Annotated in this window: 96 protein-coding genes and 1 pseudogene (1 of these 97 cut by a window edge); 56 read left to right on the top strand and 41 right to left on the bottom strand. The window is 59.7% G+C overall.

All coding sequences use genetic code 11. The features are described from left to right. Positions 1–2,672, top strand: the 3' portion of a protein-coding gene (locus AC3WK5_RS05940; RefSeq protein ID WP_103316932.1) for an ATP-binding protein. 94 nt of this gene lie to the left of the window's left edge; only the last 2,672 of its 2,766 coding nucleotides appear in the window; its start codon lies off the left edge, out of view; it ends in the stop codon at positions 2,670–2,672. Here AC3WK5_RS05940 and AC3WK5_RS05935 read toward each other — a convergent pair. The 5 genes from AC3WK5_RS05935 to AC3WK5_RS05915 all read right to left on the bottom strand — a co-directional run bounded on the left by AC3WK5_RS05935 (position 2,657) and on the right by AC3WK5_RS05915 (position 6,968). Continuing rightward, positions 2,657–4,585, bottom strand: a complete 1,929-nt coding sequence (locus AC3WK5_RS05935; RefSeq protein WP_103316935.1) for a pilus assembly protein TadG-related protein — start codon at positions 4,583–4,585, stop codon at positions 2,657–2,659. The two genes, AC3WK5_RS05940 and AC3WK5_RS05935, sit on opposite strands and share 16 nt — an antisense overlap. A gap of 112 nt (positions 4,586–4,697) precedes the next feature. After that, positions 4,698–5,255 carry a DUF4136 domain-containing protein gene (locus tag AC3WK5_RS05930; RefSeq protein ID WP_054595455.1) on the bottom strand — a complete coding sequence of 186 codons (558 nt, stop codon included), beginning with the start codon at positions 5,253–5,255 and terminating at the stop codon, positions 4,698–4,700. A gap of 28 nt (positions 5,256–5,283) precedes the next feature. Continuing rightward, complete coding sequence (locus tag AC3WK5_RS05925; RefSeq protein WP_103316937.1) at positions 5,284–5,892, bottom strand: DUF4136 domain-containing protein; 609 nt, start codon at positions 5,890–5,892, stop codon at positions 5,284–5,286. A 24-nt stretch (positions 5,893–5,916) separates the two neighbouring features. Next, on the bottom strand, positions 5,917–6,666 hold the full coding sequence (locus AC3WK5_RS05920; RefSeq protein WP_103316940.1) for a methyltransferase domain-containing protein: 750 nt from the start codon (positions 6,664–6,666) through the stop codon (positions 5,917–5,919). Beyond that, complete coding sequence (locus AC3WK5_RS05915) at positions 6,666–6,968, bottom strand: MazG-like family protein (RefSeq protein WP_054595452.1); 303 nt, start codon at positions 6,966–6,968, stop codon at positions 6,666–6,668. Before AC3WK5_RS05915 ends, AC3WK5_RS05920 begins: the two co-directional genes overlap by 1 nt. Positions 6,969–7,280: 312 nt before the next feature. Between AC3WK5_RS05915 and AC3WK5_RS05910 the strand changes: the two genes are divergently transcribed. Both AC3WK5_RS05910 and AC3WK5_RS05905 read left to right on the top strand, forming a co-directional pair. Then, positions 7,281–7,574: a hypothetical protein gene (locus AC3WK5_RS05910; RefSeq protein WP_054595451.1), complete on the top strand. Its 294-nt coding sequence runs from the start codon at positions 7,281–7,283 to the stop codon at positions 7,572–7,574. Between the two features lie 293 nt (positions 7,575–7,867). Then, on the top strand, positions 7,868–9,208 hold the full coding sequence (locus AC3WK5_RS05905) for an MATE family efflux transporter (protein WP_103316942.1): 1,341 nt from the start codon (positions 7,868–7,870) through the stop codon (positions 9,206–9,208). A 226-nt stretch (positions 9,209–9,434) separates the two neighbouring features. Here AC3WK5_RS05905 and AC3WK5_RS05900 read toward each other — a convergent pair whose 3' ends face one another. The 6 genes from AC3WK5_RS05900 to AC3WK5_RS05875 all read right to left on the bottom strand — a co-directional run bounded on the left by AC3WK5_RS05900 (position 9,435) and on the right by AC3WK5_RS05875 (position 16,239). After that, positions 9,435–10,220: a DUF4123 domain-containing protein gene (locus AC3WK5_RS05900; protein WP_103316944.1), complete on the bottom strand. Its 786-nt coding sequence runs from the start codon at positions 10,218–10,220 to the stop codon at positions 9,435–9,437. Further along, positions 10,217–11,599 carry a contractile injection system protein, VgrG/Pvc8 family gene (locus AC3WK5_RS05895; RefSeq protein WP_103316946.1) on the bottom strand — a complete coding sequence of 461 codons (1,383 nt, stop codon included), beginning with the start codon at positions 11,597–11,599 and terminating at the stop codon, positions 10,217–10,219. Before AC3WK5_RS05895 ends, AC3WK5_RS05900 begins: the two co-directional genes overlap by 4 nt. 233 nt (positions 11,600–11,832) lie before the next feature. After that, positions 11,833–13,746 carry an arginine decarboxylase gene (speA, locus tag AC3WK5_RS05890; RefSeq protein WP_054595447.1) on the bottom strand — a complete coding sequence of 638 codons (1,914 nt, stop codon included), beginning with the start codon at positions 13,744–13,746 and terminating at the stop codon, positions 11,833–11,835. Positions 13,747–13,964: 218 nt separating this feature from the next. After that, the gene (locus tag AC3WK5_RS05885) at positions 13,965–14,336 is read right to left on the bottom strand and encodes a translation initiation factor Sui1 (RefSeq protein ID WP_054595446.1); all 372 of its coding nucleotides are present in this window, start codon (positions 14,334–14,336) and stop codon (positions 13,965–13,967) included. 262 nt (positions 14,337–14,598) lie between these two features. After that, positions 14,599–15,168, bottom strand: a complete 570-nt coding sequence (locus AC3WK5_RS05880; protein WP_103316948.1) for an NUDIX hydrolase — start codon at positions 15,166–15,168, stop codon at positions 14,599–14,601. A 3-nt stretch (positions 15,169–15,171) separates the two neighbouring features. After that, complete coding sequence (locus tag AC3WK5_RS05875; protein WP_103316950.1) at positions 15,172–16,239, bottom strand: DUF2333 family protein; 1,068 nt, start codon at positions 16,237–16,239, stop codon at positions 15,172–15,174. 291 nt (positions 16,240–16,530) lie between these two features. On the opposite strand from AC3WK5_RS05875, the gene gcbA reads away from it, so the two are divergent. The 14 genes from gcbA (at position 16,531) to AC3WK5_RS05805 (ending at position 35,388) form a co-directional block, all read left to right on the top strand. Continuing rightward, the gene (gene gcbA, locus AC3WK5_RS05870; protein ID WP_103316952.1) at positions 16,531–18,201 is read left to right on the top strand and encodes a diguanylate cyclase GcbA; all 1,671 of its coding nucleotides are present in this window, start codon (positions 16,531–16,533) and stop codon (positions 18,199–18,201) included. A gap of 52 nt (positions 18,202–18,253) precedes the next feature. After that, positions 18,254–20,215, top strand: a complete 1,962-nt coding sequence (locus tag AC3WK5_RS05865) for a methyl-accepting chemotaxis protein (RefSeq protein ID WP_103316953.1) — start codon at positions 18,254–18,256, stop codon at positions 20,213–20,215. 251 nt (positions 20,216–20,466) lie between these two features. After that, the gene (locus tag AC3WK5_RS05860) at positions 20,467–22,230 is read left to right on the top strand and encodes a protein-disulfide reductase DsbD (protein WP_103316955.1); all 1,764 of its coding nucleotides are present in this window, start codon (positions 20,467–20,469) and stop codon (positions 22,228–22,230) included. Positions 22,231–22,361: 131 nt separating this feature from the next. Continuing rightward, the gene (gene aroQ / locus AC3WK5_RS05855; protein ID WP_019693755.1) at positions 22,362–22,814 is read left to right on the top strand and encodes a type II 3-dehydroquinate dehydratase; all 453 of its coding nucleotides are present in this window, start codon (positions 22,362–22,364) and stop codon (positions 22,812–22,814) included. 48 nt (positions 22,815–22,862) lie between these two features. Next, positions 22,863–23,327, top strand: a complete 465-nt coding sequence (gene accB, locus AC3WK5_RS05850) for an acetyl-CoA carboxylase biotin carboxyl carrier protein (RefSeq protein ID WP_103316957.1) — start codon at positions 22,863–22,865, stop codon at positions 23,325–23,327. A gap of 17 nt (positions 23,328–23,344) precedes the next feature. Continuing rightward, complete coding sequence (accC, locus tag AC3WK5_RS05845; protein ID WP_019693757.1) at positions 23,345–24,706, top strand: acetyl-CoA carboxylase biotin carboxylase subunit; 1,362 nt, start codon at positions 23,345–23,347, stop codon at positions 24,704–24,706. A 311-nt stretch (positions 24,707–25,017) separates the two neighbouring features. Continuing rightward, a complete protein-coding gene (prmA, locus tag AC3WK5_RS05840) occupies positions 25,018–25,896 on the top strand; it encodes a 50S ribosomal protein L11 methyltransferase (protein WP_103316959.1) in 879 nt (292 codons plus the stop codon). A 30-nt stretch (positions 25,897–25,926) separates the two neighbouring features. Further along, positions 25,927–27,189: a DUF3426 domain-containing protein gene (locus tag AC3WK5_RS05835; RefSeq protein ID WP_103316962.1), complete on the top strand. Its 1,263-nt coding sequence runs from the start codon at positions 25,927–25,929 to the stop codon at positions 27,187–27,189. 197 nt (positions 27,190–27,386) lie between these two features. Next, positions 27,387–28,397, top strand: coding sequence for a tRNA dihydrouridine synthase DusB (gene dusB / locus AC3WK5_RS05830; RefSeq protein ID WP_103316965.1), 1,011 nt, complete (start codon positions 27,387–27,389; stop codon positions 28,395–28,397). Continuing rightward, on the top strand, positions 28,394–28,714 hold the full coding sequence (gene fis, locus AC3WK5_RS05825; RefSeq protein WP_007921650.1) for a DNA-binding transcriptional regulator Fis: 321 nt from the start codon (positions 28,394–28,396) through the stop codon (positions 28,712–28,714). The genes dusB and fis overlap by 4 nt, the downstream gene beginning before the upstream one ends. Before the next feature lie 82 nt (positions 28,715–28,796). Then, positions 28,797–30,404: a bifunctional phosphoribosylaminoimidazolecarboxamide formyltransferase/IMP cyclohydrolase gene (gene purH, locus AC3WK5_RS05820; RefSeq protein WP_103316967.1), complete on the top strand. Its 1,608-nt coding sequence runs from the start codon at positions 28,797–28,799 to the stop codon at positions 30,402–30,404. A 150-nt stretch (positions 30,405–30,554) separates the two neighbouring features. Then, positions 30,555–31,850, top strand: coding sequence for a phosphoribosylamine--glycine ligase (purD, locus tag AC3WK5_RS05815; RefSeq protein WP_054595435.1), 1,296 nt, complete (start codon positions 30,555–30,557; stop codon positions 31,848–31,850). A gap of 99 nt (positions 31,851–31,949) precedes the next feature. Further along, the gene (locus AC3WK5_RS05810) at positions 31,950–34,727 is read left to right on the top strand and encodes a hybrid sensor histidine kinase/response regulator (RefSeq protein WP_103316969.1); all 2,778 of its coding nucleotides are present in this window, start codon (positions 31,950–31,952) and stop codon (positions 34,725–34,727) included. A gap of 64 nt (positions 34,728–34,791) precedes the next feature. Continuing rightward, positions 34,792–35,388: a MarC family protein gene (locus AC3WK5_RS05805; protein ID WP_054595433.1), complete on the top strand. Its 597-nt coding sequence runs from the start codon at positions 34,792–34,794 to the stop codon at positions 35,386–35,388. 89 nt (positions 35,389–35,477) lie between these two features. On the opposite strand, the gene AC3WK5_RS05800 is transcribed toward AC3WK5_RS05805, so the two are convergent. From AC3WK5_RS05800 to cobG, 6 genes are all read right to left on the bottom strand, one after another. Then, a complete protein-coding gene (locus tag AC3WK5_RS05800) occupies positions 35,478–36,128 on the bottom strand; it encodes a hypothetical protein (RefSeq protein WP_103317031.1) in 651 nt (216 codons plus the stop codon). A 64-nt stretch (positions 36,129–36,192) separates the two neighbouring features. After that, a complete protein-coding gene (locus AC3WK5_RS05795; protein WP_103316971.1) occupies positions 36,193–36,999 on the bottom strand; it encodes a hypothetical protein in 807 nt (268 codons plus the stop codon). Positions 37,000–37,234: 235 nt separating this feature from the next. Beyond that, positions 37,235–38,938 (bottom strand): precorrin-3B C(17)-methyltransferase, encoded by a 1,704-nt coding sequence (gene cobJ, locus AC3WK5_RS05790; RefSeq protein WP_103316973.1) that lies wholly within the window; start codon positions 38,936–38,938, stop codon positions 37,235–37,237. Next, positions 38,938–39,669 carry a precorrin-2 C(20)-methyltransferase gene (locus AC3WK5_RS05785; RefSeq protein ID WP_103317033.1) on the bottom strand — a complete coding sequence of 244 codons (732 nt, stop codon included), beginning with the start codon at positions 39,667–39,669 and terminating at the stop codon, positions 38,938–38,940. Before AC3WK5_RS05785 ends, cobJ begins: the two co-directional genes overlap by 1 nt. After that, complete coding sequence (locus tag AC3WK5_RS05780) at positions 39,669–40,295, bottom strand: precorrin-8X methylmutase (RefSeq protein ID WP_054595430.1); 627 nt, start codon at positions 40,293–40,295, stop codon at positions 39,669–39,671. Before AC3WK5_RS05780 ends, AC3WK5_RS05785 begins: the two co-directional genes overlap by 1 nt. Beyond that, positions 40,288–41,610 carry a precorrin-3B synthase gene (cobG, locus tag AC3WK5_RS05775; protein ID WP_256585210.1) on the bottom strand — a complete coding sequence of 441 codons (1,323 nt, stop codon included), beginning with the start codon at positions 41,608–41,610 and terminating at the stop codon, positions 40,288–40,290. The genes AC3WK5_RS05780 and cobG overlap by 8 nt, the downstream gene beginning before the upstream one ends. Before the next feature lie 116 nt (positions 41,611–41,726). On the opposite strand from cobG, the gene cbiE reads away from it, so the two are divergent. The 24 genes and pseudogenes from cbiE to ureC all read left to right on the top strand — a co-directional run bounded on the left by cbiE (position 41,727) and on the right by ureC (position 64,533). Then, on the top strand, positions 41,727–42,938 hold the full coding sequence (gene cbiE / locus AC3WK5_RS05770) for a precorrin-6y C5,15-methyltransferase (decarboxylating) subunit CbiE (RefSeq protein WP_103316975.1): 1,212 nt from the start codon (positions 41,727–41,729) through the stop codon (positions 42,936–42,938). Further along, complete coding sequence (locus tag AC3WK5_RS05765; RefSeq protein WP_103316977.1) at positions 42,931–44,028, top strand: cobalt-precorrin-5B (C(1))-methyltransferase; 1,098 nt, start codon at positions 42,931–42,933, stop codon at positions 44,026–44,028. Before cbiE ends, AC3WK5_RS05765 begins: the two co-directional genes overlap by 8 nt. Next, the gene (locus AC3WK5_RS05760) at positions 44,025–44,753 is read left to right on the top strand and encodes a cobalt-precorrin-6A reductase (RefSeq protein WP_103316979.1); all 729 of its coding nucleotides are present in this window, start codon (positions 44,025–44,027) and stop codon (positions 44,751–44,753) included. The genes AC3WK5_RS05765 and AC3WK5_RS05760 overlap by 4 nt, the downstream gene beginning before the upstream one ends. Before the next feature lie 203 nt (positions 44,754–44,956). After that, entirely contained in the window at positions 44,957–45,259 is a 303-nt protein-coding gene (locus AC3WK5_RS05755) for a type II toxin-antitoxin system RelE/ParE family toxin (protein ID WP_103316981.1), read from the top strand. A 3-nt stretch (positions 45,260–45,262) separates the two neighbouring features. Further along, positions 45,263–45,553, top strand: coding sequence for an addiction module antidote protein (locus tag AC3WK5_RS05750; protein WP_103316984.1), 291 nt, complete (start codon positions 45,263–45,265; stop codon positions 45,551–45,553). 98 nt (positions 45,554–45,651) lie between these two features. Next, on the top strand, positions 45,652–46,053 hold the full coding sequence (locus AC3WK5_RS05745; RefSeq protein WP_103316987.1) for a DUF2946 domain-containing protein: 402 nt from the start codon (positions 45,652–45,654) through the stop codon (positions 46,051–46,053). Between the two features lie 47 nt (positions 46,054–46,100). Then, the gene (locus AC3WK5_RS05740) at positions 46,101–46,580 is read left to right on the top strand and encodes a copper chaperone PCu(A)C (protein ID WP_103316989.1); all 480 of its coding nucleotides are present in this window, start codon (positions 46,101–46,103) and stop codon (positions 46,578–46,580) included. A 54-nt stretch (positions 46,581–46,634) separates the two neighbouring features. Then, complete coding sequence (locus AC3WK5_RS05735; RefSeq protein WP_103316991.1) at positions 46,635–47,054, top strand: DUF2946 domain-containing protein; 420 nt, start codon at positions 46,635–46,637, stop codon at positions 47,052–47,054. Positions 47,055–47,143: 89 nt separating this feature from the next. Beyond that, entirely contained in the window at positions 47,144–49,273 is a 2,130-nt protein-coding gene (locus tag AC3WK5_RS05730) for a TonB-dependent copper receptor (protein ID WP_103316993.1), read from the top strand. A gap of 149 nt (positions 49,274–49,422) precedes the next feature. After that, entirely contained in the window at positions 49,423–50,805 is a 1,383-nt protein-coding gene (locus AC3WK5_RS05725) for a PepSY-associated TM helix domain-containing protein (protein WP_103316995.1), read from the top strand. Positions 50,806–51,094: 289 nt separating this feature from the next. Further along, positions 51,095–51,877, top strand: a pseudogene (locus tag AC3WK5_RS05720) (ABC transporter ATP-binding protein); the annotation flags it as partial. A 1-nt stretch (position 51,878) separates the two neighbouring features. Next, on the top strand, positions 51,879–52,838 hold the full coding sequence (locus AC3WK5_RS05715) for an ABC transporter substrate-binding protein (protein ID WP_103316998.1): 960 nt from the start codon (positions 51,879–51,881) through the stop codon (positions 52,836–52,838). Continuing rightward, the gene (locus AC3WK5_RS05710) at positions 52,835–53,845 is read left to right on the top strand and encodes a FecCD family ABC transporter permease (protein ID WP_103317001.1); all 1,011 of its coding nucleotides are present in this window, start codon (positions 52,835–52,837) and stop codon (positions 53,843–53,845) included. Before AC3WK5_RS05715 ends, AC3WK5_RS05710 begins: the two co-directional genes overlap by 4 nt. A gap of 364 nt (positions 53,846–54,209) precedes the next feature. Further along, positions 54,210–55,475: an urea ABC transporter substrate-binding protein gene (gene urtA, locus AC3WK5_RS05705; RefSeq protein WP_103317003.1), complete on the top strand. Its 1,266-nt coding sequence runs from the start codon at positions 54,210–54,212 to the stop codon at positions 55,473–55,475. 156 nt (positions 55,476–55,631) lie between these two features. Continuing rightward, positions 55,632–57,134, top strand: a complete 1,503-nt coding sequence (gene urtB, locus AC3WK5_RS05700; protein WP_103317005.1) for an urea ABC transporter permease subunit UrtB — start codon at positions 55,632–55,634, stop codon at positions 57,132–57,134. Further along, complete coding sequence (gene urtC, locus AC3WK5_RS05695) at positions 57,134–58,213, top strand: urea ABC transporter permease subunit UrtC (protein ID WP_103317007.1); 1,080 nt, start codon at positions 57,134–57,136, stop codon at positions 58,211–58,213. The genes urtB and urtC overlap by 1 nt, the downstream gene beginning before the upstream one ends. Further along, positions 58,210–59,079 carry an urea ABC transporter ATP-binding protein UrtD gene (gene urtD / locus AC3WK5_RS05690; RefSeq protein WP_054595416.1) on the top strand — a complete coding sequence of 290 codons (870 nt, stop codon included), beginning with the start codon at positions 58,210–58,212 and terminating at the stop codon, positions 59,077–59,079. The genes urtC and urtD overlap by 4 nt, the downstream gene beginning before the upstream one ends. A gap of 143 nt (positions 59,080–59,222) precedes the next feature. After that, positions 59,223–59,921 (top strand): urea ABC transporter ATP-binding subunit UrtE, encoded by a 699-nt coding sequence (gene urtE, locus AC3WK5_RS05685; protein WP_103317009.1) that lies wholly within the window; start codon positions 59,223–59,225, stop codon positions 59,919–59,921. A 31-nt stretch (positions 59,922–59,952) separates the two neighbouring features. Continuing rightward, entirely contained in the window at positions 59,953–60,792 is an 840-nt protein-coding gene (locus AC3WK5_RS05680; protein ID WP_103317010.1) for an urease accessory protein UreD, read from the top strand. Positions 60,793–60,934: 142 nt separating this feature from the next. Continuing rightward, positions 60,935–61,237: an urease subunit gamma gene (gene ureA, locus AC3WK5_RS05675; RefSeq protein WP_019693787.1), complete on the top strand. Its 303-nt coding sequence runs from the start codon at positions 60,935–60,937 to the stop codon at positions 61,235–61,237. 9 nt (positions 61,238–61,246) lie between these two features. Beyond that, positions 61,247–61,780, top strand: coding sequence for a GNAT family N-acetyltransferase (locus AC3WK5_RS05670; protein ID WP_103317012.1), 534 nt, complete (start codon positions 61,247–61,249; stop codon positions 61,778–61,780). A gap of 6 nt (positions 61,781–61,786) precedes the next feature. Next, positions 61,787–62,320 carry a GNAT family N-acetyltransferase gene (locus AC3WK5_RS05665; RefSeq protein WP_054595412.1) on the top strand — a complete coding sequence of 178 codons (534 nt, stop codon included), beginning with the start codon at positions 61,787–61,789 and terminating at the stop codon, positions 62,318–62,320. Beyond that, on the top strand, positions 62,317–62,625 hold the full coding sequence (locus AC3WK5_RS05660) for an urease subunit beta (RefSeq protein WP_019693790.1): 309 nt from the start codon (positions 62,317–62,319) through the stop codon (positions 62,623–62,625). Before AC3WK5_RS05665 ends, AC3WK5_RS05660 begins: the two co-directional genes overlap by 4 nt. 207 nt (positions 62,626–62,832) lie before the next feature. Continuing rightward, positions 62,833–64,533: an urease subunit alpha gene (gene ureC, locus AC3WK5_RS05655; RefSeq protein WP_103317037.1), complete on the top strand. Its 1,701-nt coding sequence runs from the start codon at positions 62,833–62,835 to the stop codon at positions 64,531–64,533. 75 nt (positions 64,534–64,608) lie between these two features. Here the strand turns inward: ureC and AC3WK5_RS05650 are convergent, their stop codons facing one another. Continuing rightward, entirely contained in the window at positions 64,609–69,519 is a 4,911-nt protein-coding gene (locus tag AC3WK5_RS05650) for an NEL-type E3 ubiquitin ligase domain-containing protein (RefSeq protein ID WP_256585214.1), read from the bottom strand. Between the two features lie 251 nt (positions 69,520–69,770). On the opposite strand from AC3WK5_RS05650, the gene AC3WK5_RS05645 reads away from it, so the two are divergent. Continuing rightward, positions 69,771–70,910, top strand: coding sequence for a sensor histidine kinase (locus AC3WK5_RS05645; protein WP_103317014.1), 1,140 nt, complete (start codon positions 69,771–69,773; stop codon positions 70,908–70,910). A 229-nt stretch (positions 70,911–71,139) separates the two neighbouring features. On the opposite strand, the gene AC3WK5_RS05640 is transcribed toward AC3WK5_RS05645, so the two are convergent. Next, a complete protein-coding gene (locus AC3WK5_RS05640) occupies positions 71,140–71,445 on the bottom strand; it encodes a chaperone modulator CbpM (protein WP_103317015.1) in 306 nt (101 codons plus the stop codon). 23 nt (positions 71,446–71,468) lie between these two features. Beyond that, on the bottom strand, positions 71,469–72,419 hold the full coding sequence (locus tag AC3WK5_RS05635) for a DnaJ C-terminal domain-containing protein (RefSeq protein ID WP_054598224.1): 951 nt from the start codon (positions 72,417–72,419) through the stop codon (positions 71,469–71,471). 296 nt (positions 72,420–72,715) lie between these two features. Between AC3WK5_RS05635 and AC3WK5_RS05630 the strand changes: the two genes are divergently transcribed. Next, positions 72,716–73,990 (top strand): Hsp70 family protein, encoded by a 1,275-nt coding sequence (locus AC3WK5_RS05630; RefSeq protein ID WP_054595407.1) that lies wholly within the window; start codon positions 72,716–72,718, stop codon positions 73,988–73,990. A 171-nt stretch (positions 73,991–74,161) separates the two neighbouring features. Here the strand turns inward: AC3WK5_RS05630 and AC3WK5_RS05625 are convergent, their stop codons facing one another. The 4 genes from AC3WK5_RS05625 to AC3WK5_RS05610 form a co-directional block, all read right to left on the bottom strand. Then, positions 74,162–75,175 (bottom strand): AI-2E family transporter, encoded by a 1,014-nt coding sequence (locus AC3WK5_RS05625; RefSeq protein WP_054595406.1) that lies wholly within the window; start codon positions 75,173–75,175, stop codon positions 74,162–74,164. Between the two features lie 191 nt (positions 75,176–75,366). Beyond that, positions 75,367–75,672, bottom strand: a complete 306-nt coding sequence (locus tag AC3WK5_RS05620) for a PsiF family protein (protein ID WP_103317017.1) — start codon at positions 75,670–75,672, stop codon at positions 75,367–75,369. A gap of 161 nt (positions 75,673–75,833) precedes the next feature. Further along, positions 75,834–80,228: a dermonecrotic toxin domain-containing protein gene (locus AC3WK5_RS05615; RefSeq protein WP_256585216.1), complete on the bottom strand. Its 4,395-nt coding sequence runs from the start codon at positions 80,226–80,228 to the stop codon at positions 75,834–75,836. Between the two features lie 189 nt (positions 80,229–80,417). Beyond that, the gene (locus AC3WK5_RS05610; RefSeq protein ID WP_177474839.1) at positions 80,418–81,200 is read right to left on the bottom strand and encodes an AraC family transcriptional regulator; all 783 of its coding nucleotides are present in this window, start codon (positions 81,198–81,200) and stop codon (positions 80,418–80,420) included. Between the two features lie 96 nt (positions 81,201–81,296). On the opposite strand from AC3WK5_RS05610, the gene AC3WK5_RS05605 reads away from it, so the two are divergent. Further along, positions 81,297–82,172, top strand: coding sequence for a DMT family transporter (locus AC3WK5_RS05605; protein ID WP_103317019.1), 876 nt, complete (start codon positions 81,297–81,299; stop codon positions 82,170–82,172). A gap of 105 nt (positions 82,173–82,277) precedes the next feature. Here the strand turns inward: AC3WK5_RS05605 and AC3WK5_RS05600 are convergent, their stop codons facing one another. After that, a complete protein-coding gene (locus AC3WK5_RS05600; protein WP_103317021.1) occupies positions 82,278–83,168 on the bottom strand; it encodes an esterase/lipase family protein in 891 nt (296 codons plus the stop codon). Positions 83,169–83,562: 394 nt separating this feature from the next. Between AC3WK5_RS05600 and AC3WK5_RS05595 the strand changes: the two genes are divergently transcribed. Next, positions 83,563–84,318 carry a hypothetical protein gene (locus AC3WK5_RS05595; protein WP_054595402.1) on the top strand — a complete coding sequence of 252 codons (756 nt, stop codon included), beginning with the start codon at positions 83,563–83,565 and terminating at the stop codon, positions 84,316–84,318. Positions 84,319–84,365: 47 nt separating this feature from the next. After that, complete coding sequence (locus AC3WK5_RS05590; protein WP_103317023.1) at positions 84,366–85,115, top strand: hypothetical protein; 750 nt, start codon at positions 84,366–84,368, stop codon at positions 85,113–85,115. Positions 85,116–85,201: 86 nt separating this feature from the next. On the opposite strand, the gene AC3WK5_RS05585 is transcribed toward AC3WK5_RS05590, so the two are convergent. Next, the gene (locus tag AC3WK5_RS05585) at positions 85,202–87,271 is read right to left on the bottom strand and encodes an AsmA family protein (RefSeq protein WP_103317025.1); all 2,070 of its coding nucleotides are present in this window, start codon (positions 87,269–87,271) and stop codon (positions 85,202–85,204) included. 388 nt (positions 87,272–87,659) lie between these two features. Here AC3WK5_RS05585 and AC3WK5_RS05580 point away from each other — a divergent pair, with 388 nt between their 5' ends. The 7 genes from AC3WK5_RS05580 (at position 87,660) to AC3WK5_RS05550 (ending at position 92,906) form a co-directional block, all read left to right on the top strand. After that, positions 87,660–88,094, top strand: a complete 435-nt coding sequence (locus AC3WK5_RS05580; RefSeq protein ID WP_103317027.1) for a hypothetical protein — start codon at positions 87,660–87,662, stop codon at positions 88,092–88,094. A gap of 157 nt (positions 88,095–88,251) precedes the next feature. After that, complete coding sequence (locus AC3WK5_RS05575) at positions 88,252–88,884, top strand: TetR family transcriptional regulator (protein ID WP_054595398.1); 633 nt, start codon at positions 88,252–88,254, stop codon at positions 88,882–88,884. A gap of 274 nt (positions 88,885–89,158) precedes the next feature. Continuing rightward, positions 89,159–89,659, top strand: a complete 501-nt coding sequence (ureE, locus tag AC3WK5_RS05570) for an urease accessory protein UreE (protein WP_103316274.1) — start codon at positions 89,159–89,161, stop codon at positions 89,657–89,659. After that, positions 89,656–90,330: an urease accessory protein UreF gene (locus AC3WK5_RS05565; protein WP_103316275.1), complete on the top strand. Its 675-nt coding sequence runs from the start codon at positions 89,656–89,658 to the stop codon at positions 90,328–90,330. The genes ureE and AC3WK5_RS05565 overlap by 4 nt, the downstream gene beginning before the upstream one ends. Before the next feature lie 23 nt (positions 90,331–90,353). Further along, positions 90,354–90,968, top strand: coding sequence for an urease accessory protein UreG (ureG, locus tag AC3WK5_RS05560; protein WP_054595395.1), 615 nt, complete (start codon positions 90,354–90,356; stop codon positions 90,966–90,968). A 38-nt stretch (positions 90,969–91,006) separates the two neighbouring features. Next, positions 91,007–91,579 carry a HupE/UreJ family protein gene (locus AC3WK5_RS05555; protein ID WP_103316276.1) on the top strand — a complete coding sequence of 191 codons (573 nt, stop codon included), beginning with the start codon at positions 91,007–91,009 and terminating at the stop codon, positions 91,577–91,579. A 193-nt stretch (positions 91,580–91,772) separates the two neighbouring features. Next, on the top strand, positions 91,773–92,906 hold the full coding sequence (locus AC3WK5_RS05550; protein WP_103316277.1) for an AGE family epimerase/isomerase: 1,134 nt from the start codon (positions 91,773–91,775) through the stop codon (positions 92,904–92,906). 166 nt (positions 92,907–93,072) lie between these two features. On the opposite strand, the gene AC3WK5_RS05545 is transcribed toward AC3WK5_RS05550, so the two are convergent. The 12 genes from AC3WK5_RS05545 to amaB all read right to left on the bottom strand — a co-directional run bounded on the left by AC3WK5_RS05545 (position 93,073) and on the right by amaB (position 107,649). Beyond that, on the bottom strand, positions 93,073–93,978 hold the full coding sequence (locus tag AC3WK5_RS05545; protein WP_103316278.1) for a cation diffusion facilitator family transporter: 906 nt from the start codon (positions 93,976–93,978) through the stop codon (positions 93,073–93,075). 243 nt (positions 93,979–94,221) lie between these two features. Next, positions 94,222–94,989: an SDR family oxidoreductase gene (locus AC3WK5_RS05540; RefSeq protein ID WP_103316355.1), complete on the bottom strand. Its 768-nt coding sequence runs from the start codon at positions 94,987–94,989 to the stop codon at positions 94,222–94,224. 104 nt (positions 94,990–95,093) lie between these two features. Continuing rightward, a complete protein-coding gene (locus tag AC3WK5_RS05535) occupies positions 95,094–96,317 on the bottom strand; it encodes a YjbE family putative metal transport protein (protein ID WP_103316279.1) in 1,224 nt (407 codons plus the stop codon). A 95-nt stretch (positions 96,318–96,412) separates the two neighbouring features. Beyond that, positions 96,413–97,294 (bottom strand): protease modulator HflC, encoded by an 882-nt coding sequence (hflC, locus tag AC3WK5_RS05530; protein WP_103316280.1) that lies wholly within the window; start codon positions 97,292–97,294, stop codon positions 96,413–96,415. Continuing rightward, complete coding sequence (hflK, locus tag AC3WK5_RS05525) at positions 97,291–98,325, bottom strand: FtsH protease activity modulator HflK (RefSeq protein WP_103316281.1); 1,035 nt, start codon at positions 98,323–98,325, stop codon at positions 97,291–97,293. The genes hflC and hflK overlap by 4 nt, the downstream gene beginning before the upstream one ends. A gap of 939 nt (positions 98,326–99,264) precedes the next feature. Then, positions 99,265–99,981, bottom strand: a complete 717-nt coding sequence (locus AC3WK5_RS05520) for an ABC transporter ATP-binding protein (protein WP_054595387.1) — start codon at positions 99,979–99,981, stop codon at positions 99,265–99,267. After that, positions 99,978–100,853 (bottom strand): ABC transporter ATP-binding protein, encoded by an 876-nt coding sequence (locus AC3WK5_RS05515; protein WP_054595386.1) that lies wholly within the window; start codon positions 100,851–100,853, stop codon positions 99,978–99,980. The genes AC3WK5_RS05520 and AC3WK5_RS05515 overlap by 4 nt, the downstream gene beginning before the upstream one ends. Further along, a complete protein-coding gene (gene livM, locus AC3WK5_RS05510) occupies positions 100,850–102,148 on the bottom strand; it encodes a high-affinity branched-chain amino acid ABC transporter permease LivM (RefSeq protein ID WP_103316282.1) in 1,299 nt (432 codons plus the stop codon). The genes AC3WK5_RS05515 and livM overlap by 4 nt, the downstream gene beginning before the upstream one ends. Before the next feature lie 2 nt (positions 102,149–102,150). After that, positions 102,151–103,065 carry an ABC transporter permease subunit gene (locus AC3WK5_RS05505; protein WP_054598222.1) on the bottom strand — a complete coding sequence of 305 codons (915 nt, stop codon included), beginning with the start codon at positions 103,063–103,065 and terminating at the stop codon, positions 102,151–102,153. Between the two features lie 185 nt (positions 103,066–103,250). After that, on the bottom strand, positions 103,251–104,384 hold the full coding sequence (locus AC3WK5_RS05500) for a branched-chain amino acid ABC transporter substrate-binding protein (protein WP_103316283.1): 1,134 nt from the start codon (positions 104,382–104,384) through the stop codon (positions 103,251–103,253). Between the two features lie 364 nt (positions 104,385–104,748). Next, complete coding sequence (gene amaA, locus AC3WK5_RS05495; RefSeq protein WP_103316284.1) at positions 104,749–106,032, bottom strand: L-pipecolate oxidase; 1,284 nt, start codon at positions 106,030–106,032, stop codon at positions 104,749–104,751. Between the two features lie 126 nt (positions 106,033–106,158). After that, complete coding sequence (amaB, locus tag AC3WK5_RS05490; RefSeq protein ID WP_103316285.1) at positions 106,159–107,649, bottom strand: L-piperidine-6-carboxylate dehydrogenase; 1,491 nt, start codon at positions 107,647–107,649, stop codon at positions 106,159–106,161. 164 nt (positions 107,650–107,813) lie between these two features. Here amaB and AC3WK5_RS05485 point away from each other — a divergent pair, with 164 nt between their 5' ends. From AC3WK5_RS05485 to nadE, 3 genes are all read left to right on the top strand, one after another. Next, on the top strand, positions 107,814–108,719 hold the full coding sequence (locus tag AC3WK5_RS05485) for a LysR family transcriptional regulator (RefSeq protein WP_103316286.1): 906 nt from the start codon (positions 107,814–107,816) through the stop codon (positions 108,717–108,719). A 293-nt stretch (positions 108,720–109,012) separates the two neighbouring features. Further along, positions 109,013–110,239, top strand: a complete 1,227-nt coding sequence (pncB, locus tag AC3WK5_RS05480) for a nicotinate phosphoribosyltransferase (protein ID WP_054595380.1) — start codon at positions 109,013–109,015, stop codon at positions 110,237–110,239. A gap of 4 nt (positions 110,240–110,243) precedes the next feature. Continuing rightward, positions 110,244–111,071 (top strand): NAD(+) synthase, encoded by an 828-nt coding sequence (gene nadE, locus AC3WK5_RS05475; protein WP_103316287.1) that lies wholly within the window; start codon positions 110,244–110,246, stop codon positions 111,069–111,071. Positions 111,072–111,201: 130 nt separating this feature from the next. On the opposite strand, the gene AC3WK5_RS05470 is transcribed toward nadE, so the two are convergent. The 3 genes from AC3WK5_RS05470 to AC3WK5_RS05460 all read right to left on the bottom strand — a co-directional run. After that, the gene (locus tag AC3WK5_RS05470) at positions 111,202–112,524 is read right to left on the bottom strand and encodes a hypothetical protein (protein WP_146039812.1); all 1,323 of its coding nucleotides are present in this window, start codon (positions 112,522–112,524) and stop codon (positions 111,202–111,204) included. Positions 112,525–112,577: 53 nt separating this feature from the next. After that, the gene (locus AC3WK5_RS05465) at positions 112,578–114,263 is read right to left on the bottom strand and encodes a hypothetical protein (RefSeq protein ID WP_146039813.1); all 1,686 of its coding nucleotides are present in this window, start codon (positions 114,261–114,263) and stop codon (positions 112,578–112,580) included. A 114-nt stretch (positions 114,264–114,377) separates the two neighbouring features. Beyond that, positions 114,378–115,343: hypothetical protein (locus AC3WK5_RS05460; protein ID WP_492574142.1), on the bottom strand; the 966-nt coding region annotated here is incomplete at its 5' end.

The raw sequence follows: 115,343 nt of genomic DNA, 5'->3' as shown, positions 1-115,343 counted from the left end.
GATTACACCTGCTGCTGACCCCTCAGGGCCGGGTGCTGAAAATGAGTGGCCCCTTGCGTCATGCATTGACGCAGCGTCCTCACGCCGACCAACCCCCACACCTGATCGATTACCTGCTGCCCCACAGCCATTTGGTCGTCGAAGGCACACCCGCCGAATGGCAAGGCCAAAACCTGGACCTGGATTTCGCCGGCCTCGGTGGCCAAACCCTGCACCTGCGCGGCTGGGTTCAGCCGACGCCTGACAGCTGGCTGCTGCAGTTGCTCGACATCGGTGATTTGCTGCACGAACGCCAACAGGCCCACAGCCGCGAGGAATGTCAGTCGTTCGCCGGACACATGAGCGAACAGCTTCGCCTGTGCAGCCTGATGCGCCTGCCCGAGGTGCTGACCGAGCAACTTCAAGGCCTGGCCCAGCGCTGGCACATTCCCTGTGTGGCCATCGCGCTGCTCGACGATCAGGAACAAGGCTGGCTGATCCACAGCCAGTACAACGCCCACGATGCGCCGCAGCTGTGGCAAACCGGCCAACCGCTGGGCACCAGTCTGGACAGTTTGAGCGGTAAAACGCCGTTGCGCTTGAGCGTCGCGCATGGTTTCAGCGAGCACCCGCGGTTGCAGGGGACCTTCGGTAATACCGACGGATTTCTGGTGCCTTATCGGGACGATCACGGTGTCGCCGCCTGGTTGCTCTGTGGTTTTTACCCGGTGCAGCAACGTGCGCCGCAGCTCAGCGAGCGTGACTGGTCGCTGCTGGCCGCAGCGCTGGCCGGACCACTGCTGGGGCGTTTACGCGAGCAGCATCAACATCATCAACTGGAGCGACTCGAAGCCCTGCAAGGTTTGCTGGGCACCGGTTGGTGGGAGCTGTTCGGCAACATTGACGAGGTTCAACTGGCACCGCAACTGGCGTTCACCCTGCACCTGGAGAGTGCCCGTTTACCGCTGGACCAGTGGCTGACGCTGATCCATCCGGCCGACCGCCAAGAGCTGGCCAGCCGCGTGCAGGACCTGCAACAACACGGCAAGACCTTGCTGCTGTGCGTGCGTCTGCACCGCGCTGACGACGCCCAGACGCCGATCTGGTATCGCCTGCAAGGCCAGGCGCTAGGCGTAGGTGAACAGCGTCGGCTGGTGGGGTTCATGCTCGACATCAGTGACATCAAGAATCAACAGCAACAGGCCGCCGCTGCCCATGCCCGCCTGGACAACCTGATCGCCAGTTCGCCGGCGGTGATCTATGTGCAACGCTATGTCGAAGGCGCGCTGCAACCGAGCTTTTTCAGTGCCAGCCTGCTGCCGTTGCTCGGTTGGAACCTGAATGATTTAGCCGGCAACGCGCTGGTAGAGCGGGTTCACCCCGAAGACCGTGACCTGTATTTCGAGCGCACCCGCCAACTGCTGCGCGAAGGATCGGTACGCGCGCGTTACCGTCTGCGTGACCAGCGTGGCGACTATCACTGGCTGCTCGATGAGGCCCGGCTGCTGCGCGATGACCTCGGGCTACCCGTGGAGGCAGTCGGTTTGTGGCTGGACGTCAGCGAAGCGACCCAGGCCGCCGAACAGGTCAAACAGAGCGAGGAGCGCTACCGGATGCTGGTGGAAGATTCGCCAGCGATGATCTGCCGCTACCGTCCTGACTTGACGCTGACATTCGGCAATCGGCCCTTGGCGACGTACCTGGAATGCACACCCGAACAATTGCCCGGTGTCGATCTGGCCAGTTGGCTGTCGGCCGAACAGCGCCAGGCCTTTGTGCTGCGCCTGCGCCAATTGACGCCGGAGTTCCCGGTGAGCACCGCGGAAATCAGCCTGCAACTCCCCGGGCGCGAACATGCCTGGTGGGTCTGGTCGGATCGCGGGGTGTTCGACGAGCGGGGTCGCCTGATCGAAATTCAGGCCGTGGGCCGCGACAACACCGAAGTCCGCCGTTCGCAACAACAGCTCACGCAAAGCGCAAAAATGGCCACCCTGGGAGAAATGGCCACCGGGCTGGCGCATGAAATCAACCAGCCACTGAACGTGATGCGCATGGCCATCGTCAACGTGCTCAAGCGCTTGAGCAACGGCGATGTACAGATCGACTACCTGCAAGACAAACTCAAGCGTATCGACGCCCAGGTCCAGCGCGCGGCGCGGGTGGTCGATCACATGCGGGTGTTCGGCCGGCGCTCGGAAATCGAGCAACAGTTGTTCAACCCGGCGCAAGCGGTGGAAGGCACGCTGTCGTTGCTGGCCGAAGGCATGCGCGGCAAAGGCGTCGACTTGCGGATCAGCGAGTTCGGCTTCGAAGCCAATGTACGTGGCCATGTCGATCAGCTGGAGCAAGTGTTGATCAACCTGATGGTCAACGCTCGCGACGCACTGCTGAGCAAGCGCGAAAGCGACCCGGCGTTCAAGCCGTGGATTTCACTGTATGCCGAACGTGACCACAGCTCGCTGCGGCTGTGGGTCGAAGACAACGCTGGCGGTATTGATCCGCGTTTGCTGGAGCGAATCTTCGAACCGTTCTTCACCACCAAACCGGTCGGTGTGGGCACCGGTCTGGGGTTGTCGGTGAGCTACGGCATCGTCGAGAACATGGGCGGACAGTTGAGTGTGCGCAACTCGACCGAGGGCGCGCGGTTCTGTATCGAGCTGCCGATTGCGCTGGGTGATCAGATTACCAGGTAGGCTTTGCCTTTTTGGCCGCAGGTGAGGTTGAACCCCACATCGACTTTGTTGACGTCGATCCCCAGATTGAGCAGCAGGCTGTTCACCAGCGGATCGACCAAGGGCGCCAGCAGACCATCGATTGCGTTGACCAGCAGCGTTGTTACGTCAGCCAGCAGCGATGACAGCGTGCTGAGCAGCAATGCCGTCAGACCGTTAATCGTCGGCGTGTGCTGAATGAGCGTAATGCCTCCCAAGGTCCCGCTCAAACTGCCGACGACACCCGATACCGAAACGGTGTGGGTCGGCAGTGGCGGGACATTGATTTCCTTGGGGTTGTTGTAGGTGTAGTTAGGGTCACTGGCCCCGGCGATCGGGCTGTCGATCATGATTTCACTGCCACCGCCGGTAAACGGTGTGCGCGGACCGCAGGTGAAGGTCAGTCCCTGGCAGGTCCTGCTGCCGATATCGACCAGGGTTAACGGTGTAAGCGCTGACAACGGCGAGGAGGAGAACCAGATTGCAGGGTTGATCTGGCCGACTTTGACTTTGAGCGTGGAAATGTCCGTGGTCGCAGTAAGACTTTTGCTGTTCGGATTGACGCATGAGTAATCGGTGACATAACTGCTCCCGACTCCCGCTTCAATCCCTACATCAAGGTTGAGGCCTTCAGGCGCTATTTGCAGGTCCGTTTGTGTGCAGGTTGCCAACAGGCACCCGGGTGCCAGCAGCGTGTTGATAGAAACGACAATTGCGCTCAACAGCGTATTCACCAACTGCAACACCGCATTGATCAGAGAAAGGTCGACCGTTGTGAGCAGTCTTACCTGCGCCGTCTTCACATAGATCCGGTTCACGCCCAACGGGTCAGCCTTGGCCAGTTCCGGATCTCCCACGGCAGAAAACTGCGGCGGCTCAATCACTTTTACACGGGTTGTGACGCCCAGCAGCCCCAGTACGCTCACCGGCAGAACGGCGGTCACCGCACTGTTTTTATTCGCCAACTGCACAAAGCCCTGAACCAGCTGAAACAGCTGCACCGTGGCATCCAGGCCGGCCGTCGAGGTGCCCGTCTGAAGTTGCAGCACATCGCCAAGTTTGATCGGTGGTGCATTGCTGGCCCCCACCTGCAGACTGGTCAGCGCCGTCATCACATCGGCAGTGGCACCGTTCAGACCTGCAACCGTTGCAGCGGCGTGTATGAATTGGGTGACCGTTCCTTGCGTGCTGAGCAATGCCGTGTAATCACCTGCAGTAACTCCGAGATCGATAGCTAACTGATCCATGAACTTCAGCAGGTTGATATCGGTGTGGACCAAGCCGTCCCAGCCCACGGCTGTCAGGTTCACGCTGCCACCCAGAAGGCTCGAAAACAGCGGATTCAAGAGATTCGACCTGGCGGTATCGACGCTGGCGACCGAACTGCGAATGCTTAGCTGTGCCAGCGTCGGTTGCGGCGCCGCGGCCACCGCCTTGGCGGTCAGCGTGGTATTGGCACTGAGCGAAGCCCCACTGAACAATGCCTGAATACCCGCCGCGGCACTGGTCGATACCATGTTGGTGGCAACCACCTGAATAGCCATCGATTGCGCGGCATTGGGGACGAAAGTGCGCAGGTTGGTCGGCGCCGTCGCCAGCGAACCGCAGGTGGTGGTCAAGGTGCTGGTGGGGCTGACGATGAACGCATTACGAACCGCGCTTTGCCCGGCATAACTGGCCGCCGTCAGGCCCGGCAGGCAGGTACCGCCGCGGCTGACCGCTTCCAGTGCGGCGTTGTCCACGACCCGTTGCAACTTGCGTTGCTCCACATAGAGCCGGCCACTGTCGACCACCAACAGCGCAATCAAAAGCGCCAGTCCGAAGGTCATTGCCGCGAGCAAACCAATAGCGCCACGTTGCCCGGCGGGGCCGCGAAACTGCAAACGGGGAGACATCGAGCACTCCTTTGCCGGCGCACTGCCGAGCGCTACCTCCGGTGGTGCAGGCAGTGTAGTCAAGGCTCGAGCACGGCGCTGGCAACTTGCCAGCGCCGATGATTCAAGTGCTTTATTTCGGTGGGTAATTGCTCAATATCCGCCCTACCGTCGCGCGAATCGCGGCGCTGCGGTCGGCGGGCTGCGGCGATCTGCTGAGCAGTTGTTCATCACTGCCACGCCAGACCAGCTTGCCATCCTTGCCATCGAGCAGGTCGATCTGAAGTGTGGCGACCTTGTAAGAGACGTTGCGGGTTTCGTTGTACATCGGTGCGCCCCAGTAGCCGTTCCAGGGGCCACCCCAACCACCGCCATAGTTAGTGGTGATTTGCTGCTGGCGATCCTCGACGATCAGGTAGGTCCGCACATTGACGTCAGCCTTGGCACCGGTAGCGGCCGGGCGCAGACCACGCTGGTCGAGTTGATCGGCAACCGCCTGGCGAATGCGTTGTTCGGTGAGGTCGCTCTTGATCCGCGGATCGTCGGGACGGTATTGCACGGCAGGCTCTTTCCAGGCCCAACTGCGATAGGCGGCGAAATCGCGGCTGGCATCAAAATCGTGATTGACCTGGGTCGTTTGGCAGGCGCTGAGCAACACAGCGCAAGCCAGTAATGAGAGACGGCGGGACATGATTTTTCTCCGGGTCCAGGCAGGGAACCTAACTAGGAGGATACGCCGCTACCGCCTTTTCCACAGCTGTTCGTAACGCATCGCCACGCTCTATTTCGTTGCCCTGAAGGCCCGCTTCAGCGCTGGCACTCCAGACCGGTTGCCCGGTGCTGGCGTCGAACAAATCCACCCGGATCACCAGCACTTGCACCTGATAGGTACGAACGATCGGCACCGTGTTGTACATCCCGTAGCCATTGCCATAACGGTTATAACCGCCGTAGCCGCCATAACCGTAATCCTCCTGGACCTGCTTCAGGCGGGTTTCCTGATGCAGGTCGGCGCTGACCCACAAGTCCGCCGGACGATTGTCGTGCAGCGGACGCAAACCCCGTTGATCCAGCGCATTGCTCACCGCTTCGGCAATCTGCGCCGAGTCGGCCAAGGCCGAACCGTTGGGCAACCGGCCGTTGAGCCAGGCCCAGCTTTGGTAACGGCTGTAATCACGCGGCGCCGCTGGATAGGCGCTGCGATCAAAGGTGTTGGCAGCGTGCGGCGGGGCCGGCGGCAGCGGGTTGGAGCTGGCGATATACGGATTGCTGCCCTGACAGGCACCGAGCCCCAGACACAACATGATCAATCCCAAACGGCGTTTCATGATGCTCTCCACAGAAACCACGGTTCAGACCGGGCGACAGATCCAGTGCAGGTAACGCCCCAGCCCCGCAAAACTCGGGTGCCGACGGTGGGCCAGCTCCATTTCCAGCAAGTCGATCAGTTCGGCACGGGCCTGAAACTCTACCGGCATGTAGTCATGAAAAACCCGCACTCCGCTCTGGGTTTCGACCTGCCACAAACCTTCCAGTTGCGTCGCCAGCTCTCGCGGATCCAGAGGCATCTGCGGGGTCAGGCTCTGCTTCTCGCCGGCCATGTCGTTCTTGCGCATCTTGCGGAAATGGCCCTTGAGCAAGTTGCGGTAAATCAGCGCATCGCGGTTATAGAACGCCAGCGACAGCCAGCCGTCTTTGGTCGTCAGTTGATGCAGCACCGGCAGAATCGCGTGAGGTTCGGCCAACCACTCCAGCACCGCATGGCACAGCACCAGATCGTAAGGCTCGGTGAGTTGACCGAGCAGCTCTTGCCACGGAGCCTGGATAAACGTCGCCGCTTGCCCGGCCTCGGCGAAGCGCTGGCGGGCGCCTTCGAGCATCGGTTCGGCAGGCTCGGCCAGGGTCACCTGGTGCCCGCGCTGGGCCAGCCATAACGACATGTGTCCAAGGCCGGCGCCGATATCCAGCACCCGCAACGGGCGATCCGGCAGGGTTTCAGCCAGGTCGGCCTGCAGCACCGCCAGACGGATTGCGCCTTTGGCACCGCCGTAGATTTTTTCGGCGAAACGGGTCGCCAACTGATCGAAATGACGGTCGCTCATCAGCTGAACCGCCGTTCGCTGTCAGCCAGCTTGCTGCGTACTACCTGTTCCATGTCCAACCCCAGCTCGCTGCACAGCAGCAGTAGATAAAGCACGATATCGCCGACTTCCTGACCGGCATGCGCCAGTTTGTCCGCTGGCAACTGGCGCGACTGGTCTTCGCTCAACCATTGGAAAATTTCCACCAGCTCGGCCATTTCGACACTGGCGGCCATGGCCAGGTTCTTCGGGCTGTGAAATTGCCGCCAGTCGTTGCGGTCACGGATGCAGTGCAGGCGTTCGGTCAGTTCAACAAGGTTCATCGGGCTCTCCTGAAGGCGTATAGCTTCGGGCGGATGGCGGATGAAGGCAAGCACCGAACACTGCTGTCGTTTCGTGACAGTTCGCGAGCAAACCCGCCTGTGTGTTTAGACTTGAAGAGGTGGGTGGGACTAAAAGTCCCGATTCTGACTCTACCCAGTACAGAACGCAGAAGCTTGCCCAGTGGGTGCAGACGTTCAGTTACTATTCGCCAATTCAAACCACCAAACCTCTATGCTTCAAGGGCGCTCGCCAGCCCTGACAATGGCCAAAGCGCTCAGCGCCGGCACCCACTCTTTCATCAGGACGTACACATGCAGGTAGATAGCTTTTTCGAATGGCTTGGCCAGGCGCTGGGTTCGGTCATCCGGTTCATCGTCGATACGCTCAGTGGGTTGTTCAGTGCCTTGACTCACGCCAGCGGCAATTTTGTCGACGGGCTGTCACGAGCACTGGGCATGGAGCCCTCGATCATCAGCATTCTCGTGCTGATCATCGGCTTGATGCTGCTGTACTCGGCGGTCCGCGCGTTCATGCGTGCGTCGATCATCGCAGGGATTATCTGGCTGGTGCTGGGGTTGTGGGTGTTGAGCTGGGTGGTTCACTGAACAACACCTCGCTCACACACGCACAACCTGTAGCAGCTGCCGAAGGCTGCGTTCGAGGGCGAAGCACTCGCCAAGCTGACGACGCGGTCATCCAGAGGGACCTTGGTATGCCATTCACGACGGCTTCGCCGCCGAACGCAGCCTTCGGCAGCTGCTACAGGTGAGGTGCCGAGCCCGAAATCCCTTGACTTACCGGCATCTGAGCAAGCTCCCTCCTCACAAAAAGCCCGCTTTCACAAGACCACTGACGCTTGGATCTGCCGCTACAATGCCCGCTCTCGAAAGGAGCCTGAATGTCTACGTTGATCACCGATTGGCGCGATCGTGCGACCCATCGCCGCGTCTGGGCGCTTGCCGCGCCGATGATTCTTTCGAACATTTCCGTGCCACTGGTGGCGCTGGTCGACAGCACGGTGGTCGGCCACCTGCCCCACGCACATCAGCTCGGCGCGGTCGCGGTGGGCGCCAGCCTGTACACCTTTCTGGCCTGGGCCATGGGGTTTCTGCGCATGGGCTCGACCGGGTTTGCAGCGCAGGCAGCCGGGCGCGGTGATGGCGCGGCATTGCGGCAGATCCTGCTGCAAGGCTTGCTATTGGCGATGGGGCTGGCGCTGCTGCTCGGGATGCTGGGTGTACCGCTCAGTGGCGTGGCGTTGCACTTCATGCAGCCCTCTGCCGAGCTCGATCAACTGACCCGCGAGTTCTTCCACACCCGGTTGTTTGGCTTACCGGCAGCGCTGGCCAGTTATGCGCTGGTCGGCTGGTTCCTCGGCACCCAGAACGCCCGCGCACCGCTGGCGATTCTGCTGACCACCAACCTGGTGAACATCGCGCTGAACCTGTGGTTCGTCCTGGGTCTGCAATGGGGCGTTGTCGGGGCGGCCCGTGCTTCAGTGATCGCCGAATGGACCGGCGCCCTGCTCGGCCTGGCCATGACCCGTAACGCCCTGCGCGCCTACCCCGGGCATATCGCCTGGGCGGCACTGGCGCTGTGGCAGAGCTGGCGGCCGCTGCTGGCGGTCAACCGGGACATTTTCATTCGCAGTCTGGCGCTGCAATCGGTGTTCTTCATGGTGACCGTGCAAGGCGCACGGCTCGGCGATGCGACGGTGGCGGCCAATGCATTATTGCTCAATGGCTTGCTGTTGACCGCCCATGCCCTGGACGGCCTGGCCCACGCGGTGGAGGCTCTGTGCGGCCATGCCATCGGTGCCCATGACCGTCAGGCTTTGCGTCGGTCCCTGGTGGTTGCCTGCGGCTGGTCATTGATTGCCAGTCTGGGTTTTGCGCTGCTGTTCTTCTGCGCCGGGCATTTGTTCATAGAGATGCAGACCAACATCCAGAGCGTGCGCGACACTGCGTTCGTCTACTTGCCGTACCTCGCCGCACTGCCACTGATCGCCGTCTGGAGCTACTTGCTCGACGGCCTGTTCATCGGCGCCACCCGTGCCAGGGAAATGCGCAACGGCATGCTGCTGACGGTGCTGCTATTGCTGCCATTTGCCTGGGCACTGCAAGGGTTCGGCAACCATGGCCTGTGGCTGACCTTCCTGCTGTTCATGGTGCTGCGCAGCCTGATGCTTGGGGCATTCGCCTGGAACCTGCGCAAAAATGATGGCTGGTTCACCGTATGAACATCGTGCTGCTCCAACTCGTGTAGCAGCTGCCGAGCCCGCGAGGCTGCGTTCGACTGCGAAGCAGTCGTTGAATCAGGCAGCGTGTTCTTTCAGGCAAACCGCGTACTCAGGATTTACGAGGACTTCGTCCGAACGCGGCCCGCCTCGAACGCTGCCTCGCGGGCTCGACAGCTGCTACGAGTGCAGTTCTTCATCGTGATTTGGCCTGCAGGACGCGGTGAGTTCAGGGCCGATAGCTTTGCCAGCGGTTGCGCAAGCTGTCGAGCCGCTCTTGCTGAGTGCGCCCCGGCAGGTGTGCTTCGGGTGTGGCTGACGGGTATTGCAAACGTAATCGCAGCCAGCCATCGAGCACAGTTTGCTCGCTGAAGCCGTGTTCGAGTCCTTCCTGCACAAAAGACCAGATCGCGCCAAAGTCGTGGCCCGTCGAGCGACTCCAGTACCACGCATGGCGCTCCAGCAGGCAGGTTTGCAACTTGTTCTGCTGGCGAAGGCTGAGGCTGTCTTCGATGGCGAGTTCACTGACGGCCAATCGCGGATTGACCAAATGCAACCAACCCAGACTGCCGATCGCCCGGTCCTCCCAGGTTCCACCGTGCCAGTACAGTTTATCGATCGGCCCCAGCCAGCGGCTCAACTCGCGGGCATCACTGGCATCAAAAAAGTAACTGGCGATAAAGGGGTTGTAGTAGCTGAGCAAGCCTTTGTAATGAAGCCCGAACGTGACCGTGAGCATACGTCGAAGGTGCCCGAGCAATTGCTCCGGGGATGCAGAGCTGACCAGCAGCAACCCCGGCCAGTCCGCCGGCTCGTCGTGGCAACATTGCATCAGCGGCGATTGCGCCGACAGTTCGATCAACTGCGGCCCCTGGTCGCGCAATGCATGCAGGTCGGTGTTCTCGAACAACGCATAACACGGTACGTCGGCAAACCGTTGCTGCAGGCTCCACCCTGCCTGCGGCGAACCTGGTACATCCAGCAAAAGCCATTGAGCCGACTGGGCAGCGATCATGCCGCACCACTTTGGCCAAGCCCTGCCACTGTGCGGCAGGTGCAGATCGCTTGCCGGCAATGCATGAAACTCCCCCCGCCGGGTATCAAACACAGCAACACCAAGGGCTGACTGCCCTGAACCAATGCCAACAAGTCATGGCGATCATCGGGCGACAATTCCTCCCGTGCCGGGAGCGCCTCCCCGGCCATTGAAGGCAGGGAGGTTTCGACAGGCAACACGCCGTCGACATTCAACGGCGCCCCCTGAAATATGCCGGTGATCAACGGCTGGTCCGGGTCGCCCTCGATAAAGCTCACACAGACCTCAACCCCCGCCGTCAAACCGGCAACCGACTCTGTAGACAACTGGGGCGAGACCGGCAGCCAACAATGGCTGGGCCGTGCACCCTCGCCCTGATAAAGCCAATCGAACTGCACGGCGATGCGTTGGGCCGCGTCGCTGCGAGGTTCGTCGACATTGACCACCCAGCCACGTTGCAGGCTGTTCATCCGAGGCTTCTCGCTTGGACGAAACGCTACGAACGGCGCCTCCCAGGGAATCGCATCAATGCGGTTGCGGTAGTACGGCAACTGCGCCTGACTGCCCGAATGCTCGACCCGGGTCAGCAACCACAGGTGATTCCAGTCAGCAAACGGATGGCCCGACAACGCCATCAGCATGCCGCTACGCAGGTTCGGCAGGTCCGTTTCGCCTGCTGCGACAGGTTTCGGCAATCCATCGTGACGTGCCCCATCGGCATGAGCATGAACCGTGAAACGCCTGACAGCGGGTACCGTGCCTTGGCTATCAAAGGGTGTGCCGGCACCTGGAGACGAACTGCGCCGAGTGTCGGCAAAGATCAGGCAATGACCGTGCTTGCGGTGCTGAAAATGGTAGTGAATCCGCTCTTGCTCACACAGGCGCTGAAGAAACGCCAAGTCCGACTCACGGTACTGGGTGCAAAATTCCCGCACGGGGTAGTCATTCCGGAGTTCGAATCGACAGTTTTTTTCGTCTATACCGTGTTCTTTCAGTACCTGCACCAGAATCTGCGGGACTGACAGGCCGCTGAAAATTCGCTGGCTGCAGCGTTGCGCCAGGCAGGCCAGCTTCGGCCCAAGGCACAGACGCCAGAGCGCCGGCACCGCGTCGTCATGAAGCGGGGCAAGGTCATGAATCTGTCCGTGGATACCGGTGCCCGCACCTCCAAACCCCAGGTACGCCGAGCGAAACATCAGGCTCGCGATATCCAGTCGCAGCTCATCGAACTGCAGATCCAGCTGAAAGACAAAGGGCTGGCTGATGGACTCGCAACCGGTAAAGGCGACAACGACAAAGGGTTGGGGCTGACCCGCTATCTCCAGACGAAATGACGGCTCGTTGACGGGATCGAACATCGGCGTTTCTCTACAGGAGGGACGGCCGGGGATTCTCGCTGAGAGACATGGCCGAGTAGAGTGCCGAAGTACAACTTAGGAAATGGCCTACGCGAAATGAAGACCACACAGCGTTGAAAGTGCGTGGGCACGGCAAATCGCTACAAAAATAAAGAAATGCCGTACCAGGTCCTCGGAAAACGCCGCACTACGCGGAGTATTTTCCGACAACCTGGTCACAGCGGTTCGCTACCTCAAGAAGACAGGTAAGACGAACGAGTCAGACCCAGGCGCAAGGCATCGAGGTACTGGGTGCGCTCGGTGGCACTGATTCGAGCGCTGGCCACTTTGTCGCGGTAGTGCGTCATCAGCTCTTCCGGCGACAAGTGCACGTAACGCAGCATGTCTTCGATGGTGTCATGGGTTTCGATACCGGCGTGGTAAACGCTGCCGTCGGCATTCTGGTAGATGTTTACCGAGTCGGTGTCACCGAACAGGTTGTGCATGTCACCGAGAATTTCCTGGTAAGCGCCCACCAGGAAAATCCCCAGCAGGTAGTCTTCGCCATCATTGAGACCGTGTACCGGCAGGCTGGTTTCGATGCTCTGCTCGTCGACGTATTGCTTGATCTTGCCGTCGGAGTCACAGGTCAGGTCTTGCAGCACGGCACGGCGCATCGGCTCTTCATCAAGACGGTGCAGCGGCAGGATCGGCAGGACCTGGCCGATCGCCCAGGTGTCCGGCAGGCTCTGGAATACCGAGAAGTTGCAGATGTATTTGTCGGCCAGCTTGTCGTTGAGTTCGTCGAGCACCTGACGGTGCGAGCGCTGACGGGCTTTCAACGAGTTGTGCAGGCGACGGCAGACAGCGAAGTAGCATTGCTCGGCCAGGGCTTTTTCGGCCAGGGTCAGCTTGCCATCGGCGTACTGGGTGGCCACGTCGCTCATGTAGTGAGTCGCGCGCCAGTAGGTCTCGGTGACCATCTCGATATCGGTCGGGCCGAGCAGGTCGACCAGCCATTGCACGGTTTCCGGCAGCTCTTCCTTGTTCTCGATCATCGGCACGTCGTCGTTGTGTTTCTCGACGTCGGTGACCTGTACCACCAGCATGGCGTGGTGAGCGGTCAGCGAACGACCACTCTCGGAGAAGATGTTCGGATGCGGCAGGCTCTGCGCGTCGCAGAATTCCTTGAGCATGCCGACCACGACACCGGCGTAATCGTCCATGTCGTAGTTGATCGAGCTGGCGTTGCGCGAGTGGGTACCGTCGTAGTCGACGCCCAGGCCACCACCCACGTCGATGTGATCCACCGGCAGGCCAAGGTTGCGCAGTTCGCCGTAGTAACGGATCGCTTCCTTGAAGCCGTGCTGGTAGTCCGCCAGGTTGGCGATCTGCGAGCCCATGTGGAAGTGCAGCAAACGAATGCCCTGATCCAGACCGGCCGCACGGAAGCGCTCGACTACCGACAGCAACTGGGCAGCAGACAGCCCGAACTTGGATTTTTCGCCGCCAGTATCAGCCCATTTGCTCGATGCCAGGGACGACAGGCGAACCCGCAGGCCGACTTGGGGCTTGACCTTCAGCGAGGCGGCCTCTTCGATCACCAGGCCGACTTCGGATTCTTTCTCGATCACGATGAACACGTTGTGACCCAGCTTCTGGCCCATCAGTGCCAGGCGGATGAACTCACGGTCCTTGTAACCGTTGCAGACGATGGTGCCGCCCTTTGGCGCCAGGGCCAGCACGGCCAGCAGTTCCGGCTTGGAACCGGCTTCCAGGCCAATGGAGACGTTCTGGGTGGCGATGATGTTCTCGATCACCGCTTCCTGCTGGTTAACCTTGATCGGGTACAGCGCGGTGTACTTGCTCTGGTATTCCAGACGCTCGATATTCGCGTCGAAGGCGCCGGTCAGCTGACGGACACGGTCCTGCAGGATGTCCGGGAAGCGCACCAGCAGTGGCAAGGACAGGCCGCTTTTGCGCAGCTGTGCGACTTGTTCGAACAGATCGATAGGTGCGCTGCTCGGGCCGTTCGGACGAACTTCTACGCGACCGGCGTCACTGATCGCGAAATACCCGGCCCCCCAATGGCGAATCCCGTAAACACTGCGGCTGTCCGCAACTGTCCATTGGCTGCCATCGTCTTTGCGTGTGCGTCGTACGGACATCGAAGTCCCCTATAAAGAAGTCAAAGAGCGCCACCCGGGTTGAGGGCTGGCGCAGTCTAAAGTGAAAAAATGACGATTAGCCTGCAAGCGGGATAGACCACACTTGCAGCGCTGAGTTTAGAAACCGGTCAGAACAGGCTCTGTGAAAACCATGGAGACGACGTTCAACCTGAATCGATCAGGACTGCATCAAGTCGGGGTGGTTTTCACAGAGGCTGCTAGCCGCCGGATTTCTTCGCTTTGAAACCGTGTTTGATCAGCTCGGCCAAGAGTAGCTCGACATGATCACCCTGGATCTCGATGATCCCGTCCTTCAACGCACCACCGGTGCCGCAACGTTTCTTCAACGTCGTGGCAAGCTCCTTGAGCGCGTCTTCAGCCAGCGGCACGCCGCTGATCGTGGTCACCGTCTTGCCGCCCCGGCCCTTGCTTTCGCGGCGCACGCGCGCGATGCCGTCGCCGGCCGGGATAACGGTTTGTTTGCAGATGCAGGCTGCCACCGGCTGGCTACAGTCCGGGCAATGTCGACCTGCGTCGGTGGAAAATACCAGGCCACCAAGGGCGGCGAAGGATGCGGCTTTTTTGGCCACCGGCAATCCTCTTGGGAGGACAAAGACTGGTCGCAGCAACTTTGGCAAGTGCTATCGACCGCGAAGCCCCACTCAGGCAGGGGCAGCGCTATGGGCTAATTAGCCCTGGGGCAAAGCTTGATCGCGAAGGATGTCAACGATAACGCGTGCCGTCAGACAGTACGCGGTGCCATTACGTTCTTCGCGAGCAAGCTCTGCTCCTACAAAGGTCGCGCAGTGTAACGGCAAAAAGCGCACTTGCTAAGAGCCAATCGGCGCCATTTTATAGATCTTTTGCGACGCCCTTCAGAGCGTCACCCCCGCGTGCGCGCAGATAGCGCTTCAACGCCGCCAGAGAGTCCGGGCAGTAAGGCTTCTGCGTGATTTCCAGCATCACCTGTTCGATGGGAATAAAGCGGGCCTGAAGCACTTCTTCCGGCTGCAGGATCAATGGTCCGTCCCAGACTGCCGAAAACGCCGAACACCACAAGCGGTTGCCGGTGTCCTCAAAAAAAAAATGATCATGGGCGGTCAGCTCGACCCCGCTGACGCCCAACTCTTCTTCCAGTTCACGGGCCGCCGATTCGGCGTAGGTTTCGGTCGCCAATACCATGCCGCCCGCCGCCACATCCCAGAATCCCGGATAGATGGCTTTGCTGAACGTGCGCTGATGCACGCACAGTTCACCGGCCGAGTTGAACAGCATGATGTAAGTGCCGCGCCCGATCAGCCCGCGCTCGCGCAAGTCCGAGCGCACCAGCGAACCGAGCAGGTTGTCCTGCTCGTCGACCCAGGCGATCTGTTCGGCGTCCGAGGCCGCGCGGTGCGCAGCCTCATTCAGGTTATCGGCCATGACTCAGCCCTGATTGAGCAATTGACGCAAATCGATAACTGCCGCGTTGGCCCGCGAGATGTAGTTGGCCATGACCAGCGAGTGGTTGGCCAAAATCCCGAAACCGCTGCCGTTGAGGATCATCGGGCTCCAGACTGTTTCCTGGGAGGCCTCCAGCTCACGAATGATCTGGCGCACGCTGACCGTGGCGTTCTTCTTCGCCAACACATCGGCGAAATCGACTTCAATGGCGCGCAGCAAATGCGACAGTGCCCAGGCCTGACCACGCGCTTCATAGAATACGTCGTCGATCTGCAGCCAAGGGGTTTCCACCCGCTCTTCATCCACCTGCGGCACCTGACCCGGCGCCAGGGTTTCGGTTTTCAGCGCGGTGTTCAGCTTGACCCGGCCAACACTGGCCGACAGCCGTTGCGACAGCGAACCCAAACGGGTCGCGACATCACCCAGCCAGTTGTTCAGGTTGTCGGCACGCGCATAGAACTGCGCGTTTTTTTGCGTTGGATCGGACAGGCGAGCCTGGTAGCGGCTCAGGGAGTTGATGCCTTCCTGGTACTCCGACTCGCTGGACGGCAGCATCCAGCTCTTGTTATCGAAGTTGAAACGCGGCTCGGCCTTGGCCAGATCGGCGTCTTCAGCCGATTGCGATTGCGAACGGGCAAAATCTTTACGCAAGGCGCGAGTCAGATCGCGTACCTGCACCAGTACCCCGTATTCCCAGTTCGGCATGTCGTCCAGCCACACGCCTGGTGGAAAACGGTCGTTGGAAATATAGCCACCCGGCTTGTGCAGCAAGGTACCGGCGACGGTCTTGAGGGTTTCGACCGTGGTGTAGCCGATGACCATCTGCTTGCCTTCCTTCTCGGCGGCCAGTTGTGCGTTCTGCTGAACCGGGAACAGCGCAGGTTCATGGCTCCAGTACCAGCCCACGGCGAGGACCACCAGCAAATACAGGCCGATCAAGGTGGCCAATGCGCGGCTGAACAGCAGGCCACCTAAATAGCTGCGGGTTGCCGACTTGGGTTCGGCGGCACGTTCAGGCGCGCTGCCTGTGCGGTTCTTCCAGTCCAGCATGGCGATATCCTTTCAATCACTTGAGTTCGTCGGTTCGACCACAACCCTACTCCATCGTGCTTTGTCGCGAGCAGATTAAATCTGCCCGGCAGACCGTGGATCGCACAGTGGCCGCGAATCGAGCAGCCACTATAAATGAAGCACAGCGTTGATCCTATGCGACCAGTCGGTCAGGAACTGAATAACGTCGCTTTACAGTTTATTGATGTACGACACTCATGGCATCGGAAAGAGGTGCTAGCATAGAGCCACCAGTCGACCTCAGCATGCACCCTAACTAGTAGTCAGGATATGACCGAGCCAGAAGACCCCAGCCGTGAGCGCCTCAAGCACCACTTTGCCCAGCGGGTAATTCATCAAGCACGTCAGATTCTTGAGATATGGCAGCGCCTGCAACGCTGCGAATGGTCAGGCGCCGACCTCGCAGAGCTGAGTGAAGCGAACCTGCGGCTGCTGCGTTTCGCCGAACGTTTCGAACAACCCGAGCACACCCACCTGGCGCACAGCATCAGCCAGTCGCTTGCAGCCGTCGACGCCAATCGCGGACGCCTGAGCAGCGGGCTGATCACCGACCTCAATCGTCTGATGCAGCGCCTGTCGCGCACTGGCCTGCGGCATGGCGACCAGCTCGAACAAACCTTTTTACCGCCACTGCGCAAGCCGATCTACGTGATGCTGCAAGATCACGACCGCGCCGAGCGACTGGCCAAGCAACTCGAATTTTTCGGTCTCAGCGCGCAATCGCTGGACAGCGTGGCGGCGTTTCGCTCCTCGATGGTCGAGCGGTTGCCGGCAGCGATTGTCATGGACGTCGACTTCAGCGGCCCCGGCATGGGCCTGCAATTGGCAGCCGAAGCCCAGGAAGGCCTGGAGCAGAAACTGCCGCTGCTGTTTTTCAGCCTGCTGGAAACCGACACCCCGACCCGCCTCGCGGCCGTACGTGCCGGCGGCCAGGAGTTTCTGACCGGCACCCTCGAAGCGTCGAGCCTGCTGGAAAAGATCGAAGTGCTGACCTGCGTCGCCCAGTACGAACCTTATAAAGTACTGATCATCGACGACTCCCGTGCCCAGGCCCTGCACACCGAGCGCCTGCTCAACAGCGCCGGGATCGTCACCCGGACCTTGATCGAGCCGATTCAGGCGATGGCCGAACTGGCGGATTTCCAGCCGGACCTGATCATCCTCGACATGTACATGCCGGCCTGCACCGGCACCGAGCTGGCCAAGGTGATCCGGCACAATGACCGCTATGTCAGCGTGCCGATCATCTACTTGTCGGCCGAAGACGACCTGGACAAGCAGCTCGACGCCATGAGCGAAGGTGGCGACGACTTCCTGACCAAGCCGATCAAGCCGCGGCACCTGATCACCACCGTACGCAACCGTGCGGCCCGGGCGCGCAACCTCAAGGCGCGGATGGTCCGTGACAGCCTGACCGGCCTCTATAACCACACCCATATTCTGCAATTACTCGAAGACTGCAGCTTCCGCGCCCGCCGCGAGAACAAGCCATTGAGTTTTGCGATGCTCGACATTGACCATTTCAAGCGGGTCAACGACAGCCACGGCCACCCCATGGGCGACCGGGTGATCAAGAGCCTGGCACTGTTTCTCAAGCAACGCCTGCGCAAGACCGACTTCATCGGCCGGTATGGCGGTGAAGAGTTCGCCATCGTGATGCCGGACACCGATATCGAATCGGCTTATAAAGTGCTCGATGAAATCCGCCAGCGCTTTGCCGAGATCCACTACCCGGCCCAGCCGCAAGACCTCTGGTGCACCTTCAGTGCCGGCGTGGTGGACCTGCATGAAGAGTGCGACAGCCTGATGATGGCCAGCCAGGCAGACGAGGCGCTGTACCGGGCCAAGCACGCCGGACGTAATCGCGTTCAAGCGGCGCGGTCGTCGAATCAAAGTGCCACTTTTTCACCTGAATCCACTGATTCGGTCATAACTCTGTAACACAAACGCAATAACTTCAGGCACTTACCATTCTGTCGTTGGTAGAACCGCGATGCGCCTGAAGTTGCTGACCAATCTCAATACCCTGCTTCTAGTCGCGGTGTGCCTCGCACTCGGCGCCACACTCTGGTGGTCGCAAAAAGCCCTGGAGCGTCCTTATCTGTTGATGGAGCGCTACCTGGGCCTGTCGCAGCACTTTCAAAATCAAGTGGCGCGTAACGTCGAAGATTACCTGGCCAGCGGCGATGCCCTGCGCCTGAGCAGCGCCAGCCAGGCCATCGAAACCCTGCAAAAAGAACTCGACGAACTGCCGTCCGAGCTGGCTGACAGCGTGCGGCCGAGCCTTGCCAGCCTCGATGACTTCAGCAAGACCGACCTGTTGGCCGCCGGCAAACTGGCGGGTGATCCGCAAGCCTTGCTGCTCCAGGCCGAGCGCGAACTGGGCGCCAGCCTGGAGCAACTCAGCCAATACGCCACCAGCGCCAATACGCCTGCCGCTGCCGCCTATCTTCCGCCCTTGCTCGTAGCCTCGCAGCACGTCGGTAAACTCTCGCTGGCCCGGGACAAACTGGTCAGCAGTGGCCGCAGCGAACTGGCGGCCGATGTCGAGCGCGAGGTCAGTAGCATCCGCACTCAGGCCGAGCTGATCGAAGCGCTGCCGCTGCTTGGCGTGACCGCCAGTAAAGAATCGAACACCGACGATTTCTCGGCGATGATGGGCCTGGAAAACACTGAAAAAACCGTCGCCGAAGATGCCGGCACCGGTTTCAAACGCGAACTCGCCAGCCTGCTAAGCCGCTACCCCGCCGAACTCGGTCGGACCCGCGAACAGATTCAGAAACGCGCCGACCTCAGCGCCGCCACCCACCTGAAAATCGCCGCCGTACAGCAGGCCATCGCCGGGCTGGAACCGACCGTGCGCGCGCAGCATGGGCAAATCCAGGGTGAAGTGCGGCTCATGCAGGGCGTAATGATCGGCCTGATCCTGCTGATCGCGCTGCTGATCGACACCTTGCAGCGTCGCCTCGCCCGCGTGCTGACCAATTTGGCGCCAGCGCTGTCGACCTGGGCCGAAGGCGACTTCAGTCGGGACATCCAGCTCGGCGCAACCAACCGTGAACTGCACGATATTCAAGAATCGCTGAATCGCCTGCGCGCTTATCTGGTGGATCTGGTCGGGACAATCCGGCTGAACGCCGAACAGGTTGCCGGCAGCAGCCGGGTATTGGCCGAACTGAGCAGCGACTTGCACAGTGGCGCCGAACATCAGGCCGGCGACACCGCGCTGATCCGCGACTCGCTTGGTGAGCTGGAAGCGACCATTCAGCAAGTCGCCGGCGATGCCAGCCAGGCTGCCGACGCCAGCCGTCACGCCGGTCTTGCGGTCGAGCACGGGCAAAAAGTCATTGGCTTGAGCCTGACCGGATTGCACGCGCTGGTCGGCGAAGTCCAGGGCAACGCACAAATGATCGAGCATCTGGCCGAAGAGTCGGCCACCATCGGCGGCGTACTGACAGTGATTCGCTCGATTGCCGATCAGACCAACCTCCTCGCCCTGAACGCGGCAATTGAAGCCGCCCGCGCCGGGGAAATGGGCCGCGGTTTTGCGGTGGTTGCCGAGGAGGTTCGTTCACTGGCGCAACGCACTGCCGGCGCTACCGCAGAAATCCAGACCTTGATTGCCGGCTTGCAACAGGCTGCGCGGCAATCGGTAGAAGGCATGCGCGCCCAGGTCGAACACGCGGAAGCCACCGCCAACCAGGCACAAGCCGCTGACGGCGCACTGGATAAAATCGTCGGAGCCATCCAGACCATTGCCGACACTGCCGTGCGCATCGCCGATGTCACGGCGCAGCAAAGTGGCGCTGTCAGTGAGATCCGCGATCACAGTGAGCGGATTCACCAGTTGGGTGGGGATAACCTGGTGCGTATCGGTGAAGGCCGCAGTCAGGGCGAGAACCTGCTGGTGCTGGGTGGGCAATTGCACACCGCCGTTCAGGCCTTCCGCGTCTGACACCAACTCTGAGCGACGCTGATCTCTGTGGCGAGGGAGCTTGCTCCCGCTGGGTTGCGCAGCAACCCTGAAACCTGCCACTCGGTTGTTTCAGGCATACCTTGCTCTATGGCTTTGCGACTGCTGCGCCCGAGCGCGGACCGGCCGGCGGGAGCAAGCTCCCTCGCCACAATGAATCATCGAAACCCCTGACTCGGCAGTCATCGGCTCCGTCCGCTATCATGCGCTCACTTTCGATACGCGAGATTGTCATGCGCCGTCTGCTCTGCCTGATGCTGTTAGTGCTGGTCCTGCCGGTGAATGCCGCCGGCCTCTTGGACAGTCGCCCCAGTTCGACCCTGGGCTCGATCAATAACAGCGCCGACTTCCTGCCCGTGCGCGAAGCCTTTCAACTGAGCCTGGTGGAAAGCACACCGCAATCGATCAAGCTGCGCTTCGTCGCTACCGAGGGTTACTACCTCTACCGGCATCGCTTCCAGTTTCACAGCGAGCCCGCCGACATTGGCCTGGGCGCTGCGCAACTGCCTTCAGGCGAAAAAAAGCACGACGAATACTTCGGCGATGTCGAGGTCTACCACGGCATTCTCGACGTCGACCTGCCACGCAGCAGCGCCGATCAGCGGGCTTTCACGTTGGCCGTCACCTACCAGGGCTGCGCCGATAAAGGCCTGTGTTATCCACCGGAAACCGAACGCCTGAAAATCGACGGTGCAGCCATTACCCCTCCAGCCAGTGCCGCAGGCTGGAGCTGGCGCGAACTGGCGCTGTTCTTCCTTGCGGGCCTTGGGCTGACGTTTACCCCATGCGTGCTGCCGATGCTGCCGATCCTCTCCGGCGTGGTGTTGCGCGGTCAGGTCGGCGGACTGCGCGGCTTCAATCTGTCGCTGGCCTACGTCTTGCCGATGGCCGCCTGTTTCGCCGTGCTCGGCGCGTTGATGGGGCTGTTCGGTGCCCAGCTCAACCTTCAGGCACGCCTGCAATCGGCGTGGGTGTTGGCGCCGTTTGCCTTGTTCTTCGCGGTGTTTGCCTTAGCGATGTTCGGGGTGTTCGAACTGAAATTGCCCCACGTGATCAGCAGCCGCCTGGACCGCATTGCCGGCCGCACCGAAGGGGGTTCGCTGTGGGGCGCGGCCGTGCTCGGCGTGGTGTCAAGCCTGTTGGTCTCGCCGTGTGTGTCCGCGCCTTTGGCCGGTGCGTTGCTGTATATCAGCGCCAGCGGCGATGCGTTGGGCGGTGCGCTGAAGCTGTTCGTTCTGGGCCTGGGGATGGGCGCGCCATTGTTGCTGGTCGCCACTGGCGGCGCGGCCTGGCTGCCGAAAAGCGGCCCATGGCTGATCTACGTGAAAAATGCGATTGGCGTGTTGTTGCTGGGGTTGGCAATCGGTTTGCTGAGCCGGGTATTGCCGGGGCCCATCACCTTGCTGCTGATCGGTCTGCTGGCGGTCGGGGTCGGCTTGTTTCTCGGGGCGCTGGAGCTTGGCTATAAACCGCCGCGAAAACGCCTTGGTCAATTGCTCGGGATGCTTCTGGTGTTTTACGGGTTGGCGTGTTGGTACGGCGCCTTCAGCGGCCAGGCCGATCCGCTCAATCCGATCAGCCAGCCAAAAGTCATCAATGCTCCTGGCGGTGCTCAAGCGCAAAACCCGAGTGAATGGCAAACCATCAGCACCCCGGCGGAACTCGATCGCGTGCTCACTGAAGCAAAATCCGCCAACACCCCGCTGCTGCTCGACTGGTACGCCGACTGGTGCATCAGCTGCAAAGTCATCGAGCACGAGGTGCTTAACGACAGCAACGTCGTTGAACGCCTTAAAGGTTATCGACTGGTTCGCTTCGACATCACCGCCAGCAACGCTGAACAACGCGCCCTGCTCGACCGTTACAAGCTGTTCGGACCACCGGCGCTGATGTTTTTCGGCAAGGATGGCAAGGAACGTGGCGATGTGCGGGTGATTGGCGAGATCAACGCCAGGGACTTCGCCGAACGTGTCGCTAAAGCGAATGACCAGATTTAATCAGTTGGTCACATAAATCGCGCAATCATCGGTCATTGTGCTGCCTATTGCAGAGAACTGGACAGTCACAAACGCTTTGCGGCATAGTCGCCGGGTTCTGATAACTGCACACGGATAACAAGGAACAGCCGATGGCGACCCTACTGGTTTTGCACGGACCCAACCTGAACCTGCTCGGCACCCGCGAACCGGGCGTCTACGGGGCTGTGACCCTGGCCGAGATCAATCAGGACCTGGAACAACGCGCGCGCAATGCCGGCCACCATTTGCTCTACCTGCAAAGCAACGCCGAGTATGAATTGATCGACCGCATTCACGCCGCTCGCGGCGAGGGTGTGGATTTCATTTTGATCAATCCAGCAGCTTTTACGCATACAAGTGTCGCATTACGTGACGCGCTGCTGGCGGTGAGCATCCCATTCATCGAAGTGCATTTGTCTAACGTGCACAAACGCGAACCTTTCCGCCATCACTCTTACTTCTCCGACGTTGCGGTGGGAGTGATCTGCGGCCTTGGCGCCAGCGGTTATCGACTGGCCCTGGAGGCCGCACTAGAACAGCTTGAAAGACAGGCAACGGCTTGAACAACAAGCGTTAAACGCCCCTGACCGACCCTTGGGAGTTGATGATTCATGGATATCCGTAAAGTTAAGAAACTGATCGAACTGCTGGAAGAGTCCGGCATCGACGAGCTCGAGATCAAGGAAGGCGAAGAGTCCGTACGTATCAGCCGCCACAGCAAAACCCCGGCTCAGCAGTACTACGCTCCTGCGCCAATGCACGCTCCGGCTCCGGCACCTGTCGCTGCTGCCGCGCCTGCTGCTGCCGCTGCACCTGCTGCTCCCGCTGCGCCAGCGCTGAACGGCAACGTTGCCCGTTCGCCAATGGTGGGCACGTTCTATCGCAAATCTTCGCCGTCCTCGCCGTCCTTCGTTGAAGTTGGCCAGAGCGTGAAGAAAGGCGACACCCTGTGCATCGTCGAAGCCATGAAGATGATGAACCACATCGAAGCTGAAAGCAGCGGTGTGATCGAATCCATCCTCGTCGAAGACGGCCAGCCGGTTGAGTACGACCAACCGCTGTTCACCATCGTTTGAACCGCGGAGAGCCAACGATGTTGAAACCTGCGAAGTTGGAAAAAGTTCTGATCGCCAACCGCGGTGAAATCGCCCTGCGGATCCTGCGTGCCTGCAAAGAGATGGGCATCAAGACCGTCGCCGTTTACTCCAAGGCCGACAAGGAGCTGATGCACCTGGGCCTGGCAGACGAATCGGTTTGCATCGGTCCGGCATCGGCCGCGCACTCTTACCTGCACATTCCAGCGATCATCGCCGCTGCCGAAGTGACCGGCGCCACCGCCATTCACCCAGGCTACGGTTTCCTCGCGGAAAACGCCGACTTTGCCGAACAGGTAGAAAACTCCGGCTTCGCCTTCATCGGCCCGAAAGCTGAAACCATCCGCCTGATGGGCGACAAGGTTTCGGCCAAGCACGCCATGATCGCTGCCGGCGTACCAACCGTTCCAGGTTCCGACGGCCCGCTGCCGGAAGACGAAGAAACCGCTCTGCGCATTGGTCGCGAAGTCGGTTACCCGGTGATCATCAAAGCCGCTGGCGGCGGTGGTGGTCGCGGCATGCGCGTTGTGCACAAAGAAGAAGACCTGATCTCCTCGGCAAAACTGACCCGCTCCGAAGCTGGCGCGGCGTTCGGCAACCCGATGGTCTATCTGGAAAAATTCCTGACCAACCCACGTCACGTGGAAGTTCAGGTACTTTCCGATGGCCAGGGCCACGCTATCCATCTGGGTGACCGCGATTGCTCGCTGCAACGTCGCCACCAGAAGGTTCTCGAAGAAGCACCGGCACCGGGCATCGACGAGAAGGCTCGCCAGGAAGTCTTCGCTCGCTGCGTCAAGGCGTGCATCGACATCGGTTACCGTGGCGCCGGGACTTTCGAGTTCCTGTACGAGAACGGCAGCTTCTACTTCATCGAGATGAACACTCGTGTCCAGGTAGAGCACCCGGTTTCGGAAATGGTCACCGGCATCGACATCGTCAAGGAGATGCTCAGCATCGCCGCCGGCAACCCGCTGTCGTTCACCCAGGATGACGTGGTCATCCGCGGTCACGCGCTGGAATGCCGGATCAACGCCGAAGACCCGAAAACCTTCATGCCAAGCCCAGGCACGGTCAAGCATTTCCATGCCCCGGGCGGCAACGGTGTGCGGGTTGATTCGCACCTGTACAGCGGCTACGCCGTTCCGCCGAACTACGATTCGTTGATCGGCAAACTGATCACTTACGGGGCAACCCGTGAAGAAGCCATGGCGCGCATGCGCAATGCGCTGGACGAAATCGTGGTCGACGGGATCAAGACCAACATCCCGCTGCACCGCGACCTGACCCGCGATGAAGGCTTCTGCAAAGGTGGAGTCAACATCCACTACCTGGAACACAAGCTGGCAGCACAACACTAAAGCTTGATCCAGACCAACAAAGCCGCTTTCGAGCGGCTTTGTTGTTTCCGGGATTACTGAATGCAGAACCCTTGTGGCGAGGGAGCTTGCTCCCGCTCGGTTGCGAAGCAGCCGCAAACCATCCAACAGCTGTGCCCCAGGTAAAACCGAGGTGCCCATTTTTGGACCGCTTCGCGCTCCAGCGGGAGCAAGCTCCCTCGCCACAGGTATATCCCTGGCAAGCCGGTCGTCTTCTGCGCCGCTCTCGCGTAAACTTACGCGCTTCTCGCAGCCCGCCAGGCTGCACATTACATTTTTCAAAGGTGCCCGCCATGCCTTGGCTGCAAGTCCGTCTCGCCATCAGCCCAGAACAAGCCGAAACCTACGAAGACGCCTTCCTTGAAGTCGGCGCCGTCTCGGTGACCTTCATGGACGCCGAAGATCAGCCGATCTTCGAGCCGGAACTGAACACCACCCCACTGTGGTCGCACACCCATCTGCTGGCCCTGTTCGAAGGTGGCACCGAAGCCGCCAGCGTGCTGGCACACCTTGAGCTGCTGACCGGCAGCCCGCTACCCGAGCATCACAGCGAAGTCATTGAAGACCAGGACTGGGAACGCAGCTGGATGGACAACTTCCAGCCAATGCGCTTCGGTCAGCGCCTGTGGATCGTCCCGAGCTGGCACGCTGCGCCCGAGCCTGATGCGGTCAATCTGCTGCTCGATCCGGGCCTGGCGTTCGGCACCGGCACCCACCCGACCACCGCCTTGTGCCTGGAATGGCTCGACGGCCAGGACCTGAAGGACTGCCACGTACTGGACTTCGGCTGCGGCTCGGGGATCCTCGCGATCGCTGCACTGCTGCTGGGCGCCAAGGAAGCGGTCGGCACCGACATCGACGTGCAGGCACTGGAAGCCTCCCGCGACAACGCCGGGCGCAACAACATCGACCCAGCGCTGTTCCCGCTGTATCTGCCTCAAGATTTGCCGCAAGTGCAGGCCGAGGTACTGGTCGCCAACATTCTCGCCGGACCACTGGTTTCCCTGGCCCCGCAACTTTCCAGCCTGGTCAAGCCCGGCGGTCGCCTGGCATTGTCGGGCATCCTCGCCGAGCAAGGCGCGGAAGTCGCAGAGGCTTATGCCAAGGACTTTGAGCTGGACCCGATTGCCAATCGCGATGGCTGGGTGCGCATCACCGGCCGTCGGCGCTAAAATGAGCGCCTGCATACTCCGGATAGCCGCATGACCGATAGCTTCGTCACCCAGTGCCCGCATTGCCAGACCAGTTTCCGCGTCAGCCACGCCCAATTGAGCGTCGCCCGCGGAGTGGTTCGCTGCGGCTCTTGCCTGCAAGTGTTCAATGCTGCACGGCAGTTGCTCGAGCAACGCATGGGCAAGGAAGCTATCGCCCTCACGACCCCGCCACCGGTTGAGCCGCCCACGCAACGGGCCATCAGCCAGAAGCAGTGGACAGCCGCCGAACTGGATCTGGACAGCCTCGACCTCGACGAAGAACTCGCCAAGCTTGAACAACGGGAAATCCAGCCGACCAAAGAGTTCGGCCATCATGAGCGCAAGCACAAGGAAGACTCGCTGAGCGCCCGTCGGGATACGCCCGAAGGTGAAGAGCCTTGGTCCGACAGCCTGTTCAGCGATTCAGCCGCTGAACGCGCGCTGGCCAGCGAAAACACGCACGCACCGGCCGAGAACCATCGATCGGCAGACATCGCCGACGAGCCGGAAAAAACCTCGCGCACCGAACCCTCGCTGTCGCTCGAGCTGGTCGATCTGGACGATGAGCCCGAGGCACCGCAACTGCGCCTCGACCAACCCTTCGAAACGCCGGAGCCTGCAGCGAAACACGAACGCCTGTCCGCGACCGATGACGATATCGACGACGAAACCCCTGACGCCGAGCCCGTACGCAAGAAGCGCACGCGCAACGAACCAGCCATGCATGACGAGGTGCTGCAGGACCTGATCGACGACCCGCTGCAACTCGACTGGCAAAAACGCCGCTCCCCCTGGGGTCGCCGATTCTTTTGGAGCCTGATGGTCCTGCTGGGCGCAGCAGCCCTTGCCGGCCAGTACATTGCCTATCACTTCGACGAACTGGCCCGCCAGGATCAATACCGCCCCTGGTTCCAGCAACTGTGCCCGCAGATTGGCTGCAGCGTGCCGTCCAAGGTCGATATCGCGAAAATCAAAAGCAGCAATCTGGTGGTGCGTAGCCACCCGGACTTCAACGGCGCGCTGGTAGTTGACGCGATCATCTACAACCGCGCGTCGTTCTCGCAGCCGTTCCCATTGCTGGAACTGCGCTTTGCCGACCTCAATGGCCATCTGATCGCCAGCCGCCGCTTCAAACCAGGCGAGTACCTCAATGGCGACCTCGCGGACCTCGCAGAAATGCCACCGCAAACACCGATCCATATTGCCCTGGACATCCTCGATCCCGGCCCAAAAGCCGTGAACTACAGCCTGAGCTTCCACTCGCCCGAGTGAATCGCTTCACTCGGCGCCGAGCCTCGCGCCGTTGACGGCAATTTTCCGACTCCCGGCGCCTCGAACCAAACTGATGGCAATAACAGAATAACTGTTCAGATTTTATCCAATTCAGCCTTTATCCAGTCATCGAGAGCGGGTATCATGCCAACCCTTTTTCGAACTCTCATGATCCGACCCCACAACAGGGAAGTCCTATGTCGGCGGTACGCATCGGCCCATATACACTGCACAACGGCTTGATTCTCGCCCCGATGGCGGGGGTCACCGACCAGCCCTTTCGTCAGCTGTGCAAACGACTGGGCGCAGGGCTTGTAGTCTCGGAAATGGTCACCAGCGACATGAGTTTGTGGAACACCCGCAAATCGCGTCTGCGCATGGTCCACGAAGGCGATCCCGAGCCACGCTCGGTACAGATCGCCGGTGGCGATGCACAGATGCTGGCGGAGGCAGCACGCGCCAACGTCGAGTTGGGCGCCCAGATTATTGACATCAACATGGGATGTCCGGCCAAGAAGGTCTGCAACAAGGCCGCCGGCTCCGCGTTACTGAAAGATGAAGAATTGGTGACCGAGATCCTGCACGCCGTCGTGGCGGCGGTTGATGTGCCGGTCACGCTGAAGATCCGCACGGGCTGGGACCGGGCGAACAAGAATGGCCTGACGGTGGCGAAGATCGCCGAACAGGCAGGCATTACGGCGCTGGCGGTGCATGGCCGGACCCGTGCCGATCTGTATACCGGTGAAGCCGAGTACGACACCATTGCTGCGATCAAGCAGGCGGTGTCGATTCCGGTCTTCGCCAATGGCGATATCGACTCGCCCGAGAAGGCCCGGCACGTGCTTGACGCGACCGGTGCCGATGGCCTGCTGATAGGCCGGGCTGCCCAGGGGCGGCCATGGATTTTTCGTGAGATCGAGCATTTTCTGCGTACCGGCGAAAAACTCCCGGCACCGGAATTGATCGAGGTGGAACGTATTCTGCTTGAGCATCTGGCCGCGCTCCATGCTTTCTATGGAGATGTCATGGGCGTACGCATCGCCCGCAAGCATGTCGGCTGGTATCTCGCAACCCTGCCGGGCGCCAGGGAGTTTCGCGCCCACTTCAATCGTTTGGATGGTACGGAAACACAATGCGCCAACGTTCGGGAGTTCTTCGCCGAGCGCTACAAGAGCCTGACAGGGGACGGAGAAGGGGTGGCCGCATGACGATGATGACCGAGACTTTAGTGAGTGGAACAGCACCCGTGAGCGACAACGTAAATTTGAAACAGCACCTCAATACACCGAGCGAAGAAGGCCAGACCCTTCGCGGGAGTGTCGAGAAGGCGCTGCACAATTATTTCGCCCACCTTGAAGGCGCTGCCGTCACGGATGTGTACAACCTGGTGCTCTCCGAAGTCGAGGCTCCCCTGCTCGAAAGCGTGATGAACTACGTCAAGGGCAATCAGACCAAGGCCAGTGAGCTGCTGGGACTGAACCGCGGCACCTTGCGCAAGAAACTCAAGCAGTACGATTTGCTGTAAGCATTCAATCAAACCAGAAAGGCGCCCGCGTAAAACCGGTCGCCTTTTTTGCTGACTTCCTTTGCTTTTGATGGAAATTGAGATGACCGACCAGACCACCCGCCTGCCGATCCGCCGCGCCTTGATCAGCGTTTCCGACAAGACCGGGATCCTCGAATTCGCCAAGGAACTCGAAGCCCTCGGCGTCGAGATCCTCTCCACCGGCGGGACGTTCAAGCTGCTGCAGGACAATGGCGTAGCCGCTGTGGAAGTCGCGGATTACACCGGTTTCGCAGAAATGATGGACGGTCGGGTGAAAACCCTGCACCCGAAAATCCACGGCGGGATCCTCGGTCGTCGCGGTATCGACGATGCGATCATGAACGAACACGGCATCAAGCCGATCGATCTGGTCGCCGTTAACCTCTACCCGTTCGAAGCCACCATCAACAAGCCAGGTTGCGACCTGCCGACCGCCATCGAGAACATCGATATCGGCGGCCCGACCATGGTGCGCTCCGCTGCCAAGAACCACAAAGACGTGGCCATCGTGGTGAACGCCAGCGATTACGCCAGCGTGCTGGAAAGCCTCAAGGCCGGTGGCCTGACCTACGCTCAGCGTTTCGACCTGATGCTCAAGGCCTTCGAACACACCGCGGCCTATGACGGCATGATCGCCAACTACATGGGCACCGTGAACCAGGCTGCTGAAACCCTCACCACCGAAGGTCGCAGCGAGTTCCCGCGCACCTTCAACAGCCAGTTCATCAAGGCTCAGGAAATGCGCTATGGCGAGAACCCGCACCAGAGCGCGGCGTTCTACGTTGAAGCCAAGCCCGCCGAAGTCGGCATCGCTACCGCGACCCAACTGCAAGGCAAAGAACTGTCGTACAACAACGTGGCCGACACCGACGCTGCGCTGGAATGCGTGAAGAGCTTCGTCAAACCGGCCTGCGTGATCGTCAAGCACGCCAACCCGTGCGGCGTTGCCGTGAGCCCGGACGCTGAAGGCGGTATCCGCCAGGCGTACGAACTGGCTTACGCCACCGACACCGAATCGGCTTTCGGCGGCATCATCGCGTTCAACCGCGAACTGGACGCTGAAACTGCCAAGGCCATCGTCGAGCGTCAGTTCGTCGAAGTGATCATCGCCCCGTCGGTCAGCGAAGAAGCTCGCGCCATCGTTGCCGCCAAGGCCAACGTTCGCTTGCTGGCGTGCGGCCAATGGTCGGCTGATCGTGCCCCGGCCTGGGACTACAAGCGCGTCAATGGCGGTTTGCTGGTACAGAGCCGCGACATCGGCATGATCGGCAGCGAAGACCTGAAGGTTGTGACCAAGCGCGCACCGACCGAGCAAGAGATCAACGACCTGATCTTCGCCTGGAAAGTCGCCAAGTATGTCAAATCCAATGCCATCGTCTACGCCAAGAACCGTCAGACCATCGGTGTCGGCGCTGGCCAGATGAGCCGCGTGAACTCTGCGCGCATCGCCGCCATCAAAGCTGAACATGCTGGCCTGCAAGTGCAGGGCGCGGTCATGGCCTCGGACGCGTTCTTCCCGTTCCGCGACGGCATCGACAACGCCGCCAAGGTTGGCATCACCGCCGTGATTCAACCAGGCGGCTCGATGCGTGACAACGAAGTGATTGCTGCCGCAGACGAGGCCGGCATCGCCATGGTATTCACCGGCATGCGCCACTTCCGTCACTGATTCAACTCGATCGAAATGTGGGAGCGGGCTTGCTCGCGAATGCAAGCTGTCAGTAACGACGATGCTGGCTGACACACCGCTTTCGCGAGCAAGCCCGCTCCCACATTTAAAAGCGCTCCAGCGGCGCCTACAGAATTTGAGGTTTTTGAAATGAATGTTTTGATCATTGGCAGCGGTGGCCGTGAACACGCCCTGGCCTGGAAAGTCGCTCAGGATCCGCGCGTACAGAAAGTCTTCGTTGCCCCGGGCAACGCCGGCACTGCCATTGAAGCCAAGTGCGAGAACGTCGCTATCGACGTGCTGGCCCTTGAGCAGTTGGCCGACTTCGCCGAGAAAAACGTCTCCCTGACCATCGTCGGTCCGGAAGTCCCGCTGGTCGCAGGCGTAGTCGATCTGTTCCGCAAACGCGGCCTGGACTGCTTCGGCCCAACCGCTGGCGCCGCCCAGCTGGAAGGTTCCAAGGCATTCACCAAGGACTTCCTGGCTCGCCACAAGATCCCGACGGCCGACTACCAGAATTTCACCGAGATCGAGCCTGCCTTGGCTTATCTGCGTGAAAAAGGTGCGCCGATCGTGATCAAGGCCGACGGCCTGGCAGCCGGTAAAGGCGTGATCGTCGCCATGACCCTGAGCGAAGCCGAAGACGCCGTACGCGACATGCTCGCCGGCAACGCTTTTGGCGACGCCGGTTCGCGCGTGGTCATCGAAGAGTTCCTCGATGGCGAAGAAGCCAGCTTCATCGTCATGGTCGACGGCAAGAACGTGCTGCCGATGGCCACCAGCCAGGACCACAAACGCGTTGGCGACGCCGACACCGGCCCGAACACGGGCGGCATGGGTGCCTACTCCCCTGCCCCGGTGGTCACCAGCGAAGTTCACCAGCGCGTCATGGACCTGGTGATCTGGCCAACCGTGCGTGGCATGGCCGAAGAAGGCAACGTCTACACCGGCTTCCTCTATGCTGGTCTGATGATCGACAAAGCCGGCAACCCGAAAGTCATCGAGTTCAACTGCCGTTTCGGCGACCCCGAGACCCAACCGGTAATGCTGCGCCTGCAGTCGAGCCTGGTATTGCTGGTCGAAGCGGCGCTGGCACAGGCACTGGACAAGGTCGAAGCTCAGTGGGATCCACGTCCAAGCGTCGGTATCGTACTGGCTGCTGGCGGCTACCCGGGCGATTACGCCAAGGGCGCAGTGATCGAAGGCCTGGATGCCGCCGCTGCACTGGAAGGTAAAGTCTTCCACGCCGGTACCGCACTCAAGGACGGCAAGGTTGTGACGGCCGGTGGTCGGGTACTTTGCGCCACCGCCATGGGCGCAAGCGTCGATGCCGCCCAGCAGCAGGCCTACAAGCTGGCCGCCAAAATCAACTGGGAAGGCTGTTTCTACCGCAAGGACATTGGCTACCGCGCCATTGCCCGTGAGCGTGGCGAAAATCAGGAATAAGCTATCCATTCGGCTAGGCAGGGGCCTATGGCCCTTGCCGTACTATTCCGGCGCCGCGCATAGTTATAATCTGGAATCAACCTACGAAGGGATTTCGCCGTGCGCTGGCTCAGGATTGCCATAGGCTTCACCGTCACTCTGCTGACCCTGCTCTGCATGCTCCCGGCCCAGGCCGCGCAAGGCAGTGGCTGGGCGGTATTGCTCGACGAACAGGCAGACCTGCAACTGAGCGATATCCGCTCGGCTCGCTACACCAACCAATTCAGCCCGATTGAACTCGACCAGATCACCGCCGCCGAACCCAGTGGCGCGTTGTGGCTGCGTTTCAAGCTCAGTCCCGGTAAACACGAACAACTGCTGCGCATCTTCGCCCCCGATTTGTCGCACCTGAACCTCTACGTTCTGGATGGCGACACATTGGTCGAGCAATTGACCAGCGGCAACGAGCAACCGCAGAGCGAGCGACCACTCCCCAGCAGCGACTTCATGTTGCCGCTTCCACAAAGCGACAAACCCCTCGACGTCTATCTGCGACTGGTTTCCGAACACGAGTTGCGCCCCTATATCACCCTGCAATCAGCAGTGATGGTGGCGGCGAACCAGAACCAGACGCTGATCTATGGCCTGTTTTTTGGCTGCATCGCGATGCTGATCCTGTACAACCTCACGCGCTACGGCTATAGCCGCTCGCGCAGCAGCGTCTGGCTGGCAGCGTGCGAGGGACTGTTACTGCTCAGCCTGGTGCTGTTGTTGAACCTGGCTGGACCATGGCTTCCCGACTGGCATGCCGTGCAAACACCCGGCGCCTACCTGGCGCTACTGCTGACAGCCCCTTGCGGCCTGATGTTCGCCTACCGCTTCTTTGCCCCGCTGGGCCCGCATCCTCTAAACAAATTGCTGCTGGGGGACATCCTGTTCATTGTCCTGTGCAGCCTGCTGTTGCTGTTCGTCGACACCCTGCCGCTGAACATCATCACCTATGCGCTGGTGGCCCTGGCGGGCCTGAGCATGCTCTTTGTCAGCGCCTATCACTGGCAAAAGGGTTATCGGCCGGCACGCCTGTTCGTGGCTGCGATGGTGGTGTTCAACGTCGGCACGCTGATCATCCTGCCGGCGCTGCTGGGGCTGACCCTGGTTGCACCGCAAGGCCTGATCATGACCTTGATGGCCTTCATCTGCATCTGCGGCGTGCTGATGAGCATCGCCTTGAGCGAACGCCAGCGCAGCATCACCGAAGACCGCTTCAGCGTCAGCCGTGACCTGGCAGCAAGTAATGCCGAGATCAATGCCAAAGCCGAATTCCTGGCAAAGATCAGCCACGAAATCCGCACCCCGATGAATGGCGTGCTGGGCATGACCGAACTTCTGTTGGGCACCCCGCTGTCGGTCAAACAACGCGACTACGTACAAACCATCCATAGCGCCGGCAATGAACTGCTGACGTTGATCAACGAAATCCTCGACATCTCCAAGCTCGAGTCCGGACAAATCGAACTCGACGATGTGCAGTTCGACCTCAACGCACTGATCGAAGACTGCCTGAGCATCTTCCGCGCCAAGGCCGAACAACAGAACGTCGAGCTGATCAGCTTCATCCAGCCACAGGTCCCTCGCGTGATCAGCGGCGACCCGACGCGTCTGCGCCAGACACTGCTGAGCCTGCTGGAAAACGCCCTGAAGAAAACCGACGAAGGCGAAATCCTGATCGTCGTGGCCCTTGACGAACGCAGCCACAAACCGCGCCTGCGCATTGCCGTGCAAGACAGCGGGCACCCCATGGATGCCGAAGAACGAGAAGCCCTTCTGCATGCCGAACTGCACAGCAAGAACTTCCTTTCCGCCACCCGCCTGGGCGGTAACCTGGGGCTGGTAATCGCCCGCCAATTGATTCTGCTGATGCACGGCGAATTCGGCATCAAGAGCGGCAGCAATCAGGGCAGCACACTGTGGCTGACCTTGCCGCTGGACCCCGAGCGCCTCGAACACCCGACCTCCGATCTCGATGGCCCGCTACAAGGCGCACGGGTGCTGGTGGTGGACGACAATGACACCTGCCGCAAAGTCCTGGTGCAGCAATGCAGCGCCTGGGGGCTGAACGTCAGCGCCGTACCTTCCGGCAAGGAAGCCCTCGCCCTGCTGCGCACCAAGGCGCACCTGCGTGACTACTTCGACGTGGTCCTGCTCGACCAGAACATGCCCGGCATGACCGGCATGCAACTGGCGGCGAAGATCAAGGAAGACCCGAGCCTGAATCACGACATTCTGCTGATCATGCTCACCGGCATCAGCAACGCGCCGAGCAAGGTCATCGCACGCAATGCCGGGATCAAACGCATCCTCGCCAAGCCCGTGGCCGGCTACACCCTCAAGACCACGCTGGCGGACGAACTGAGCCAACGCAGCAAAGGCCTGGCGGTCTCGCAGCAACTGCCGAGCGGCGCGCCTGCGGCGGTCAAGGTGCCGAGCGATTTCCGCATTCTGGTGGCCGAAGACAACAGCATTTCAACCAAAGTGATTCGCGGCATGCTCGGCAAGCTCAACCTTCAGCCGGACACCGCCTGCAATGGCGAAGAAGCGTTGAAAGCGATGAAGGCCCAGCGCTACGACCTGGTGTTGATGGACTGCGAAATGCCAATCCTCGATGGCTTCTCCGCCACCCAGCAATTGCGTGCCTGGGAGGTCGGCAACCAGCGAACTCGCACACCGGTAGTAGCACTTACCGCACACATCCTGGCCGAACACAAAGAACGCGCACGCCAGGCCGGCATGGATGGCCATATGGCCAAGCCCGTCGAGCTTTCACAACTGCGCGAACTGATCGAGCATTGGGTCGCGCAGCGCGATCAGCAGAATCAGGCAACGGCTCAAACGTCCTGAGCCGACAGACCCCGCAGCGCCTGATAGACTCCTCCTCGACTTCCCTCGCCAGTGAGCTTGCCCCATGCTCCACGTGTTGTTCAGTGTTTACCTGAAGATGCTGGTGCTCTACAGCCCCTTCTTCGTGTTGTCCTGCTTCATCAGCCTGACCCGCGGTTACTCGCGCAAGGAACAACGTCGACTGGCCTGGAATGTCGCCCTCGCGACCCTGGTTTCCAGCGTGCTGTTGTATTTGTTCGGGCGGGTGATTTTCAGCGTGTTCGGCATCACCGTAGACGCCTTCCGCATTGGCGCCGGCAGTGTGCTGTTCATTTCGGCACTGGGCATGGCTCAGGGCAAGTCAGCGGTCCAGACCGACAACGTGCAGCAAGACGTGACCATCGTCCCGCTGACCATTCCGCTCACTGTCGGCCCCGGCACCATCGGGGCCTTGCTGGTGATGGGCGTCAGCCAGCCGCACTGGGACGACAAACTCACCGCCATCCTCAGCATCGCCATGGCCAGCCTGACCGTCGGCGTGGTGCTGTACCTGTCCAACCGTATCGAACGGATTCTCGGTGACCAGGGTTTGCAGATTGTCAGCCGGTTGATGGGGTTATTTGTGTGTGCACTGGCAGCGCAGATTATCTTTACCGGGGTGAAGGGGTATTTGGTGCCTTAGTTCGTCGTTCATCACGAGATTGCCCATCGAAAAACAAGGCCTTGTTGTTAAAGCACAAGGCCTTGCCAATGTTGATCAAACCAAACGACTCAGAGCTTCAGTTTCCTCACCAGGATCTTGTCTGAGTAAGCGTCGATTTTCTCGTGAACCCGTCCACGGTAGTTTTCAAACACCTCCCGATTGAAAGCAAAAACGCCGCCATCCGGGATGATGACCACTTCTTTGCCGAACTCACTCCAGAAAAAGAAGTCATCCTCAATCACGTTGGTGCTATAGCGCAATCCGTACAGGCAGACGACCACGTCGCCGGAATCAAGACGTTCGCAAGGTGCACATTTGAGAATACCCGACCCACTGTTCGCGACGTTGCCGCGAAAGAAGTTCCAGGCAAACTCGTCCAGCCTCAACGCCGCGTAAGTTTCCTCAACAAGCTGACCTAAACGTTCCACCCCCAAGCGGCCGATGATGGCATGGCTGACGCTCAGCAGTTGATTGACATTCGACACCCTCAACGGCTCAGAGGGGACGATAGTTTTGAGTGTGAAGCCAGCCTTCAACAACCGCCCCTGGTAATAATCGAACCAGACTTTTTTTGATACTTGCCCTGGGTATTTATCAGTCGCTGCCAGTTCCGCATACAGCAAACAGTCCTGTATATCCTGTTGGTCCTGCGGGCAAACTTCGGACGCAAAGGATAACACGCAGCTACCCACCACTACAGCATCAGCAAGCACTGACATATTGAACACCCCGTTCATCCACGCTAAATAAACTACCCCCTATTGAAAGCCTCTTTCGGCTTTACTAGCCTGCAATCTTTTTAAACAGATCATCACCGAACTGGTTAATGTAGTTATGAACCTGCTGACGCTTTCGATCAAACGCACGCTTATTAAACTTTCTAATGCCTGCCGCTTGAAAAAGGTGAACCCCCTCTGTCTTGAAAGTAAAAAACAGAAATTCGCCATCGTAGTCTTTACTGAACACATCCAGGCCGCCCATGACCATTGCCATACCACCACCTGGGGCAACAATACAAGGAACTGCTTTGAAGCTGACAACCGAACTTTCCTTGCTTCCGGCGTCCACGATTTTCAGCGCTGCCTTATCGCCCTTGAGCTTGTCAAAGCCCGACGCTACCAGGCTCAATACATTTCCAGAGCCCGCACTGATGACAGTCTCAAGCACTTGCAGCAATGCTTCGTTCATGCTCAGCGTCAGCTTTTTGGAGTCATACTTCTTATACGTGTAGCTTTCTGTGACCCAGCCAATCGCCGACAAGGCCTCGTTATAAGCCATGTATCGCTGTTCTTGCGAGGTTTCGACAGGCAGTTTTCTGACGACGGCTTCGGCAAAAGCCTGGCTATCCAGTGCATCCTGCTTATCATCTTCGCTAAGCCGTTCCTCAAATACCACAAGGGATGGACCGACGACCGACGCATCAATTCCCGGCGCGGCACCATTCAGCGAAACACTGCCGCTCTTGGCAAACATCCTGAGTCGGGGACGCGCGAAAACTTCAGTTAACTGAGCGTCGATTCGCTCAAAGTATTTATCCTGCACGGCCTCAGAGAAAGGGACATCCGCAACATTAATTATTTCGTTTCCCATATAAACATCCTTAGTAAATACTCGCCGCTCCATGCGACAGAAACAAAACTAAGGTACTCGACTTCAATCGTCAAACGCATTCACAGAAGCAACTTATTCCAATAGTTACCAACCTCCATGCAGCTCCAACAGCAAGCCATAGTCAGAGCACATAAAAGTGCGCTACTTATTAGCGGTGTTAGTTGTGAAAACCACTGTGAAAACGCAAGCGACCTCGGCGTGAGGTCGCCGTTATTCAGGAGACCGGCTTGGTTGAATACCAGCGTGGCGTATAAACCCACTCACCACCTTCAGCGCGCGGGAACACGCAGGTGGTGGATGAACCAATCAGCACCATGGTCCGCATATCAACCTGATCAGGGGTCAACTGCCCGAGGGTCGTGACCCGCAGCGTCTGGCCCGGACGACCGATATCCCGCCCCAGCACCACCGGCGTTTCCGGCGTGCGATGCCGGGCGACGATTTCCAGCGCACGGCCCAATTGCCACGGACGCGAACGCGAGATCGGGTTGTAGAAGGCCAGGGCCAGGTCAGCCTCTGCCGCCAGGTCCAGACGCTTCTCGATGATCGCCCAGGGTTTCAGGTTGTCCGATAAAGACATCACGCAGAAGTCGTGGCCCAAGGGTGCACCCGCTTGAGCGGCGGTCGCCAATGAAGCGGAGACACCCGGCAGGATTTCCAGATCGACGCTGTGCCAGCTCGTATCGGTAGATTCGTGCAGCGCTTCGAGCACCGCCGCTGCCATGGCAAATACGCCTGGGTCACCGGATGAGACGACCACCACTGAACGGCCTTGGGCGGCCAGTTCGAATGCGTGGCGCGCGCGCTGCATCTCCTCGCGGTTGTCGGTGCAGTGCAACACTTGATCGGCACGGAACGGCCCGGCCATGCGCACGTAGGTTTCATAACCGAGCACGTCGTTGGCACGAGTCAGTTCCGCCTTGACCGCCGGCACCATCAGTTCGGCAGCGCCAGGCCCAAGACCGATGACCGCCAAACGGCCACGAGCACGACCGATCTGCAACGGGTCAAGCGGTTGCTCAGCCATCGCGATGGTGATTCCGTTAACCTCACAGACGCTGACCGGCTCTGCGAGCGCATTGTGCACCAGTTCACCGAGACTCCCGGCAGCCACCGCAAAACGCAGCGGCACACCCAATTCCAGCGCCGCTTCGCGCAACGCCGGGCTCGCCATCTGCTGATCGCTGGCCAACACGCAGGCGACCGATTGCACAGCAATTTTCGCCTGATGCAAGGCATCGCGTATCGCGTTCGGCAGATCTGCGACGTCGGCGCTCACCGCGACCAGAACGTTTTGCGGGTAAATCCGTAATTCATTGGCCGCAGGTGCGCGTTCGGCGCTACCAATATGAATCGCCAGATGCGCTTGCGGATCCTGCGGCAACTGCGCTTGATCCAGCCACGGGGCAGCGCCTTCGATACGTACGCTCTCACCGGCCAGCAGATCCGAAACGAAGCGCTTGCCCAGTTCCAGATCGCCCAACGCATAGCCACTTGGCGGATTGAGCAGGCAAGTGCCGAAGCGCAACTCACCGCTGGTGGTGATCGCCGCAGCCACGCCCAAACCGTCAGCTATCTCGCGGGCCAGCACGTTCACCCCGCCCAGACCGCCCAACAGCGGCACGACCGCGCTGCCATCCTCGGCGACAGCCAGCACCGGCGGCTCAGCGCCTTTTTCCAGGAGCAATGGCGCCAGCGTGCGAATGACGATACCGGCGGCACACAAAGCAATGATTGGCGTGTCCTGTTGATAGAGCTGGCGCAGCGTCGCACCGAACTCGTGGTAAACGCGGTCCGCGCCGTCGACCCGTTCGGCCAGGCCGTGGATCAAGGCGCCGGGGTATAGCTGTTGGATCTTGCGTGCGGTCGCGAGGCTGCCATTGCCAAGAATGACAATCGCCGGAACTGAACGAGTCATCAGCCTTGCCACCTTTCGCCGGGAACGATGATCAACGAAAAATACGGCGAGGACATCGGCTCGACCTGATCCAGCGGCACGATCTTCTGATTGGCCATGGTGGCGCGCTCAACGTACAACGCACGCTCTGCCAGACCGAGTTCTTCCAGCACCTGACGCACCTTCGGAAAGTTGCGCCCCAGCTTCATCACCACCGCGGCGTCGGCGTCGGCCAAACGACGCTTGAGTTCTTCGTGCGGTAGCACCCCGGACAACACCGACAGGCTTTGATTGCGATACACCAGCGGCGCGCCCAGCACCGAAGCACCGCCAAGCATCGAGCAGACGCCCGGCACCACTTCAGCCTCGTAACGTTCGGCCAGACGATCATGCAAATACATATAGGAGCCGTAGAAGAACGGATCGCCTTCGCAAATCACCGCCACGTCACGCCCGGCATCCAGATGCGCGGCGAGCTGTTCGCCGGCCGCATCGTAGAAGTCGCTGATCACTTGCTCGTAGGACAGCGGCGGCGCCAAGGTCTCGGTGGTCACCGGGTAAACCAGCGGCAGCAGCGTCTGCGCGCCCTGCAAATGCGCTTCGATGATGCCGAACGCATTGCCTTTTTTACCCTTGGCGACGAAGTACGCCACCACCGGCGACTCGCGCAACAGGCGCAAGGCCTTGACCGTAATCAGTTCCGGATCACCAGGCCCCACGCCAAGGCCGATCAAACGTCCAGGTTGCTGCATCATTCAATCTCCGTGGCGAGGGCATTGACCGCTGCGGCGGCCATGGCGCTGCCGCCCAACCGACCTTGCATGATCACAAACGGCACGCCACGGCTGTCAGCCGCAAGCATTGCCTTGGACTCGGCGGCACCGACGAAGCCCACCGGGAAGCCGAGAATCAACGCCGGTTTTGGCGCGCCGGCATCGAGCATTTCCAGCAAGTAGAACAACGCGGTCGGGGCGTTGCCAATTACCACCACGCTGCCTTCCAGATGCGGACGCCACAGCTCCAGAGCCGCTGCCGAACGGGTGTTGCCGAGTTCGCGGGCCAGCTCCGGAACGCTCTCGTCACGCAGGGTGCAAATCACCGGATTGTTCGCCGGCAACCGCGCCCGGGTCACGCCTTCGGAGACCATCCGCGCATCACACAGAATCGCTGCACCGGCGGCCAGCGCATCGCGCCCGGCCTTGCCCGCGCCTTCGGAGAATTGCAGACCGTCGATCGCATCGACCATGCCGCAGGCGTGAATCACCCGCACCGCGAGTTTTTCCAGATCGGCCGGAATCCGGGCGAGGTTGGCCTCGGCGCGAATGATCGCGAAGGAGTTGCGATAGATCTCCTGACCGTCGCGGATGTAATCAAGCATCAAGTGGGCTCCGTGGGCGGGCATCAAGCGCTGCGCCGGCCGCTTCAATAGTGAGGTTGCGTACTTGCAGGGCGCCGAAACCCGGCTGCCCTGCATCGCGAAAATAGAGGTCGTAATGACCGGGGCTGACTGCCAGCAAGGTGACCGGCGCGATGTGCGCGGAGGCACAGGAGCGCGGGCAGCCGGACAGGTGAACGTGAACTCGGTCGCCACGACTTTGCAGCTGTGTGGACAATTGCAGGGCATCACCCTTTGTATCTGCCAGACCTTTGCCGCACCCGGCCGATCCAGTGCAGGCCACCAGATGGGCCAAAGCTTGATCGGCACTCACCAGAAAACCCAGGGCCTGCATTCCCTCAGTGAGCGCTGGAGCATCCTGCTGGCGAAGGTTCGGCAGCAGCAGGCTTTGCCAAGGGGTCAACCGCAGGCTGCCATCCCCGAACGCCTCGGCCAGAGCCGCCGCGCCTTTGAGCATCGAAGCATCCAGCCGCCCCAGAGGTGGGACCGCGCCGACATAGACCAAGTCTTCCTGACGCTGTGGATAAGTACCGATGTGCAACCCTGGGCGCGACTCGGGACGTTGCCAGTCACTGATCGGGATCAGCGGCACACGCTCGGCCAAGGTTTGCACTACCGATGCCAGCGAACGCTCGGCCAGCACCTGCCGCATGCGGGTCTGATCCGGCCGCGCCAGATCGAGAAACAGCTCCAGCACCGCCACCACCAAGGTGTGACCGTCATTGCGCAATACCGCCCCTGCCGGTGTATCCGTGGGACAACCCGCCAGGCCAAACGCCAGCCATTGCTCGCCATTGCGTTCAACCGCGCTCAACCAGAGGTCATGCGGATGTTCGAGCATCGCCAGCGCCTCGCCGCCATCCAGTTGCACGGCAAACTTGGCCGACAGCTGATGGAAACGCTCATGGCTTTGCAAGGTGGCGAGGATCTGCTCGGCCAGCGGACGAGTATCGAACAGCATGTACCGATCGATGCCGGCACCGGGACTGAGCATCAGGTTGCGTACATCATCGCCAGCCGCCGTCTTTGGGCCCAATCCGGCGGCCAGCAGGCTGTCGATCAAGGGCCGGTGCTCACTACCGATTCCGCGAATTTGCAGATTGGCGCGGTTGGTCGCCTCAATCACTCCACCGGCATAACGCTCGGCGGCCTCGGCCACAGCCATAGCCTGGGCAGCGCTGATCGACCCGCCATTCAACTTGATCCGGCAAATGCCGCCGTCCGATGCCTGGACGATACGCAGCAACCCCGGACAGGCCGAGGGGCGTAAGGCGGTGTGCAGCTGACGTTCGTTCAAGGGGGCGACCGGCTAAGAGGTAGAAGCACTTCGCGAGCGAAGGCGCGGTATTATGCCTGCTTTGTCTGACGGCATGAAAAGCCTGCCCGTCGGAACACCCGGTTTGAGGAATATAAATGGCCCCTTGGCTGACGGTAGTGGGAATCGGTGAAGACGGCTTCAACGGCCTGGGCAAGAACGCTCGGCGCGCGCTGCTGGATGCTTCGCGGATTTTCGGCGGCCAACGGCAACTGGATCTGCTGCCCGTGTGCATTCGTGGCGAACGACAGCTCTGGCCAAGTCCGTTTTCCCTTGAGCCGGTACTGGCGCAACGCGGTGAGCCGGTCTGTGTGCTGGCCAGCGGTGATCCAATGCTGTTCGGCGTGGGCGCCAGCCTGGCACGGCAAGTTCCGAACGATGAGATGCTGATCCTGCCCGCGCCATCCTCCTGCGCTCTCGCTACGGCCCGGATGGGCTGGCCGTTGCAAGAAGTCGTCGTGCTGTCGGTGGTTGCCCGGCCAATCGCAGCGCTGAACGCTCAACTGTTCAGCGGCGTTCGTTTACTGGTGTTGAGCAACGACCGGCACAGCCCCGCCGCGATTGCCGCGCTGCTGCGTGAACGCGGTTTCGGGCCGAGCCGGATGACCGTCCTGGAACACCTGGGCGGCGAGAGCGAACGACGTGTCGACGGCATCGCCAGCGACTGGACCGACCCGGCGATCGCTGACTTGAACCTGATTGCCATCGAGTGCCTCGCCGCCCCTGATGCGCCGCGTTTGTCGCGCCTGGCCGGTTTGCCGGATGCAGCCTTCGAGCACGACGGCCAGCTGACCAAACGCGATGTCCGCGCCATCACCCTCGCCCGTCTCGCGCCGGTGCCCGGTGAACTGTTGTGGGACGTCGGCGCCGGCAGCGGCTCGATCGGCATCGAGTGGATGCGTGCACACCCGAGTTGCCGCACGCTGGCCATCGAGGCCGATGCTGGCCGCCAGCAACTGATCGAACACAACCGCGATGCCCTCGGCGTGCCCGGCCTGCAATTGATTCGTGGCAGCGCGCCGCAGGCGTTGGCCGGTCTTGAGCGACCCGACGCTATCTTCATCGGTGGCGGCGTCACCCGTGACGGTGTGCTCGACACCTGTTGGGCGCAGCTCAAACCCGGTGGTCGGCTGGTCGCCAACGCGGTCACCCTGCAAAGCGAAATGACCTTGATGGCCTGGCGCGAACAACACGGTGGTGAGCTGACGCGGATTCATATCGCTCAGGCGCAGCCGCTGGGAGAGTTCGACACCTGGCGCCAGGCGTTGCCGATCACCTTGCTGGACGTGGTTAAACCCTTCGATGCGTGACGAAACCGCCGAACAACCCGCGCCCCTGCGCAGTGGCCTGACCACTGGCAGCTGCGCCACCGCCACCAGCCTCGCCGCCGCGCGCCTGTTGCTCGGCGCGGTGACCAGCGATGCTGTGGAGATTGTGCTGCCCAAAGGCAAACAGGTGCAGATGCGCCTGGAGTTTTGCCGGCCGACTGCCGACGGCGCCGAAGCCGGAACCATCAAGGACGCCGGCGACGACCCGGACGTAACCCACGGTGCGTTGCTCTACAGCCAGGTGCGTTTGATCAGCGAACCCGGTATTCGTTTCTGCGCCGGCAAAGGCGTCGGCACTGTCACTCGCCCGGGGCTGGTACTGAGTGTCGGCGAACCTGCGATCAATCCGGTGCCACGCAAGATGATCTCCGACCATCTGCTACTGCTCGCGCAAGAATTCAGCTACGGCGGCGGTTTTGAGGTGACGGTCAACGTCGAGAACGGCGAGGCCCTGGCGCTGAAAACCATGAACCCGCGATTGGGTATTCTTGGCGGGTTGTCGATCCTCGGCACCAGCGGCATCGTTCGACCGTTTTCCTGCGCGGCGTACATCGCCTCGATCCACCAGGGCATCGATGTCGCCAAAACCAACGGTTACCTGCACATCGCCGCCTGCACCGGCAACGCCAGCGAAGACACCATGCGCCGGGTCTACGACCTGCCGGAAATCGCCCTGATAGAAATGGGCGATTTCGTCGGTGCAGTGCTCAAACATCTGCGCAAAGTGCCTGTGGATAAACTGAGCATTTGCGGCGGCTTCGGCAAGATCAGCAAACTCGCCGCCGGGCATATGGATTTGCACAGTCGCCACTCCAGCATCGACCTGCCGCAACTGGCCGAATGGGCCGCGAACGTTGGCGCTGACGCTGCATTGCAGCAAGGCATCCGCGAGGCCAACACCAGCCAACAAGCGCTGGCGATGGCCAGCGCCGCCGGTATCGCCCTTGGCGATGCGGTGTGCCAGCACGCGCTGGATTTCGCCCGCAGCGTAGTGCCCAGGCAGGTTCAGGTCGAAGTGTTTGCCATCGATCGCCAGGGTGGCATCGTCGGTCATGCCGGAGCTTTTCAATGAAACGTCTGTTGTTGCTCGGCGGCGTCACTGAAGCCCTGGCGATTGCCCGAACCCTCGGCCCGCAACATATCTACAGCCTGGCGGGCGTGGGTCGGGTGCCGACCGACCTGAACTGCCAGGTACGAGTCGGCGGCTATGGCGGCGCTGAAGGCCTGACGCAATTCATCAAGGATCAAGGCATCGATCTGTTGCTCGACGCCACCCATCCCTACGCCGCGCAAATCAGCCGGAACGCCGCCACCGCGGCACAACAAAGCGGCATCCCGTGCTGGGCGCTACGCCGTCCGGCGTGGCAAGCGCAGACCGGGGATGACTGGCGCGAAGTCAACGACTGGGCCGAACTGATCAAAGCGTTGAAACTGTTCAAGCGCCCATTGTTTACCTTGGGCCGCGAGCCGCTGCAGCACCTGGATGAAATCCCGCCCGAGCAGTTCTGGACCTTGCGCGCGCTGGAGGTTTATCCCGGCAACGAGCGCTGCGAAGTGATCGGTGCACGCGGACCGTTTTTCATCGAAGACGAACGCGCGCTGTTCGAACGCCGGCAAATCGATGTGCTGATCAGCAAAAACAGCGGCAGCAGCGCCACCGAACCCAAACTTGAAGTGGCCCGCGAACGCGGGGTGCCGGTGTTGATCCTCAAGCGGCCAGAGTTGCCGAGGGTTGAGCGGGAGTTTGGGAGTGTGGCTGCCGTATTAAATGCACTGTCACTGTCAGACCATTCCTGACACCTCACCATAAGAGCGAATCGACAGGCAACATTCTCCGAAAGAGCCATCTGGCCAGGCTTAACGGCTCTGCTCTACATTTCCTGAGTTCTCTCAGAGCCCTCACTTCCCCCAAAAACGCGAACCTGCCCTCACAGGCTGACGACGGTCGCCCCGAGGAAAGTGCTGCTTGCCAACCTGTATCCCAAGGAATACGATCCAGCATGATCGACTTCGAACAGTCTCGACCATTTGCCGATTGGCTTCACTCACTCAGGGACACCATCGGCAAGGCTCGCCTTGTCGCCAGGCTTCGAGCTGCCGAGCATGGGAACTTCGGTGATTGTGAAGCAGTTGGTGAGGCTGTTTATGAAATGCGCGTGCATTACGGCCCCGGCTACAGGATGTACTTCACTCGTAAAGGTGAGGTGGTTTATCTGCTGTTGGCAGGAGGCGATAAGTCGACTCAAAAACGAGACATCAAACGCGCTCAACAGATGGCGCAAAACATCGGTAATGAGGAGTAAATCATGGCCGAACAATTCACCCGTTTCGACGCCGCCGACTTTCTCAAAACCCCTGAGGAAATGGCCGCTTACCTGGATGCCTGCTTTGAAGAAGATGCAGGTGACGGCGCGTTGATACGTGCCGCGCTCAACGACATCGCTCGGGCACAAGGTATGACGCAGGTTGCCCGTGATGCAGGTTTAGGTCGTGAAAGTTTGTACAAGGCACTGGGTAGCACGGGTAATCCGGAATTCACGACTATCATGAAGGTGATGAAGGCCTTGGGTCTCAAGCTCCACGCGACAGCCGCCTAAAATGCGCTGCGACACCACACCGCACGGCGGCTTTTTACTTATCGCCCCCGATCAGGCTAAATACCCGGCTTGATCACCCACCCAACCGGATATGACCCATGTCCCGACAACGGCTAGCATTTGCCTGGATCGCCTGCTTCGCAGTGCTGTTCAATATGCTCGCCATGCCGATGTCCGGCGCGATGGCGCAAGGTGCCAGTCAGTCGCCGGCCGAGCAGTTGTTGTGGGGCAGTTTCTGCTCGTCCAGCGGGACGAAAATGGTGGCGATTTCTCTGGGCAAACTTGAACAAAAAGCCCCTTCAAACGACGATCATTCAAATATGCAGCATTGCTGGTGCTGCTCTGGCTCGGCGCCTTTAGTGGCGTTGCCGGGCCATGTTCCACAGCTGTATTTCGCGCGTTTCGAGGCCAATCGAAGCCGACCGGCGCCGACCCTCGACATCCCCACGCCACGCCAGCAATGGCCAAGCCTCAATCCTCGAGCCTCTCCTCTGGTCTGATTACCCTCGCAATTGATCTGCGTGTCTAATCGTTCTGGAGAACTGCCATGTTGAAGAAACTCATCGTTCTGGCCGCCTTGTTGCTGCCTGCGTGCTTTGCCAATGCCCATGAATACAAAGCCGGCGAACTGGAAATCGCCCACCCTTGGTCGCAAGAGCTACCGCCCAACGCGCCAACGGTTGCTGCCTATTTCGTGATTCACAACAACGGCAAAACCGTCGACCGCCTGCTCAGCGTTGCTTCGCCGATCGCAGGCATTGCCGAGCTGCACGAGCACGTGATGCAAGGTGATTTGATGAAAATGCAGCAAGTGCCGAGCGTCGAGATTCCGGCTGGCGATGACATCACGTTCGCACCGATGGCTTATCACGTGATGCTGCTGGAGCTCAAAGACCGCAGCCTGCTCCGCGACGGCAAACGCTTCCCGCTGACCCTGCATTTCGAAAAGTCCGGCGATGTGACCGTCGAGGTCGCCGTACAGAAACAACCGCCCGCCGGCACCGAAGCGCACATGCACGCCCAGTAATCACTGCCTGAAAAACCTGTGAACGCACGGCGCTCGCTCAGCGTCAGGCGGTCAGTGCCGCGCCGCACCTCGTTGAAGGTTGCGCGCGGTAGCTGGATCAGCCTGTTCGCCATGTTGATGATCTTTATCGGCCCACTGATTTCTCAGTCGATGCCGATGGATCAACGCATGCCGATGCCTATGAACATGTCGATGGACATGAGCATGGACATGTCGGCGAACGCCCACGCCGAGCAAAACGCGCAAGCGGCTGCCGAACACTGCGCACCAAAACCCGATCACCATGCGCTCTGGGAAAAGTGCGGCTATTGCAGCCTGCTCTTCAACTGCCCCGCGCTGCCCGGCAGCCTGTCGTTCGCTGCCTTCGACACACCTTCCGCACACAGCTTCATCAGCCCCTCCCCCCGCCTGGGCCATGCCCGGCAAACCGTTTTCCCCGGTGCCCGCACCCGCGCCCCGCCCATCGTCGCGTAAACACCCACCACTACTCATACGGCCAACTGTAGAGAACGACAGCCGCAGGCTGCTGGCCGTGTTGTTGACGACTGATTGATGGAACCTTTATGTCCAGGTTTTCTGCTGACACACGCTTGAGCGCTGCTCAGGCATTTTTCGCCCTGAACGCGTCACGCGCCCGTTTCAAACAGGCCACTGCCATTCTGTGCGGCGCCCTGCTTTCCCCGTTGGCCAACGCGGCCGAGCAATCGGTTGACCACAGCCAGCACACTGAAGAGCTGAGCCCAACGGTCATTACCGCGATCGCCCCAAGTTCGCCGCTGACCATCGTCACCAACCCCAAGGACCCGCGCCAACCAGTGCCGGCCAGCGATGGCGGCGATTACCTGAAGACCATTCCCGGCTTCGCGCTGGTTCGCAATGGCGGCACCAACGGCGATCCGGTGCTGCGCGGCATGTTCGGCTCAAGGCTGAACATTCTCACCAACGGCGGCATGATCCTCGGTGCCTGCCCTGGCAGGATGGACGCCCCGACCTCCTACATTTCGCCGGAAACCTACGACAAGCTGACCGTGATCAAAGGCCCGCAAACCGTACTTTGGGGACCTGGCGCCTCTGCCGGCACCATCCTGTTCGACCGCGAGCCGGAAAGCTTCGGTGAGCTGGGCACGAGGGTTAACGCCAGCCTGCTGGCCGGCTCCAACGGGCGTTTCGACAAGCTCGTCGACGCCGCTGCCGGTGGCCCACAGGGTTACATCCGGGTGATCGGCAACACTGCGCACGCCGACGATTACCGTGATGGCAACAACGACACCGTGCCGTCGCGCTACGACAAATGGAACGGCGATGTCGCCCTGGGCTGGACGCCGGATGCCGACACGCTGCTGGAGTTGACCGCCGGCAAGGGCGACGGCGAGGCACGTTCGGCCGGCCGTGGTATGGACGGTTCGCAGTTCAAGCGCGAAAGCCTGGGCCTGCGTTTCGAGAAGTCGAACCTCGGCGAAGTACTGGATAAAGTCGAAGCGCAGGTCTACTACAACTACGCCGACCATGTGATGGACAACTACACCCTGCGCACGCCGTCTGGCACCGGGATGATGGCCGGCCCGATGGCCTCCAACGTCGACCGCCGCACCCTCGGTGCACGGATCAAGGCCACCTGGCGCTGGGCCGATGTGCAGTTGATCAGCGGCATCGATGCGCAAACCAACGAACACCGTCAGCGCGCCGCCATGGGCATCGACACCTATAAGGACGTGCCACGCAACAAGGATGCGGACTTCCATAACTACGGCGTTTTCAGTGAGCTGACCTGGTACGCCGCCGACCGTGATCGCCTGATCAGCGGGGCACGACTGGACCGTGCCTCAGCCAAGGATTTTCGCCAGACCATCGGTTCCGGGATGATGAGCCGACCCAACCCGACCGCCGACAAGTCCCGCGCCGATACCTTGCCGAGCGGCTTCGCGCGCTATGAACATGACCTGGCGGACAGCCCGACCACGCTCTACGCCGGTCTCGGCCACGCTGAACGTTTCCCGGACTACTGGGAGCTGTTCTCACCGAAATCCGGCCCTGCCGGTTCGCTCAACGCCTTCGACTCGATCAAGCCCGAGAAAACTACCCAGCTCGACTTCGGCCTGCAATACAAAACCCAGGACCTCGAAGCCTGGGCCTCGGGTTACGTCGGTGAAGTACACGACTACATCCTGTTCGATTACACCCCCGGCATGATGGGCACGACCTCTCGGGCCGAAAACATCAACGCGCGCATCATGGGCGGTGAACTCGGCGCAGCCTACAACCTCACCTCCCATTGGAAAGCCGATGCGACCCTGGCCTACGCCTGGGGCAAAGACACCACCCACGACACAGCACTGCCGCAAATGCCGCCGCTGGATGCACGTTTCGGCCTGACCTACAGCGAAGACAACTGGAGCGCCGGCGCCTTGTGGCGAGTGGTCGCGGCGCAGAACCGCATCGAGCAGAACAAGGGCAACGTGGTCGGCAAAGACTTCGACAAGAGCCCGGGTTTCGGCGTGTTCTCGCTCAACGGCGCCTACCGGATCGACAAGCACTGGAAGGTCAGTACCGGCGTCGACAACCTGTTTGGCAAGGCTTACGCCGAGCACTTGAACCTGGCCGGCAACGCCGGGTTCGGCTACCCGGCCAATAACCCGCAAGCGATCAACGAACCAGGGCGCACGTTCTGGACCAAGGTCGATATGAGCTTCTAAAGGCATCGCGGGCAAGCCTTGCTCCTACAGATTTGTGTCGTTCATAACATTCGTGATCGACATATCCCCGTAGGAGCAAGGCTCGCCCGCGATCGGTTGCGCAGCGACCGCAAACAAACAACAAAGATCCACGCCAAGCGGAGCACCTGATGAACCAACCCAAACCGAATTTCTACAACCTGGCCTGGCGCTGGCATTTTTATGCCGGGCTGTTCGTTGCGCCGTTCATGGTGATGCTGGCCTTGACCGGCATCATTTACCTGTTCAAACCGCAACTCGACCCACTGATGTATGGCAGCCTGCTCAATGTGCCGGACGGCCATCACACCGTCAGTGCCGACGAGTTGCTGCGCCGTGTCAAAGAGGCTTATCCACAAGGCCAGATCAAGCAGTACCTGCCGCCGCTCAATGCCGAGCACAGTGCGCAGTTTGTCGTTAAAAATGCCGGCGGCGAGCTCAACGTCTTCATCGATCCGTATCACGCCGATATCCTCGGCGAGCAGGACGCGAAGAAAAACCTGCAAGCCATCGCCCGGGCGATTCACGGCGAGTTGATGATCGGCACCGTCGGTGATCGGCTGGTTGAACTCGCGGCTGGCTGGGGCGTGGTGCTGGTGGTTTCCGGGGTGTTTCTGTGGTGGCCACGCGGGCGAACCGGTGCGGGGATCGTGTGGCCGCGATTCAGCAGTCGCGGACGTGTGCTCTGGCGTGACCTGCACGCCGTGACCGGGTTCTGGGGCGCGGCGTTTCTGCTGGTGATGCTGCTCAGCGGCATGACCTGGACCGGTTTCTGGGGCAAGCAATACGCTGAAGTCTGGAACCGCTTCCCGGCGGCCATGTGGAATAACGTACCGAAATCCGACCAAGAGGCTCGCAGCCTCAACACGGCCACCCGCCAGACCGTGCCCTGGGCGATGGAAAACACGCCGATGCCGATGTCCGGTGACCACGCCGAACACATGGCGCACAACGGCGACAGCAGCGCCCCGGCGGCGCCGACCATCAGCCTGCAAGACGTGCAGGACATCGCCGTTCAACGCCAGGTCGAACCGGGTTACAGCATCACCTTTCCAACCACCGCCAGCGGCGTGTTTACCATCGCCGTATTCGCCGACGACCCGCGCAACGACGCCACCCTGCATGTCGACCAGTACAGCGGTGAAGTCCTTGCCGATGTGCGCTGGCAGCATTACGGCAACGTCGCCCGCGCCACGGAAATGGGCGTGATGCTGCACGAAGGCAAGTTGTTCGGGCCGTTCAACCAGATCGTCGTGTTGCTGATCTGCCTGATGATCCTGCTCAGCGCCGTCAGCGGTGTAGTGATCTGGTGGAAGCGCCGCCCACAAGGCAAGCTCGGTGTTCCACCGTTGCGTCATGACCTGCCGACCTGGAAAACCGGGGTGGTGATCATCCTCGCATTGGCGGTGATATTCCCGTTGGTGGGCGCTTCGCTGATCGTGGTGTGGCTGCTCGACCGCGTGCTCTTGTCGCGCTTGAACCGCCAGCCTGAATCGGCCTCATCTTCATCCTGAATACAGCGAGATACATGAAGAGGCGCTGAAGACTCTACAATGCCGGCCCACGTCGGATCGTCAGTGAGCGGACACCTGTGGCGAGGGGGCTTGTCGGAACGCCGCACCGCCCCGTTCGGCTGCGGAGCAGTCGTAAAACCAACGCTAGGGGTCTGCCTGACATAACCGGGTTGTTGATTTCAGGGCCGCTTCGCAGCCCAACGGGGCGGTGCGGCGTTCCGACAAGCCCCCTCGCCACAAAAGCCTCTTAGCCACAAGGCAACACAAGCTGACCATCGAAAGGAATGGCATGACCTCGCTGAACCTCACCCATCTCGCCTGGACACCGCTGGGCCATGGCCACTGTCATCACCAGTTCCAGCTGCGTGAGGCCAGCCTGCACGTGGCGGCCGGTGAGTTCGTCGGCTTGATCGGACCCAACGGCAGCGGCAAGACCAGCCTGTTGCGCTGCGCCTACCGCTTCAGCAAACCGGAGTCCGGCGAGGTGTATCTGGCCCATCACAATGTCTGGAAGCAGTCGTCGCGCTGGTGCGCGCAACGCATCGCCGTGGTGTTGCAGGAGTTTCCCGATGCCTTCGGCCTGACCGTCGAGGAAGTGGTCGCCATGGGCCGCACTCCGCACAAAGGCCTGTTCGATGGCGATACGCTGGAAGATCGCCGAATCGCCGAACAGGCACTGGAATCGGTGGGCCTCAAAGGCTTCGAAGATCACGCCTTCGCCACGCTGTCGGGCGGCGAAAAACAACGCGTCATTCTCGCCCGCGCCCTGGCTCAGCAACCGCAATTGCTGATTCTCGACGAACCGACCAACCACCTCGACCCACGCTATCAGCTCGAATTGCTGCAACTGGTCAAGCGCTTGCAGATCGGCACCCTGGCGAGCATCCACGATCTCAACCTGGCCGCGGCGTTCTGCGATCGGCTGTACGTGATCGACCACGGACGCATCGTCGCCAGCGGCACGCCAACAGAAGTGCTGACCACCACGTTGCTGCGTGAGGTGTTCGGCGTCGAAGCGCTGATCGATGAACACCCGCTGTCCGGCTACCCCCGAATTACCTGGATAACCCAACATGACCTTGCGCACCCTGCTCCGCTCCAGCCTGTCCATCGCCCTGCTGCTGGGCAGCGCCCAGGCATTCGCCGAAGCGAGCCGCTACCCGTTGACGATACAGAGCTGCAACCGTGAAGTGACGTTCAAGGAGGCGCCGAAACACGCCCTCAGTCACGACATCAACATGACCCAGATGATGCTCGCCCTCGGCCTCAAGCCGCGGATGGTCGGCTACAGCGGCATCAGTGGCTGGAAAGCCGTGACACCCGAGATGCAGAACATTCTCGACGGCCTGCCGGAACTCGCCGCCAAGTACCCATCGGTGGAAACCCTGCTCAACGCCAACGTCGATTTCTTCTTCGCCGGCTGGGATTACGGCATGCGCATTGGCGGCGACCTGACCCCGCAAACCCTCGGGCCGCTGGGGATCAACGTCTATGAACTGAGCGAGTCGTGCGCCTTCGTAATGAAGCGCCCAGCGGCCAGCCTCGATGACACCTACAACGACCTGCGCAACCTCGGCAAGATCTTCGACGTACAGGATCGCGCCAACCGCTTGATCAGCGACATGCAGGCGCAAGTGGCGGAGGTTCGCAAAAACCTGCCGAGTGAAAAACCGCGGGTGTTCCTTTACGACAGCGGCGAAGACCGGGCCATGACCTCGGGCCGCCTGGGGATGCCGCAAGCGCTGATCGACGCCGCCGGCGGGCGCAATATTCTCGACGATGTCGACGCGAGCTGGACCCGGGTCAACTGGGAAAACGTGGTTAAGCGCAACCCGCAGGTGATCGTGATCGTCGACTACGGCGAAGTCAGCGCCGAGCAAAAGGAACAATTCCTGCTGAACAACAAGGCCCTGCAATCGGTGGATGCGATCAAGAACCAGCGCTTCATCGTCATTCCTTACGTGCAAGCCACACCGGGGATCGACAACGTGCTGGCGGTTGAAACCCTGGCCAAGGGTTTCCACGGCGAATGATCAATCGTCGTTATGCCTTGTTGCTGGTTGCCCTCGGCGCGCTGTTGCTGGTGTCTTGTGTGGTGTCGCTGGGCTTTGGCTCGGCACGAGTGCCGGTGGACGTGGTCTGGCGGATTCTGCTGCATCACGCATTCGGGATTGGCGAGGTGAACTGGAGCGCCGGGCAAGAGCACATCGTCTGGCTGATTCGCGTACCGCGCATGTTGCTCGGCGCGTTGGTGGGCGCCGGGCTGGCGCTGATCGGCGCGGTGCTGCAAGCCGTCACGCGCAATCCGTTGGCCGACCCGCATTTGCTCGGCGTGACCTCCGGCGCGACCCTTGGCGCGGTAATCGTGGTGCTGCATGTGGGCGAGATCGTCGGCCTGCTGACCTTGCCGATCGCCGCGTTTATCGGTGCATTGCTGAGCATGCTGGTCGTGCTGATAATCGCCAACCGCAACGGTCGGCTGGACAGCGATCGGCTGCTGCTGTGCGGGGTGGCGGTGTCATTCGTGATGATGGCAGTCGCCAACCTGCTGCTGTTCCTTGGCGATCACCGCGCGAGTTCTGCGGTGATGTTCTGGATGCTTGGCGGCCTCGGGCTGGCGCGCTGGGAGTTGCTGGCAGTGCCGGCGGCCAGCGTGCTGCTCGGGCTGGTTTTGCTGCTGGGCATGGCCCGGCCGCTGAATGCCTTGATGGCTGGCGAGCAAACCGCTGTCACACTCGGTCTGAATGCTCGCACCGTGCGTTTACGGGTGTTTGTGATTGCGTCGCTGATGACCGGGGTGCTGGTCTCGATCAGCGGCTCCATTGGTTTTGTCGGGCTGATGGTGCCGCACATTGCCCGGCGTCTGGTCGGGGCGGAACACCGCAGATTGCTGCCGGTATGCGTGTTGCTCGGCAGTGTTTTCCTCGTTTGGGTCGACGTAGCAGCACGAACCATGATTGCACCGGAAGATCTGCCAATCGGCGTCGCCACCGCAGCCATCGGTGGCCTGTTCTTCATCGGCCTGATGCGCCGCCGCTGATCCCGCACTGGCACGATCAATTGTGGCGAGGGAGCTTGCTCCCGCTGGGCTGCGAAGCGGCCCTGAAACCTGCGACTGCGCTCCATCTGATACAACGCATGCGCCGGGCTTGCGACTGCTTCGCAGCCGAGCGGGAGCAAGCTCCCTCGCCACAGGGTCGGCGCTCGGCTCTTGCTCCAAGGTGGCGCATCACAACGCACCAGCGCGCCAGACGCGTCCCTTCATGGTGCACCGCTTACCGGCGCAACCGCTCTAACACGACATTTCCTTGCCTTTCTCCGACCGGGCACAGCCCTTGCTAAAGACCCTTCAGTAGTCCGCATCTGCCAACCAAGAAAACTCATAAGTTCATGGAGATCGCACAATGAAGCGTCGCAGTTTGATCAAGGCTTTCACACTCTCGGCAAGCATTGCCGCGATGGGCATGACCTGGACTGTCCAGGCCGCCGAGACCATCAAGGTCGGGATTCTGCATTCGTTGTCCGGAACCATGGCGATCTCCGAAACCTCGCTCAAAGACATGGCGCTGATGACCATCGACGAAATCAATGCCAAGGGCGGGGTCAACGGCAAGATGCTCGAACCGGTGGTGGTCGATCCCGCCTCGAACTGGCCGTTGTTCGCGGAAAAGGGTCGGCAATTGCTGACCCAGGACAAGGTCGCGGTGGTGTTCGGCTGCTGGACCTCGGTGTCGCGTAAATCGGTATTGCCAGTGTTCGAAGAACTCAACGGCCTGTTGTTCTACCCGGTGCAGTACGAAGGCGAAGAGATGTCGCCGAACGTCTTCTACACCGGTGCCGCGCCGAACCAGCAGGCGATCCCGGCAGTGGAATACCTGATGAGCGAAGAAGGCGGCAGCGCCAAGCGCTACTTCCTGCTCGGCACCGACTACGTCTACCCGCGCACCACCAACAAGATCCTGCGCTCGTTCCTGCACTCCAAAGGCGTGGCTGACAAAGACATCGAAGAGGTCTACACGCCATTCGGCCACAGCGACTATCAAACCATCGTCGCCAACATCAAAAAATTCTCGGCGGGCGGCAAAACCGCGGTCATCTCCACGGTCAACGGCGACTCCAACGTGCCGTTCTATAAGGAACTGGCCAACCAGGGCCTGAAAGCCACCGACGTTCCGGTCGTGGCCTTCTCGGTGGGCGAAGAAGAACTGCGCGGCATCGACACCAAACCGCTGGTAGGCAACCTCGCGGCGTGGAACTACTTCGAATCGGTGGAAAACCCGGTGAACCAGAAATTCGTCGCCGACTGGAAAGCCTATGCCAAGAAACACAACCTGCCGGGCGCCGACAAAGCGGTGACCAACGACCCGATGGAAGCCACCTACGTCGGCATCCACATCTGGGCGCAGGCCGCCGAAAAAGCCAAGTCCACCGATGTCGACAAGGTCCGTGAAGCGTTGGCCGGCCAGACCTTCGCCGCGCCGTCGGGCTACACCCTGACCATGGACAAGACCAACCACCACCTGCACAAGCCGGTGATGATCGGCGAGATCCAGGCCGACGGTCAGTTCAACGTGGTCTGGCAGACCGAGGGGCCGATCCGCGCCCAGCCGTGGAGCCCGTTCATACCGGGCAACGACAAGAAGCCGGAGTATGCGGTGAAGAGCAACTAAGCCATTGGGCCCCGAGCATGGAGCTCGGGACCGACACAACTCCTGTGGGAGCGGGCTTGCTCGCGAAAGCGGTCTGTCAGCCAACGTTGATGTTGAATGTGCTGGCCTCTTCGCGAGCAAGCCCGCTCCCACACTAGTCCGCGCAAGGCCAATGACATGCCCACTGCCCTTTACCGCTTCATCCTCGCCATCGCACTGCTGTTGCCGATGGTCGCCTATGCCGGGGACGCCGAAGACTTTGTTGCGGCCAATCCGGTGCAGCAAGCCAAGCTGTTGGAAACCTGGGCCGCGCAACCCGACCCGGCCCGCATCGAACTGATCAACGCCCTGCAACAAGGACAACTGAGCGTCGACGGCGAAGTCAGGATCCTGCGCCTGAACAATCGTCTGCGGGGCTTGATCGACACCGCGCTGGCCAGCCACCAACTGCTCGCCGCTGACACCAAAGTGCGTTTGAGCGCCGCACAACAACTGCAAAAAAGCGCCAAACCAGCGCAACTGAAATTCCTCGACCAGCAACTGGCTGGCGAAAAAGACCCGAGCGTTCACGCCGCCCTGAGCCTGGCGTTGGCCAACCTGCAACTGGTAGACGCCGACCCGGTCGTGCGCCTCGCCGCAGTGCGCCTTCTGGGTGAAACCGGCGACCCGCTGGCCCGTACCCGTCTCGAAGGTTTGCTCCAACCCGGCGTCGAAGCCGACACTACGGTGCACACAGCTGCCGAAACCAGCCTGGCGCAAGTCAAACGCAAACTGCTGATCGGTGAGCTCCTCGGCCAGGCCTTCAGTGGCATGTCGCTGGGCTCGATTCTGCTGCTGGCGGCCCTCGGCCTGGCGATCACCTTCGGCCTGCTCGGGGTGATCAACATGGCCCACGGCGAGATGCTGATGCTCGGGGCTTACTCCACTTACGTGGTGCAGTTGCTGTTCCAGCGCTTCGCCCCGCAAGCAATCGAGTTCTATCCGCTGATCGCTTTGCCGGTGGCATTTTTTGTCACCGCCGGCATCGGTATGGCGTTGGAGCGCACGGTGATTCGCCACCTTTACGGCCGACCGCTGGAAACCCTGCTCGCCACCTGGGGCATCAGTCTGATGCTGATACAACTGGTGCGTTTGTTGTTCGGTGCGCAGAACGTCGAAGTGGCGAACCCGGCCTGGCTCTCGGGCGGGATTCAGGTACTGCCTAATCTGGTGCTGCCATACAACCGCATCGTGATCATCGCGTTCGCGCTGTTTGTGGTGGTGCTGACGTGGCTGCTGCTGAACAAGACCCGCCTCGGTCTGAACGTGCGCGCAGTCACCCAGAACCGCAACATGGCCGCCTGCTGCGGCGTACCCACCGGGCGTGTCGACATGCTCGCCTTCGGCCTCGGTTCGGGCATCGCCGGGCTTGGCGGCGTGGCCCTGAGTCAGGTCGGCAACGTCGGCCCGGACCTCGGCCAGAGCTACATCATCGACTCGTTCCTGGTGGTGGTGCTCGGCGGCGTTGGTCAGTTGGCCGGCAGTGTGCTCGCTGCGTTCGGCCTGGGGATTGCCAACAAGATTCTTGAACCACAAATCGGCGCCGTACTCGGCAAGATCCTGATCCTCGCGCTGATCATTCTGTTCATTCAGAAACGCCCGCAAGGACTCTTCGCACTCAAAGGACGGGTAATCGACTGATGAACCAGCCCCTGATGCTCACGGCCACGCAAAAGGCCGGCCCCAAAGTCACGATCGCAGTGGGCGCGGTGATTCTCGCGCTGTTGCTGGCGCTGCCACTGCTGTCATTGCTGCCTGCCGACAGTGCGTTTCACGTCTCGGCCTACACACTGACGCTGGCGGGCAAAATCCTGTGCTACGCCATCGTTGCGCTGGCGCTGGATCTGGTCTGGGGATACGCCGGTTTGCTGTCCCTGGGTCATGGCCTGTTCTTCGCCCTCGGCGGCTATGCCATGGGCATGTACCTGATGCGCCAGGCATCGGGCGATGGCCTGCCGGCATTCATGACCTTCCTCTCGTGGACCGAACTGCCGTGGTACTGGACCGGTACCAGCAGCTTTATCTGGGCCATGTGCCTGGTGGTGCTGGCGCCGGGTTTGCTGGCGCTGGTGTTCGGCTTCTTCGCCTTCCGTTCGCGGATCAAGGGCGTGTACTTCTCGATCATGACCCAGGCCCTGACCTTCGCCGGGATGCTGCTGTTTTTTCGCAACGAGACCGGGTTTGGCGGCAATAACGGCTTCACCAATTTCCGCACGATCCTCGGCTTCGGCATCACTGAGCCGGGCACGCGCGCGGTGTTGTTCGTCGCCACCGTGCTGCTGTTGGTGGCCAGTCTGTTCATCGGCTGGCGCCTGGCACAAAGCAAGTTCGGCCGGGTACTGACCGCCCTGCGTGATGCAGAAAACCGCCTGATGTTCTGCGGCTACGACCCTCGCGGTTTCAAGCTGTTTGTCTGGGTCTTGAGCGCTGTGTTGTGCGGTCTGGCCGGTGCGCTGTACGTGCCGCAAGTCGGAATAATCAACCCCAGTGAAATGTCGCCGACCAACTCCATCGAAGCCGCCGTGTGGGTCGCACTCGGCGGGCGCGGCACGCTGATCGGGCCGCTGCTCGGCGCGGGTGTAGTCAATGGCATGAAGAGCTGGTTCACCGTGGCCTTTCCCGAATATTGGCTGTTTTTCCTCGGCGCGCTGTTCATCGTCGTGACCTTGTACCTGCCCAAAGGCGTGATCGGTTTGCTGAAAAAAAGAGGTGACCAATGAGAATCACTGCGACAGCAGAATTCATGCTTGAACCGGTCTTTTTTCCACCGGAGCCCAACAAGGACGCCGGCAGCAGCCGCGACGCCATCGGTCTGGGGCAACGTGTCGAAAAAGGCCTGAACACCCTCCACGGCACCATCCTCACCCTTGAGGACATCAGCGTCAGCTTCGATGGTTTCAAGGCACTCAACGCCTTGAACCTGTACATCGGTGTCGGCGAACTGCGCTGCATCATCGGCCCCAACGGCGCCGGCAAAACCACGCTGATGGACGTGATCACCGGCAAGACCCGGCCCAGTCACGGCAACGCCTGGTTTGGTGAAACCCTGGACCTGACACGGATGAGCGAAGTGCAGATCGCCCAGGCCGGGATCGGCCGCAAGTTCCAGAAGCCGACGGTGTTCGAAGCCTTGAGCGTGTTTGAAAACCTTGAGCTGGCGCAGAAAACCGACAAGTCAGTGTGGGCCAGCCTGCGGGCTCGCCTGAGCGGCGAACAAAAAGATCGTATCTGCGAGGTGCTGGAGACCATTCGCCTGACCACCTCGGTCAATCGCCCGGCCGGCCTGCTGTCGCACGGGCAGAAGCAGTTTCTCGAAATCGGCATGTTGCTGATGCAAGACCCGCAACTGTTGCTGCTCGATGAACCGGTGGCGGGCATGACCGACGCCGAAACCGAATTCACCGCCGAGCTGTTCAAAAGCCTGGCCGGCAAGCATTCGCTGATGGTGGTGGAGCACGACATGGGCTTCGTCGGCTCGATTGCCGACCACGTCACGGTGCTGCACCAGGGCAGCGTGCTGGCCGAAGGGTCGCTTGCACAGGTGCAGGACAACGAGCGGGTGATCGAGGTGTATCTCGGTAGGTAATTTGTCCTTGTCGGAGCAAGGCTTGCCCGCGATAAGGTCCGCAGGACCTTCAATACGATCTGAGATTCTACGACTGCTTCGCAGCCGATCGCGGGCAAGCCTTGCTCCTACAGGGGACGGTGTGAACCACAAGGAATTTGAACATGTTGCACGTCGACAAGCTGCACCAGTACTACGGCGGTAGCCACATCCTGCGGGGCCTGAGCTTTGAGGTGAAAGTCGGTGAAGTCACCTGCCTGCTCGGACGCAACGGTGTCGGCAAGACGACCCTGCTCAAATGCCTGATGGGTCTGTTGCCAGCCAAGGAAGGCGCGGTGAATTGGGAAGATAAACCGATCACCTCGTTCAAGCCGCATCAACGGGTTCATGCCGGCATCGCTTACGTGCCGCAAGGCCGGGAGATTTTCGGGCGGCTGACCGTGGAAGAAAACCTGCTGATGGGCCTGTCGCGCTTCCCGGGCTCCGAGGCCAGGGAAGTCCCGGCCTTCATCTATGAGCTGTTCCCGGTCTTGCTGCAAATGAAGCAACGCCGCGGTGGCGACTTGTCGGGCGGCCAGCAACAACAATTGGCCATCGGTCGCGCACTGGCCAGTCGGCCACGCTTGCTGATCCTCGACGAACCTACCGAAGGCATTCAACCGTCGGTGATCAAGGAGATTGGCGCGGTGATCAAAAAGCTCGCCGCACGAGGTGACATGGCGATCCTGCTGGTCGAGCAGTTCTACGACTTCGCCGCCGAGCTGGCCGATCAGTACCTGGTGATGTCCCGGGGCGAGATCGTCCAGCAAGGCCGCGGAGAAAATATGGAAGCCGAGGGTGTGCGCGGACTGGTTACGATCTAGTCTGTAGCGTCCTGACGATAATTAAAAATATATGACTGCTCTTGCGCAAAACGCACTGTTCACGCCCAGTTGGCACGCCGAGCTGGAGCTCGGCTACGCCCGCTTCGGCGACAGCACGCGCCCGGTCCTGCGTCGCCACAAAGGCCCGCTGCGGGTGCAAAAACACCTGTACGCCGAAGGCCCCGAAGTGTGCCAGCACATCATCGTCCACCCGCCCGGCGGTATTGCCGGTGGTGATCGGCTGGACATCACGGCCTGCGTCGCTGCCGACGCCTGGGCGCAGTTGACCAGCCCCGGTGCCGCCAAGTGGTATCGCGCCGCCGGGCCAGCCTATCAACGGCTCGACTTGAACGTCGCCGCCGGTGCCACGCTGGAGTGGCTGCCGCAGGAAACCATCGTGTTCAGCGCCGCCCAGGCTGAGCTCAGCACTTCGATTGAACTGCAAGGTGACGCCCGGCTGTTCTATTGGGACGTGGTGGCGCTGGGTCGCCCCGCCAGCGGCGAACGTTTCGAGCGCGGGCACTTTCAGTCACAGCTGGAAATCCGCCGCGACGGCCAGTTGCTCTGGCACGAACGCCAGCGCATTGTCGGGAATGACGGCTTGCTTGATTCGCCGATAGGGCTGGATGGCCAGCCGGTGTTTGCGACGTTGCTGGTGACGGGTGAAATCGATAGCGATTTACTGGAGACCTGTCGCTCGCTGCCCAATGACGTGCGCGGGGATCTGACGCAACTGCCGGGGCTGTTAGTCGCCCGTTGCCTGGCCAGTGAAGCGTTGCTGGCGCGAGGCTGGCTGATTGATTTGTGGAAGTTGCTGCGCCCGGCCCTGCTCGGCCGTAAGGCTGTGCCGCCAAGAATATGGAGCACCTGAACACACATACTTGTAGGAGCAAGGCTTGCCCGCGATGGGGGCCGCGCGGTTCGACTGGAAGACCGCGTAATCGTTCATCGCGGGCAAGCCTTGCTCCTACAGATCGAGTGAATTTTTAACTGCCCAATACGGATTTTTAACGATGGACCTGACCCCACGCGAAAAAGACAAGCTGTTGATCTTCACCGCCGGCCTGGTCGCCGAGCGGCGTTTGGCCCGTGGCGTGAAACTCAATTACCCGGAAGCGATGGCCTACATCTCCGCGGCGCTGCTCGAAGGCGCGCGTGACGGCCAGACGGTCGCCGAACTGATGCACTACGGCACCACCCTGCTGAACCGCGAACAAGTGATGGAAGGCATCCCGGAAATGATCCCGGAGATCCAGGTCGAGGCGACCTTTCCCGACGGCACCAAACTGGTCACCGTCCACCAACCCATCGTCTGAGGCTGCGCCATGACTTATCACATTCGTGATGCCGTATACGCCGACCTGCCGGCGATCCGCGACATCTACAACGACGCTGTCCTCAATACGACCGCGATCTGGAACGAACAGGCCGTCGACCTCGCTAACCGCCAGGCCTGGTTCAGCGCCCGGCAATCCCAGGGCTACCCTGTTCTGGTGATTGTCGACGCCGACAACAGCGTGCTCGGTTATGCCTCATTCGGCGACTGGCGGCCGTTCGACGGTTTCCGCCATACCGTCGAACATTCGGTGTACGTGCGCAGCGATCAGCGCGGCAATGGCCTCGGTCCACAGCTGATGGACGTGCTGATCGAACGCGCCAGGGATTGCAATAAACACGTGATGGTCGCCGCCATCGAAAGCGCTAACGCCGCCTCGATTCGCCTGCACGAACGGGTCGGTTTCATCACCACCGGGCACATGCCGCAAGTCGGTACCAAGTTCGGCCGTTGGCTCGACCTGACCTTCATGCAGCTGATCCTCAATCCGGGCGCGGAGCCGCCCGTCGCCAACAAGGAGTGATATGTCATGAACACTGCCCAACTGCGACGCGTGAACACCGAAAGCTTTGCGCACTACCGTCAGGGCTTGATCGATTTGCTGTTTGACGCCGTGCAGCACGGCGCCTCGATCGGCTTCATGGCCGACCTTGATGATGCCCAGGCCCGCGCCTACATCAACAGTGTCCAGGCCGGGCTCGAGGACGGCAGTCTGTTGCTGTGGGTAGTGGTTCACGATGAAAAGGTCCTGGCCAGCGTGCAACTGGCCCTGTGCCAGAAAGCCAACGGCCGCAATCGCGCCGAAGTGCAAAAGCTGCAGGTGCGCCATGACACGCGGCGACGCGGCCTGGCGCAACAACTGATGAATGCTGTGGAGCTTGCTGCGCGCCAGCACAAACGTGGCCTGCTGTACCTCGACACCGAAGCCGGCTCTGCGGCCGAAGCGTTCTATCAATCCCTGGGCTACACCCGTGTCGGTGAGTTGCCAAACTACTGCCAAAGCCCGGACGGTCGCTACACCCCGACCGCCATCTACTACAAGACTCTGGGACAACCCGAATGATTCCTGGCGAATATCAGATCAAGCAAGGCGACATCGAGCTCAACGCCGGCCGTCGCACCCTGAGCCTGACCGTGGCCAACAGCGGCGACCGACCGATTCAGGTCGGTTCGCACTATCACTTTTTCGAGACCAACGACGCCCTGACGTTCGACCGTGCCGCCAGCCGTGGCATGCGCCTGAACATCCCGGCCGGCACCGCCGTGCGCTTCGAGCCGGGGCAGAGCCGCGAGGTCGAGCTGGTGGACCTGGCCGGGCATCGCCGGGTGTTCGGGTTCGCCGGCAGGATCATGGGCGACCTCGACTAACATCTGCGGAGCGCCCAAAAGATCGCAGCCTCGCGTTGCTCGACAGCTCCTACAGGGGCCGAGAGCAGCCAGAAAGTTGCGTGAACACCTGGGCCGAGAGCAGCCGGAAATTTGTGTGAACACCCGTAGGAGCTGTCGAGCAGCGCGAGGCTGCGATAGCGAGCTACGCGAGCGGTCCCAAACCCAATTGAATCCCAAGGCATGCGCATGAAGATTTCAAGACAAGCCTACGCCGACATGTTCGGCCCCACCGTCGGTGACAAGGTCCGCCTGGCCGATACCGAGCTGTGGATCGAAGTCGAAAAAGACTTCACCACCTACGGTGAAGAAGTGAAATTCGGCGGCGGCAAAGTGATCCGCGATGGCCAGGGCCAGAGCCAGTTACTGGCGGCGGAAGTGGTCGACACGCTGATCACCAACGCGCTGATCATCGACCATTGGGGCATCGTCAAAGCCGATGTCGGCCTCAAGGATGGGCGTATTGCGGCCATCGGCAAGGCCGGTAACCCGGACGTCCAGCCGAATGTAACCATCGCGGTCGGCGCCAGCACCGAAGTGATCGCCGGCGAGGGGATGATCCTCACGGCGGGCGGTGTCGACACGCACATTCACTTCATCTGCCCGCAGCAGATCGAAGAAGCGCTGATGAGCGGCGTCACCACCATGATCGGCGGCGGCACGGGCCCGGCGACAGGCACCAACGCCACCACCTGCACCTCCGGCCCTTGGCACCTGGCGCGGATGCTACAAGCGGCGGATGCGTTCCCGATGAACATCGGCCTCACTGGCAAGGGCAACGCCAGCCTGCCGGAGCCGCTGATCGAACAGGTCAAGGCCGGGGCTATCGGCCTCAAGCTGCACGAAGATTGGGGCACCACGCCAGCGAGTATCGACAACTGCCTGAACGTCGCCGACCAGTTCGACGTACAGGTAGCGATCCATACCGACACCCTGAACGAGTCGGGTTTCGTCGAAACCACCCTCGCCGCGTTCAAGGGTCGGACCATCCACACCTACCACACCGAAGGGGCCGGTGGCGGCCACGCGCCGGACATCATCAAGGCCTGCGGTTTCGCCAATGTGCTGCCGAGTTCAACCAATCCGACCCGGCCATTCACCCGCAACACCATCGACGAACACCTCGACATGCTGATGGTCTGCCACCACCTGGACCCGAGCATCGCCGAAGACGTGGCCTTCGCCGAAAGCCGCATCCGCCGCGAGACGATTGCGGCCGAAGACATCCTTCACGACCTCGGCGCGTTCTCGATGATCAGCTCCGACAGCCAGGCCATGGGCCGCGTCGGTGAAGTCATCACCCGCACCTGGCAAACCGCCGACAAGATGAAAAAGCAGCGCGGCGCACTGGCAGGTGATGGCGAGGGCAACGACAACTTCCGCGTCAAACGCTACATCGCCAAGTACACCATCAACCCGGCCATCACTCACGGCATCAGCCATGAAGTGGGCTCGATCGAAGTCGGTAAATGGGCCGACCTGGTGCTCTGGCGCCCGGCATTTTTCGGCGTAAAACCGACGCTGATCCTCAAGGGCGGCGCCATTGCGGCGAGCCTCATGGGCGATGCCAACGCCTCGATCCCGACGCCGCAACCGGTCCACTACCGCCCGATGTTCGCCAGTTACGGTGGTTCGCTGCACGCCACCAGCCTGACGTTCATAAGTCAGGCGGCGCAGGACGCGGGCCTTCCCGAAGCACTGGGGCTGAAAAAGAAAATCGCCGTGGTCAAAGGTTGCCGCGAGGTGCAGAAAACCGACCTGATCCACAACGACTACCTACCCAACATCGATGTCGATCCACAGACTTATCAGGTCAGGGCCGACGGCGTGCTGCTGTGGTGTGAACCCGCGGATGTATTGCCTATGGCCCAGCGGTATTTTCTGTTTTGATTTCCAGTCAGGCATAAAAAACCCGGCACGAAGGGCGTCAATCTTCGTGCCGGGATGGCTGTATTGTCAGGTCAATCAGTTGCTCGGTTCAACCGTAAAGGGTATCTCCACCCTTTGCAGCTTCGCCCGATCCATCGCCTGTTGGGTCAGGGTCTTCAGCAGCGTTTTCATCTCGGTGTCGATCAAGTTCAACTCGGCAGCATAGGCCTCATTGCTCATGACTTGCCCCGGGCCAATCGCGCTGTCCGGTTTGCCCAGCTCTGCGGCGAGCACCCTCAGTTCCTCTTTCAGGCCGGCCTTTGCCTCAAGCGAAAGATCCTGTTCGGTCGCGCGCTTATCAAGCGCCATGAAAAACTCCGTCGTTGCATCGATTCGACGCCTGAACACCTTGAACGCGCGACGATTCGAGCCCTGGACGTAAGACGCCCAAAATGGCTGTTCAACGATGGAATCACGCAGCAAATCGCCGGCCTCCAGATCCAGTACCCGCCGATAGGCATCTTCGATCATCTCAGACGTGACGCCCGTGTGCGTGCGGAACTGCAGATCACGGGATTGCCAGGGCAGATCAAGTCGCTCGGCCAGGTCCGTCATGTAGCCCAAATGTACCTGGACCTCATCGATGGTCCCCACAACATCGCCATTGGCATCGTTCACCATGAACCGTTCACCGTTCGCCAGTCGTTTGGCGACCACTTGGTGGGCAATCCTGCTCAACTCATCCAGACGGGATTTGCCTCTGGCAAGCTGCACCAGTTCAGCCTCCACCAGGCTTGGACTCCCCAGCGCATAGGCTTCGTGGATCAGCACCTCCACACCCATTGAATTGAACAACTGGGCCCCGGCATCCACACAGTTGGTAGCCTCGTCCCTGCCCATGACAAATAGGTTGCGCCGCAACTCACTGTCCTTGGACATCGCTTCCAGCATTCGCCAGACCTTGCTCGTCATGTCCACTCTGAATGCGTTGTCGTTCTGGAAATGGCTGGACTCAGTGAGCTTCCTGATCTTATTGAAAAAACGCTCCGAACCGAATTCGTCCTCGACACTGTTCCATATCGCCTGTTTGGCGACCCAATCTCGTCGCGTCAGGCCTTCCTCCCAATCAAGGCTGTCGCGCACACCACGAGGCGGATACGGACGATCGGGGTCCAGGCCGACGGACCTGATGTAGTTTCTGAGCGTGTTCAGAGTATCGGCCGACATCCACTGCCGTTCCCGGCTCACTACCGTCCGAGCCAACATCTCCGCCCCGACAGAGCCAGGCGTAGCCCGAGGGATGACCGTCAGTTCATTGCGTTGCAGATTCAAGTAAAAATGCCGGAATCGGGGTTGAGAAAACAATCCGTCCGGCCAGGTATTTATACCGGTCTCACCCAGCATCACCGTATGCAGCAGGCACATGCCGCCGATATCCGGCACTCGCCCTAACGGATTTCCCTGCAAATCGAGATATTGAAGTCGGGTAAGCCATCTCAAGTACGTAGCCCCCTGCAGATCCAGCACAATCCGGTTATTGCCGAGGAACAACTCCGTCAGCCCTACCATGTGTCCCACCGAAGGAGGAAATTGCGTGAGCCGGTTGCGGGTGAGATTCAGCGAACGCAGGCCCGGAAAATGATCAAGAAAGGTGACGTGTGCGTCGGTCATCTCCGTGCCCAGCAAGTTCAGGCTGGTCACGTGCTGAAAATCGGCTTCCAGAGGGGGCATGGTTCCCAAGTGTCGCCCCATGGGCATATTCGCGAGGTCAAGCACTGTCCCCTGCAGAGTCTCGAAAGAGTCCACATGCCTGGGCCCGGTTTGCTGCCAGCACTGACGAATGGCCTTGTACAACTTGTTTCTGGAATGCCATTCGGCAACGCCGGCAGGGCTGAACCTGTACGCTTCGGTCGGCGAATTCAGCCAGCGCTGGAAGTTGGTATTGAGGCGGTTGAATTCCGCTTCCAGCGCACTGGCCCGCAGCTCCGGGTCAGCCTCGTCGCCGGCACCGTCCAGATAAGCCTGGGCTTGCTCCTCCGTCCAGCCCGGCCGCACGCTCCTGACGCGTTCCTGCAACGTCAGGCGTCCGGTGAGCCGTCGAATGCCTTGAGGAAGAGGCATTCCACCGAGCAGCTTCATCGTCTCGGGATCATAGGCAGGCTTGCGCAGTGGGCTGTCCGCCAGCATCGGGCGCAGTTGGTCACGCGCCAATGGTGCATTTTGAACGGTGTGCTTGAGTGTCGCGCCTTGATTGATTTCAAAACCCAGTGCTTTGCGTTCAGCGTCAGGCAGGGCATGCAATACCGAAGAAAACAGGTCATCCGCGCCGTGCAGATGGTTGTCCTCGGCATCCCGCACTTCATAACCGTTCTCCGTGCTGACCAGGACTTTGCGCAGATCCGCTTCTTCTGGGCCAATGCTGTCGCGCAGACGGCCAGTGAAAGAATGCTCGCGAATTTCGATGCGCACCTCCTGCGGCCAGTTCGGCAAGCTTTCCAGGCTATGCAGTGCCAGTTTTTCCGTATCCGGCGCCTGCAGTGAATCAAGGAACAGCCCTTCATAGGCACGCGCCAGACGCACCTCCAGCGAGGCGGCGCGCGCCTCTTGCCTGAGGTGCAAGCCAATACGCTTTTGCTCGGCCAGCACTCGCAAGTCAGCCGGATCAGCGGCGCTCAGCAGCTCCTCTGCCATGTTGGCAGGCAATTGCGCAAAGGTGTCCTGAAGCGTCCTGGCGTCGGCAATGTTTGACTGGGCGTTCTCAGGCAGTTTCCCCGTTTCCGCCCACACCTTGAACCGGTTGAGGGTGTCGACCAGCAACGCGGGCGGCGCTTCGTTTTCGACATGCAGCCGACGCAACACATCTTCTTCGATACCACTGGCGATACGGATGCGTTCGAGCATTGCATCATCGAACGCTTCTGACTTCGCCCCCAGCCCACGCATGAGCTCGGCCGAGGTCCACTCGACAGGGCGGTCGAGTTCGGTGTGCCAGGTACCGGCGCCATCGTGGTCAAGCTTTGGCTGGTAAGCTGCGGGCCGGTCCGGATGCTGCATCCTTGGCTCGCCGGTCAGTGGATCGTCCTGCACCGCGAAGTATTTGCCGTCGCGCGGCAGCAACTCCTTATCGCCGTGCGCGTGAAGGCCTCGCCCGTTGGGCGTCGAGTCGGAACTCAAACTGACTTGATGCTCATACGGGCTCAAGTCCGGGTTCCAGAGGCGGGTCTTGCCGTCAGCGAGTACGACCGGCTTCAACTGGTCGACAAATGCCGAAGGCTTGATCGCGGTCGCTGCGCCCGTCGGCAACACATGCCCTGCTCCCATGATTGCCAGCTGGGCCGCATTGATCAGGACGCCGGTCAACAATGCCGCCGCTTCGTCCTTGTCGCCCTTGCTCCAGTCTTCGATGCCCTCCATGGTTTCAAGCAGCATTTGCCCGATCATGACGCCCAGCATGGCCTCCCCCAGGCCCGGCACCAGCATCGCGCCGAAGTTGAATACGTTCCAGCCGATGCTCACGTAGCTGCTCAATCGCGCCCAACGGGCGTTGGCATCTTCATCGCCTGTGGGAACGGCAATGTGCCGCGAATCCGCGATGGCCTTATCGCACCGCCATCGGCCGAGCGCCGGCCAGAGCAAACCGTCAATCAGGTTGGTGACCGGCTCGGCATCGGGGTTCTCCACCGCAGTCTCTCGCCACCACGGCCCCATGCTCAACGGTTCGCGCTGTTGCCAGGTGAAGGTGCTAAAGCGCTCTTTGACACGAGTGAAAAACTGTCCTTTGTCTTTTTGCGGTACGAAGCGGCTGAAAAATTGTTGGTAGTCCGAGGAGCGCAACTGGCTCGTCAGCTCCTTCATGAAATCGGTGAAGGATTTATATTCCTTGAGAGGATGCTCAGGATCGTCGGGCACATAAGCGATCAAGGCACCGTCGAGCCGACTTTGATTATCGATATCTTCGCGGCGCAGCATCTCATCGACGGCACCGCTGGGACCGTTGGCAAAAAAGGCTTTGAGAAACTTGAACTGGTCAAATTCCTGCCCGGGCAAAATGAGCAGTTTGCGTGCCCAATCCATCATTATTCGTTGATGTGTCGGCTCCAGGGCGTCGTAAATCTTTTTGATTTTCGTTGGATCTGCCACGGCACTGAACAACACGATACCCGACAGTTTCACGCCCATCAGGGACAGTCGATGAGACTGTAACGGGCGCTTGCCCATCGTGATGTTTGTCTGGTTGTCCCGCAGTTGCTGCAACTTGCCGTACGCATAAGAAGTGATATCGCCCTTCAAATATGCAATCAGCGCCGACTCATTGAACGCAGCTTTTTCGGTCCCGATGAAGTGTTGCTCAAGTGAGGCCTTTGCACCTGCCGCCGCAGGGGCCAGCAACCCTGTGATGTGCCGCTGATACTGCGCACCGAGATCCAGCTCCCGACAAAGGCTCGCAAAACTTTCGATGGTCAACGAATGACGTTGCAGCTCACCTTCGGCATCGGTGGTGAAAATTCCCGAGCCATCGCGAAAGGCGCCGGCACGGGTTTCAGCGTCCTCAAAGTTATGCAGCGCAGCCTCCAGCAACGTTGACTCCCTGAGCCGGCTGGCATTGTTGTCGATGCCAAACCCCAGCAGGGCTGGCACGTAAAGCCGAACCGTCGTGGCCCGCACATCCAGTTCCAGGCTCAGCTTTTCTTGCAGGGCCTGAATGAGCAAGGGCTCTGCGAACTCGTTGATGTCCTTTTTCAGATCACCCAGCGTGTCATCCAGATCGCCTTGCAATCGCCAGCGCTCGTTGCCGAGTTCCTTGAGGTATTGACGGTCAATGGCACTTGCCTTGACGTACCACACAGGGAAGTCGACTGCCTGGGTTGCCGTCGCTACACGTTTAGACAGAGTAGGGCTTTTTATAAGCGCTGGAACGTTGGTTGCCAGGTAACTCAAATACCGATTGTCGCCTGCCGGATTATTGGCAGAAATATCCGACACAGATCCTTCTGATGATTCATTCATTTTCGCAACTGTCCCTGTGCGTTCATAAGAACGACCAGCTTATTCAATACCTCAAATAACAAAAGATTAAATAACTGCTGTAAAACCAGCATAAACGCCCAATAACATTAAACTTCAGAACCTGAAAAACAATTAAATACCACCCCGACAACCACCGTGGCTGATCCTGCTCGTCAACGGTAGTTTTGACCCGGTCTTAAAGGCGCTAAAATGCGAGACCGTCAAGCGCTTACTGCGTGGAGCCTTCGACCATGCGTTTATCCGAATTCATCGTGACTCACGTCGAGCGTATCGTCGACGAATGGGAGCTGTTCGCCCGAACCATCGCCCCCGACCCTGATTCCATGGACCGGACGCTCCTGCGCGACCACGCCACATTGATCCTGCTGGCCGCTTCCCGCGACATGAAGACCGCCCAGACCGGCCTCGAACAAGCGGCCAAGGCCAGGGGCGAAGGCCCGGAAAAAACACCCAGCCTGGACAAGGCCGCGGCCAGCCATGGCGAGCTTCGGCATAACGTGGGGTTTGATCTGGTGCAGATGACCTCTGAGTTCCGGCATTTGCGGGCCAGCGTGATTCGCCTGTGGGTCAACAGCCTGGAGTCGCCGGACGTGGTGTACATGCAGGACATGATCCGTTTCAACGAAGCCATCGACGAAGCCCTGGCCGAGTCCACCGCAGCGTACGCCGAGCAGGTCAATCGTTCACGGGACATCTTCCTGGCCATTCTGGGCCATGATCTGCGCACCCCCTTGCAGGCTGTGAACATGTCCACCGAGATGCTGCTACGCAAGGCCAAACTGGACACCGACGCCCAGACCTATGTGACAAGCATCAAGAGCAGTGCCCGGCACATGGCGGCGATGGTCAGCGACTTGCTGGAGCTGGTACGTAGCCGGCTGGGCAGCAGCCTGCCGATCGAACCGGCACCGATGGACCTGGCCGCCGCCGCAAAAGCTGCGCTGGACGAAGCCGGCGCCGGGCAGCCGGACTGCAACTCACAACTGATCGTCGAAGGCGACACCCATGGTATCTGGGACCGCACGCGCCTCAGCCAACTGCTGCAAAACCTTGTCGGTAATGCCTTGCAGCACGGGGCCAATCGACACCCAGTGACGCTGAGAATCATTGGAGAAAAAGATCAGGTGACGCTGACCATGCACAACCATGGCGAGCCGATTCCCGCCGAGGCACTGCCGACGATATTCGACCCACTGGTGCGCAGCGCCAGCGAAGAACTCACCGGCCCCTCCACCAGCCTTGGGTTGGGCTTGTTCATCGTCAAACAAGTGGTGGATGCGCATCAGGGCACGATCGAAGTCAGTTCCAGCGAGGCCGAGGGCACGACCTTCAGCGTGGTGTTGCCGAGGGTGTCGCGGGTGGTTTTGTAGTGGTGGACGTGAGTGAAGACCACGACTGTGGCGAGGGAGCTTGCTCCCGCTCGGCCGCGAAGCGGTCGTAATCCAGCAATCGCTTTCCATCTGAATACTCGCGGCGGCCGATATTAGGGTCGCTACGCCCGAACGCGGACCGACCCGCGGGAGCAAGCTCCCTCGCCACAGAAGCCCCCTCGCCACAGGTTCGGGGCTGCCCCCTGACCAAGGCTGCTACGAGATGGGGCTATTCGACCAGCAACCGCCCCAACCGCTGCCTGAGCATGCGATTCTCGGCGCGTAGTTGCTGCACTTCTTCAAGCAGGTCGAGCGCCAGGGCGACGCCTTCCCATTCCAGATCCAGGTCACGCCGTAACTTGGCGGCACGCTTGGCGACCGCCAGTTCATAGTCGTTGAAACGCCAATCCTTGGGCTGCGCGCCCTGAGGTTCGAGGATGCCGTGTTCGACGATTTCGATCACGTAGACGTCCGGTAAATCGGTCGCCTCACAGAATTCTGCCATGTCCAGTTGAACGATCAGGGGGTTGCTCATGATTGGCTACTCCTTCTCTTGACTCAAAAATGCTCCCGCGGATTGAAAGCGGCTTTCTTCGCCAGCTCCTGCCACAACGCTTTGACGTCATCGTCGATATGTTTGGGCATTACCGCCTTGAGCTGCACGAACAGGTAACCGCGCTGCCCGGCCTTGTTCAGCAGGCCGTGGCCTTTGGCGCGCATGCGCTGGCCGTTCTGGCTGCCGGCTGGAACTTTCAGGTTGATCTTGCCGGTCAGGGTCGGCACCGCGACCTCTGCACCCAGCGCCAGCTCCCACGGGGCCAGCGGCAAGGTGATGATCAGGTTTTCACCTTCAACGTCGTATTTCGGGTGCGGCGCAAAACGAATGGTCAGGTACAGGTCGCCATTGGCGCCGCCACCGACACCCGGTGCGCCCTGGCCCTTGAGTCGAATGCGCTCACCATCGGTGACACCCGCCGGAATCTTCACGTTCAGGCTTTTGCTGGTATTGCTGACGTGCTGGCCGGCCGCGTTGTACTGAGGCACCTGGAAGCTGACCTTCTTCGATTCGGTCGACAGGGTTTCTTCCAGAAAAACCGGTAATTCCATTTCCACGTCTTGCCCTCGACGACCGGCACTGCGACCAGACTGTCCACCCCCGAAACCCGGGCCACGGTTACCAAAAATCGAACTGAAGAAGTCCGAAAAATCGCCACTGTCCTGACCGCCGCCAAAACCACCCGCACCACCACGCCCCTGCCAACCCGGCGGGCCCTGGAACGGTTGTCCGTGCTGGCCGTATTTGCGCAAGTCGTCGTATTCGGCGCGCTTGTCGGCGCTTTTCAGCGCTTCATAGGCTTCCGAGACATCCTTGAACTTGGCCTCGGCGTCCTTTTCCTTGCTGACGTCAGGGTGGTATTTGCGCGCCAGCTTGCGATAGGCGGCCTTGATCGCCTTATCGTCAGCAGTCGGCTCCACACCGAGAATCTTGTAATAGTCTTTGAAGTCCATCGAGGGAATCACCATCCGTTATCGATATCGCGCAGCCAGGCACAGCATGCACTGATTGGCTGCCGCAGGCTTGACCGATCTCAAGAATCTGATCGGGCAGCACATCTGAAGTTTATCGGCAGCCGGGGCGGATCACTTGATCACAGGGTGGCTGCCACGCCATGTCCGTATGTTTGGGGAACAAGGATAGTCTTTCAAGTGAGCGATGACCTTGAATTTAGCGGATAGTCGGCCTTCGATTCTGCGCCGCTCTGACATACACTGCGCGGCCGTTTTTTAACCGGAACCTGAAAGACATGAAAAACGCATCTCCAGCCCGTGCCTGCGGTATCGACTTTGGCACGTCCAACTCCACTGTCGGCTGGCTGCGCCCTGGCATGGAAACGCTGATCGCGCTGGAGGACGACAAAATCACCCTGCCGTCGGTGGTCTTCTTCAACATGGAAGAACGCCGCCCGGTGTACGGCCGGCTGGCGCTGCACGAGTATCTGGAAGGCTACGAAGGCCGCTTGATGCGCTCGCTCAAAAGCCTGCTGGGCTCCAAGCTGATCAAGCACGACACCAGCGTCCTGGGCACGGCAATGCCGTTCAAGGACCTGCTCGGGCTGTTCATCGGCCAGCTGAAGAAGCGTGCCGAGACCGCCGCCGGTCGAGAATTCGAAGAAGTGGTGCTGGGGCGTCCGGTATTTTTCGTCGATGACGATGAAATGGCCGACCAGGAAGCCGAAAACACCCTGGTGGACGTAGCCCGCGCCATCGGTTTCAAGGACGTCTCGTTCCAGTACGAACCGATTGCCGCAGCGTTCGACTATGAGTCGACCATCGAAAAGGAAGAGCTGGTGCTGATCGTCGACATCGGCGGGGGTACGTCGGACTTCTCCCTGGTGCGCCTGTCCCCCGAACGACGCGGCCACGACAACCGTCACGACGACATCCTCGCCACCGGCGGCGTGCACATCGGCGGGACCGATTTCGACAAGCAACTGAGCCTCCAGGGCCTGATGCCGTTGTTCGGCTACGGCAGCCGGATGAAAAGTGGCGCCTACATGCCCACCAGCCACCACATGAACCTGGCGACCTGGCACACCATCAACTCGGTGTACTCGCAAAAATCGACCCTGGCGTTGGGCAGCATGCGCTACGACATCGAAGACACCAGCGGTATCGATCGCCTGTTCAAGCTGATCGACCAGCGCGCCGGGCACTGGCTGGCCATGGAAGTGGAAGAAACCAAGATCCAGCTGACCCATGCCGACAGTCGCCACGTGCCGCTGGACCGGATCGAACCGGGTTTGAGTGTCGAATTGAGCCGGGCGCTATTCGAATCGGCCATCGATAACCTGCTGGAACGGGTGCGCAACAGCGTGACCCAATTGCTCAACGATGCCAATGTGCGCGTCGACCAGGTAGATACGGTGTTCTTTACCGGTGGTTCGAGCGGGATTCCGGCGCTGCGTAACAGCGTGTCGGCGATGCTGCCGAACGCGCAGCATGTTGAAGGGAACATCTTCGGCAGCATCGGCAGCGGCCTGGCGATCGAGGCGATGAAGCGTTACGGCACCCTGGCCTGACGCAACCCCTGTGGCGAGGGGGCTTGCCCCCGTTCGGTTGCGCAGCAACCGCATAACCGGTTATCGCGGTGTGTCTGACAACATACGGTTGTTGGTTTCTGGGCTGCTTCGCAGCCCAACGGGGGCGCGCCCCCTCGCCACAATGGAATCGGCGCCGCACCGACTACAGCGTCAAACCATCCCGATCAGCTTCAACTCGCTCTTCAGGTACGCGTAATAAATCGGCCCTGCCACCACCCCCGGCAGGCCGAACGCGGCTTCGAACACCAGCATTGCCAGCAGCAACTCCCAGGACTTGGCACTGATCTGCCCACCGACGATCCGCGCGTTGAGGAAGTATTCCAGCTTGTGGATAAAGATCAGGTAGCCCAGCGCCGCCACCGCAACCCAGATCGACAACGACAAGCCGACGATGGTGATCAGCGTGTTGGACATCAGGTTGCCGATCACCGGCAGCAAGCCCAGCAGGAAGGTCAGCACGATCAGGGTTTTGGTCAACGGCAGCTTGATCCCGAACAGCGGCAGGATCACTGCCAGGAAGATCCCGGTAAAAAAAGTGTTGAGCAGGGAAATCTTGATCTGCGCAAAGACGATATTGCGAAACGCTTGAACCAGCAGGTGCAAACGGTCGAACAGTGCTGCCGCCAGGGGTTTGCGTTGGGTCAGGTCAGGGATGCGCTGCAAGGCGATGATCGCCCCCAGCACCATGCCGATCAGCAACGTGACGAACATGTGCGCGGCGTCTTTGCCGACCAGTTGCAGGTCGCTCAGGTGTTTGCTCAGCCACTCGCCGATGGCCACGCGAAATTCAGCGGCGCTGGCGGGCAGGTAAGCGTCGATGAATGGCGGTAACTGGCCACGCGCCTTGTCGACCACCAGCATGAATTTGTCCAGGGAAGCCCCGGGGTTTTCCGCTTCATGCAGCAGAAAACTGATAGCACCGGCAAAAATCAGCGCCAGTACGCTGACCACCAGCGTGCCAAGCAAGGCCACGGCCAGCCAGCGTGCACGCCGTCCTTCGATCAGTCGTTGCAACTGCGGGGTGAGCATGTTGACCAGTTCGAACACCAGTAACCCGGCCAGCAGACTGGGCAACAGTCGCAGCGGTATCACCAGCAGTAGCCCACCAAAAATGATCACCCAACTGACCAACAGCAACACGTGACGCTGAGAAAACGTTGGCATACAGCCTCAAAACAAACGGCGTTAAAGGATTGGCAGTCTGCCAGCCTTCGGGCATTGAAGCGAGCGGATGACTTCACCACCGTAGGAGCAAGGCTTGCCCGCGATGAACGATGACGCGGTCTGTCAGTTCCACCGCGGTGCCCCTATCGCGGGCAAGCCTTGCTCCTACAGAGGGGCACGGGGAGCGCAGCTTATTTTTTCTTCAGGCAATCGCTCATGAAGGTTTTGCGCGCATCACCTTTAAGCGCCTTCGCGGTAGCGGTGGCGTTGCAGGTTTTCATCTTCTCTTGCTGAGGGGTCATGGGTTTGGCCGCCTCTGCTGCCGGCGCGGCTTTCAGGCAGGTACTCATAAAGGCTTTGCGCTCATCACCCTTGAGGGCTTTCGCGGTGGCGTCGGCATTGCAGGTGGCCATTTTGTTCTGTTGTGCCGTGGCGGCAAAGCCTTGGGAACAGAGCAGCAGACCGATCATCAACAAAGGGATACGCAGCATCTTCATGGAGTTTTCTCCTTGTTACCGCACCGATGGGCGCGGCCTCGAACGGAGTGTAGACAAATGCCGTTACACCTTCACCTTTCAACTATGACGACCTGCAAAAAAGCCGAGAGCGAGTTATCAGTAACTCGCTCCCGGCTCGAACAACGCGTCAAGAATGGCCGTTAACGGGACGAGATCGCTTTGTAGTAGCCCCCAAACGTCTCGAGGCGATTCTCGATAACCGAAGCACTGTGTCGCTCGAAAGAAACCGCTCGCCCATCAGGCGATAGATAGGTAGCGCCTAGCTCTTTCAATGAAGTCCATTGGGCATAACCGCCTTTCTGATGCAGCTTGGCAATTTTTATCGCCCTGAGCGTGGAATCATCCGAGCCTCGAGACGGAATAACGGCAGTGCCAGCAGGTGCATCGTCGATAAACGCATACTCGGCGACGGCAGGGCCAGGCTTCAGGCTCAGCACCGGCTTCGGATCAAACGTGAAGTAGCCCTCGCGGGTCAGATGGGCACAGGGAAACTCTGGCCAGGAATCGGCAGCGACCAATTGCTCCGGGTACCTCAAGTCACCAATGACAACATACTGATGGTCAAAGTTGGTGGCTTTGACAATGTGTATTTCAGATGTCCGGGGCTGGTTCGCGAGGATCGAGAACGTCACTTTCGAATTCTCCGAACAGTTCCCGCCCTTGATGTTGATAGCGGCCTGTGCAGCTTCGGCAGTGGTGAGCTCGGCCGTAGGCAAACCGGTAGCCAAGTCGATTTTTCGGAGATTTTTCAGTGCAGCGATAGCCGATCCGCCCTTTTCCCAGATGCTCGGTAGTTGGTTGCCGGACAAAGGGAGAAGCTCCTTGGCGCGGGTGATCGCACGCTGCGCCATGTTCAAATCGGCCATGGTCTGCGACGAGACCTCAATGACCTTCTCGGTTACGGTCATATGCTCACCCAGCATATCCACGTAGCGATGCAAATCAGCCAGCGTGCCCGACGGGGCGTTGCCTGCTTTCGCTGCGAGGGCCAGCGATTCATATTGATCCGTACGTTCTGTTCTCTTCAGGTAACGAGCAGTCATTCCCAGCTCCCGCTGCGAATCCGACAAGGGCGTTGGCTCACCGTCCATGAACATGTTGTTCAGTAGTTCGGTGAATTGCTCAGGGGGCAGCAATTTTTTCAGCTCGGGCAACAGTTCGACGCTTTGCCTTATCACTGCTCTGGTCATGGGGGCATTGGCTTGAATGGCCTCGGCAAATGCCGGGTAAAGGGAGTTCAGATGCGATTCGGACAACTCATCGCAAATTAACTGCAGGCCATCCAAATAGTCGCTTTCTACAGACGGCAGGGGGTCGGAGGGATATCCCCAATCGACAAGGTTGTTAAAAACCGCCTGGAGCCTCTTCGTCTCAGGCTCCACAGCCCCCCCATTGGATGCACCTCCACGCAGACGAAGCAAAGCGGGATTAAAAGCCGGTGGTATCGGGACCGGGAACTGCGCAAGTATCGTGGACAACCTGTCAGGCCTTACTGCGTGGTCACGTACGGCCTGCTTCAGTGTCTGAACGTCACTCCTGCGAATATTCAAACCGGTCAGTTCGGCATCCGGGAGTGCCTGCAAGATCGAGGAGTAGAGGTCAGTCTCTGCGTGCAAGGCATGACCTTGATCATCGTAAGCCTGAAAGCTGCCATCTGTTCGCGAGACTATCGTGCGTTTAAGCGTGGCGCGCTCTGTACCGATACTGTCCAGCACCCCGCCTTCGTACTCGAACAGCCTGACTTGAATGGACACATCCGAGGGCCAGCCCGGCAGGTTCTCAAGCGAATGCAGCACCAGCGTTTCGGTATCGAAGCTTTCGACCGACGCCAGGTAAAGCCCCTCATAAGCACGAGCAACCCTCACTTCCTCACGCGCATAGAGCGCCAACCCCTTGAGTCGCGATGGCAAGCGCCCTTGGGCGACCAGTTGCAGTTCCTCGGGTGTGGCGACCGCCAGCAATTCTTGCGCAACAGCGCCAGGCAGACCCGGCATTTCGGACTGAACCGCTTGTACCCGAGCACTCCAGCGCAACTCGTGCTCTTTGTAACGAGCATTGAACATGAAGTTTCGCCTGGCGCTGGCACGCCGTGCGATTTCCGCCCGGAGGATTTTTGCATGAGCCCCGGTAGTCGTGACCGACGCGCCGAAAACGTCTTCCATCAGTGTTTTTGTTTCACCTTCATCAAGGTGCGAAAGCAAGGTTGTAATCAGGTCGCCATCGTTCAAGCGGTCCTCATTTATCCGCACAGGAACAGAATCGTTGGAGCCTGTCTGCCAAGTGACGCTTCCATCGCGCGCGACAAGTTGCAGCGGCCTTTCTCCGGGCCACACGCCATCCAGCAGTTGCAACTGTGTGCGTACATCGGCCTTCAGGTAGTGCTGTGGTTGTTCACTGCTGATCTGATCGATGAACGTCTGAATATCCCGATCAATCCTGAATCGCGTAACGGTATCGCTCAATAAGGGCAATGGAGGCTCATTGTCGATGTACATCCGGCGCATCGCGTCGACATGGGTGCGGCTGACCGTGCGGATGTCGTCGAACGAATCGGTCAAACCGTCAAGCGGCTGCCCCATCCGCATCATCAGCGTTTGCTCATCCCACGACTGAGGCTGCTCGCCTTCGATCACGAATGCCCCCGCCCCGTTACTCTCGACCACAGGTTGATAGGCATCTGGCCGGGTTGGATGCTGCACCCGGTGCTTGCCGGTTTGCGGGTCGTTTTTGAGTTCGAAGTGAGACGTATCGAGGCGCAGGATCGGCTTGCCGTCGTGCTGATGCAGCCACAATTCGTCGGGCTTTGAATCGGCAGCCAGAACCAGTGCCTTTTGCTGGTAGGGCTCAAGATTCTGCCCCCACAGACGTTGTTTGCCAGTGGCCAGGGTGACCGGTTTTGCCCCTTCGATAAATGGTGACAGCCTGGAGAACGCCAGGTCGCCAATCTTGATGCCGCCAGCAAACGCTGCCAGTTGAACCACGCTTTCGGTGAAGCCGATCAGCTGTTCAGCGGCCTCCAGATACAATCCTTCAGACAGATCGAGTACACCTTCAACCACTTCACTGACCAACTGATAAGCCGTATAGGCCAGCATCAATTCACCCAGAAAAGGCACGAAGGGGGTCACCACCAATAACGCGACATTGAAGATGTCCGAGAGCATTTTTTGCAGATTTTCAACCCACGCCCAACGCTCCGTACGATCGGCATCGGCAGTGGAAATGACTAACGCCCGGGCATCGTTGAGAATTTTGTTTTGCTGCTGCTGATAGAGATAAACCCACAGGTCACCATTGAAGCGGGTCTCGGTGTCGTTCTCGAACCGCATGACGCCATAGCGCAGGCGTGGGTTTTCTTCAGGCGTTTCTCGCCATACGGGCAGGTCCACTCCCCATTCTTTATCGTGCTGGGTAACCCGCACCAGTTGAGCATTGAGCGCGGCAAAAAAATGCCCACGCTGCTGATGGTCGACAAAGCGACTAAAGAACTGCTGATAACTGAGCCAGGACGAGGGCTGTGCAGGGGGCGACGCCTGGCCGGTATCACGTAACTGGCGAGTCAGCTCGCGGCTGAATTCGACGAGCGACGGGTACTCTTTCAACGGATGCTCGGGATCGTGCGGCACATAGGCAATGATTCGCCTGTTTGCACCATAAGGCGCATCGAGATCAGCGGCGATGAGCACAATGCCTTTCAGGAGCGTGTCGAGCATCGTCAGGTGATAGTAACGAACGGGAATACCGTCCAGGGTCAGGCCTTTAAGTCCCTTGATCATGCCCTGCACAACGAGATACGCCTGCGCCCCGATGTCTTTTCTCAAGAGCGCCATTTGCAGGGCGATTTTCAGCGCGGCTTGCTGGCTTTTTATGACTCTGTGCTGCAACACCCCGCGGGCCAGACCATCGGTGGGGCGCAAGTAACTTTCCAAATAGTGTTTGTACCTGGCGCCAATATCCAACTCGCGACACAGCGCCGTGAATTGCTCAATGGACATAGTGCTTCGAATTTTCTTTATATCAAAGTGTCCCTGCGCATCGGGTCGGGAGATAAACTCCGACCCCGACAAAAACACCTCGGCACTTGAAAAGTTCTGCAGCGCCGCATCCAGCAAGGAAACTGTACGACTGCTCGCACCGCCATCAAAGTTATGGCCCCACGGAGACAACTTTACCTCGGAGTACAACTTCAGAAACGTTTCCCTGACGTCATCTTCAACCCCGTATTTTTCCTTTAACGCCTGACGCAGCACTGGCTCGGCAAATGAACGGACGTCTTGCAAATCCATCAGCATTTTGTCGACATCATTCTGCGACGACCAGCTTGCCTCCAGGGCGTTGAGCATGCTCAGGTGTTCGGCTTGGGAAGCGTTCCTGATCCACCTGGGAATACCTGCACCGCCCACTTTTAACGTCCGAAGCCTTTGCGGTGTCGCCAGGGTCAGCCAGGCAGGAAGCGCACGCTCTATAAATTCGTGGTGAATACTTGCCTGAGCAACTTTGGCAGGCGACGTACTGTTTGTTGACGACGAAACCATCTGACACTACCTGAATTAATTATTTGAATGAACAGCCCCTTAATAAATAGTGGCGCCGCATCGCTAAAAGCGTACAACGCTCGGCGGCCCATTAATGGAGTGCAAGTCTGATTAGACCGTAAGATATTTCTTGCTGAAGTTTCATGAATCGATATAACCAACAGCCGATTCAACGTGTCATCAAACCGTTCAAAAAACCTTGTATCGACGGTAGTGCTCGGGTGTACAACCGGCCTGGCGCTGAAACATCGCGATAAACGCCGACGACGTGCTGTAGCCCATATCGAAGGCGATCTCCTGAATGCTGCGCTGGCTGTCCAGTGCTTCGATCGAAGCGAGGAAACGCAGGCGTTGGCGCCACTCACCGAAGCTCATGCCCAGTTCCCGAACAAACTGCCGGGCCAGGGTTCGTTCGCTGACGTGGATCTGCTCGGCCCACTGCGCCAGTGGCCGATTGTCGCCCGGTGATGCCTGCAAGGTTTCGAGCACACTGAGCAATCCGGCGCTGCTGGCGTAAGGCAAATAACAGTTATGCACCGGCGCTTGTTGAAGCTGATCGACCAACACCTCGGCCAGGCGCTTGTCTGCCGGGCGCTCGGGGATCTTGACGTCGCGGGCTGCGAAGTCCTTGAGGATTGCCTTGAGAATGTCACTGATCGCCAGCGTGCAGGCCTGTTGCGGCAGATCGCGACACAGTGGCGGCGCGAGGCAAACCGCGCGGTAATTGATCGGCTGGTTGCTATAGAAACTGTGCTCGGTCTGCGGCGGCACCCACACCGCGTATTGCGGCGGCGACATGAAGCGGCTGCCGCCGATTTCCATGTGCAATACGCCGTGGGCCGAATACTCCAGCGTGCCCCACGGATGACGATGAGCCGAGGCAAAGCGGTGAGCATCAAAGTCGGCATAGCGGAAGTACACGGGGGCCGGCAGTTCGCTGAAATCCAGTAGATCGATGTGTTTACTGTTCATGCTGTCTGTCATCAGGGGCAGGTTGTCTGGATTGAAGTATAGGCGCGCATCCAGACAGGCGATAATCACCCCGTCATCAACGTTCTGGTTTTTCCCATGCAATATGCTTATCCCCTGCTGGCCATTTTCATCTGGGCCGGCAACACCGTGATCAACAAACTGGCGGTCGGCGCGATCTTCCCCGCCGAGATCGGTTTCTATCGCTGGTTGCTCGCCGGAGTGCTGTTCACGCCATTCATGCTCAAACCGGTGATACGTCATTGGACGGTCATTCGCCCGAACCTAGGCAAGGTCTTCGTCCTCGGCGTGCTTGGCATGGCGGTCTATCAAAGCCTGGCCTACTTCGCCGCAACGCTGACCTCGGCCACCAACATGGGCATCATTCTGTCGCTGATGCCGTTGATGTCGCTGGCCATGGCGATTATCAGCCTCGGCCAACGGCTGACCGCCGGCGCGCTGGCCGGTGCGGTGCTGTCGTTTGCCGGCGTGCTGGTGGTGGTTTCGTCCGGCAGCCTGGGTGCGCTACTGGAACACGGGGTCAACCTGGGCGATGCGATGATGCTGATCGCGACCCTGGCCTATGCGGTCTACAGCACCTTGCTGAAAAAATGGCAGCTGCGTTTGCCGCCGCTGGTGCTGCTGTATTTGCAGGTGCTGGTGGCGGTGGTGGTGCTGTTTCCGCTGTTCCTGGCCTCGCCAAAAGTTGGCATGACCTTGCAGAACATTCCACTGGTGCTTTATGCCTGCCTGCTGGCCTCGATGCTCGCGCCACTGGCGTGGATGCAAGCGGTGGTGCGTCTGGGGCCAAGCCGAACCACGCTGTTCTTCAACCTGCTGCCACTGATTACCGCATTGATTGCGGCGGTGGTGCTGCATGAGCAACTGGCGCTGTATCACCTGGTGGGTGGAGTGCTGACGTTGGGCGGAGTGATTCTTTCGGAGCGTTGGACCACGGTGTTAGGCCGCACCTGATCCCCTGTGGCGAGGGAGCTTGCTCCCGTTGGGCTGCGCAGCAGCCCCAAAACAGGAGACCGCTTCGCGGTCGAGCGGGAGCAAGCTCCCTCGCCACAAAAGCGGCTAGACCCCCGCCGCCTTCAGTCGCTGCGCATGCTCGACGAATAACCGCAGCGGATCGGCGCCTTTGCCCACCAGCCCCAGCGACTGGTTGACGATGTCGAAGTGATCCAGCGGGTATTCATCGCCAATCACCGTGCCCAAATGCGAGCTGTAACGCCCGACCATACCGTCGCAATGCCCCGCTTCGCGGACGAAGGTGGTGGCGAACAAGCGACAGCTGCGGTTGGTGCCGTCGAACAGGTTACCGCCACGGTCGGTCTTGCCCGGTTGCAAGGTCCCGGACCACGAGTAATAGCGCACACCGTTGACCAACTCTGGCCCATGCCCGCCCCAGGTCTCGGGCAACCCCTGTGGATAACGCTGATTGAACAGCGCGACCCCTTCGCTGGTCAGCGAGTCGTGCGAGGCATGAACATCCACCGGCCATTTGTGCCTGGGATGACCGGTTTCCAGCAGGCCCATCAACCACGCGACCAGTTGCAACAACGCACTCAGCACACGGCCTTTCGCACTGTTGGGCGGACAGTGTTTGTGCAGGTAGTCCGCCAGCTCCGAGCCATGGTTGGGCCCCGCTACCGACGTCACCGAGGCTACCAGGTCCGGGCGCTTGGCGGCAGCGTAACGGGCGGTCAGCGAACCTTGGCTGTGGCCAATCAGATTGACTTTGCTTGCACCGGTTTCGCGCAATATTTCATCGATTTGCACTAACAACTCTTCACCGCGCACTTCGTTGGAGTTGACCGGCGAAACCTGAACCGCGATCACCGTCGCCCCACCCCGGCGTAGCGCCGAAATGATCCCGTACCAGTAGGGATAGAACAGCAGCCGAATAAAGCCGAGCATTCCCGGGACCAGCACCAAGGGGTAACGCGTGGAGGTCTCTTGCGACATGGGCAGACATCCTTGTGATCGAGTAAGAAGGCCCAAGACGGGATGCAAGATGTCGCTCACGAGCATCGCCCCCCGAGGATGACACCTTCACGACCAGTCTATGACATTCCCGGCTCGCTACTTCACACCAATCACTCACACTTAAGTAGCGGACACACCGGCGACATGACGATTATATTCAGAGACGTGTAACAGCAGCGGTCTTAGCGCAGCCAAATAATCGCACACATTCTTAATACCCCCGAAAAAAAACAACGCCTTCTTATACTAACAACCACAGAAACACCCCGCAACAATCATCGAGTTACAAACGCACACTCGACATAACGCCTCAGTTGTTTATATTTCAAATCACAGACAAGAGGTCTGCAATCAAACAACAAGGACTCTATTTATGCATATTGAACAACGCCTCGAATTTCTTGATACGCTTCCTGTTTTACCAGCTTCGAGCTTTACACCTCGAATCGCTACGTTCAGCCCACCGATCGATCCAAACAAAGAAAGCGCTACAGTCGGTCCGGAAATGATGAACATTTACATACCCGGCGTCTCGGAGCAAAACCGTAAAGACGTTGACAACTGCAAGTTACTAGTTCAAAACGCCGCAACACAACTGTATGACCCAATCAAGCAACTGCACGAGTGGTACAAGTATTACACCGAGAGCCTTGCCAAACTTGGCTGGGTCACCCAGGCGTCCCAAACCAAGGATATAAACATCCGTAAAACCGGCCTCACCATGGATGCTGTAGCCTTTGAGATACTTCAGGGCCTGGTGGGTGCAAATGCCCCCCAATTGCTGGCGCTCGCTGGCAAAGCCGTGGAAGGCGTGAAAAATAATGAAGGATTGATCAATATTTACAATCGCAATGCCAAAATTGGCTATGAAGCCAAGTTTGACATGTCGCCAGTCTGGCAAACCCGCGAAGGTTCGCCAATGATGATTCTTAACTGCACATCCGTGGATGTCAGGGAAAGCACTCGGGGCATTCTCTGGTGGAAGTCGACCACTCAATCCACCGCTGTAAAATCGGCAGCATCGGCCGTTTATCTCAACGTGGGTATCTATGACCAAATACGTGCTTCCGTTCTTAAGAAGCTTGGTCAGGCTGCCGAAGACTTCCTGGAGAGCATTCCGGGTTTCTAATAATTACATTCAAGTAAATTGATGAAAACCGAGGCCAATGAGCACTCATGGCCTCCGTTCCCGTCAACCCGCTTTCATTTCATTTTCCCGGAGCTTTTATGAAGTCTATGACACCCGACATTTACGTCGTTGACGGAAACATTACACTTTTTTACGGCTCACACTCCGAAGGCTATAAAAAAGATATTTTGCATTCCAGCCTACTGGCGCAACTGATTGCCAACAGCACTCCCGACACTGAACTCAATGCTTACCGAAAAACCCTGAACACCTTGTTCTGGACAGTCAACAGTTTCGAAAGCCGAACGATCAAGAAAGAACCTTCGAGCCTTTTGACCCTTGCAAAGACAGGTTTATCCAGCGCATTAATGGAAGGGCAATTACAACAACTTAGCAACGCATTTACCATCATAAAACAGCTGCCTGATGATTCCCCGATCATTGAGGCGATAGTGAATAAAATTCAAATAAAACACATTCCCGACGTTAACCCCGGCAACTTTTTACCCAGTGAAAATTCCACTTTCAGCATCAGCACGCTTCTGACAATTGTATTCGAAAACAAAACAACCCTTTCACTACAAATATCGTTCAAAACTTCCCGCTCCGTTGACATCACAATTCTCGATCAAGTGATCTCCCAAAAGACTATTCTTGGCGACCCCGAGACCTTCTTATGGTCTACCCATCTGCAGGAAGACAAGTACGACGCCATCAGAAGCCAAGTAACTGGAAAGCTGGGTAGCAAGGTAGACACCCACCTTTTTCACGTAAATCCAACTGCATTAATACACTAAATGAAAGACTGAAGCGCCAAAGGCATGCGGGGCATTAATGGCGTTTCGAACGCCATTGACGCTCAAAGCCGCTGTCGGGGCCTTCTTCAACCCTTGACGGTCTTCGGTGCCTTACCTGCCTTCATCTGCTCCAACAATGGTGCGCACTGATTCGGCTCACCGCCACTCGGCGCTACCAGTGCCAGCAGCCCCGCCGCCGGACCGGCAATCACGCCCAGCGCCACCATCCCCGCGCCCCGCAACATCAGCGGCACACCCTTTACACCGGTATCCGGCTTGATGAACTTACCGCGCACATACAGCGGCGAACGCAACGAGATCAGCCGCACGCCCTTGGACTCTGGCGTGATGGTCAGGTCCAGCTGCTCACTGGCCATGTTCGCCGTGCCGTCGATGTAGACGATCGCGTTCTCGGTGTCGAACACAAACAGCCGGGAGGTGGCCAGACCGGTCTTGACGTCGAAGTCTGCCGCCGCGCAGTTGATCTTCACGTCCTGGTCGCCAAAGATTTTCCCGACCACATAATTGCCGACGTTCAGCCCGGCCAACTCCATCAGTTGGCGACTGATCGCACCGTCGTTCATCAACAGCTTCAGATTGCCATTGGCGCTGCCCAGCAACGCCGCCACCGAGTTGCCGTGACCCGCGAGATCGGCGTCACCGTTGAGTTCCCCAAAGCTGGTTTTCATCGTCTCGAAGCTCGGGAACAGTTGCTTGAGCTTGAAGCCGCGCGCGGTCAGTTTCGCCCGTCCTTCCAACGGCGTGGCAAGGCCGTTCAGACGGATCTGCGCATCAAGCTTGCCGCCCGCTACGCCAAAACGCAGCGGCTCCAGGCTGATCTGACCATCGTTGAGCACCAGGTGCGTATAGAGATCGGTAAACGGCAGCTTCTCGCTTTGAACGATGCGTTTACCGGTGAATTCGACGTCGGCGTCCATATCGCGCCAGCGCTCGGTATGGAATTCCTCGACCGGCAACACCTTGTCCGCCGGCTGCTTGCTTTCGCCGCCGCGGGCCTTTTGCTTGGTGTTGGAGTCGGCGCCGATCAACGGCGCGAGGTCGGCGAGCAACAATTGATTGGAGACCACCGCACCACTGAGCTTGGGTCGTGGCTGGCTGGCGACATACGTCAGGTCGCCGTGAATATCGCTGCTGCCGATGGTGCCGTTGAATGCCTCGTAGTGGAACGTTGCACCATCCGACTGGCGCAGGTTGGCAATCAAGTGACCGTCGGTAGTGTAAGGCGGCGAAGCCGGCAGGGGTACGCCGGTCAAGGGATAAAGATTGCCCAGGCTGGTGCCGGCCAGCTTCAGGCGCAGGTCCAGCGCGCCGAGATTCAGCGGGTCGGTCAGGGTGCCGGCCAATTCGACGCTGGTATCGGCAAGCTTCACCTGCGCGTGCAACGGGAACGGCTTGGCCGCGTCCTGTAATGCCAGCAGCCCGCCGACCTTGCCTTCGCCCGCCAGTTTCTGACCGTGGTACTGGCCTTTGACCTTCAGCGCGAACACATAGTCTTGCAGCGCCGAGCCCTTCTCCAGAGCTTTCTTCGCGGCTTTATCACCGACGATGTCGCTGAACGGGATCGGCTTGCCCAGCAGGTCGATCAGCAGGTCGAGCTGAGTGTTCAAGGTCTGGTCGTCGAGGGTGACGTGGCCCTTGTCGAAGCCGATCGCACCGATGTCTACCACCCAGCGAGACGGTTCGGCGTTCGGGTCTTTCGGATCGAACTTGAAGGTCCAGTTGGCACGACCATCGGCCAGGCGTTGCAAGTCGGCATTGGGCTCAGTGAGGTCGATACGCGGGATCACCACCCGCTGCGCCAATAGCGCCAAAGGCGAAATCCGCAACTCGACGCGCTTGAGGCTGACCATTTGCGGCTTTTTCGACCAGTCCGGGTTGCCCAGGCTCAAGTCCTCGGCCATCACATGCGGCCACGGCACCCAGGCGCGCCAACCGCCTTCATCGACTTCACGTTTCCAGGCCACCGTCAGGTTGCCGTTGATGGCAAAGGGGCGGTGCAGTTCTTCGGAGACTTTGCTGTTGAGCGGCGGTTTGATCCGGTTCCAGTCGAAGAACGCGATGATCAGCACCAGCACGGCCATCAGCAGCACGAGGCTGCCGACAACCCAGGCGAGAATTTTACGAGTGCGCGTCATTGCACAGAACTCCTGATTGCGACTCAGCGCCCTGACTGCGACGCCTGCATGGAAACGGTAGGCCAAAAATCGGCCGATTATAGGAGCTACGACTGGCAAATGGCCCGCAGGTTTAACGCTCCTTCCATTCAGACATGAAAAAACCAACTTTCCTGACCGATCAGACAGCTCGCGTTACCCGCCTCCGCACTTTTTCGACCCGCAAGTGAGTCGAAAATACCCACCTCGGTGCAAAAGCGCTCCGCGGAAACGTCCGTTCTAGAGGCTTTCCGCCGAACAATCAATTCCGTTGATTATTACCATTGTCTTTATGAACTTTTATATCGACTTATCGAGAGTAGCATTAACTTCGTACCCACTTTATAGCCCTCCCAAGGAGCAACCGATCATGAAACGCCAAGTACTGCTTAGCCTGACCCTTTCGATGTTAGCCAGCACCGCTTTTGCCCTGCCAGCTGCCGATCAGGCAACTCCGCAAGTCAAATCCAGCCACTCGGTTTACAGCCAAACGGTTGCCGATGGTGCCAATGGTAACGAACGCCTGAAAGAAAAAGGCCTGATCACTCAGGACGGCTACGACAAGACACCACAAGGTCAGACCCTGGCTTCCGACGGCTCCGATCGCACCCCACAAGGCCAGACCCTGGCTTCCGACGGCTCCGATCGCACCCCACAAGGTCAAACCCTGGCTTCCGACGGCTCCGATCGCACTCCACAAGGCCAGACCCTGGCTTCCGACGGTTCCGACCACACCCCACAAGGCCAAACACTGGCTGAAGGTGGTGGTGACCGTGTGATCGAACGCAACGCTAGCCTGAGCTAAGGCCATGCTGGCCCGGAAAAAAGCCCGATCTCCTGGATCGGGCTTTGACTTTATGTAGCTTGTACTCCCCGCCTCACCTTCCTTTACTCAAGTTCGACGCCAGCAAAGCTGATTTGCTAGAGTGCGCCGCTGTCCTTGATTAGAAGTCAGCCGCCTGATGCTGCCCCGCGCCGAACAGAAACAACAGACCCGCAACGCCTTGATGGACGCTGCCCGCCACCTGATGGAATGCGGCCGAGGATTCGGCAGCCTGAGCCTGCGTGAAGTGGCGAAAACCGCTGGTATTGTCCCGACCGGTTTCTACCGGCACTTTACCGACATGGATCAGCTAGGGCTGGAACTGGTCAGCGAAGTCGGCCAGACCTTCCGCGAAACCATCCGCCTGGTGCGCCACAATGAATTCGTCATGGGCGGGATCATCGATGCCTCGGTGCGAATTTTCCTTGATGTAGTCGCGGCCAACCGTTCGCAGTTCCTGTTTCTGGCGCGCGAACAATATGGCGGCTCGCTGCCAGTGCGCCTGGCCATCGGCAAACTGCGCGAAAACATCAGCTCGGACCTGGCCGCCGACTTGTCCTTGATGCCCAAACTGCAACACCTCAATTTTGCCGGGTTGTCGGTCATGGCCGACCTGATTGTCAAAAGCGTGTTCGCCACCCTCCCCGACATCATCGACCCGCCAGCCGAAGCCTTGCCCGCGCACCTGACGCCACAGGCGAAGATCACTCAACAACTGCGCTTTATCTTTATCGGTCTCAAACACTGGCAAGGGTTGGGCAGTACCGAGTAGCCAATGCTCGTTCCCACGCTCTGCGTCACTGCCGAAGCGGACGCAGAGCGTCCAGTGAGGCATTCCCACGCAGAGCATGGGAACGATCAACATCTTCTTGCGCTACAAATTGGTGCGTACACCCCCCCCCGCGCACCAAACCCACCCGCACTTATTCAAAATCACGCAACATTCAGAAACATCCTCTACGCTCTGACAGGGTTTTCCTACGTCTCGTCCGATTGGCAAGCCCCTTGCTCTAGCCTGAGCATTGTCCTTTGCTGGAAGCCTTCCAATGCTGGTGATTCATCGCAGAATCGACCCTCAACCCGTCTGGGCCGCCGAGTTGCACCTGAACTTCGAGGCGCGCAGTAAAAGTCGCCTGCGCTGTTTCAGTGCCGAAGGTGAAGACGTCGGGTTGTTTTTGGAGCGGGGGCAGCCGCCGCTGTACGACGGCGAATGCCTGGAGGCCGAAGACGGCCGCATCGTCCGTGTCTGTGCCCGTCCCGAGCAACTGCTGCATGTCACCTGCGCCAACGCCTTCGAACTGACCCGCGCCGCCTATCACCTGGGCAACCGCCACGTTGCCCTGCAAGTCGGTGATGGCTGGCTGCGCCTGCTTGACGATTACGTGCTCAAAGCCATGCTCGAACAGCTGGGTGCGCAGACCGCAAACATCGAAGCACCGTTCCAGCCGGAGCACGGCGCCTATGGCGGTGGCCATCACCATTCGCGGCACGGCGACGAGGATTTCAACTATCCGCCGAAACTGCATCAGTTCGGCGTACGCACGTGAACCCAGCCTGGGCGCTGCTGCGTCTGGCCAGCCCGCAATTGCCGATTGGCGGCTACAGCTATTCCCAAGGCCTGGAAATGGCTGTGGATAACGGCCGCGTAAACGACCCGGAATCGGCCAAACGCTGGATCAGCGATCAGTTGCTGCTGAACTTGGCGCGTTTCGAAGCGCCGCTGCTGCTCGCCCATTGCACTGCCGCCGCCAATGAAGACTGGCCGCAGTTGCTGCAACGCTGTGAGGAACACCGCGCCAGCCGGGAAACCCGCGAGCTGCATCAGGAGAGCCGGCAAATGGGCTATTCCCTGCAGCAACTGCTCAACGGTTTGCCGGAACTGGATGACGCCGCCCGCAGCTTTCTCGCACAACGCAGCGAACCGCATCTGGCCCTCGGCTGGGCGCTGGCCGCCCGCGCCTGGCAGATCAGCCCGCAAGACGCACTCGCCGCCTGGCTCTGGAGCTGGCTGGAGAATCAATTGGCGGTGTTGATGAAAACCCTGCCACTGGGCCAGCAAGCCGCACAACGGCTCACCAGCGAACTGTTGCCGCTGTTGCAACAGGCTCAGCAGAACGCCTCAAGCCTTGACCCTCAACATTACGGCAGCGCCGCTTTCGGCCTGTCCCTGGCGTGCATGGCCCATGAGCGCCAGTACAGCCGCCTGTTCCGTTCCTAGGGCCTGTTATTTTGGAGAATCACATGAACACACAACCTCTGCGCGTCGGTATCGGCGGCCCGGTCGGTTCCGGCAAAACCGCGCTGACTTTGGCGCTGTGCCTGGCGTTGCGTGATCGCTACAACCTGGCGGTGGTCACCAACGACATCTACACCCGCGAAGACGCCGACTTTCTGGTGCGCAACGAGGCCCTGGCCCCCGAACGGATCATCGGCGTGGAAACCGGCGGCTGCCCGCATACGGCGATCCGCGAAGATGCGTCGATCAACCTCGAAGCGGTGGATCAACTGAATCGACGCTTTCCCGGTCTCGATCTGATTCTGGTGGAGTCCGGTGGTGACAACCTGTCGGCAACCTTCAGCCCGGAACTCTCGGACCTGACGATCTACGTGATCGATGTCTCGGCCGGCGACAAGTTGCCGCGCAAGGGCGGACCGGGGATCTGCAAATCCGACCTGCTGGTGATCAACAAGATCGACCTGGCGCCGCTGGTGGGCGCATCGCTGTCAATGATGGACAGCGACACCCAACGCATGCGCGGCGGCAAGCCGTTTGTCTTCAGCAATCAGAAAACCGGCCAGGGCCTTGAAGAAATCATCGCCTTCATCGAGCGCCAGGGGCTGCTGACCGCAGCCTGAAACTTATCCACAGGCGTTATCAACAAGGAAGCTTACTCATGACACTCAAACGCATCTTCGCCGCCGCAGCCCTGCTGCTCACGCCCGCACTGGCCTTCGCCCACCCTGGCCATGGCGACAACGGTTTGCTGGCCGGCATCAGCCATCCGATTGGCGGGCTCGACCATTTGCTGGCGATGCTCGCCGTGGGATTGTGGGCCGCGCAACAAAAGGGCGCAGCACGTTGGGCGCTGCCGTGTACCTTCGTCGGCGTCATGCTGATCGGCGGCCTGCTCGGTTTTGAAGGCTTGAACCTGCCGGCGCTGGAGAGCGGGATTGCCGCCTCGGTGCTCGCACTGGGCCTGGCGGTGGCATTGGCGGTGCGTCCACCGTTGAGCCTGGCGATTGGCGCGACGGCACTGTTTGCCTTGTTCCACGGCGTGGCGCATGGCCTGGAGCTGCCGGAGATGTCCAGCCCTTGGGCGTATGCCGCTGGCTTCGTCGCCGCGACCGCAGCCCTGCATGCCGCCGGTTATGCGTTGGTGCGCGTATTGCCTCAGGCCGCTGCGCCGCTGGTTCGGTTGGCCGGCGCTGCTTCAGCGGCAACCGGAGTCTGGTTGCTCGCCGGCTGACTCTGTGGCGAGGGGGCTTGCCCCCCGTCGGCCGGTCCGCGCTCGGGCGAAGCAGCCGTAAAAATAACGCGAATGCGATTTTAGGACCGCTTCGCGCTCCAACGGGGGCAAGCCCCCTCGCCACAAAAACAGCATCGTGCACAACTCCTGCTACCATGTCGCGCAAACACTCCTGCCGTGACGACGCCAGCCAATGCCCGATGCTCCCCGCTCCGCCTCCCAGCCTGAATTGACCGCCCTGTTCGCCACTGTGCAGCAGCACTTCCAGGACGTGATCGTGCCGCTCTGGCAAGGGCCCGGCTGGAACTCAGACATGGCGCTGCCGTATGAAGCGCTGGACGCCGAACGCCAGCCATTGCCGCCACAACGCTACCGGGCCATGGCCTGCGCGCGACAGCTGTACCTGTTCGCCAGCCTGATCGGTGACGTGCCGGCTGCCGAAGAGCGCGCCGCTGCGTTGTTTCGCTCCCTGCAACGGCATTTCCACGATGCCGAACACGGCGGCTGGTTCTACAGCATCGACGCCCATGGCGCGCCGCTGGATCAGCGTAAAGACCTCTACACCCACGCCTTCATTCTGTTTGCCTGCGCCCATTACTGGGCCAAGGTTCGCGAGCCGTTGGTGGAATCGGTGCTCAATGCCGCGCTGGAAGTGGTCGCTCAGCGTTTCGCCACAGACGACGGCCTGTACGAAGCCAGCCTCGACCGCGACTGGTCATCGCTCAAGTCCGGGCCGTTGCAGAACCCGCTGATGCATCTGGCCGAAGCGTTCCTCGCCACGCTGTCAGTACGCGACGATGCCCCGGTCGAGGCCGCGCTCAATGCACTGTGCGGGGCGATGCAAAAGCACTTCATCGACCCGCAGCACGGGGTGATGATGGAAAAACCGCTGGGGGCTGTGGATAACTGGTTTGAGCCGGGGCATCAATTCGAATGGTTCTTCCTGCTGGAGTCATCGGCGTTGCTGCGCGGATCAAAACTGCACGCTTCGCTGACCCGCGCATTCCCGTTCACCGAACAATTGGGCGTTAATCAGCAAACGGGGGCAGTACAAGCAATGCTCGACCTTGAACTGGATGGCCGACCTCGTGATGAGACCCAGCGCATCTGGGCCCAGGCCGAATACCTGCGCGCCCTGACCTTGCGTCCAGACAGCGAAGCCTTGCTTGAGCGTCAATTGAATGCCCTGCAACAGCGTTTTCTGCATGCCGATGGCTGGTACGAGTGCCTGGACAGAGATGGCGCGATCAGCCGCCAGGACATGCCGTCGACCACGCCATACCATTTGGCGACATGCTATCGCGGCCTCACCGAATATTTCGGCTGAGTCTTCTGTGGCGAGGGGGCTTGTCGGAACGCCGCACCGCCCCGTTGGGCCGCGTAGCGGCCCTAATATTTGCCGACGCGATTCTTCAGGTAAATCAAATTGACCAGATTGCGGCGGCTTCGCCACCCAACGGGGGCAAGCCCCCTCGCCACAAGTCACCCTCCCGTCAGGCAATCCACTTGCGATCACCGGTAAAGCTGATGGTCAGCCAACGCGCCGCATCCGGTTTGCCGAGCTTCGCCGAAATCCGCTCACGCAGTTCATCCAGCGTGGCCACGCCATCAAGTCGGTAATCCGCCGGCAATACCACGTGAATCTCGATGAACCGCGCCCGTCCGTGCTTCTGCACATACGAGATGTAGTCGGCAAAACCATGCTCGGCCTTGGCCTCGTCCATCACCTGGCGAACCTTGTCATCCAGCTGATCCGGAACAATCCCCAGCACATCGCGTAACGCCGGCCCGAGGATTTTGAACGCCGGCGCGAGCATGCTCAGGGCCAGCAGGATCAGGATCGACGGGTCGACGTAAGCGGCCCACTGGCCATAGCCCTGCGTCTTGAGCAGCAGTGCGATGAGGAAGCTCACCAGCAAGCCGACCGAGAGCATCGCGTCCACCAGCCAACTGATGTTGTCGAACTGGATCAGCGAAGATTTCAACGTGCGATTGCGATAACGGACGTAGAAGAAATAGCCGAAACAGACGACGCTAAGCACCCCCGCAAAAGGAATCACCAGGCCCAGTTCGATCTCGCGACCACCATTGATGATGCCGAACATACCGCTGAGAAAGGCGTAGATCGCAATCAGCAGCAGGAAGCTGCCTTCGATCAGCAGCACCATCGGCTCAAGGTGCCAGAAGCCGAATTGAAAGCGCTGGTTACTTTCCTTGGCGATCAGCTTGGCGGTGATCAGCATCAGGACCTTGATGAAGGTCGCGATCAGCGAAAAAAACCCATCGAACAAAATCGATTGGGAGCCAGAAAAAAAACCCGTGACGATCGCGGCGATTGCCACGGCGAACATCAGGATGGTCGATTGCTTGAGCAGTACCTGCTCACCTCGGTTACTCACATTTCCTCCTTCTGAAACCCTGAAAACCGCGGTTTGCGGTGGGGGTTCGAGAGGGAGTGTACCTTAATGCCATGTTTTGACCGATTTGCCGCCTGTGGCGAGGGGGCTTGCCCCCGCTCGGGTGCGAAGCAGCCGCAAACCGTCGATCGCGGTATGCCTGACATAGGTGGTGTCTGGTTTCAGGGCTGCTACGCGGCCCAAACGGGGTGGTGCGGCGTTCCGACAAGCCCCTCCCCCCCACACTTACGCCTTGCTACTGCGATCAATCGCAAACCCGCCCCAGGTCTGGCTCACCGGCATCAATTCCAGACGGTTGATATTGATGTGCGCCGGGGCATTGAGGACCCAGAAAATCGTCTCGGCGATGTCCTGCGGCTGGATCGGCTCGGCGCCCGCGTAAGTGGCGTCGTAGCGCGCCTGGTCACCGCCAAAACGCACCAGCGAGAACTCGCTTTCACACAGGCCCGGCTCGATGTTGCTCACGCGCACGCCGGTGCCTTGCAGGTCGCAACGCAGGTTCAGCGAGAACTGTTTGACGAACGCCTTGGTCGCACCATAAACGTGGCTGCCCGGGTACGGGTAGTTGCCGGCGATGGAACCCAGGTTGATGATCCCGGCACCGCGACCGTGGGCGATCAAGCGTGGCAGCAGCAGGCGAGTGCTGTACATCAGGCCCTTGATGTTGGTGTCGACCATGGTGTCCCAGTCGTCCAGATCGCACTTGGGCGCCGGGTCTACACCCAGGGCCAGGCCTGCGTTGTTGATCAGCCCGCGCAGCTTGGCAAACGACGGCGGCAGGTTGGCGATTGCTTCCTCCATGGCCTTGCGGTCACGCACGTCGAGCACCAGGCCATGGACTTCGGTCTGCTTCGACAATTCGGCGCACAGGGCATTCAGACGCTCTTCACGACGGCCTGTCAGTACCAGTTTCCAGCCGGCCTCGGCAAAACGACGGGCGCAGGCTTCACCAAAACCGGACGTCGCGCCGGTAATAAACAGGGTGTTGGACATCGTGTTCTCCTGGTTTGGGCTGATACGCAGCCGTTGGAATAGAAACTCAACCAGCAGCATGCCCGGCCCGGAGCGCAGCGGCAACCGGGTCATTGGTGGTCATGTCACAGGCTGCGTGCGCACTGGATCTGCGAGAAGCTGCCGCCATTGAGGGTGACCACCGTGGCGCTGGTTTTCTCGATCTCGCCGGGGAGCGTCAGGTGCAAGTCCTTGAGGGCGCTCTGCGGGGTCTGCCAGAGAATGGTCTTGTACCTCACGTAACCGCTGGCTTCACCGCCGCCCGTGACCAGCCGGATCGTGCTGCCGCCGGGTCGATAGTAAAGAGTGGTGCTCGCCCCGGTGCAGACATACGCATAGTCCTTTTGCGGCGTGGGCAGCAGGCCACCGGACAATCCGCTCACCAGGCTATACAACGCAGCGCTGATCACGAAAATACCGGCAAGCCCCGCCAACACCAATGCCAGCCCGTTGTAATCGCCGAACAGACGCCGCGGCGGCTCATCATTGGATGCTTCAATTGCAGGCGCGGGCGATGCAGTCAGGACCACCTCGGGTTTCACCACCGGCAACGTAACCGGTTCGCTGTCCGGTTGCTGGAACCTGACCGCCCGCGCGACCGGCTGCACGACCACAGGTTTGGGCAACCGCGCACGTTGCCGAAGAATGATCCGGGCCTGAAGAACCACATACACCGCACACAACAGGGGCACCACTTGATTGAGCGCCGGTGACTGGCTGTTGACCCAGCCCACGACCACCGGATCAGAGACCGCAATGTCCCCGGCGACATAGCCCAGCAGTGCCGCACCAATCGACACTAGCACCGGCTGACGCTGTAGCAACCGGGTGATTTGCAGGCTGCCGAACATCAGCAGCGGCACGCTCAACAGCAAGCCCAGTACCAGATAAAAGACACTGCCCTGGGCCACCGCAGCCAGACCGACCACGTTGTCCATGCTCATGATCAGGTCGGCGGTCAGCACCGTGACCACCGCGCCACCCAGCGTCTGCGGCGGGCCGGCTGACGAATCGCCCTCTTCGCCGGCCTCTTCCTCGGTCAGCAGCCGTATGGCGATCACCAGCAACAGCAGCGCGCCGATCAGCTTGAGCCACGGCACCAGCAGTAACCAGCCGGCCAGCGTGGTCAATAACGCCCGCAGGACGATGGCGCCGCTGGTGCCGATCAATACGGCCCGACGCAGCTGTTCCGGCGGCAACCCGCGACAGGCCAGGGCAATCACCAACGCGTTGTCGCCCGACAGGATCAAGTCCAGCAGGAACACCTCAAAGACCATGCTCAGCGCATGCAGCGCACCATCAAATAACATCGAGCGGTTTCCTGGCAAAAGACGGCGTCATCGGAACATCATCCCAGCGAACGGCTCAGGCCGGTGCCCTGTAAACAGATCATTCATGGCCGTTGCTACTTGCCGCTGGTCGTTGCCGGCCCGTTCCGGAACTGCTTGAGAAACGCAGCATCAGGCGTCAGCACCAACATCGGCTGACTGTCAGACAGCGCCTGACGGTAGGTCTGTAACGAGCGGTACAACTTGTAGAATTCCGGGTCTTTGCTAAACGCCGCCGAAAGAATCTGGTTGGCCGCTGCATCAGCCTCGCCATGGGTGATCGCCGACTGGCGCTGGACTTCCGAGAGCAACACCGTGCGATCACGGTCGGCCTTGGCCTGGATTTGCTGAGCCCATTCAAAGCCCTGCGCGCGCAGCTCCTTGGCTTCGCGCTGGCGCTCGGATTTCATCCGGTCGTAAATCGCCTGACTGGCCTCCAGCGGCAGATCGGCGCGATGCAGACGCACCTCCGTCACCTCGATGCCGAGTGCGCGGGCCTTGTCGGCCACATCTTTCTCGATGATCGCGACTTCCTGCTGACGGGCCGGCGACAACAGCGAACGCAGCGATACCTCGCCCAACTCACGACGCAGCGAGGAACTGACCATTTGCGTCAGCTGGGCATTGGCTTGATCCAGAGTCCCGACAGCCTGATAAAACCGCAACGGGTCGCTAATGCGAAAACGCGTATAGGTCTCGACCTCGATCCGCTTCTGATCGCCGAGAATCACTTGTTCGGCCGGCGATGCCAGGGTTTGCAGACGGCTGTCGTAAAACACGATGGAGTCGCTGAACGGCACCTTGAACTTGAGCCCCGGCTCCCCGGCAACGCCCATCGGTGCGCCGAAGCGGATGATCAGTGCCTGCTGTGATTCATCGACCACATAGGCCGACGCCGCCAATGCCCAAAGCGCTATCGCGACGCTGGCTGCGGCCAACCCTTTGACGATGCGGTTCATGGTCGGGCGTCCTTTTGCTGCGGTTTGCCGGGCTCGCTCAGCGGCATGTACGGCACCACCCCGGACATGCCCTTGCCGGAAGAATCGATGATGACTTTGGAAGCCTTTTTCAGGACTTCATCCATGCTCTCCATGTACAGGCGCCAGGCGGTGACGTCTTTGGATTGCACGTAGCTGTTGTAAACCGAGAGAAAGCGCTTGGCCTCGCCCTCGGCCAGGTTGCCGACTTGCGCCTGATAAGCCTCGGCTTCCTGGGTGATACGCGCCGCGTCGCCACGGGCACGGGGAATCACATCATTGGCATAGGCTTCGGCTTCGTTGCGGGCGCGCTCCTGGTCGGCGCGGGCTCGCTGCACGTCGTTGAACGCATCGATCACCTGTGGCGGCGGATCGACCCGTTGTAATTGCACTTGAGTGACGAGAATCCCCGCCTGTTCGCGGTCCAGCAACTGCTGCAGCAAGTCGCGGGTTTCATCGGCGATCTGTGCACGCTTGTCGGACATTACCGACTGAATCGGCGTACGCCCAATCACCTCGCGCAGCGCGCTTTCGGCGGCGAGTTTCACCGAGCGCTCCGGGTCGCTGATTTTGAACAGGTAGAGTCGTGCGTCCTTGATCCGCCAGAACACCGTGCAATCGGCTTCGACGATGTTTTCGTCACCAGTGAGCATCTGCTTGTCGCGCGCGCCATTGCTCGCTGCGCTCTGCACGCTGGTACTGGTGCCCAGTTGCAGCTGATTGACCTGAGTGATCTTGGGTAGCAGGACGGTTTCGACAGGATAGGGCAAGTGATAGTGCAGCCCGGGTTCGGCGGTCTGCTGCCAGCGCCCGAAGCGCAGCACGATTCCCTGTTCATCCGGCTGAACCTTGTAGATGCCGGAGCTGATCCAGGCCAGCAAAACCAACCCGCCGATCAGTGCCAGTCCCCGTCCGCCGAGATCCATCACGGCTAGGTCGTAGCCCATTCGTTTGAGCAGCCGACGCATCGGGCTGACGGGCTCGACAGGAGCAGAGGCGGGACTATCGGTCATGCAATGGCTCCATGTCGTCAAATGACGAGCGCCCATTCGGGGGCGCCAAGGCGCGCAGAGTACCTGAACCCAAAACCGCGAAAATGAAAATTCTGTCATGTTCGCTGTACAAAAAACGCTCAACTACTGCCAAGCCTTGGCTGCTCTGGCTCGCAGCCAACTGCACGCACCTTATCCACAGCCCCGTCCACAGTCTTTGGGGGCAAGTGCAAACCTTGAGACGCGCGATCTACAAGGCTTTGCGGGCAGATTTGAAAGTTTTTTGCTTGACCTGGGCACTGACAAGTGTAGCCAGCATCGGTCAGTGCGACCGAGCAGTCACCGAGACGATGGCTACACGCCAGTCATTACGGCCCTTTGCCGAGTCTTTCCAGAGTTTAACCACAGACTTATCCACAGGCTGTGCAACGACTGTTCAGCCGCCGGGCAGCCGCAACAAAAAGGTTGACAAGGCGTACTCAAGGCCGCTGAAAAACGCCTGATCAAAAAACAACCACAACCCTGCAAGCCACGCCGTTAAAGGCCTTCAGGCAGTTGCTCCCATGTTACCCACAGCCAGCTCCACAGCAAACGGGGACAAGTCAAAACTGTGGAAAAACAGCTATTTGCAGCGGCTTTATGTCGCGCTTTAACAGGTTGCGAATATTGTTTTCCACATTTTTCGCAAACACCTGTGGACACCTGAAAACATCGGCTTTCGTAGCAGCTGCCGAGCCTGCGAGGCTGCGTTCGAGGACAACGTTCTCGCAAATCCTGCGTATACGGTTTGTCTGGAAGAACGCGTTGCCTGATTTTACGACCGCTTCGCGGCCGAACGCAGCCTCGCAGGCTCGGCAGCTGCTACAGGCCGCTATCGCGAGCACAGGGGATGTGCACGGTTTTGGGGATATAAAAAACCCCGGCGATTGCGCGCCGGGGTTTGTGCATGACAGCGATAACTCAGTGACCGCCGAGGTAGGCGTTACGCACCTCTTCGTTCACCAGCAGCTCCTTGCCGGTACCGCTCAGGCGGATTTCACCGTTGACCATCACATAGGCGCGGTCGGACAGCTTGAGCGCGTGGTTGGCGTTCTGCTCGACCAGAAAGATGGTCATACCGGTGCCAGCCAGTTCGCGCAGGGTGGCGAAGATCTGTTTCACCACAATCGGCGCCAACCCCAGGCTCGGCTCGTCGAGCAACAGCAATTTGGGCCGACTCATCAATGCCCGGGCAATGGCAAGCATTTGCTGCTCGCCACCGGACATGGTCATCGCCCGCTGATTGCGCCGCTCCTTGAGCCGTGGAAACAGCTCGAACATGCGCTGCATGTCCTCGGTAGCGTACTGGTCGCCAATCGGGATCGTGCCCATCAGCAGGTTTTCCTCGACGGTCATGTCAGGGAATACCCGCCGCCCTTCCGGCGACTGCGCAATGCCGTTGGAGGCGATGTAATGGGACGACTTGTGGGTGATGTCCACGCCGCGATAGACGATCTGCCCACCGGCCGCCCGCGGCTGGCCGAAGATCGACATCAGCAACGTCGATTTACCGGCACCGTTGGAGCCGATCAGGCTGACCGTCTCGCCTTCGTTGATGTGCAGCGAGACCTTTTTCAGGGCCTGGATCGGCCCGTAGAACACGTCGATCGCTTTCAGCTCGAGGATCGGTTGAGTCATACCAGCTCCTCTTCATCAGCACCCAGGTAGGCGGCAATCACTTTCGGATCGTTGCGGATCGCTTGCGGGTTACCCTCGGCAATCACGTTGCCGTGGTCCAGCACCACGATGTGGTCGGAAATGCTCATCACCATGCCCATGTCGTGTTCAATCAGCACCACCGTAATGTCGTGGTCGTCGCGCAGATGCCGGATCATCGCGCTGAGCGCCTCGGTTTCCTGCGGGTTGAGGCCCGCTGCCGGTTCGTCCAGGCAAATGATCTTGGGCCGGGTGCACATGGCCCGGGCGATTTCCAGACGCCGTTGCTGGCCGTAGGAAAGCTCACCGGCCAGGCGGTTGGCGCAGTCCACCAGATCGACCACCTCCAGCCAGTAGAAGGCATGGTCCAGGGCATCGCTTTCGGCCTTGCGGTAGCCTTTGGTGTTGAGAATGCCGGACACCAGATTACGGTTGACCCACATGTGCTGGGCCACCAGCAGGTTCTCGATCACCGACATTTCCCTGAACAGGCGGATGTTCTGGAAAGTCCGCGCCAGGCCGGCGCGGTTGATCAAGTGCGTGCCGCCGAACATCTTGTAGTGCAGCCGGTTGACGAAGCGTTTTGGCGACACGAAATCGGTCGCTTTGAACGGCTCCCCGAGCATCTTGATGACGTTGGTTTTGACACCCCGGGTGTTCAGTTCGATATGCCCGCCAGAGGCTTTGTAGAAACCGGTCAGGCAGTTGAACACCGTGGTCTTGCCCGCACCGTTGGGGCCGATCAACGCGAAGATCGAGTTACGCTTGACCTTCAGGCTGACGTCGCTCAGGGCCTTGATGCCGCCGAAGTGCATCATCAGGTTCTCTACCGAGAGAATGAATTCATCGCTCATGACGCGCTCCTCTCAGTCAAGGCACCCTTACGCGGGGTCACGCCGGTACGGCTGATACGAATCAGGCCGCGCGGTTTCCAGATCATCATCAGCACCATGAGAATGCCGAACAGCAACACGCGGTACTCCGCGAAGCCACGCAGCAGTTCCGGAGCGACGGTCAGCACGAACGCGGCGATTACCACGCCGACAGTCGAGCCCATGCCGCCGAGTACGACGATGGCGAGGATCAGCGCCGACTCGAAGAAGGTGAACGAGGTCGGGTTGACGAAGCCTTGATAACTGGCAAAAAACACACCCGCCAGACCCGCTGTGGAAGCCCCCAGGGTAAAGGCCGACAGTTTGACCAGTACGTGGTTGAGGCCCATGGCGCGGCAGGCGATTTCATCTTCGCGCAAGGCCTCCCAGGCACGCCCGACCGGCATTCGGGTCAGACGATGCTTGATGTACAGCACCAGCATCACGACGAGGAACAACACGGCATAGATGAACATGAACTTGATGTTCGGGTTGTATTCGGTCCCGAAGAACTCATGGAAGGGTATCCCGCCATCCTTCGCCACACGCGTGAACTCGATACCGAAAAACGACGGTGATGGCACCGGCATGCCGTTAGGCCCGCCCGTGAAGGACAGCCAGTTGGTCAGTATCAGGCGAATGATTTCACCGAAGCCCAGGGTCACGATGGCCAGATAGTCACCGTGCATGCGCAACACCGGAAAGCCGAGTATGCATCCGGCCATCGCCGCCATGAGTGCCGACAGCGGCAACACGGTCCAGAAGCCCAGGCCAAGGTAGTGATAACCCAGTGCCAGGCCATACGCGCCGATGGCGTAGAACGCCACATAACCCAGGTCGAGCAGACCTGCCAGGCCGACCACGATGTTCAGGCCAAGGCCCAGCAACACGTAGATCAATCCGAGGATCACCACTGTCAGCAGGTACTTGTCGGCGAAGACCGGGAACACGATAGCGATCACGATCAACGCCGGGATGATGAAGCGCAGCCGCGACTTGAAATCAGGTGCCAGCACATGCACGCCGGAGCCGACGATTTCGAAGCGTTGCTGAACCTTCTCACCCTTGGCCGTCTGCATGAACAGGCTCAAGGCAAGACGCCCGATCATCACCGCCCCGACCATCCAGGCCACACGCGTCGGTTGCAGGTTGTAGCTATAGCCTTCAAGCACTACGCCCACGATCGGGCCGAAGACAATCAGGGCAATCAACCCGGCCAGAACCGTGTCGATCAGGCTTTTTTTCACATCGATAGGTTTGTTATTAGTATCGGACATGCTTACACCTTCGCCACAAGTGGGCGACCCAACAGGCCTTGAGGACGGAAAATCAGGATCAGTACCAACAGCGAGAAGCTGAAGACGTCCTTGTAGTCAGAGTTGATCACGCCGGAAAACAGCGACTCGGAAACGCCGAGGATGATCCCGCCGAGCATGGCGCCAGGCAGCGAACCAATGCCGCCGAGTACCGCAGCGGTGAAGGCCTTGATACCGATCACGAAGCCTGCGTAGAAATCGAAGGTGCCGTAGTTCACCGTGATCAACACACCCGCCAGCGCAGCCATGGCCGCACCGATAATGAACACGTAGGAGATCACCCGGTCAGTGTTTATCCCGAGGATCGAGGCCATCTTGCGGTCTTGTTGGGTGGCACGACACATGCGCCCCAACTTGGTGTACTTGATGATGTAGGTCAGCAGGGCCATCCCGATAAACGCGGCGACCAGAATGAAGATCTTGGTGTAGGTGATCTGCACGAAACCGGTACCGATGTCGAATCGCAGCCCACCGCTCAGCAGCGTAGGAATACCCTGTTGCCGTGAGCCCTGAGCGATCTGCGCGTAGTTCTGCAGGATCAGCGAAACGCCGATAGCACTGATCAGCGGTGCCAGTCGGGTGGAGTTGCGTAGCGGTTTATAAGCGATGCGTTCGATGACCCAGCCATACACACCGGTCACGAAGACCGTGAACAGCAGAGTACCCAGGATCAACAGCGGAAAGGATTCGACACCGAAGTAGGACAGCAGAGCCAGGCTGATTGCCGCCAGGTACGCGGAAATCATGTACACCTCGCCGTGGGCGAAGTTGATCATGCCGATGATGCCGTAGACCATTGTGTAGCCGATGGCGATCAGGCCGTAGACCGATCCGAGGGTCAAACCGTTGATAACTTGTTGCAGGAAAATACCGTCCATCATGCACTCTCACTAACTCGAGAGGCCACCGCGAACCCGGTGTCGATGAGCCCTTGTGAGGCGCACCTGACCAGGTTCATGTGGCTCAGAAGAAAAATACCGGGTCGGCATGACTGCAGAACCCATGACTCAAGCCGGGCCCCACGAAGGATATCGAGAGGGCCAGACCTGGCGGCGCGCTTATCTCACTTCTGTTTGTCCAGCTGGTGGTATTTGCCCGCGGCATCCCACTGGTAAACCACGTAGTCGGAGATTTTCAGGTCGCCCTTGCTATCCCATTCCTTCTTGCCCATCACGGTTTCCACCGGGTGCGCCTTGAGCCATTTGGCGGCTTCTTCACCTTTGTTCGACTTGGCGCCGTTGAAGCCGGCAGCCAGGGCTTGCACCGAGGCGTAGGCGTACAGGGTGTAGCCTTCAGGCTCGTAACCGGATTTGCGGAAGGTATCCACGACAGCCTTGCTGTCTGGAATCAGGCGCGGGTCAGCGCCGAAGGTCATGTACACGCCGTCGACGTAAGGAGCACCACCGGCAGTCGTGACCATTTCGTCGGTGACGATGCCATCATCGGACATGAACTTGACGTCTTTCAGACCTTGCTCACGCAGTTGATGGACCAGTGGACCGGCTTCAGGGTGCAGGCCGCCGAAGTAAAGGACATCAGCCCCTACCGAACGGACCTTGGTGATCAGGGCACTGAAATCTTTCTCGCCGCGGGTCAGGCCTTCTTCAAGAACCGGTTTCACGCCACGCGCGGTCAGCTGCTTGGCCGTTGCGTCCGCCAGGCCTTTACCGTAGGTGTCTTTGTCGTTGATAACGGCAACTTTCTTGCCTTTCAGCACGTCGACGATGTAGTTGCCTGCGACGATACCTTGTTGGTCATCACGCCCGCACATACGCATCATGGCCGGCAGGCCACGCTCGGTGACCGTCGGGTTGGTAGAGCCCGGGGTGATTGCGATGATGCCGGCGTCGGAGTAGACCTCGGAAGCCGGGATGGTCGACGACGAGCAGAAGTGCCCGACCACGCCGATCACCTTGTCCTGGACCATTTTGTTCGCAACGGCCACAGCCTGTTTCGGCTCGCAGGCGTCATCGCCCTGGACCAGTACGATTTTTTCGCCGTTGATGCCGCCCTTGGCGTTGATTGCATCCGCCGCCGCCTGCGCGCCTTTCATGTATTGCAAGCCGAAGGAAGCGCTAGGACCGGTCATCGGACCTGCCACACCAAGTTTGACATCCGCCTGAACAAACGAAGAAACACCCAACGCAGCCGCCACTGCGAGAGCTACAAAGCCTTTCTTGTAAAACGTCTGGGACATGAGGTGGTGCTCCAAGGTTTTTTTTAGTTGGCACTGCGACTTCACTGAATGCTCAGAGCAAGGGCCGTGCCATCGGTTTTTTATTCTTCAAAAAGTCGCTGCTTTATTGTTATTTCGACTGTTTCGGGCCCTTTTTCATTGGGCGTGCAACCGTCTAAACCGCGGAAGGTAAAACCATTTTATTTTTGAGGCGCAACCCGCACGCGCCATCATTGCAACCGCGGCACCAAACGACGTGCAACCGGCCTGTAACAGCGTGCGTCACCGAACTGCACACTGCTGGTGCGCAACTGCTACAAACCCGCACCATTACAGGCTAGTCGCTGCGCCAAAAAGCGCCGCTCCCGGCAACAAATTCGCGCTCTTAAATGACAATCCGCAGGCACTGGCCCGCGTGATAGAGCGAAAAACCGGCCTCGTACAGACAACTGCGCAGGCCCACCCCGGCCAGTGGCTGCATGGGTGCGAAGGGAATCGGTAGCGCCTGAGGATTTCCGTTACACAAATAATCGGCGAAGGCTTTACCGACTACCGTGCCCGTGGTCACGCCACGGCCGTTGTAACCGGTCACGGCCACCAGACCGGGTGCTGGCTCGAACAAACGCATCAAGTGATCGGGGGTAAAAGCGATGCAACCGGTCCAGGTGCATTCCCAGTCCACCGGTTTGAGGTAAGGGAAATAATGCTGCTGAACCCGGTCGGCCCAGGCCTTGAGGAACCACGTTGGTTTCTGATTGCCATTGCCCAGGCTGCCGAGCAACAACCGGCCATCTTTGTCGCGACGGATACTGCTGAGCACCTGACGGGTGTCCCAGGAACCCTGGCCACCGGGCAGGATCAGTTGCGCGGCTTCTTCAGTCAGCGGCGCGGAAGCCACCTGATAGTAATAACCGGGGAAGAAATTACGCCGCAGTTCCGTCCAGTCGCCTTCGGTGTAGGCGTTGGAGGCGATCACCACCTGCTCGGCCACGACCGATCCGGCGTCGGTTTGCACTGACCAGCGTTGGCCCTGGCGTTCGAGCCGGGTCACCGGTGAATGATCGAACAGCTGACCACCCAAATCCGCGGCAGCCTTGGCCAGACCGCTGGTGTAGGCCATCGGATTGAGCGTGCCGGCGCGACGGTCGAGTAATGCGGCGGCGATTTTTTTGGTACCGGTAGCCTGCTCGCACACCGCACCGGTCAACAACTCCACGGGCGCGCCGCGGCGCTTCCATTGTTCTTCACGACTGCGCAGATCGGCTTCGCCACGGGCGTTGTGCGCCATGTGCAGCGTACCCTCGCGACGCAACTGGCAATCGATGTTGTATTTGTCGATCAGGCTGAACACCAAAGCAGGCGCCGCGCCAAGCATGCGATTGAGCTGGCTGCCGATCGCTTCGCCGAACCCGGCTTCGATCTCGTCCGGGGGAATCCACATCCCGGCATTCACCAACCCGACGTTGCGCCCCGAACCGCCCTGCCCGCAGCGCTTGGCCTCGAGTACGCAGACGCTTTTGCCCTGCTCCAGCAAATGCACCGCCGCTGATAAACCGGTGAATCCGGCGCCGATCACGCAGACATCCGCCGTCACCTCGCCCTTGAGCGCCGCCCGGTCAGGCCGTTGCGGCGTCAGTTTTTCCCATAAGCACTCTTCGCGTAACGGCATCGCCAGACTCCGATCAGAAACCCAACAAACAACAAAGCAAAGCATCGCGGGCAAGCCTTGCTCCTACGGGACTTGTGCCGATGGCACCAAATTTGTAGGAGCAAAGCTTGCCCGCGATGAGGCCCTTCAGTCGAAGGTAATCCCCTGGGCCAGCGGCAATTCCAGTGAGTAGTTGACGGTGTTGGTCTGGCGACGCATGTAGCCGCGCCATGCATCGGAGCCGGATTCGCGACCGCCGCCGGTTTCTTTCTCTCCTCCAAAGGCGCCGCCGATTTCCGCGCCGCTCGGACCGATGTTGACGTTGGCGATGCCGCAGTCGCTGCCCACCGCCGACATGAACTGCTCGGCCTCACGCACGTCAGTGGTGAAGATGCACGACGACAGACCTTGTGGCACCGCATTGTTCAGGCGCAGCGCTTCGGCGAAGTCTTTATAGCCAACCACGTACAGAATCGGCGCGAAGGTTTCGCTGCGCACCACATCGCTCTGCTCCGGCATTTCGACGATGGCCGGCGAAACGTAGTAAGCGTTCGGGAACTTGTCTTCGAGCTGACGCTTGCCGCCAAACACCCGGCCGCCTTCGCTCAAGGCTTGTTCCAGCGCGTCCTGCATGTTGTCAAAGCTGTGTTTGTCGATCAGCGGGCCGACCAGGTTGCCTTCCAGCGGATGGCCGATGCGCACTTTGGAATACGCCGCCTTGAGGCGGGTGACGATCTCTTCCTTGACCGACTCGTGGGCGATCAGGCGACGCAGGGTGGTGCAACGCTGACCGGCGGTGCCGACTGCACTGAACAGGATCGCCCGCACCGCCATGTCGAGGTCGGCGCTTGGGCCAAGGATCATCGCGTTGTTGCCGCCCAGCTCCAGAATGCTGCGAGCAAAGCGTGCGGCGATTTTCGGTGCCACTTCACGGCCCATGCGGGTGCTGCCGGTGGCGCTGATCAAGGCCACACGCGGGTCGTCCACCAGCGCTTCACCGGCATCGCGGCCGCCGATGATCACCTGGCTCAGGTACTCCGGCGCATCGCTGAAATTCTTCAATACGCGCTCGAACAGCGCCTGGCAGGCCAGTGCGGTAAGCGGGGTTTTCTCCGACGGTTTCCAGATCACCGAGTTGCCGCAGACCAGCGCCAGTGTGGTGTTCCAGGCCCAGACCGCGACCGGGAAGTTGAACGCGCTGATCACCCCGACCACGCCCAGTGGATGCCAGGACTCACGCATGTGGTGGCCCGGACGTTCGGAGGCGATGGTCAAACCGTAGAGCTGACGCGACAGGCCGACGGCGAAGTCGCAGATGTCGATCATCTCCTGAACTTCACCCAGACCTTCCTGAGTGATCTTGCCGGCTTCCCAGGACACCAGCTCGCCCAGATCGGCCTTGTACTCGCGCAGCACTTCGCCAAACTGGCGCACCAGTTCGCCACGACGCGGCGCCGGAACCTTGCGCCAGAGGTCGAACGCATGCTCTGCGCGACTGACCTGCTGCTCGACTTCAGCAGCGCCTTCCCAGTTCACCGAGGCAATCTGGCTGCCGTCGATCGGTGAATGCACGGGCTGTTTGCCGTTCTGGTACAGGGCCGGGTTCACCCCCAAGCGATCAAGCAATGCGGCAACCATGGGTCACTCCTTCAACGTGAAAAGCAGAAAATTCACAGCCCCCAGACAAGGGGCTTCAGGCCTATAGTTGTAGCCGCCCCGAGACTTGCCAACAAACGACGATTAAGCGAGATATCATTCCGTTTATTCATGCAAAGCGTTGCAACAAGAACAAGGGCCCTCCCATGCTGAATAAACGCCACTTGCCGTCGATCACTGCGTTGCAGTGTTTCGAGGCGGTCACTCGTCACCTGAGCTTCACTCGCGCCGCTGAAGAGCTGAACCTGACCCAGAGCGCCGTGAGCAAACAGGTCGCGCAACTCGAAGAGCTGTTGCAGCACCTGCTGTTCCGTCGGGTACGTCGACGCCTGCAAATGACTCCGGCCGGGGATTTGTACCTGGTTGAAGTGCGAAAAATTCTCTCGCAAGTCGAGATGTCGACCCACTACCTGCGTTCCTACGGCGGCGAGACCGAAGTACTGCGCGTGTCCACGCCTTCAACCTTCGGCGCTCGTTGGCTGGTGCCACGCCTGAAAGGCTGGCGCCTGCGGCATCCGCATATTCATCTGGACCTGTGCAACGAACACGAAGCCGACGACTTGCTGCAAGGGCGCAGCGACCTGGCGTTCTATTTCGGCCAGGGTTCGCGGCCCGGCACCGAGTGTCTGAAGCTGTTCGGCGAAGAGCTGGTGCCGGTTTGTGCACCGAGTAGCCTGCCGGAGCAGCCATTTACTGACCCGACGCAACTCAGCGATCTGGTGTTGCTGCAAAGCGCCTCGCGCCCTCAGGCCTGGCACGACTGGTTCGACAGCCAGGGTTACCAGACCGAGCACAGCTATCACGGGCCGCGTTTCGAAACCTTTTATATGTGCATCCGCGCCGCACAAGTCGGCTGCGGCGTCGCCCTGTTGCCGCGGTTTCTGGTGGAAGAGGAATTGGCCGACGGTAAACTGGTCATCCCCTGGCCGCACGCAATGCCCAGCAGCGATGCCTATTACCTGGCCTACCCCGAACACTCGGCAGAAGTGCCCAAGGTGCGCGATTTTGTCACCTGGATGCTGGAGCAGATCGATAACCCTGATGCAACCTAGAACGGGAGCCACGCACACAACCTGTGGCAAATAGAATTTGTGGCGAGGGAGCTTGCCCCCGCTGGGTCGCGCAGCGGCCCGAAAACCTGCAATTACATTGCATCAGGCATGCCGCGTTCATCGGATTTTGGAGTGCTGCGCACTCCGACGGGGGCAAGCCCCCTCGCCACAGGTAGCGCTCCACGCTAAAAAATGCTGGCAATACCGCCCGCCGATATGCGCCACTAGCCCTATTCATTGAAATAGCTGAAACGTCGCTACCCTCGGCGGCTGCCAGCCTGGAGATTCCCGTTATGAGCGAGAGTGTGTTTGCCGATCGCATCGTGCAGAACTTGCTCGACACCGACTTCTACAAACTGACCATGATGCAGGCGGTGCTGCACAACTACCCCAACGTTGAAGTCGAATGGGAGTTCCGCTGCCGCAACAGCGAGGATCTGCGCCCATACCTGGCGGAGATTCGTTTTCAGATCGAACGTCTGGCCGAGTTGAGCCTGAGCAACGATCAGTTGAGTTTCCTGGAGCGCATCAGCTTCCTGAAGCCGGATTTCCTGCGCTTTCTCGGGCTGTTCCGCTTCAATCTGCGCTACATCTACACCGGCATCGAGAACGGCGAGTTGTTCATCCGTCTGCGCGGGCCGTGGCTGCATGTGATTCTGTTCGAAGTACCGCTGCTGGCGGTGGTCAGCGAAGTGCGCAACCGCTATCGCTACCGTGAAGTAGTCATGGAGCAGGCCCGCGAGCAGCTCTATCGCAAGTTCGACTGGCTGAGCGCCAATGCCAGCGCCGATGAACTCTCGCACCTGCAGGTGGCGGATTTCGGCACTCGCCGGCGCTTCTCCTACCGCGTGCAGGAAGAAGTGGTGAACGTGCTCAAGCACGACTTCCCCGGACGCTTTGTCGGCACCAGCAACGTGCACCTGTCCCGCGAGCTGGACATGAAGCCGCTCGGCACCATGGCTCACGAATGGATCATGGCGCACCAGCAACTTGGCCCGCGACTGATCGACAGCCAGAGCGCCGCCCTCGATTGCTGGGTTCGCGAATACCGCGGCCTGCTGGGCATCGCCCTGACCGATTGCATCACCACCGATGCCTTCCTGAGTGATTTCGACCTGTATTTCGCCAAGCTCTTTGATGGCTTGCGCCATGATTCCGGGGATCCGATTGCCTGGGCCGAAAAAGCCATCGCCCACTACCATAAGCTCGGTATCGAGCCGATGAGCAAGACGCTGGTGTTCTCCGACAGCCTGACGCTGCCAAAATCGCTGGAGATATTCCGCGCGTTGCATGGTCGAATCAATGTCAGTTTCGGCATTGGCACCAACCTGACGTGCGATATTCCGGGTGTCGAGCCGATGAGCATCGTGCTTAAAATGGCAGCCTGCAATGGTCAGCCCGTCGCCAAGATTTCCGATGAGGCCGGCAAGACGCACTGCAAAGACCCGAATTTCGTCGCCTATTTGCGACATGTGTTTCAAGTACCTGCCGCCCTCTCTGGCACATCTAGCAAGGAGTGAATTCATGCAAGCCGTACAGCGTGAGATTGCTGAACAGCTCAAGGTCCAACCGCCCTTCGCCGATCATGCAGCCCTGGAGGCTGAGATCGCACGGCGGATTACCTTTATCCAGGATTGCCTGGTCAATTCCGGACTGAAGACGCTGGTGCTGGGCATCAGCGGTGGTGTCGACTCGTTGACCGCTGGCCTGATGGCCCAGCGGGCCATGCGCGAGTTACGTGAGCGCACCGGTGACGCGGGCTACAAGTTCATCGCCGTACGCTTGCCGTACGAAACCCAGTTCGATGAACACGATGCGCAGGCCTCCGTCGACTTCATCGCCCCGGATGAGCGCCACACCGTGAACATCGGCCCGGCAGTCAAGTCGCTGGCCAGTGAAGTCGCGGCGTTCGAAGGCAAGCACGCGGTCTCGGTGGACTTTGTATTGGGCAACACCAAGGCGCGGATGCGCATGGTTGCGCAATACACCATCGCCGGCGCCGCCCACGGCCTGGTGATCGGCACTGATCACGCAGCAGAAGCGGTGATGGGTTTCTTCACCAAGTTCGGTGACGGCGCCTGCGACCTCGCACCGCTGAGCGGCCTGGTAAAAAACCAGGTCCGGGCCATCGCCCGCAGCTTCGGCGCACCGGAGTCGCTGGTGGAAAAAATCCCGACCGCCGACCTTGAAGACCTGTCACCCGGCAAACCGGATGAAGCGTCCCACGGCGTAACCTATGCCGAGATCGACGCGTTCCTGCATGGGGAACCGGTGCGTGAAGAGGCGTTCAAGATTATCTGTGATACGTATCGCAAGACTCATCACAAGCGGGTAATGCCGTTCGCGCCGTAAGTGGTGGCAGGTAAATAAAAAAAAGCCCACTGGAGGAGTGTTCCTTAGTGGGCTTTTTATTGCATTAATGATGCTGCCCGCCTGCTCTCAGGCCCCGTCAGGTCGATCAGGAACAGGCGTATCGTGCAGATCAAGGCAATGGCTTGTCAGGATCAATACGGTAGATAGTCCAGGCAGGTGACGTGATTATTGTTTGATGCTCCACCACTTCAAAGACGTTGGCCCTTGACGTGAGCGTCGATACATCACTCCAGTCACCGTCAGGCGTGGCCGTCACTCGTTTCAGGCCTGTACCATTCTTGTGAAGCGAAAAGGTCTGCGCAGGCTTTGCCTTACCCCGCAAGCTTACGAATTCGGCAGAACTCTCAGCTCCATTGGGAATGCTCGCGCTTTCAATGTAGGGGGCACCGACGGTAACGGTCCAGGTATCGGATTGTTGGACGCCATCGCGCTCTTCAGTATGAAACTTGCAGACTCCGGCACTTAATTCGTCGGTGTCGTACTTCCACTGAGTTCCAGTAGTGCTCGCACCGCCCAACAGAATGCCCCCCGAAAAAACATCGACTTTTCCCTCCATCGTCGCAACCGTCCCCTTGAGCGTCAGCTTGGTGTCGAGTGTCGCCCATGTATTGGCGACAAGGTTGCCCCTGGAGTCCATCACGTCAGTGATTTGCAGTGTTACTCCCGATGCTTTCACGGTATAGACCCGCTCCTCGAAATCAAACGCCTGGGTCTCGTCGTCTTCCTGGTTCAGCGCGACCCTGACAATGACCTTCAACGGCGAACCATCGAGCAACTCCCTGAAGTAGCTATAAGGCACCTTCACCTCGCGATAACCGCGAGTAACCCAGGCTTTGTCCACGGGTTCCGATTGCAACACTGTAAGCGGGTGATCGGCATGACCGCCTCTCTTGCCCTCCAGGTAAACCCAACACCGCTGCCGCTCGGCAATCAGCGGCCAGTTTTTCAAATGCAGCGTGAGATCGGCGGGGTTGGTGGTCAGATGCAGTCCGGGGCCGCTGCCGTTGTTCTCTGCCTCGATAATCAGGGCCGCTTCCAACTCGTTTTTTGCCAAGGGGTGCACGTTGAGCACCAGGTTTGGAGAGGGTTTCGGTTCCTCTCCGTCCCGAATGATGAAGTACCTCACCGTCATTGTTTGGCCCAGATGAAACGCAACAACCTTTTTGTCCAAATTCAAAGTCCTGGGGTCACGCCCCCCCAGAGGCAATTCCGGGCTTTTGTAGTTCCCGCCCTCAGGGGTGCCGGGGTCACCAAAGATTTCGACGTAGAACTTGTCATCAGGCAGCAGGTTCTTCGTAGGTATCAGCGCCCTGAACATGGAAATAGTGCTGGTCGGCTCCAGATTGACGTCATCCAGCGCCTGCTCGACCTTCAGCGGGTCGAGGTCCGGGATGAAGGCGTGTGTTTGGGCAGCGATAACTTGAGCGGTCATGAGCAATGTCCTTCTCGCAAGAGTCGCCGCGACGTCAGCGGCAGCGTCGACGTTCATCCAGCATTCGGCTCAGACGCGCTGACCATTGCCGCGTCATCGGAGTCTGTCATCGCCGTGATTGGATCCAGTGGGGAAATAACAAGATACGCGGTCGGTGATGTGACTTCGTTCCCATAAAACGCTTTAACTCCAAGACGCTGATAATGGTCATGATCGAGGGTCAATATGCGAGTCCACTCTCTGTTGGCATCAGCTTTGAAGCGTTCACCGATGGGATCGTCTTTATTACAAACCTGGAGCTCCCTATCGCTTTTAGCTGTCCCGGTTAACTTGACCGTTCGATCATAGGTCGAGCCATAGTGGGGAATAGGACGATTCAAGGAGTCTGTGATCGATGTAATGACAGGACTGTCAACTTCGACAACATGGAGTTCCCACCCAAACGAATCCAAGTCGTCGTTAATATGGCTGACGAAAATAACATGACGTCGTATTTTCAACCCGCTCACGGTGCAACGCCATACTCCGTCAGGGCCCACATCGACGAGTGGCAAGCTCCCGCCAAGGCCATAGACGTTTATGTTGAGCTTTCCACCAGGGTTGGCTGCCCCCTCCAACGTCACGGCAGATTCAAACGTCGCGCCGTATTCGGGGATATGCTCCCCCCTGGAGTCCGTGACCCGGGTGATGATGGGAACACCTTCGCGCAAAAAGAAAACTATCCAAACCGCTGAGTACGAGCCATCAGATGCGATAGCAGCAAAGCGCGTCAGATTAAGGTTTGTCTTTTCGAACTTGTACTCCCACCTCCCCTGGCTATCAGCGAAGACGCTCCCCCCCTTAATCATCCAGACCTCCTGATCGGCAGCAGCGGTGCCCTTCAGTATTACGCCGTCCGCGGCTGTGAACCCTCCGTTAGGGAGCTTCACCCCGTTGAAGTCTGTTATCTCAATGATCTCGGGCCTCGCTACTGTGGCGTTTTTAACGGCATAGCTTCGCACCACCGAACTGTGCGCCTTGCTCTCGTCCTCAAGCTGATCAAATGCAACCTTGTACTCAATTGTCAGGTCCGATCCATCGGCCAACGCCTCCAGATCGCTATAGAGAACAGGCAAGTCAATGTGGCCACGGGTAATCCAGCCCCGATCGACCTTCCCCAAAAACACGGTTGACTCGTAGTCGTTACCATCTGCGTTTTTGCCCTTCAGAGTGACCCAGCAAGGTTGCCCTTCGGCAATCAGCGGCCAGAGGACAATGCGCATCGTCCGGTCTTCGGTGTCGGTGGTCAGGTCCAGTACGCTCCCGGTACCGTCGTCATCCCTTCCGAAAATCCGACATTGCTCCAGCGCGTCCGCTGGCAGGTCCAACACGTTCAACACAAGCGGCTCGGAGTCCGGCGAAGTTATCCCGTCACGTGTGATCCTGTAGATCAGGGTCATTATGTTGCCTAGAAGGAACGCGACGACCTCCTTATTCAGATTCAACGTCCGGGGACTTGTAAACCCGACATCCAATAAAGGACTCTCGTACGAACCTCGTGAATCAGAGCCGGGACCACCGACGAGAGAAACCCGGAGCTTGTCGGTAGGTAACAATCCCGTTGTCGGTATTTTCGCCGTCAGCTTGGTGCGGACATCAAGCGGGGGGAGATTTTCGTTATCCAGTGCCTGTGCGATCGTCAGCTGCTTGAGGTCCGGGACGGGATCACTTTTTGTGGGAGCGATAACGTGAGCAGTCATGGGCAAGGTCCTTCTCAGAGGTGTCGCCGCAACCTCAGCGGCAGCGTCGACGTTCATCCAGCACTCGACTCAGACGCGCTGACCATTATCAGCGCGTACCTGATCAACACTCTGTTACTTCGCTGGCTCGACCTTGCGCACTCGATAGAGATTTGACTTCGGCGAGCCCTCGCCCGGCGCGGATGCTACGTAGTGAAATTCCCTGAGCTCTGGTCCGATGTGTATCGCCGACGTCCATTTTCCCTGTGCATCGGCATTGACAGTGATTTCCACATCACTGAGAAGCTCATGAAGGGTGAGCATCCCATTAGCAGGCCCTACACCCGATAGCGTAAACGCCTGTCCGGGAGTCTCTCCGTAAGGCGGGATGATCGTCGTACCCGCAAGGTCGGTTGCCAGCTCGATAACAGGTGTTCCAACGGCGAGTACTGCCAGCCCCCAAAGCATGGGGGATTCGGCATTCTCGGCACTCAGCGACAAGTGATAGTTGTGAACGTTCAAACCAATCAGGGTAAGCCGCCAGTAGCCGTTCAGGTCAGCAACGACAGTTTTCAGCTCATCGAAAACGTCACTGAGGGTGACCGTTGCGCTGGGCTGAGCAGTGCCTGTGAATGTGATCTTGGTGGTGGTTATGGCGCCGGCAGGGAGGACTGGTTTGCCTTGAGCGTCTTTGGCAGCAATGATGACAAGCTTCCCGTCCGACGGACCGGGCACCACGAAAACGTTATAGATCTGCGACTCCAGCCCGCTCACAATGCCCTTCACCGTGATGTTCTGATCACCCGGTCTCAGACCCTCCAGTTGATAGTACAGAACACCGTCCCCATTAGTGGCCGCCTGATCCCCCGGTACACCATTGAGCAAAATCCTGAGTTGTTCGAGCTTGCCTGCCTTGATTGTCAGATCGAGAACTGTAGCCTCGGTGATCGATTCATGGGGGACATCATTGTTGCTGGAGTCTTGGGCTGATTCGATTACGGGGCTTTCCGTTTGCACTGGCTGTACGGTAACGGTCCAGGGCTCCGACTGCTGCCCACCGGCACCCTGCTCCTTGACTGTGAAAACATGATCGCCAGGAGA

The sequence above is a fragment of the Pseudomonas sp. FW306-02-D09B genome, from assembly GCF_058782685.1.
This window is presented reverse-complemented; position numbering and strand designations above follow the sequence as displayed.

What these genes read in the sequence shown, in the direction of transcription:
- livM (WP_103316282.1), bottom strand. Translation starts at nt 102,148, where the DNA reads ATGTCCGATACTAATAACAAACCTATCGATGTGAAAAAAAGCCTGATC.
- AC3WK5_RS05610 (WP_177474839.1), bottom strand. Translation starts at nt 81,200, where the DNA reads ATGAACAGTAAACACATCGATCTACTGGATTTCAGCGAACTGCCGGCC.
- AC3WK5_RS05500 (WP_103316283.1), bottom strand. Translation starts at nt 104,384, where the DNA reads ATGTCCCAGACGTTTTACAAGAAAGGCTTTGTAGCTCTCGCAGTGGCG.
- AC3WK5_RS05660 (WP_019693790.1), top strand. Translation starts at nt 62,317, where the DNA reads ATGATTCCTGGCGAATATCAGATCAAGCAAGGCGACATCGAGCTCAAC.
- AC3WK5_RS05935 (WP_103316935.1), bottom strand. Translation starts at nt 4,585, where the DNA reads ATGTCTCCCCGTTTGCAGTTTCGCGGCCCCGCCGGGCAACGTGGCGCT.
- AC3WK5_RS05930 (WP_054595455.1), bottom strand. Translation starts at nt 5,255, where the DNA reads ATGTCCCGCCGTCTCTCATTACTGGCTTGCGCTGTGTTGCTCAGCGCC.
- AC3WK5_RS05620 (WP_103317017.1), bottom strand. Translation starts at nt 75,672, where the DNA reads ATGAAGATGCTGCGTATCCCTTTGTTGATGATCGGTCTGCTGCTCTGT.
- AC3WK5_RS05730 (WP_103316993.1), top strand. Translation starts at nt 47,144, where the DNA reads ATGTCCAGGTTTTCTGCTGACACACGCTTGAGCGCTGCTCAGGCATTT.
- ureG (WP_054595395.1), top strand. Translation starts at nt 90,354, where the DNA reads ATGAACACACAACCTCTGCGCGTCGGTATCGGCGGCCCGGTCGGTTCC.
- pncB (WP_054595380.1), top strand. Translation starts at nt 109,013, where the DNA reads ATGAGCGAGAGTGTGTTTGCCGATCGCATCGTGCAGAACTTGCTCGAC.
- ureC (WP_103317037.1), top strand. Translation starts at nt 62,833, where the DNA reads ATGAAGATTTCAAGACAAGCCTACGCCGACATGTTCGGCCCCACCGTC.
- AC3WK5_RS05540 (WP_103316355.1), bottom strand. Translation starts at nt 94,989, where the DNA reads ATGTCCAACACCCTGTTTATTACCGGCGCGACGTCCGGTTTTGGTGAA.
- AC3WK5_RS05795 (WP_103316971.1), bottom strand. Translation starts at nt 36,999, where the DNA reads ATGGGAAACGAAATAATTAATGTTGCGGATGTCCCTTTCTCTGAGGCC.
- urtE (WP_103317009.1), top strand. Translation starts at nt 59,223, where the DNA reads ATGTTGCACGTCGACAAGCTGCACCAGTACTACGGCGGTAGCCACATC.
- AC3WK5_RS05905 (WP_103316942.1), top strand. Translation starts at nt 7,868, where the DNA reads ATGTCTACGTTGATCACCGATTGGCGCGATCGTGCGACCCATCGCCGC.
- AC3WK5_RS05865 (WP_103316953.1), top strand. Translation starts at nt 18,254, where the DNA reads ATGCGCCTGAAGTTGCTGACCAATCTCAATACCCTGCTTCTAGTCGCG.
- cbiE (WP_103316975.1), top strand. Translation starts at nt 41,727, where the DNA reads ATGGCCCCTTGGCTGACGGTAGTGGGAATCGGTGAAGACGGCTTCAAC.
- AC3WK5_RS05555 (WP_103316276.1), top strand. Translation starts at nt 91,007, where the DNA reads ATGACACTCAAACGCATCTTCGCCGCCGCAGCCCTGCTGCTCACGCCC.
- urtA (WP_103317003.1), top strand. Translation starts at nt 54,210, where the DNA reads ATGAAGCGTCGCAGTTTGATCAAGGCTTTCACACTCTCGGCAAGCATT.
- AC3WK5_RS05550 (WP_103316277.1), top strand. Translation starts at nt 91,773, where the DNA reads ATGCCCGATGCTCCCCGCTCCGCCTCCCAGCCTGAATTGACCGCCCTG.
- AC3WK5_RS05750 (WP_103316984.1), top strand. Translation starts at nt 45,263, where the DNA reads ATGGCCGAACAATTCACCCGTTTCGACGCCGCCGACTTTCTCAAAACC.
- dusB (WP_103316965.1), top strand. Translation starts at nt 27,387, where the DNA reads ATGTCGGCGGTACGCATCGGCCCATATACACTGCACAACGGCTTGATT.
- AC3WK5_RS05835 (WP_103316962.1), top strand. Translation starts at nt 25,927, where the DNA reads ATGACCGATAGCTTCGTCACCCAGTGCCCGCATTGCCAGACCAGTTTC.
- AC3WK5_RS05780 (WP_054595430.1), bottom strand. Translation starts at nt 40,295, where the DNA reads ATGCTTGATTACATCCGCGACGGTCAGGAGATCTATCGCAACTCCTTC.
- AC3WK5_RS05590 (WP_103317023.1), top strand. Translation starts at nt 84,366, where the DNA reads ATGGCCTCCGTTCCCGTCAACCCGCTTTCATTTCATTTTCCCGGAGCT.
- AC3WK5_RS05605 (WP_103317019.1), top strand. Translation starts at nt 81,297, where the DNA reads ATGCAATATGCTTATCCCCTGCTGGCCATTTTCATCTGGGCCGGCAAC.
- AC3WK5_RS05715 (WP_103316998.1), top strand. Translation starts at nt 51,879, where the DNA reads ATGACCTTGCGCACCCTGCTCCGCTCCAGCCTGTCCATCGCCCTGCTG.
- AC3WK5_RS05740 (WP_103316989.1), top strand. Translation starts at nt 46,101, where the DNA reads ATGTTGAAGAAACTCATCGTTCTGGCCGCCTTGTTGCTGCCTGCGTGC.
- AC3WK5_RS05640 (WP_103317015.1), bottom strand. Translation starts at nt 71,445, where the DNA reads ATGAGCAACCCCCTGATCGTTCAACTGGACATGGCAGAATTCTGTGAG.
- AC3WK5_RS05485 (WP_103316286.1), top strand. Translation starts at nt 107,814, where the DNA reads ATGCTGAATAAACGCCACTTGCCGTCGATCACTGCGTTGCAGTGTTTC.
- AC3WK5_RS05465 (WP_146039813.1), bottom strand. Translation starts at nt 114,263, where the DNA reads ATGACTGCTCACGTTATCGCTCCCACAAAAAGTGATCCCGTCCCGGAC.
- AC3WK5_RS05595 (WP_054595402.1), top strand. Translation starts at nt 83,563, where the DNA reads ATGCATATTGAACAACGCCTCGAATTTCTTGATACGCTTCCTGTTTTA.
- AC3WK5_RS05765 (WP_103316977.1), top strand. Translation starts at nt 42,931, where the DNA reads ATGCGTGACGAAACCGCCGAACAACCCGCGCCCCTGCGCAGTGGCCTG.
- AC3WK5_RS05615 (WP_256585216.1), bottom strand. Translation starts at nt 80,228, where the DNA reads ATGGTTTCGTCGTCAACAAACAGTACGTCGCCTGCCAAAGTTGCTCAG.
- AC3WK5_RS05800 (WP_103317031.1), bottom strand. Translation starts at nt 36,128, where the DNA reads ATGTCAGTGCTTGCTGATGCTGTAGTGGTGGGTAGCTGCGTGTTATCC.
- amaA (WP_103316284.1), bottom strand. Translation starts at nt 106,032, where the DNA reads ATGCCGTTACGCGAAGAGTGCTTATGGGAAAAACTGACGCCGCAACGG.
- AC3WK5_RS05760 (WP_103316979.1), top strand. Translation starts at nt 44,025, where the DNA reads ATGAAACGTCTGTTGTTGCTCGGCGGCGTCACTGAAGCCCTGGCGATT.
- AC3WK5_RS05580 (WP_103317027.1), top strand. Translation starts at nt 87,660, where the DNA reads ATGAAACGCCAAGTACTGCTTAGCCTGACCCTTTCGATGTTAGCCAGC.
- AC3WK5_RS05635 (WP_054598224.1), bottom strand. Translation starts at nt 72,419, where the DNA reads ATGGACTTCAAAGACTATTACAAGATTCTCGGTGTGGAGCCGACTGCT.
- hflC (WP_103316280.1), bottom strand. Translation starts at nt 97,294, where the DNA reads ATGAACCGCATCGTCAAAGGGTTGGCCGCAGCCAGCGTCGCGATAGCG.
- AC3WK5_RS05600 (WP_103317021.1), bottom strand. Translation starts at nt 83,168, where the DNA reads ATGTCGCAAGAGACCTCCACGCGTTACCCCTTGGTGCTGGTCCCGGGA.
- AC3WK5_RS05920 (WP_103316940.1), bottom strand. Translation starts at nt 6,666, where the DNA reads ATGAGCGACCGTCATTTCGATCAGTTGGCGACCCGTTTCGCCGAAAAA.
- AC3WK5_RS05910 (WP_054595451.1), top strand. Translation starts at nt 7,281, where the DNA reads ATGCAGGTAGATAGCTTTTTCGAATGGCTTGGCCAGGCGCTGGGTTCG.
- urtC (WP_103317007.1), top strand. Translation starts at nt 57,134, where the DNA reads ATGAACCAGCCCCTGATGCTCACGGCCACGCAAAAGGCCGGCCCCAAA.
- AC3WK5_RS05505 (WP_054598222.1), bottom strand. Translation starts at nt 103,065, where the DNA reads ATGGACGGTATTTTCCTGCAACAAGTTATCAACGGTTTGACCCTCGGA.
- AC3WK5_RS05710 (WP_103317001.1), top strand. Translation starts at nt 52,835, where the DNA reads ATGATCAATCGTCGTTATGCCTTGTTGCTGGTTGCCCTCGGCGCGCTG.
- AC3WK5_RS05895 (WP_103316946.1), bottom strand. Translation starts at nt 11,599, where the DNA reads ATGTTCGATCCCGTCAACGAGCCGTCATTTCGTCTGGAGATAGCGGGT.
- cobJ (WP_103316973.1), bottom strand. Translation starts at nt 38,938, where the DNA reads ATGACTCGTTCAGTTCCGGCGATTGTCATTCTTGGCAATGGCAGCCTC.
- AC3WK5_RS05630 (WP_054595407.1), top strand. Translation starts at nt 72,716, where the DNA reads ATGAAAAACGCATCTCCAGCCCGTGCCTGCGGTATCGACTTTGGCACG.
- gcbA (WP_103316952.1), top strand. Translation starts at nt 16,531, where the DNA reads ATGACCGAGCCAGAAGACCCCAGCCGTGAGCGCCTCAAGCACCACTTT.
- AC3WK5_RS05470 (WP_146039812.1), bottom strand. Translation starts at nt 112,524, where the DNA reads ATGACCGCTCAAGTTATCGCTGCCCAAACACACGCCTTCATCCCGGAC.
- accC (WP_019693757.1), top strand. Translation starts at nt 23,345, where the DNA reads ATGTTGAAACCTGCGAAGTTGGAAAAAGTTCTGATCGCCAACCGCGGT.
- accB (WP_103316957.1), top strand. Translation starts at nt 22,863, where the DNA reads ATGGATATCCGTAAAGTTAAGAAACTGATCGAACTGCTGGAAGAGTCC.
- AC3WK5_RS05535 (WP_103316279.1), bottom strand. Translation starts at nt 96,317, where the DNA reads ATGTTATTTGATGGTGCGCTGCATGCGCTGAGCATGGTCTTTGAGGTG.
- ureE (WP_103316274.1), top strand. Translation starts at nt 89,159, where the DNA reads ATGCTGGTGATTCATCGCAGAATCGACCCTCAACCCGTCTGGGCCGCC.
- AC3WK5_RS05755 (WP_103316981.1), top strand. Translation starts at nt 44,957, where the DNA reads ATGATCGACTTCGAACAGTCTCGACCATTTGCCGATTGGCTTCACTCA.
- aroQ (WP_019693755.1), top strand. Translation starts at nt 22,362, where the DNA reads ATGGCGACCCTACTGGTTTTGCACGGACCCAACCTGAACCTGCTCGGC.
- AC3WK5_RS05725 (WP_103316995.1), top strand. Translation starts at nt 49,423, where the DNA reads ATGAACCAACCCAAACCGAATTTCTACAACCTGGCCTGGCGCTGGCAT.
- nadE (WP_103316287.1), top strand. Translation starts at nt 110,244, where the DNA reads ATGCAAGCCGTACAGCGTGAGATTGCTGAACAGCTCAAGGTCCAACCG.
- speA (WP_054595447.1), bottom strand. Translation starts at nt 13,746, where the DNA reads ATGTCCGTACGACGCACACGCAAAGACGATGGCAGCCAATGGACAGTT.
- amaB (WP_103316285.1), bottom strand. Translation starts at nt 107,649, where the DNA reads ATGGTTGCCGCATTGCTTGATCGCTTGGGGGTGAACCCGGCCCTGTAC.
- fis (WP_007921650.1), top strand. Translation starts at nt 28,394, where the DNA reads ATGACGATGATGACCGAGACTTTAGTGAGTGGAACAGCACCCGTGAGC.
- AC3WK5_RS05925 (WP_103316937.1), bottom strand. Translation starts at nt 5,892, where the DNA reads ATGAAACGCCGTTTGGGATTGATCATGTTGTGTCTGGGGCTCGGTGCC.
- AC3WK5_RS05680 (WP_103317010.1), top strand. Translation starts at nt 59,953, where the DNA reads ATGACTGCTCTTGCGCAAAACGCACTGTTCACGCCCAGTTGGCACGCC.
- purH (WP_103316967.1), top strand. Translation starts at nt 28,797, where the DNA reads ATGACCGACCAGACCACCCGCCTGCCGATCCGCCGCGCCTTGATCAGC.
- prmA (WP_103316959.1), top strand. Translation starts at nt 25,018, where the DNA reads ATGCCTTGGCTGCAAGTCCGTCTCGCCATCAGCCCAGAACAAGCCGAA.
- AC3WK5_RS05785 (WP_103317033.1), bottom strand. Translation starts at nt 39,669, where the DNA reads ATGCAGCAACCTGGACGTTTGATCGGCCTTGGCGTGGGGCCTGGTGAT.
- ureA (WP_019693787.1), top strand. Translation starts at nt 60,935, where the DNA reads ATGGACCTGACCCCACGCGAAAAAGACAAGCTGTTGATCTTCACCGCC.
- AC3WK5_RS05915 (WP_054595452.1), bottom strand. Translation starts at nt 6,968, where the DNA reads ATGAACCTTGTTGAACTGACCGAACGCCTGCACTGCATCCGTGACCGC.
- AC3WK5_RS05670 (WP_103317012.1), top strand. Translation starts at nt 61,247, where the DNA reads ATGACTTATCACATTCGTGATGCCGTATACGCCGACCTGCCGGCGATC.
- AC3WK5_RS05860 (WP_103316955.1), top strand. Translation starts at nt 20,467, where the DNA reads ATGCGCCGTCTGCTCTGCCTGATGCTGTTAGTGCTGGTCCTGCCGGTG.
- AC3WK5_RS05875 (WP_103316950.1), bottom strand. Translation starts at nt 16,239, where the DNA reads ATGCTGGACTGGAAGAACCGCACAGGCAGCGCGCCTGAACGTGCCGCC.
- purD (WP_054595435.1), top strand. Translation starts at nt 30,555, where the DNA reads ATGAATGTTTTGATCATTGGCAGCGGTGGCCGTGAACACGCCCTGGCC.
- AC3WK5_RS05880 (WP_103316948.1), bottom strand. Translation starts at nt 15,168, where the DNA reads ATGGCCGATAACCTGAATGAGGCTGCGCACCGCGCGGCCTCGGACGCC.
- AC3WK5_RS05805 (WP_054595433.1), top strand. Translation starts at nt 34,792, where the DNA reads ATGCTCCACGTGTTGTTCAGTGTTTACCTGAAGATGCTGGTGCTCTAC.
- urtD (WP_054595416.1), top strand. Translation starts at nt 58,210, where the DNA reads ATGAGAATCACTGCGACAGCAGAATTCATGCTTGAACCGGTCTTTTTT.
- AC3WK5_RS05665 (WP_054595412.1), top strand. Translation starts at nt 61,787, where the DNA reads ATGAACACTGCCCAACTGCGACGCGTGAACACCGAAAGCTTTGCGCAC.
- AC3WK5_RS05585 (WP_103317025.1), bottom strand. Translation starts at nt 87,271, where the DNA reads ATGACGCGCACTCGTAAAATTCTCGCCTGGGTTGTCGGCAGCCTCGTG.
- AC3WK5_RS05650 (WP_256585214.1), bottom strand. Translation starts at nt 69,519, where the DNA reads ATGAATGAATCATCAGAAGGATCTGTGTCGGATATTTCTGCCAATAAT.
- AC3WK5_RS05520 (WP_054595387.1), bottom strand. Translation starts at nt 99,981, where the DNA reads ATGACTCAACCGATCCTCGAGCTGAAAGCGATCGACGTGTTCTACGGG.
- urtB (WP_103317005.1), top strand. Translation starts at nt 55,632, where the DNA reads ATGCCCACTGCCCTTTACCGCTTCATCCTCGCCATCGCACTGCTGTTG.
- hflK (WP_103316281.1), bottom strand. Translation starts at nt 98,325, where the DNA reads ATGACCGATAGTCCCGCCTCTGCTCCTGTCGAGCCCGTCAGCCCGATG.
- AC3WK5_RS05900 (WP_103316944.1), bottom strand. Translation starts at nt 10,220, where the DNA reads ATGATCGCTGCCCAGTCGGCTCAATGGCTTTTGCTGGATGTACCAGGT.
- AC3WK5_RS05745 (WP_103316987.1), top strand. Translation starts at nt 45,652, where the DNA reads ATGTCCCGACAACGGCTAGCATTTGCCTGGATCGCCTGCTTCGCAGTG.
- AC3WK5_RS05575 (WP_054595398.1), top strand. Translation starts at nt 88,252, where the DNA reads ATGCTGCCCCGCGCCGAACAGAAACAACAGACCCGCAACGCCTTGATG.
- AC3WK5_RS05645 (WP_103317014.1), top strand. Translation starts at nt 69,771, where the DNA reads ATGCGTTTATCCGAATTCATCGTGACTCACGTCGAGCGTATCGTCGAC.
- AC3WK5_RS05625 (WP_054595406.1), bottom strand. Translation starts at nt 75,175, where the DNA reads ATGCCAACGTTTTCTCAGCGTCACGTGTTGCTGTTGGTCAGTTGGGTG.
- AC3WK5_RS05515 (WP_054595386.1), bottom strand. Translation starts at nt 100,853, where the DNA reads ATGAGCGATGAATTCATTCTCTCGGTAGAGAACCTGATGATGCACTTC.